Annotated in this window: 88 protein-coding genes and 1 riboswitch (1 of these 89 running past the window's edge); of the genes, 62 read left to right on the forward strand and 26 right to left on the reverse strand. The window is 37.4% G+C overall.

Annotation, left to right across the window (positions count from 1 at the left end):
- Positions 1-425: 425 nt before the first annotated feature.
- From H7U17_RS15770 to aceK, 3 genes are all read right to left on the reverse strand, one after another.
- Complete coding sequence (locus H7U17_RS15770) at positions 426-1,658, reverse strand: BamA/TamA family outer membrane protein (protein ID WP_186757722.1); 1,233 nt, start codon at positions 1,656-1,658, stop codon at positions 426-428.
- Between the two features lie 324 nt (positions 1,659-1,982).
- Positions 1,983-2,615, reverse strand: coding sequence for a DUF4136 domain-containing protein (locus H7U17_RS15775; RefSeq protein ID WP_186757723.1), 633 nt, complete (start codon positions 2,613-2,615; stop codon positions 1,983-1,985).
- Between the two features lie 292 nt (positions 2,616-2,907).
- Complete coding sequence (gene aceK, locus H7U17_RS15780) at positions 2,908-4,641, reverse strand: bifunctional isocitrate dehydrogenase kinase/phosphatase (RefSeq protein WP_186757724.1); 1,734 nt, start codon at positions 4,639-4,641, stop codon at positions 2,908-2,910.
- A gap of 457 nt (positions 4,642-5,098) precedes the next feature.
- Here aceK and H7U17_RS15785 point away from each other — a divergent pair, with 457 nt between their 5' ends.
- From H7U17_RS15785 to H7U17_RS15795, 3 genes are all read left to right on the forward strand, one after another.
- On the forward strand, positions 5,099-5,728 hold the full coding sequence (locus tag H7U17_RS15785; RefSeq protein ID WP_186757725.1) for an NUDIX hydrolase: 630 nt from the start codon (positions 5,099-5,101) through the stop codon (positions 5,726-5,728).
- Positions 5,729-5,805: 77 nt separating this feature from the next.
- Complete coding sequence (locus tag H7U17_RS15790; RefSeq protein WP_186757726.1) at positions 5,806-7,056, forward strand: DUF819 family protein; 1,251 nt, start codon at positions 5,806-5,808, stop codon at positions 7,054-7,056.
- Between the two features lie 2 nt (positions 7,057-7,058).
- Complete coding sequence (locus tag H7U17_RS15795; RefSeq protein ID WP_186757727.1) at positions 7,059-7,307, forward strand: (2Fe-2S) ferredoxin domain-containing protein; 249 nt, start codon at positions 7,059-7,061, stop codon at positions 7,305-7,307.
- A 71-nt stretch (positions 7,308-7,378) separates the two neighbouring features.
- On the opposite strand, the gene H7U17_RS15800 is transcribed toward H7U17_RS15795, so the two are convergent.
- Positions 7,379-7,699 carry a YbjQ family protein gene (locus H7U17_RS15800; protein ID WP_186757728.1) on the reverse strand — a complete coding sequence of 107 codons (321 nt, stop codon included), beginning with the start codon at positions 7,697-7,699 and terminating at the stop codon, positions 7,379-7,381.
- Between the two features lie 253 nt (positions 7,700-7,952).
- Here H7U17_RS15800 and H7U17_RS15805 point away from each other — a divergent pair, with 253 nt between their 5' ends.
- The 7 genes from H7U17_RS15805 (at position 7,953) to H7U17_RS15835 (ending at position 19,760) form a co-directional block, all read left to right on the forward strand.
- On the forward strand, positions 7,953-9,266 hold the full coding sequence (locus tag H7U17_RS15805) for a hypothetical protein (protein WP_230981450.1): 1,314 nt from the start codon (positions 7,953-7,955) through the stop codon (positions 9,264-9,266).
- Between the two features lie 95 nt (positions 9,267-9,361).
- A riboswitch (SAM riboswitch) is annotated at positions 9,362-9,464 on the forward strand.
- Between the two features lie 65 nt (positions 9,465-9,529).
- Positions 9,530-10,561 carry a homocysteine S-methyltransferase family protein gene (locus tag H7U17_RS15810; protein WP_186757729.1) on the forward strand — a complete coding sequence of 344 codons (1,032 nt, stop codon included), beginning with the start codon at positions 9,530-9,532 and terminating at the stop codon, positions 10,559-10,561.
- Between the two features lie 14 nt (positions 10,562-10,575).
- Positions 10,576-13,281, forward strand: coding sequence for a methionine synthase (gene metH, locus H7U17_RS15815; protein ID WP_186757730.1), 2,706 nt, complete (start codon positions 10,576-10,578; stop codon positions 13,279-13,281).
- 84 nt (positions 13,282-13,365) lie between these two features.
- Entirely contained in the window at positions 13,366-14,319 is a 954-nt protein-coding gene (gene metF, locus H7U17_RS15820; RefSeq protein ID WP_186757731.1) for a methylenetetrahydrofolate reductase [NAD(P)H], read from the forward strand.
- Between the two features lie 241 nt (positions 14,320-14,560).
- Positions 14,561-17,185 (forward strand): glycoside hydrolase family 95 protein, encoded by a 2,625-nt coding sequence (locus H7U17_RS15825; RefSeq protein ID WP_186757732.1) that lies wholly within the window; start codon positions 14,561-14,563, stop codon positions 17,183-17,185.
- A 245-nt stretch (positions 17,186-17,430) separates the two neighbouring features.
- Positions 17,431-18,420 carry a formylglycine-generating enzyme family protein gene (locus H7U17_RS15830; RefSeq protein WP_186757733.1) on the forward strand — a complete coding sequence of 330 codons (990 nt, stop codon included), beginning with the start codon at positions 17,431-17,433 and terminating at the stop codon, positions 18,418-18,420.
- Positions 18,421-18,440: 20 nt separating this feature from the next.
- Positions 18,441-19,760, forward strand: coding sequence for a Gfo/Idh/MocA family protein (locus H7U17_RS15835; protein ID WP_186757734.1), 1,320 nt, complete (start codon positions 18,441-18,443; stop codon positions 19,758-19,760).
- Positions 19,761-20,069: 309 nt separating this feature from the next.
- Here the strand turns inward: H7U17_RS15835 and H7U17_RS15840 are convergent, their stop codons facing one another.
- The 3 genes from H7U17_RS15840 to H7U17_RS15850 all read right to left on the reverse strand — a co-directional run bounded on the left by H7U17_RS15840 (position 20,070) and on the right by H7U17_RS15850 (position 24,774).
- On the reverse strand, positions 20,070-21,419 hold the full coding sequence (locus H7U17_RS15840) for a Gfo/Idh/MocA family protein (RefSeq protein WP_186757735.1): 1,350 nt from the start codon (positions 21,417-21,419) through the stop codon (positions 20,070-20,072).
- Positions 21,420-21,560: 141 nt separating this feature from the next.
- Positions 21,561-22,949 carry a 3-keto-disaccharide hydrolase gene (locus H7U17_RS15845; protein ID WP_186757736.1) on the reverse strand — a complete coding sequence of 463 codons (1,389 nt, stop codon included), beginning with the start codon at positions 22,947-22,949 and terminating at the stop codon, positions 21,561-21,563.
- A gap of 178 nt (positions 22,950-23,127) precedes the next feature.
- Positions 23,128-24,774, reverse strand: a complete 1,647-nt coding sequence (locus H7U17_RS15850; RefSeq protein ID WP_186757737.1) for a UxaA family hydrolase — start codon at positions 24,772-24,774, stop codon at positions 23,128-23,130.
- Positions 24,775-24,911: 137 nt separating this feature from the next.
- Here H7U17_RS15850 and H7U17_RS15855 point away from each other — a divergent pair, with 137 nt between their 5' ends.
- The 9 genes from H7U17_RS15855 to H7U17_RS15895 all read left to right on the forward strand — a co-directional run bounded on the left by H7U17_RS15855 (position 24,912) and on the right by H7U17_RS15895 (position 33,903).
- Entirely contained in the window at positions 24,912-25,907 is a 996-nt protein-coding gene (locus H7U17_RS15855; RefSeq protein WP_186757738.1) for a sugar kinase, read from the forward strand.
- A 9-nt stretch (positions 25,908-25,916) separates the two neighbouring features.
- Positions 25,917-26,579: a bifunctional 4-hydroxy-2-oxoglutarate aldolase/2-dehydro-3-deoxy-phosphogluconate aldolase gene (locus tag H7U17_RS15860; RefSeq protein ID WP_186757739.1), complete on the forward strand. Its 663-nt coding sequence runs from the start codon at positions 25,917-25,919 to the stop codon at positions 26,577-26,579.
- Between the two features lie 10 nt (positions 26,580-26,589).
- On the forward strand, positions 26,590-27,594 hold the full coding sequence (locus tag H7U17_RS15865; RefSeq protein WP_186757740.1) for a TRAP transporter substrate-binding protein: 1,005 nt from the start codon (positions 26,590-26,592) through the stop codon (positions 27,592-27,594).
- Positions 27,587-28,081 carry a TRAP transporter small permease gene (locus tag H7U17_RS15870; RefSeq protein ID WP_186757741.1) on the forward strand — a complete coding sequence of 165 codons (495 nt, stop codon included), beginning with the start codon at positions 27,587-27,589 and terminating at the stop codon, positions 28,079-28,081. Before H7U17_RS15865 ends, H7U17_RS15870 begins: the two co-directional genes overlap by 8 nt.
- Positions 28,082-28,083: 2 nt before the next feature.
- Positions 28,084-29,379, forward strand: a complete 1,296-nt coding sequence (locus H7U17_RS15875) for a TRAP transporter large permease (protein WP_186757742.1) — start codon at positions 28,084-28,086, stop codon at positions 29,377-29,379.
- Between the two features lie 190 nt (positions 29,380-29,569).
- Positions 29,570-30,709: a BamA/TamA family outer membrane protein gene (locus H7U17_RS15880; RefSeq protein ID WP_186757743.1), complete on the forward strand. Its 1,140-nt coding sequence runs from the start codon at positions 29,570-29,572 to the stop codon at positions 30,707-30,709.
- 298 nt (positions 30,710-31,007) lie between these two features.
- Positions 31,008-32,162: a cysteine desulfurase family protein gene (locus tag H7U17_RS15885; protein WP_186757744.1), complete on the forward strand. Its 1,155-nt coding sequence runs from the start codon at positions 31,008-31,010 to the stop codon at positions 32,160-32,162.
- Positions 32,163-32,180: 18 nt separating this feature from the next.
- Positions 32,181-33,305 carry an XdhC family protein gene (locus tag H7U17_RS15890; RefSeq protein WP_186757745.1) on the forward strand — a complete coding sequence of 375 codons (1,125 nt, stop codon included), beginning with the start codon at positions 32,181-32,183 and terminating at the stop codon, positions 33,303-33,305.
- Between the two features lies 1 nt (position 33,306).
- Positions 33,307-33,903 (forward strand): nucleotidyltransferase family protein, encoded by a 597-nt coding sequence (locus tag H7U17_RS15895; RefSeq protein ID WP_186757746.1) that lies wholly within the window; start codon positions 33,307-33,309, stop codon positions 33,901-33,903.
- Between the two features lie 178 nt (positions 33,904-34,081).
- Here H7U17_RS15895 and H7U17_RS15900 read toward each other — a convergent pair whose 3' ends face one another.
- A complete protein-coding gene (locus tag H7U17_RS15900) occupies positions 34,082-35,032 on the reverse strand; it encodes an NmrA/HSCARG family protein (protein WP_186757747.1) in 951 nt (316 codons plus the stop codon).
- 203 nt (positions 35,033-35,235) lie between these two features.
- Positions 35,236-35,988: a glycerophosphodiester phosphodiesterase gene (locus H7U17_RS15905; protein ID WP_186757748.1), complete on the reverse strand. Its 753-nt coding sequence runs from the start codon at positions 35,986-35,988 to the stop codon at positions 35,236-35,238.
- 499 nt (positions 35,989-36,487) lie between these two features.
- On the opposite strand from H7U17_RS15905, the gene H7U17_RS15910 reads away from it, so the two are divergent.
- The 5 genes from H7U17_RS15910 to H7U17_RS15930 all read left to right on the forward strand — a co-directional run bounded on the left by H7U17_RS15910 (position 36,488) and on the right by H7U17_RS15930 (position 43,976).
- The gene (locus H7U17_RS15910) at positions 36,488-36,844 is read left to right on the forward strand and encodes a response regulator (protein ID WP_186757749.1); all 357 of its coding nucleotides are present in this window, start codon (positions 36,488-36,490) and stop codon (positions 36,842-36,844) included.
- A 135-nt stretch (positions 36,845-36,979) separates the two neighbouring features.
- Complete coding sequence (locus tag H7U17_RS15915; protein ID WP_186757750.1) at positions 36,980-37,303, forward strand: DUF6660 family protein; 324 nt, start codon at positions 36,980-36,982, stop codon at positions 37,301-37,303.
- A 148-nt stretch (positions 37,304-37,451) separates the two neighbouring features.
- Positions 37,452-41,798, forward strand: coding sequence for a CusA/CzcA family heavy metal efflux RND transporter (locus tag H7U17_RS15920; protein WP_186757751.1), 4,347 nt, complete (start codon positions 37,452-37,454; stop codon positions 41,796-41,798).
- A 70-nt stretch (positions 41,799-41,868) separates the two neighbouring features.
- The gene (locus H7U17_RS15925) at positions 41,869-42,984 is read left to right on the forward strand and encodes an efflux RND transporter periplasmic adaptor subunit (RefSeq protein ID WP_230981451.1); all 1,116 of its coding nucleotides are present in this window, start codon (positions 41,869-41,871) and stop codon (positions 42,982-42,984) included.
- A gap of 209 nt (positions 42,985-43,193) precedes the next feature.
- Positions 43,194-43,976, forward strand: a complete 783-nt coding sequence (locus H7U17_RS15930) for a 3-keto-disaccharide hydrolase (protein WP_394353724.1) — start codon at positions 43,194-43,196, stop codon at positions 43,974-43,976.
- Positions 43,977-44,062: 86 nt separating this feature from the next.
- Here the strand turns inward: H7U17_RS15930 and H7U17_RS15935 are convergent, their stop codons facing one another.
- A complete protein-coding gene (locus H7U17_RS15935) occupies positions 44,063-45,247 on the reverse strand; it encodes a Pycsar system effector family protein (protein WP_186757754.1) in 1,185 nt (394 codons plus the stop codon).
- A 54-nt stretch (positions 45,248-45,301) separates the two neighbouring features.
- On the opposite strand from H7U17_RS15935, the gene H7U17_RS15940 reads away from it, so the two are divergent.
- Together H7U17_RS15940 and H7U17_RS15945 are read left to right on the forward strand one after the other, a co-directional pair.
- Positions 45,302-46,168, forward strand: coding sequence for an SdiA-regulated domain-containing protein (locus H7U17_RS15940; protein WP_186757755.1), 867 nt, complete (start codon positions 45,302-45,304; stop codon positions 46,166-46,168).
- On the forward strand, positions 46,165-49,815 hold the full coding sequence (locus tag H7U17_RS15945; protein WP_186757756.1) for a BamA/TamA family outer membrane protein: 3,651 nt from the start codon (positions 46,165-46,167) through the stop codon (positions 49,813-49,815). Before H7U17_RS15940 ends, H7U17_RS15945 begins: the two co-directional genes overlap by 4 nt.
- Here the strand turns inward: H7U17_RS15945 and H7U17_RS15950 are convergent.
- Positions 49,793-52,186, reverse strand: a complete 2,394-nt coding sequence (locus H7U17_RS15950) for a GAF domain-containing protein (RefSeq protein WP_186757757.1) — start codon at positions 52,184-52,186, stop codon at positions 49,793-49,795. The genes H7U17_RS15945 and H7U17_RS15950 overlap by 23 nt on opposite strands.
- 206 nt (positions 52,187-52,392) lie before the next feature.
- Positions 52,393-55,185: a glycoside hydrolase family 2 protein gene (locus tag H7U17_RS15955; RefSeq protein WP_186757758.1), complete on the reverse strand. Its 2,793-nt coding sequence runs from the start codon at positions 55,183-55,185 to the stop codon at positions 52,393-52,395.
- 264 nt (positions 55,186-55,449) lie between these two features.
- Between H7U17_RS15955 and H7U17_RS15960 the strand changes: the two genes are divergently transcribed.
- From H7U17_RS15960 to hmpA, 5 genes are all read left to right on the forward strand, one after another.
- Complete coding sequence (locus tag H7U17_RS15960) at positions 55,450-57,285, forward strand: hypothetical protein (protein ID WP_186757759.1); 1,836 nt, start codon at positions 55,450-55,452, stop codon at positions 57,283-57,285.
- A gap of 175 nt (positions 57,286-57,460) precedes the next feature.
- Positions 57,461-58,243: a GIY-YIG nuclease family protein gene (locus H7U17_RS15965; protein WP_230981452.1), complete on the forward strand. Its 783-nt coding sequence runs from the start codon at positions 57,461-57,463 to the stop codon at positions 58,241-58,243.
- 104 nt (positions 58,244-58,347) lie between these two features.
- Positions 58,348-58,782: a hypothetical protein gene (locus H7U17_RS15970; RefSeq protein ID WP_186757761.1), complete on the forward strand. Its 435-nt coding sequence runs from the start codon at positions 58,348-58,350 to the stop codon at positions 58,780-58,782.
- Between the two features lie 233 nt (positions 58,783-59,015).
- Positions 59,016-59,450: an RrF2 family transcriptional regulator gene (locus H7U17_RS15975; protein WP_186757762.1), complete on the forward strand. Its 435-nt coding sequence runs from the start codon at positions 59,016-59,018 to the stop codon at positions 59,448-59,450.
- Between the two features lie 69 nt (positions 59,451-59,519).
- On the forward strand, positions 59,520-60,731 hold the full coding sequence (gene hmpA, locus H7U17_RS15980; protein ID WP_186757763.1) for an NO-inducible flavohemoprotein: 1,212 nt from the start codon (positions 59,520-59,522) through the stop codon (positions 60,729-60,731).
- A 464-nt stretch (positions 60,732-61,195) separates the two neighbouring features.
- Here hmpA and H7U17_RS15985 read toward each other — a convergent pair whose 3' ends face one another.
- Complete coding sequence (locus H7U17_RS15985) at positions 61,196-61,825, reverse strand: HPP family protein (protein WP_186757764.1); 630 nt, start codon at positions 61,823-61,825, stop codon at positions 61,196-61,198.
- A gap of 374 nt (positions 61,826-62,199) precedes the next feature.
- Between H7U17_RS15985 and H7U17_RS15990 the strand changes: the two genes are divergently transcribed.
- From H7U17_RS15990 to H7U17_RS16000, 3 genes are read left to right on the forward strand one after another with little or no spacing between them, the layout of a single operon-like run.
- Positions 62,200-62,466: a hypothetical protein gene (locus H7U17_RS15990; RefSeq protein ID WP_186757765.1), complete on the forward strand. Its 267-nt coding sequence runs from the start codon at positions 62,200-62,202 to the stop codon at positions 62,464-62,466.
- A gap of 17 nt (positions 62,467-62,483) precedes the next feature.
- Positions 62,484-62,837: a hypothetical protein gene (locus H7U17_RS15995; RefSeq protein ID WP_186757766.1), complete on the forward strand. Its 354-nt coding sequence runs from the start codon at positions 62,484-62,486 to the stop codon at positions 62,835-62,837.
- A 55-nt stretch (positions 62,838-62,892) separates the two neighbouring features.
- The gene (locus H7U17_RS16000) at positions 62,893-64,599 is read left to right on the forward strand and encodes a hypothetical protein (RefSeq protein ID WP_186757767.1); all 1,707 of its coding nucleotides are present in this window, start codon (positions 62,893-62,895) and stop codon (positions 64,597-64,599) included.
- Positions 64,600-64,705: 106 nt separating this feature from the next.
- Here H7U17_RS16000 and H7U17_RS16005 read toward each other — a convergent pair whose 3' ends face one another.
- Positions 64,706-65,548, reverse strand: a complete 843-nt coding sequence (locus tag H7U17_RS16005) for a helix-turn-helix domain-containing protein (RefSeq protein ID WP_186757768.1) — start codon at positions 65,546-65,548, stop codon at positions 64,706-64,708.
- 206 nt (positions 65,549-65,754) lie between these two features.
- Between H7U17_RS16005 and hxlB the strand changes: the two genes are divergently transcribed.
- Both hxlB and hxlA read left to right on the forward strand, forming a co-directional pair.
- Positions 65,755-66,339: a 6-phospho-3-hexuloisomerase gene (gene hxlB / locus H7U17_RS16010; protein WP_186757769.1), complete on the forward strand. Its 585-nt coding sequence runs from the start codon at positions 65,755-65,757 to the stop codon at positions 66,337-66,339.
- Positions 66,340-66,387: 48 nt separating this feature from the next.
- The gene (gene hxlA / locus H7U17_RS16015; protein WP_186757770.1) at positions 66,388-67,026 is read left to right on the forward strand and encodes a 3-hexulose-6-phosphate synthase; all 639 of its coding nucleotides are present in this window, start codon (positions 66,388-66,390) and stop codon (positions 67,024-67,026) included.
- Positions 67,027-67,161: 135 nt separating this feature from the next.
- On the opposite strand, the gene mnmE is transcribed toward hxlA, so the two are convergent.
- The 6 genes from mnmE to mnmA form a co-directional block, all read right to left on the reverse strand.
- Positions 67,162-68,544, reverse strand: coding sequence for a tRNA uridine-5-carboxymethylaminomethyl(34) synthesis GTPase MnmE (gene mnmE, locus H7U17_RS16020; RefSeq protein ID WP_186757771.1), 1,383 nt, complete (start codon positions 68,542-68,544; stop codon positions 67,162-67,164).
- 31 nt (positions 68,545-68,575) lie between these two features.
- Positions 68,576-69,028: a thioredoxin family protein gene (locus tag H7U17_RS16025; RefSeq protein WP_186757772.1), complete on the reverse strand. Its 453-nt coding sequence runs from the start codon at positions 69,026-69,028 to the stop codon at positions 68,576-68,578.
- A gap of 244 nt (positions 69,029-69,272) precedes the next feature.
- On the reverse strand, positions 69,273-69,578 hold the full coding sequence (locus H7U17_RS16030) for a cold-shock protein (protein ID WP_230981453.1): 306 nt from the start codon (positions 69,576-69,578) through the stop codon (positions 69,273-69,275).
- 277 nt (positions 69,579-69,855) lie between these two features.
- The gene (gene hrpB, locus H7U17_RS16035; protein WP_186757773.1) at positions 69,856-72,333 is read right to left on the reverse strand and encodes an ATP-dependent helicase HrpB; all 2,478 of its coding nucleotides are present in this window, start codon (positions 72,331-72,333) and stop codon (positions 69,856-69,858) included.
- Positions 72,334-72,469: 136 nt separating this feature from the next.
- Positions 72,470-72,988 (reverse strand): DUF2911 domain-containing protein, encoded by a 519-nt coding sequence (locus tag H7U17_RS16040; protein WP_186757774.1) that lies wholly within the window; start codon positions 72,986-72,988, stop codon positions 72,470-72,472.
- A gap of 841 nt (positions 72,989-73,829) precedes the next feature.
- Positions 73,830-75,041, reverse strand: a complete 1,212-nt coding sequence (mnmA, locus tag H7U17_RS16045) for a tRNA 2-thiouridine(34) synthase MnmA (RefSeq protein WP_186757775.1) — start codon at positions 75,039-75,041, stop codon at positions 73,830-73,832.
- A 332-nt stretch (positions 75,042-75,373) separates the two neighbouring features.
- Here mnmA and H7U17_RS16050 point away from each other — a divergent pair, with 332 nt between their 5' ends.
- Positions 75,374-75,790 carry a hypothetical protein gene (locus tag H7U17_RS16050; protein ID WP_186757776.1) on the forward strand — a complete coding sequence of 139 codons (417 nt, stop codon included), beginning with the start codon at positions 75,374-75,376 and terminating at the stop codon, positions 75,788-75,790.
- A 102-nt stretch (positions 75,791-75,892) separates the two neighbouring features.
- Entirely contained in the window at positions 75,893-77,071 is a 1,179-nt protein-coding gene (locus tag H7U17_RS16055) for a THUMP domain-containing class I SAM-dependent RNA methyltransferase (protein WP_186757777.1), read from the forward strand.
- A gap of 254 nt (positions 77,072-77,325) precedes the next feature.
- Here H7U17_RS16055 and H7U17_RS16060 read toward each other — a convergent pair whose 3' ends face one another.
- The 4 genes from H7U17_RS16060 to H7U17_RS16075 all read right to left on the reverse strand — a co-directional run bounded on the left by H7U17_RS16060 (position 77,326) and on the right by H7U17_RS16075 (position 82,972).
- Positions 77,326-78,495 (reverse strand): C40 family peptidase, encoded by a 1,170-nt coding sequence (locus H7U17_RS16060; RefSeq protein WP_186757778.1) that lies wholly within the window; start codon positions 78,493-78,495, stop codon positions 77,326-77,328.
- A gap of 70 nt (positions 78,496-78,565) precedes the next feature.
- Positions 78,566-79,867, reverse strand: a complete 1,302-nt coding sequence (locus tag H7U17_RS16065; RefSeq protein ID WP_186757779.1) for an amidohydrolase family protein — start codon at positions 79,865-79,867, stop codon at positions 78,566-78,568.
- Between the two features lie 37 nt (positions 79,868-79,904).
- Positions 79,905-81,284, reverse strand: coding sequence for an amidohydrolase family protein (locus H7U17_RS16070; RefSeq protein ID WP_186757780.1), 1,380 nt, complete (start codon positions 81,282-81,284; stop codon positions 79,905-79,907).
- 11 nt (positions 81,285-81,295) lie between these two features.
- Positions 81,296-82,972 carry an amidohydrolase family protein gene (locus H7U17_RS16075; protein ID WP_230981454.1) on the reverse strand — a complete coding sequence of 559 codons (1,677 nt, stop codon included), beginning with the start codon at positions 82,970-82,972 and terminating at the stop codon, positions 81,296-81,298.
- Positions 82,973-83,215: 243 nt separating this feature from the next.
- Here H7U17_RS16075 and H7U17_RS16080 point away from each other — a divergent pair, with 243 nt between their 5' ends.
- Genes H7U17_RS16080 through H7U17_RS16100 form a run of 5 tightly spaced genes read left to right on the forward strand, consistent with a single transcriptional unit; the run spans position 83,216 to position 89,008 of the window.
- Positions 83,216-83,575 carry a response regulator transcription factor gene (locus H7U17_RS16080; protein WP_186757781.1) on the forward strand — a complete coding sequence of 120 codons (360 nt, stop codon included), beginning with the start codon at positions 83,216-83,218 and terminating at the stop codon, positions 83,573-83,575.
- 17 nt (positions 83,576-83,592) lie between these two features.
- The gene (locus tag H7U17_RS16085; protein WP_186757782.1) at positions 83,593-85,152 is read left to right on the forward strand and encodes a hypothetical protein; all 1,560 of its coding nucleotides are present in this window, start codon (positions 83,593-83,595) and stop codon (positions 85,150-85,152) included.
- 28 nt (positions 85,153-85,180) lie between these two features.
- Positions 85,181-86,599: a glycosyltransferase family 2 protein gene (locus H7U17_RS16090; RefSeq protein WP_230981455.1), complete on the forward strand. Its 1,419-nt coding sequence runs from the start codon at positions 85,181-85,183 to the stop codon at positions 86,597-86,599.
- Positions 86,589-87,818, forward strand: a complete 1,230-nt coding sequence (locus H7U17_RS16095; protein ID WP_186757784.1) for a YaiO family outer membrane beta-barrel protein — start codon at positions 86,589-86,591, stop codon at positions 87,816-87,818. The genes H7U17_RS16090 and H7U17_RS16095 overlap by 11 nt, the downstream gene beginning before the upstream one ends.
- The gene (locus tag H7U17_RS16100; RefSeq protein ID WP_186757785.1) at positions 87,818-89,008 is read left to right on the forward strand and encodes a hypothetical protein; all 1,191 of its coding nucleotides are present in this window, start codon (positions 87,818-87,820) and stop codon (positions 89,006-89,008) included. The genes H7U17_RS16095 and H7U17_RS16100 overlap by 1 nt, the downstream gene beginning before the upstream one ends.
- Before the next feature lie 157 nt (positions 89,009-89,165).
- Here H7U17_RS16100 and H7U17_RS16105 read toward each other — a convergent pair whose 3' ends face one another.
- A complete protein-coding gene (locus tag H7U17_RS16105) occupies positions 89,166-91,163 on the reverse strand; it encodes an LTA synthase family protein (RefSeq protein WP_186757786.1) in 1,998 nt (665 codons plus the stop codon).
- A gap of 104 nt (positions 91,164-91,267) precedes the next feature.
- Between H7U17_RS16105 and H7U17_RS16110 the strand changes: the two genes are divergently transcribed.
- The 4 genes from H7U17_RS16110 to msrA all read left to right on the forward strand — a co-directional run bounded on the left by H7U17_RS16110 (position 91,268) and on the right by msrA (position 93,817).
- Positions 91,268-91,810: a class I SAM-dependent methyltransferase gene (locus H7U17_RS16110; RefSeq protein WP_186757787.1), complete on the forward strand. Its 543-nt coding sequence runs from the start codon at positions 91,268-91,270 to the stop codon at positions 91,808-91,810.
- A 103-nt stretch (positions 91,811-91,913) separates the two neighbouring features.
- The gene (locus H7U17_RS16115; protein ID WP_186757788.1) at positions 91,914-92,969 is read left to right on the forward strand and encodes a PA0069 family radical SAM protein; all 1,056 of its coding nucleotides are present in this window, start codon (positions 91,914-91,916) and stop codon (positions 92,967-92,969) included.
- An 11-nt stretch (positions 92,970-92,980) separates the two neighbouring features.
- Positions 92,981-93,205 carry a hypothetical protein gene (locus tag H7U17_RS16120; protein ID WP_186757789.1) on the forward strand — a complete coding sequence of 75 codons (225 nt, stop codon included), beginning with the start codon at positions 92,981-92,983 and terminating at the stop codon, positions 93,203-93,205.
- A gap of 30 nt (positions 93,206-93,235) precedes the next feature.
- The gene (gene msrA / locus H7U17_RS16125) at positions 93,236-93,817 is read left to right on the forward strand and encodes a peptide-methionine (S)-S-oxide reductase MsrA (RefSeq protein WP_186757790.1); all 582 of its coding nucleotides are present in this window, start codon (positions 93,236-93,238) and stop codon (positions 93,815-93,817) included.
- Here msrA and H7U17_RS16130 read toward each other — a convergent pair.
- Entirely contained in the window at positions 93,814-95,367 is a 1,554-nt protein-coding gene (locus tag H7U17_RS16130; protein ID WP_186757791.1) for a SulP family inorganic anion transporter, read from the reverse strand. The two genes, msrA and H7U17_RS16130, sit on opposite strands and share 4 nt — an antisense overlap.
- A gap of 231 nt (positions 95,368-95,598) precedes the next feature.
- Between H7U17_RS16130 and H7U17_RS16135 the strand changes: the two genes are divergently transcribed.
- The 15 genes from H7U17_RS16135 to H7U17_RS16205 all read left to right on the forward strand — a co-directional run.
- On the forward strand, positions 95,599-97,266 hold the full coding sequence (locus tag H7U17_RS16135; protein ID WP_186757792.1) for a DUF6909 family protein: 1,668 nt from the start codon (positions 95,599-95,601) through the stop codon (positions 97,264-97,266).
- 318 nt (positions 97,267-97,584) lie between these two features.
- The gene (locus tag H7U17_RS16140) at positions 97,585-98,970 is read left to right on the forward strand and encodes a DEAD/DEAH box helicase (RefSeq protein WP_186757793.1); all 1,386 of its coding nucleotides are present in this window, start codon (positions 97,585-97,587) and stop codon (positions 98,968-98,970) included.
- Between the two features lie 820 nt (positions 98,971-99,790).
- A complete protein-coding gene (locus tag H7U17_RS16145; RefSeq protein WP_186757794.1) occupies positions 99,791-100,384 on the forward strand; it encodes a DUF4255 domain-containing protein in 594 nt (197 codons plus the stop codon).
- Between the two features lie 4 nt (positions 100,385-100,388).
- Positions 100,389-101,243 carry a hypothetical protein gene (locus H7U17_RS16150; RefSeq protein ID WP_186757795.1) on the forward strand — a complete coding sequence of 285 codons (855 nt, stop codon included), beginning with the start codon at positions 100,389-100,391 and terminating at the stop codon, positions 101,241-101,243.
- Between the two features lie 12 nt (positions 101,244-101,255).
- A complete protein-coding gene (locus H7U17_RS16155; RefSeq protein ID WP_186757796.1) occupies positions 101,256-103,223 on the forward strand; it encodes a phage tail sheath C-terminal domain-containing protein in 1,968 nt (655 codons plus the stop codon).
- Positions 103,224-103,337: 114 nt separating this feature from the next.
- Positions 103,338-103,766, forward strand: coding sequence for a phage tail protein (locus tag H7U17_RS16160; protein WP_186757797.1), 429 nt, complete (start codon positions 103,338-103,340; stop codon positions 103,764-103,766).
- 5 nt (positions 103,767-103,771) lie between these two features.
- Positions 103,772-104,215 (forward strand): phage tail protein, encoded by a 444-nt coding sequence (locus tag H7U17_RS16165; protein ID WP_186757798.1) that lies wholly within the window; start codon positions 103,772-103,774, stop codon positions 104,213-104,215.
- A complete protein-coding gene (locus H7U17_RS16170; protein ID WP_186757799.1) occupies positions 104,215-104,367 on the forward strand; it encodes a DUF5908 family protein in 153 nt (50 codons plus the stop codon). Before H7U17_RS16165 ends, H7U17_RS16170 begins: the two co-directional genes overlap by 1 nt.
- Before the next feature lie 3 nt (positions 104,368-104,370).
- Positions 104,371-105,057, forward strand: a complete 687-nt coding sequence (locus H7U17_RS16175) for a CIS tube protein (protein ID WP_186757800.1) — start codon at positions 104,371-104,373, stop codon at positions 105,055-105,057.
- Positions 105,058-106,803 carry a type VI secretion system tip protein VgrG gene (gene vgrG / locus H7U17_RS16180; RefSeq protein ID WP_186757801.1) on the forward strand — a complete coding sequence of 582 codons (1,746 nt, stop codon included), beginning with the start codon at positions 105,058-105,060 and terminating at the stop codon, positions 106,801-106,803.
- A 63-nt stretch (positions 106,804-106,866) separates the two neighbouring features.
- The gene (locus H7U17_RS16185; protein ID WP_186757802.1) at positions 106,867-107,157 is read left to right on the forward strand and encodes a PAAR domain-containing protein; all 291 of its coding nucleotides are present in this window, start codon (positions 106,867-106,869) and stop codon (positions 107,155-107,157) included.
- 3 nt (positions 107,158-107,160) lie between these two features.
- Complete coding sequence (locus tag H7U17_RS16190; RefSeq protein WP_186757803.1) at positions 107,161-107,571, forward strand: GPW/gp25 family protein; 411 nt, start codon at positions 107,161-107,163, stop codon at positions 107,569-107,571.
- Positions 107,572-107,583: 12 nt separating this feature from the next.
- Positions 107,584-110,745: a baseplate J/gp47 family protein gene (locus H7U17_RS16195; protein WP_186757804.1), complete on the forward strand. Its 3,162-nt coding sequence runs from the start codon at positions 107,584-107,586 to the stop codon at positions 110,743-110,745.
- The gene (locus tag H7U17_RS16200) at positions 110,733-113,534 is read left to right on the forward strand and encodes a hypothetical protein (protein WP_186757805.1); all 2,802 of its coding nucleotides are present in this window, start codon (positions 110,733-110,735) and stop codon (positions 113,532-113,534) included. The genes H7U17_RS16195 and H7U17_RS16200 overlap by 13 nt, the downstream gene beginning before the upstream one ends.
- A gap of 11 nt (positions 113,535-113,545) precedes the next feature.
- Positions 113,546-115,343 carry the start of a PKD domain-containing protein gene (locus H7U17_RS16205; protein ID WP_186757806.1) on the forward strand. The gene runs 2,468 nt beyond the window's last position, so the window shows 1,798 of its 4,266 coding nt (coding positions 1-1,798); its start codon is at positions 113,546-113,548; its stop codon lies beyond the right edge, outside the window.

Here is a 115,343-nt window from a genome sequence, read left to right on the forward strand (position 1 = left end):
CAGGGTCTACGGGGGCATTCCTGGGCAGACCAGCAAAAATCCTCATCCATTCCAATATAGCGGATTTGCTCCTGATACCATAAATATTTCTTGCCTGTTCCTTGGACACGGAACCGGAGAGAACTTCACTTACAATTTTTCTACGTGCATTTTCGGAAAATTTTTCCAAATCCTTCATTTTGTCCGATTATAGGTTTACAATTTTCAATTAAATTGTGTCAACCTATTTCAGGACATGACCGTAAACTTATTTCTCACAGCCTGTCCCGATTTATCGGGAGATTCCACGGATCTACACAGAATTAAATTAGTAATTCTTAGAGATATGTATTCCCTTCATAGGGAATGTTTTGAATGGTAAAACTTACTGGTGCAATTGCGGATATACAAATAAAATAATTATCCATTTTCAAATGATTCACCAATTAAAATACTTCGTTTACACTTAAATAAAATCCATGTGCACCATTATTTCCAAAAGCATAATCTAAACAAAGGTTTGTCCTTGATTTTTCATTAAGCATATACCTAATTCCTAGTCCATAACCAGTATTAATATTTTCAAAAATACTGATATCCGCATCCGTGTTGGTGGCAGATGTTGCATTTAAGAATAATACGCCTCCCCATTTATCTTTATCTTTTTGAAGTGGAAAACGCCATTCGGTTTCCCCGTAAATTAAAGACTGTCCCCTAAAACGGCCTTGTGGATAGGCCCTGCCAGAGCGCCCAAATTGGTCCCATCCTAGGGCTGGGAGATCCAAATAAGGTAACTGACCTCCTAGTTGAAAATTTCCATATGCCCAAACAGCCAATAAATTTCTAGGTCTTTCTTTTTTAAGATTAAAATATGTACGGTACTCCGCCCAAAGTGAAGAGGAATTTTTAGAGCTACCCAACCATTTTTGATTAAATTTCAGGGTTGTTAAAGCATACATGCCTTTATAAGGACTTACTGTATTATCACGTGTATCATAAAGTGCATTCACTGAAACACCTGAAAGCGTATATTTTTCAGGATCGAAGCCATATTTAGTCGAATAGGCATAATGGCTGGTGATCACATTAGGTTCTGACTCTAGATTTAATAACTGGTCTTCGATTTTTGAATGAATATCTAAATGATAACCTAGTCCTAAGTAAAATCCATTATCATTAATTCTTTTAAAATAGGTCTCATAAAGCCTGAAAAAATTAAACTTCATCATTTGTGCTTCATCAATACCTTTACTGTAATTACCGTCTTCGTACTCAAAACCATTACTAGCTAATGTACTAGAACCATCTCCTGTACCGAGGCCAAAAGTGGGCTGTGAAGTTTTGAAATACCTGACATCTTGCATTAAAATGCTTTTATTATCTTTAAAGTATACTGACCCCTTAAGGGTGAATAAAAATTGTTTTTTAGTAGTGTAAATTAAGGAGCCCAAGGCCGATGAATAGCTGGTGGTTTCTATTGGTCCCATCAGCCAATTGGAAGATGGTGCGACACCAATCATAAATCCATTGGCAGGGTTGGAAGCCAAAACAGGCAACCAAATGATCTTAATTTTTTGTTCTGAACTTGATGGTTTTTCACTTGCATTGGTTCCTTCTTGGGCAAAAACTTGGTGAAAGAATACTTGAAAAATCAAAAATAATAATGCCTTTCTTTTCATTCTTAACGCTTTTTAGTTTCAGGTTGTGTTCAAAAGATTATTATCGAATAATAAGATGATGCTAAATTTTACAATTATTATAAGCTGATAATTTAGTATCTTATATCTTTCACTTAACAATTTATTGAATTGTATTCAGCGAAAAAATATTAAATAAGATTTATAGGATATAATTTATAATTTTAATCATCGAATGGACTATCATAAGTCATAACTGAGCAGCAAAATATGTGTTGATAGCTAGTATAAAAAAACCTGCCTATTGAAGGCAGGTATGTTAACTTTAAGACTTCAGAGGCGGGCTCGCTCAGTCAAATCAATTATTTAAAACGTATAATTATTTGTCACTAAACGAAACTGGTTCATTACTTTATAAGTAGCACGGGTAAGGTCTAGATTTATGCTGGGAGAATTGATATCAAAATCAGCAGCAGTATATCCCTGCCAGATGGTTTTATTTTTCTTGTAATCTATCACATAAATAATCAGCATCCCTTCATTTTCGTAGTATTTGATATTATCATAATCTTCACCAGCCTCTCTTTCATTTTCTTCTTCATTAAGCTCTTCTAAACCCTTCTTTTTCATTAGCTCTTCTTTTCTTTCTTCTTCCTTAAGTATTTCCAGCCCCCTTGCTGATAACCAATTATCAAATTCAGGTTGGATATATCCCCTGTAACGAACCTGGTTTATAAATAACTTGTAATAAATTAAAATATCAGGTTGAGCGATTTGATGCCTGAACCCTTGGGAGTTAAGTCTTGAAATAATCGTTTTATCAATTATGGGGATATGCTTTATTGAATCTGTTCCAGTATCCTCCATAAAGGCAAATGTCTTGTACTTCTTAAAATTGCCTCTATAATCGTAATCATATTCCGCTACAAAATCTTTAGAGGAAAAACATGATGTAAATAAGAGACCAGCTAGGATGATAAACCATTGAGCTTTTTTCATTTTTCTGAAATTTAAGAGATCTAAACAAACATGATGAAGAAATTTGTGGTACTAAGAGTGAAGTTTTATTTTCTTCTAAGAAGGAAACATAAATTATAACCGGTAAATAAATCAATTGTTATAATTTTATTTGTTTGACTTACTGAATATTAGTTAATTAACTCCAATTATCCAAAATATACGATATAAGAATTAAGTTGGATCACGTCAAAAAAAAGTATTTTGTATTTAGGTTATAAGCTATTAGAGTCCGCTATCGTTTTCATCAAATTACATAGATCGGTTTTAAATATCATACTGGTTCATGTGGCCTGAATCTCATATAATCCGGATAAGGGAAAGCATGGATAAACTCACCATTCTCAATTCTTTTCTGAATACTTCTCCAGTGTTCTGGATCAAACAGGTCTTTGTGGAAATCTAGAAAATAAGGCTTGACATCTGCTCTACCAATCATGAATCGTTTAAAGTCTTCAGGAAAGACATCATTTTTGGCAATTTCATACCAGGGACTTGCGGCATAAATTTCCTCAAAAGTTTTAGGTTTAGGTTTTTCCCTAAAATTCATCTGGGTCAAGAATTCAATTTCATCATAATCATAAAAAATCACCCTTTTCTGTCGAGTTACTCCAAAATTCTTTGTCATCATATCACCAGGAAAGATATTGGCTTTCGCCAACTGCAATATGGCATTACCATACTCTTCCACTGCTACTTTAGCATCCTCCAAGCTACAATCCTCCAAATACATGTTCAAAGGAGTTAGCCTACGCTCCGTATATAGATGTTTTAGGATCAATATATCACCTTTAATTTCAATCAAAGAATTAACTGTATTCCTTAATTCTTTCAATAAATCCGGATGCACACGGTCTAAAGGAAGTTTAAAATATTCAAATTCATGGGTATCTGCCATCCTTCCGACTCTATCATGTAAGGATACTAATCGGTATTTGTTCTTGACTTCTTGACGTGTCATGTTTTTAGGAGGATCAAAACTGTCTTTAATCATTTTAAAAACTATATTATAAGAGGGCAGGGTAAAAACAGTCATGACCATTCCTTTGATCCCTGGGGCTAGAATAAACTGGTCATCGCTTGCTTTTTGGTGATTAAGAAAATCCCTGTAAAACTCTGTTTTGCCGTGTTTATTAAATCCAATCGCATTATAAAGTTCATAAACTTTTTTATGCGTAATGACTGAATTCAAGAAGGCTACAATTTGAGATGGTATTTCAGTTTCGACCATAAAATAGGAGCGGGTATAACTAAAAGCCGCACTCATCAGGTTCGGATCAAATATCAATGTATCTACGAAAATGCCATTAGGACCATGCATGAAAGGAATGATAAAGGGCATCCACTTTCCACCCAAAAAGGTTCTACCTATTAAGTAAGCTGCTTTGTTTCTGTAAAAAACCTGCTTCAATACTTGGGTAGTGGTACTTTTATCTACCTCATACCGTGTAAGGATTACCTCACGAATACTTCTGACCAAATACTGAACATCCTTTTCTTTTTGATAATAAGGAGCTTTAAAATCAAAGTCTTCCAGTATTTTTCTAATGATCTTTTGTACTCCCCAAGTAGACGGATAATTATAAAAAAGATTTTCCTGCGGATGAATTTCGCATGAATCATAGCCCTCCAAAACAAACATTAGCTCCTCATCTATGGACAATTTTGCTACTGATTTTCTAATAACAGAATTATAAAATGACTCAGCTAGTTCTTTATCATTTCTGTCATTTATTGCTTCGGAGAATAGTTGTTTTACTGTTAGCCAATACTGTCGATCATTTAATAAATCACCGTAGCTAATCTTACAAATTTTCACCACTTCATTTACACAATCTTTATAAAGTCTCAGCCTTTGCCGCTGATTGAGCTGAACACCGTCCCAATCTCTTTCCCTAAAGTATATGGGGGCACGTTTGGTGTATTCATTGAAAGAAGTAATGTATCTAATATATCCATTGACTATTTCGTCTACTACTTTTGGCTTTTTGATATTTGCTTTAAACATATTTTAAATTTATCCTTTAAAGTCTAACCGAAGTTAATTAAATCATCAGAAATTAGCTGAGGTACAAGTTGGTATATAATTTTTTTCTTAAATAAATTCGTTTGGCAAAAGCTTTTAATTTGTTTTTAAACAGTTTACAAATAAAACAAAATATTATTTTAATTTATTTTAGTGAAATGATATTTGGTAAAATAATAATAGGGAGTGTTTGCTTAGAATTGAAGAAGTAATTTCTTCCGCAATCGATTGTTTGCAGAATGGGAATATTTTTATACCTTTCCAAAAAGTTGTTCAATTTGTTGAATAACTGAACAATAGGTTTAATAGGTTTGATAGTAAAAAAGGTCCGATTAATAATCGGACCTTTTTTGTGCAGATAAACCAAATGCTTTATTTTACTTTTTGAATTATCACTGAATATTATTTGTTTAGTCCAAAAATAGCATGGCATATTTTCATGGAATTAAAAGAAATAGTTGAACACTTAGAATCAAAACTTCAAAAACCATTACCTGGGAAAAAAGGACAATTACTGATGGCTCCACAGCCTTTGGATGAGGCAAGATTTGCCCACAAGCATATAAAAAATGCTCGAAAAGGCGCTGTCATGATTTTGCTTTATAGCGGTAAGGACGGTTGTATGGTGCCTTTTATCAAAAGACCAGAATATGAAGGTAACCATAGCGGACAAGTGTCATTTCCTGGAGGAAAATGGGAAGAAGCTGATATAGATTTAGAAGAAACAGCCTTAAGGGAAACAGAGGAAGAAATAGGGGTGGCCAAAAATCAGATTACTGTGATTGGGAAAATGTCCAAATTGTACATCCCACCCAGTAATTTCCTTGTAACACCATATATTGGTTTTTCTGAACAAACACCTGAATTCAAACCCGATCCTAGAGAAGTCAGTAGGATTATCCATAGTGATTTTCACGCCTTATTAGACAATGCAAATATCAAAGAAACTTCCTTCGAGCTCGCGTCTGGATACCAATTAAAAGCCCCATATTTTGATATTGAAAAGGAAGTGGTTTGGGGAGCTACCGCTATGATTTTGGGAGAACTTATGGCTATTTGGCAATCATAATGCTGTGGTATTATATTTTTTTTTAAGCTAGCTTTTGTTTGTTTTGTAATACTTAAATTTTACTTAAATCATCATACATGCAGGAATCCACTCCTTTGATCAGCAATGATGCTGTTGTGCTAGGACTTCTTTTTGGTATTTTAGCTTTAGTTTTTGGTACTTCAGGCAGTGAAAAACCCATCTGGAAAAGGTTTTATAGAGTAGTCCCCTCTGTTCTTCTTTGTTATTTTCTTCCATCCATCTTTAATACCCTAGGGATTATTTCTGGAAGTGAATCGAATCTTTATCAAGTAGCATCCAGGTATTTATTACCTACTTCTTTGGTCTTACTGACACTAAGCATAGATTTCAAAGGCATTGTAAAACTGGGACCTAAAGCCTTGATCATGTTCCTCTCAGGTACTTTAGGCATTGTTTTGGGTGGTCCAATAGCAGTCTTACTGGTATCGATTTTCAATCCGTCGGTTATCGGTGGAGCGGGGCCTGATGAAGTATGGCGTGGTTTGGCTACAGTGGCAGGCAGCTGGATAGGAGGAGGGGCCAATCAAACAGCTATGCTGAAGACCTTTGGAGCTAGTCCCGAATTATTTAGTTCTGTAATTGCTGTGGATGTAGTGATTGCAAATCTTTGGTTAGCATTTTTGCTTTTTTGGGCGGCCAATCCCAAAAAGATTGATAGGATATTTAAAGCAGACAGTTCTGCTATTGAGGAGCTACAAAAAAACATACAAGCATATCGCGGGAGCATCATGAAAATCCCTAGTATGAATGACACTTTTAAAGTTTTGGGGCTAGGTTTTGCTATTACTGGATTTTCCCATTGGATTGCCGACTATGTGGCTCCTTGGATAGGAAGCAATTACCCTCAATTGCAAAAATATTCCTTGGATTCAAATTTCTTTTGGATAGTAGTGATCGCCACAACTGGAGGGCTTATCCTTTCTTTTACCAAGGCTCGTAACTTAGAAGGTGTGGGGGCTTCACGTTTAGGCAGTGTTTTACTGTATGTATTGATTGCGACAGTGGGTATGCAAATGGATTTATTTGCCATTTTGGATAACCCAGCTTTGTTTATAGTTGGCGCAGTTTGGATGCTGGTTCATATCAGTATAATGCTAATAATTGCGTATATTATTAAAGCACCTTTCTTCTTTGTGGCCGTAGGCTCTCAAGCCAATGTGGGAGGAGCTGCATCAGCACCTATAGTAGCTTCTGCCTTTCATCCGTCTTTGGCTCCTGTAGGAGTGTTATTGGCAGTGTTTGGCTATGCAGTTGGGACTTATGGAGCGTATATTTGTGGATTATTATTACAATTTGTATCAAATTAATTATGGCTCTTTTCCGAAAATTCATATTTGTATGCACGGGATCTGATTGCAAGAAAAATGGTTGCAAGAGCTTGTTGAAAGATGTCAAAGACTTAACAAAACTGGATGATCACAAGGGAAAATATAAAATAGTTAAAACGAAGTGCATGGATTTTTGCAAATCAGGACCTATCACGGTGGTAAGCAATGAGGTGATTAAGAAATCCACCAAAGAGAAGTTGAAAGTTGTACTAGAAAATAAAAAGCATTGATTTCAAAAATAAAAAGTTGTCTTTAGGTGAATGGTTATATCAATCCACTCATCTAAAGACAAGCTTATTTTTTATTTTGGTTCTGTAATCACAGCAGTACCACTAGCGGTAACCATGAGCATTCCATCTCTGATCGTTTCATAATCCAAATCTACACCCACTACCGCATTGGCACCATAGGCCATTGCCTGCATTTCCATCTCCCTTAAAGAAGTGGTTTTGGCCTCTTTAAGCACTTTTTCATAAGCACCGGACCTTCCACCAACAATATCAGTAATTCCAGCAAAAAAGTCCCTAAAAATATTTGCACCAATAATAGTCTCGCCTGAAACTATTCCGCAATACTTTTTAATTTCATGACCTTCAATATGTGGAGTCGTAGTAGTAATCATGGTTTTTTGTTTAATTGATTCAAATTATTACTTAAATGTTGGTTAAATATAAATTGAAATAATGAGAATTAATTAATCATCCCAGCATTTCCTAAAGGCACTTTTATTGCTATAATTAATAAGGAATTTATTCATCAGCCTTAATTACATCGAGGGTGTGGTTTAAAAGTATTTTATGAATCATTAGTATTTTGAAAGGTAAAATGGTCATAACCTTAATTAATGTTTTAATTTTGGGTTGAAATTTCAATACATGAAAAGATATTTAGTCTCAATAATACTTTTATTAATGTGGGCAAACAACCTTTTCGCCCAACGAAACAATATGTACCAAAGGACCAGTGCTAATGTTTTCTATGGAATATCAGGAGCACCACTTTTGGATTTTAATAAGCTACTAGAGGATAGAGGTGGCTCAAAAATTTCTAGTACATATCGCAGTTTTGGACTAGGCTATCAGACCAGGTTTAATGACTTTATTATAGGCACAGAGATATACCAAAACAATGGACTGAACAATCCGTTTGGAGATTATTTAATTGACTACAGAACCAGCAGGGTATTTCTCAACGTAGGATATGCTTTTACTGAAGAAGGTAAAGTCCAACTTATCCATTTTATGTCCATAGGAATGGGATATATGAATTTTCAGATGCTGAAGGACCAAGCTCCTAGCACCATGGATAATTTTCTGGAAGCACCGGCACAAGGATATATTTTACGAAGAAATGATGTCAACAGTGGTGCGGAAAACTTTGGCAACTTCTTGACTGAGATAGGTTTTGAACTAGGTTATGATCTTGGCCTGCTATCCAGTGAAGAAGTTATCAGCCTCAATGCCAAGTTTGGATATTCTTTCAACCCATTTGAAGAATCCTGGGAAATTAAGGGAATGAACTTTGACAATATCCAAAGCGGCCCCTTTCTACGAATAGGAGCGGGAATTACCCTTCCCGAATCCAACTATTTTTACCGCGATGCTACTTTGGCCCTGAACCTGTTTTATGGCTTTCATTTTACCAAGCCTAATTCTCTTAACAATTATCTTTCCAGTAATGGCTATCAAGAACTGGACGGTATACCCACAAATATTGGTATTAAAATTATTGGGGAAAATAGGGGATTCATGTATGGGGTGGACCTGTATAATGCCAATCAAAATGGGGATGCTAATGAATCTTATCACCAAAGTCTAAGTAGTACTAGGGTATACGGCAATATAGGCCATAAATTATTGGAACTAAATAATTGGGAAATTGGATTAATGGGAGGAATAGGCTACGCTTCATTGAGATATTCGTTATTACACAAATACAAAGTGGATTTTCCCAGTTTGATGGATTTACCAGAATATGACGGAGAATTGAAAAAGGGAGGATTAATGGCAAAACCTGAAGCTTTTCTATCTTATGCTTCAAGCCTTTCAAAAAAGTCACAATTGGCCCTGAAGTACTCAATTACAGCAGGCTATGAAATCCCCTTGGCCAATTATAAATTAGCCGATGTTAGTATGTCCAGTTACTTGGCCGGTCCGTTCCTACAATTTGGCTTGGGAATAAGACCTTAGGACCATAAAGCACTATATTTCCAACAGTAACTAGAAATTTAAATAAATTAGCTTCTTTGCAATTTTTTTCCATCTTTTCCTGTTAACTTTGGGATTGCTTATCGAGAAAGACTGAGGGAAGGGCCCAATGACGTCTTAGCAACCTGAACTATACAAGGTGCTAACTCCCATCCTGAGTAAGACAGGAAAAGATGAGCGGCAGATAAATGCTTCATTTTTCTTCCGGTTCTTGCTCGATACAAGCTTTTAGAATAATTATGAGCATGAATACTAGAACGGACATATTACTTCAGCAACTTAAAAAGAAAATCTTGATCCTAGATGGTGCCATGGGTACCATGATACAACGTTATCAATTGGAAGAAGATGATTTTAGAACAGCCGCTTTAAAGAGTCACCCGAAATCATTAAAAGGCAATAATGATCTGCTTTCATTAAGTAGGCCTGATGTCATTAAACAGATCCATGAAGCCTATTTGGATGCTGATGCTGATATTTTGGAAACAAATACTTTCAGCAGTACTTCTATAGCTCAGGAGGACTATGATCTTTCACACTTAGCTTACGAGTTAAACGTAGCCTCAGCCAAAATTGCAAAAGAAGTAGCTTTGGCCTATTCAGAAAAGACACCTGGTCAGCCAAGATTTGTGGCAGGTGCTATCGGCCCAACCAATAGAACGGCTTCCATTTCTCCTGATGTTAACGATCCAGGATTCAGGGCAGTTAATTTTGACCAGTTGGCAGAAGCTTATGCAGAACAGATCAGGGGGCTTTTAGATGGAGGTGTGGATATTCTTTTGGTGGAGACTATATTTGATACCTTAAATGCAAAGGCGGCTGTATATGCCATCCAAGAAGTTTATGAGGAAAAAGGAATTCCTTTGGATCCAGAGCAAGGGGGAATCCCAATCATGATCTCAGGAACCATTACTGATGCCTCAGGAAGGACCCTGTCAGGGCAGACTACTGAAGCATTTTTAATATCCTTATCCCATGTGCCATTGATCAGCATAGGTTTAAATTGCGCTTTGGGAGCTAAGGAATTGAGGCCTTACCTTAAGGTCCTCGCCGAAAAGGCACCATTCTACGTCAGCGCTTATCCAAATGCCGGTTTGCCGAATGAGTTTGGTCAATATGATCAAACGGCAAACGAAATGGCGGACCAAGTGGAAGAATTCCTTAAAGATGACTTGATCAATATTTTAGGTGGTTGCTGTGGTACCACCCCTGAACATATTAAGGTAATCGCCGAAGTCAGCAAAAAATATGAACCCAGAAAACTAGCATTTGCATAAGAAGAACAGTGGGAATGGACAATAATAAAAAACATGATCTCTTAAAACTTTCAGGGCTAGAGCCTTTGGTTTTTACTCCTGAATTGAACTTCGTCAATATTGGTGAAAGGACGAATGTAACAGGATCTAAAAAGTTTGCAAGATTAATTCTTAACAGCCAATTTGATGAGGCATTAGAAGTAGCCTTGGATCAGGTACGTGGTGGTGCTCAGGTACTTGATGTCTGTATGGATGAGGGGATGCTGGATGGTGAAGCAGCAATGGTAAAATACCTTAATCTTTTGGCTTCAGAACCTGAAATAAGCCGGATTCCAATAGTCATAGATAGTTCGAAATGGAATATAATCCTTGCTGGCCTAAAATGTATACAAGGTAAAGGCATCGTAAATTCCATCAGTTTGAAAAATGGTGAGGAAGAATTTATCAGTCAAGCCAAGGTCATCAAGAAGTTTGGTGCTGCGGTAGTGGTAATGGCTTTTGATGAGGAAGGCCAAGCTGATACCTACCAAAGAAGAATTGATATCTGCAAAAGGAGTTATGACATCCTTGTTGATCAAGTTAATTTCAATCCCCAGGACATCATATTTGATCCGAATATCTTCCCTGTAGCTACAGGAATGGAAGAGCATAAAACCAATGCCATCGACTTTTTCAAAGCGACTCAATGGATCAAGGAAAACCTTCCTGGAGCTAAGGTTAGTGGTGGAGTAAGTAATGTCAGTTTCTCATTCAGGGGAAATAACCCAGTAAGAGAAGCCATGCATGCCGTGTTCCTCTATCATGCCATCCAACATGGAATGGATATGGGCATTGTAAATCCAAGCATGCTTGAAGTATATGATGATATTCCTAAGGATCTTCTTGAACATGTTGAAGATGTTATTTGGAATAAACGGGAAGATGCAACCGAAAGATTGTTGGATTTTGCTGAAACAGTTAAGTCTACAGGAAAAAAAGAAGCAAAGAGTGAAGCTTGGAGAGAAGACCCAGTAGCTAAACGTATGGAACATTCCTTGGTAAAAGGAATCATTGATTATATAGAACAAGATGCTGAAGAAGCAAGGCAGGAATTAAAAAGCCCATTGAAGGTCATCGAAGGGCCTCTGATGGATGGTATGAATGTGGTAGGGGATCTCTTTGGATCCGGAAAAATGTTCTTGCCACAGGTGGTGAAATCTGCCCGTGTGATGAAAAAAGCGGTAGCCTATTTGGAACCATTTATGCCTAAGGCGGGAGATGCGGATTTTGACGAGGGCAGCAGTTCAATCAAAAAGGTATTGTTGGCCACGGTCAAAGGAGACGTACATGATATTGGAAAGAATATCGTAGGCGTGGTATTGGCATGTAACAGCTACCAAATTATAGATTTGGGTGTAATGGTGGATGCGCAGAAAATCATCGATGAAGCAATCAAGAATAAGGTCGACGTCATTGGTTTAAGTGGTTTGATCACACCATCATTGGATGAAATGGTCAATGTAGCTTCTGAGATGGAGCGCCAAGGCTTAAAAATTCCGTTGTTAATAGGTGGGGCTACCACCAGTAGAATCCACACAGCAGTGAAAATTGATCCTGTTTATAGTGGTACTGTGGTGCATGTTATGGATGCTTCCAAATCAGTACCAGTGGCAGGGGAGGTGATTAGTGAAGAAACCAAAGCAGCTTTTCATCAAAAAATGAAAGCTACTTATCAAGAATTAAGGGAATCCCACCAAGCCAAACAAGAGGCTAAGCAATTGGCCACTTATGAGGAAGCAAAGGCAAATCATACTCCTATAGACTGGGATAGTTTTACACCGGTGAAACCTAAAAAGCTCGGTAGAACTATTTTAAACCTAGACCTTAAAATACTAAGGAATTATATCGATTGGACGCCATTCTTTAGTACCTGGATGTTGGCTGGCAAATTCCCTAAAATCCTTAAAGATAATGTAGTAGGAGAGCAAGCTTTAAAGCTATATAATGATGCCAATGATATGCTAGACAGGATCATAAATGAATCTTGGCTTGATGCCAAAGCTGTTATTGGGTTATACCCTGTAAGAAGGTCTGGAGACGATATCGTTATTTTAGATGAGCACCATCAAGACACGGCCACTACTTTTCATTTTCTAAGACAACAAGGAAAAAAAGGAAAAGGAGTTCCCAACCGTTCATTGGCAGACTATTTACATCCTGATGAAGTGGATTATTTTGGTGGCTTTGCAGTGACCGCAGGACTAAGGATGGATGAGAAAGTGGAAGAGTTCAAGGCCAATACGGATGATTATAATGAAATAATGTTAAAAGCCTTGGCCGATAGACTTGCAGAGGCTGCCGCAGAATATATGCATGAGGAAGTGAGAAAAAACTACTGGGGATACGCACAATCCGAACAATTTGACAATGAAGCCTTAATCAAGGAAGCCTATGCTGGTATCAGGCCTGCCCCAGGTTATCCTGCTTGTCCTGAACATTCTGAGAAAATCAGCTTATTTGAACTTTTGCACGCTGAAGAGATAGGCGTATCATTAACTGATAGTTTTGCCATGCTTCCAACCTCATCAGTAAGTGGATTTTATTTCGGAAATCCTAATAGTAAGTACTTTGGATTAGGAAAAATTGCGGAGGACCAAGTAGTGAGTTATGCCCATCGCAAGGGTATCTCAAAGGAAAAAGCAGAGAAGCTTCTTGCTCCAAATTTGGCCTACAATCCAAAACTCAATCCAGTAATGCAATAAACAGTAGCTTTGACCAATGGGCCAGTTGAATATCAAAAGTTATTTACGAATATTCAACTGGCCTTATGACAACCATAGATAAAAATGAAAGTAACCGAACACATTAAGCAAGCGAAAAAAACACTTTTTTCATTTGAAATATTACCACCTCTAAAGGGACAAAGTCTTAACGAAATGCTTGATGGGATTTCTCCTTTAATGGATTTTAACCCACCTTTTATAGATGTCACCTATCACAGGGAAGAATTCATTTATAAGAAACATCCAAATGGTCTTTTGGAAAAGGTAAGTACCCGTAAAAGGCCAGGGACAGTTGGGATTTGTGCAGCTTTGATGAACAGGTTTAAAGTGGATGCCGTACCACATATTCTTTGTGGTGGTTTTACTAAGGAGGACACAGAAAATGCACTTATTGACTTGAATTTTATCGGTGTTGATAATATCCTAGCGCTGAGAGGCGATGCGCCAAAGTCAGAAGGAAGATTTGTACCTCATGAAAATGGACATAATTTTACCAATGAATTGGTGACGCAGATTGTGGGGATGAATCATGGAAAATATCTTCACGAAGAAACGGAAACAGGTTTTCATACTGATTTTTGTGTGGGCGTAGCAGGTTATCCTGAAAAGCATTTTGAAGCACCAAGCTTCAAGTTTGACTTGAAATACCTTAAGGCAAAAGTAGATGCTGGAGCAGAATATATAGTTACCCAAATGTTTTTCGATAATGAAAAATATTTTGACTTCGTAAAGGAAGTTAGAGCTGCAGGGATAGATGTTCCTATCATTCCAGGCTTAAAGCCTATTACCACGCTGAAGCAGATCACCATGCTACCTAGTATCTTCTTTTTGGATTTACCGGATCCATTGATGAATGAATTAGAGAAGTGCAAAACCAATGCTGATGTCAGAGAGGTGGGAATAGAATGGGCTATTCAGCAAAGTAAAGAGCTTATTGATTTTGGTGTTCCTTGCCTACACTACTATACCATGAGTAAAGCAAGTACGGTACATAAAGTCGCAAGTAAAGTGTTTTAATCCTTGTTTGTCTATAAAAGAGGCCGTTTCACATTTGTTTGTGGAGCGGCCTTTTTTTGTAGCAGGCATTGAAAAGATAATATTAGTTTTGGATAAGATACAATTGTAATATACCATGCTGATGAATTAGTTTTATTTTTAAAATATTGCTTTAGTACGTCATCCATCATTGGTTCTATTTAACCCAATTCAGCGAATGGCCGAAAACAATTTATTTTACGTTTAACCATCAAGTTTTCAAATGAAATTGTTTTATAAGTTCAATTCATTCCTATTATTATTTTGTTTCATCAGTTTTTGGGTTTTGGCACAAGGTCAATCCAATATTCAGATAAATGACCAAGACCTGAAGGTGTGGTATGATCAACCTGCAAAAAAGTGGACAGAGGCCATCCCAATAGGAAATGGCTATATGGGGGGAATGGTTTTTGGCGACCCACACCATGAACATATTCAAATGAATGAAGGTACATTATATTCTGGGGATCCTAATTTTACATTTAAGAGCATTAATGTTAGAAAACGATATCCGGAAGTAATGGCTTTATTGGAATCAGGTGAATATGGTGAAGCCCAGGAAATCATTAAAAAAGATTGGTTGGGCCGTGCACAACAGTGTTTTCAACCTATGGGAGACCTTTGGATTGATTTTAACCACGAGGGTGAAATAAAGAATTATAAAAGAAGTTTAGACCTAGCCAATTCTGTTGTCAAAGTAAGCTATCAAACAGAAGGAGTAAACTACACCAGAGAGTATTTTGCCAGTTATCCTGATCATATTATAGCAGTGAAGCTTTCTGCTGACAAACTTGGGCAAATCAATTGTGAATTAAAACTTTCCACTCCTCATAAACCGACGGAAAGGGTTTTCAATGACCGGAGTCAATTGGTACTTCAGGGAAAGGCACCTGGAATTGCTTTAAGAAGATCTCTTCAAACTGTACAAAACATCGGAGACCAACACAAATACCCAGAAATATTCGATATGGAGGGTAATGTGAAACCTGATGCCGGCCAAATCATGTATGATGAAGATGTGTTTGGCTTGGGGATGGCTTTTGATACACGGGTAGAAACCAGAATCATTGGTGGAGAGATAATTGCAGCAAATGGAACCGTAAAGGTCCAAGATGCCGATGAAGTCATTTTTCTTATTTCAGCTGCCACCAGTTATAATGGGTTTGATAAGTCACCAGTAAAAGAAGGGGTGGATGAGGTTGCTAAATCCAAAAACATTTTAAAAGCGGTAAAGGATAAAAGTTATGCTGCACTTTTTGAAACACATAGGGATGATTATCAAGAGTTATTTGATAGGGTAAAAATCAAATTAGATAAGCAAAGTAAACAATCGAAGCTTCCAACAGATCAACGCTTATTAAAATTTTCAAATGGCAAAGACCAGTCCTTAGTAGGATTATACTTTCAGTTTGGCAGGTATTTAATGATTTCAGGTTCAAGACCAGGTGGTCAACCCCTTAACCTCCAAGGTATCTGGAATGACAAGGTGATCCCTCCATGGGCAAGTGCCTACACCATGAACATTAATTTGGAAATGAACTATTGGCCTGCAGAATTGACCAATTTATCTGAATGCCAAGAACCTCTTTTTAAAGCTATTGATGAGTTAGCCATTAACGGAAGGGAGACAGCCAAACAGATGTTTGGAAACCAAGGCTGGTTAGGAAATCATAATATGACGGTTTGGAGACATGCTGAGCCGGTTGATATGTGTGAATGTTCCTTCTGGCCCATGGTAGCAGGTTGGCTGATGAGTCACAAATGGGAACATTATCTTTTCAGTGGAAACAAAGCATTTTTGAGAACAGAAATTTTTCCATTACTGGAAGGAGCAGTATTATTTTACAAAGATTGGCTAGTTCCCAATAAGGATGGATTTTTGGTAACACCCGTAGGGCATAGTCCTGAAAACAAATTTATATTTAGAGATAATGAAATCTCTACCCAAAGTCCAGGTCCAACAATGGACATGGCCATTATTAGAGAGTCATTTAGCCGATATTTGGAAGCTAGCGAGTTATTGGGATTGGAATCCGAATTGACTTCTGAAATCAGTAGCAAATTGGAAAAATTACTTCCCTATCAAATTGGAAAATATGGTCAATTACAAGAATGGCAATTTGATTTTGAAGAGCAAGATCCTAAACATAGGCATATTTCTCATTTGTATGGAATCCATCCAGGCAATCAAATAAACTGGAATGACACCCCTGATTTAGCTGCTGCGGTAAAGAAATCGATGGAACGTAGAGGAGACCAGGCAACTGGTTGGTCTATGGGCTGGAAAGTAAATATTTGGGCCCGACTTTATGATGGGGATAAGTCGCTACAATTATTAACGAACTTGCTGCAACTCGTTAAGGAAAGTGAAAAGGGGGGAAGCAGAAGTGGGACCTACACCAACTTATTTGACGCACATCCACCTTTTCAAATAGATGGTAATTTTGGCGCTACTGCAGGAATTGCCGAAATGCTATTGCAAAGTCATGATGGCGCAGTCCATCTCTTGCCGGCCTTGCCTGAAGCTTGGAATTCAGGCCAAATAACTGGACTTAAAGCCAGAGGTGATTTTGAGGTAGCCCTGGAATGGTCAGGAAATATGCTTAAAAAGGGAAGTATAATAGCACATTCAGGTGGTGTATTGCCCATCCGAAGCAAAACACCATTACAATTTAATGGAGATGTCAATATTATAGACAAAAAGAACAATCAATTATTAGAACCTATCCATCCAGGAGAATTTCTTAACCATTTTGAGGGTAAGCTTCCAAATAACGGATCACGAGAATTATTTGAATATTTTATCCAAACAGTTCCTGGTCAAATAACGACTTTTAGGGCCAAATAAATTGAGTAGATCAATAGTCTTTCCGATTCGTATACCGCAAGGTAAAAGTAGGAATCAGAAAGACACTTTACATAAGGGCAAACTATACCTTATAAAAGCATAAATTTTATGGTCCAAACAGAAAATAAAAAATATCAGCAAATTAAATCCAATTAATATTTCCCTGATTATTTATATGAATGGAGAATCGATTTTATAAATAGTTCTTATATTGTGAGCCAAATATTATTAAAAGTACAAGTTATATGTTAATTAATAAGTTCTTTTTGGCCGCTGTTTTGGCAGGTGGAATTTTACCAAGTCAAGAAAATGCCAAGATTGATTCTGTTGATTTTAAAGCTTATCAGCAAGAAATCCCCAATACCCAATTGACCTTCGGACTCACTCCTATACCTGCAGGAAAGTTTGTGATGGGAAGTCCAAATTCTGAAAAGGGTAGAGAAACTGATGAAGGACCACAAAGAGAAGTAGAAATCGATGCCTTTTGGATGGGAACCCATGAAGTTACTTGGGATGTTTTTGAATTGTTCCTCAATAAGAACTATGAAGCTTCAGTAAGTGAAAAAGCACTTAGTCCAGAAGTAGATGGGCTAACCCGTCCTTCTACACCTTATTTGGATATGACTTTCGGTATGGGCAAGGAAGAAATGCCTGCCATCGGTATGACCCAATATGGGGCTATTCAGTTCTGTAAATGGCTGTATACCAAAACGGGAGTGTTTTACAGACTCCCAACAGAAGCAGAATGGGAATACGCTGCCAAGGCAGGCAGTGAATCTGCTTATTTCTTTGGAGATGATGCCAGCAAACTGGGAGAATACGCCTGGTATGCTGAGAATTCCGAAGAGAGTACACATAAAATCGGTCAGAAAAAAGCCAATCCATGGGGATTATATGATATCTATGGTAATGTAATGGAATGGACAGGCGATGCCTATGTTCCTAATTATCCAGAAACCAATGGTACGGTTGCTAATCCACAGGAAACTACTGAGGAATTATATCCTAGGGCAATCAGAGGAGGCAGCTATGTAAGTGAAGCGGAAGAGCTTAGAAGCAGTAAGCGTTTTGCTTCTACCCCTGACTGGAAACAAATCGACCCACAAATTCCAAAGAGCCAATGGTGGTTCCCTGAAGCTCCATTCTTGGGTATACGCGTGGTTAGACCTTTGGAAACACCGTCTGAAGAAGAAATAATGGCTTATTATAACCAAGCCCCAATTGATGACTATTAATCATAAAACCTATAAATAACATGAACCTTAAACACAAAAATGACAGAAGGGAATTTTTGAAAACCACTGCATTAGTAACCGGTGGTGCTATGATAAGCCCTTTTACTCTTCCAGGAGCTTATGCTGCTGGATCTGATGAAATAAAAATTGCCCTAATTGGCTGTGGTGGACGAGGAACTGGTGCTGCTTTCCAAGCATTTGGTACGGACCAAAACATCAAATTGGTCGCAATGGCAGATGCTTTTAGAGATCGATTAGATAATAGCTATGAGGCATTAGCAAAAAAAATAGGACCTGAAAAAGTACAGGTTCCAGAAGATAAAAAGTTTGTAGGATTTGATGCTTACAAAAAGGCCATCAAGGAAGCTGATGTAGTGTTACTAGCAACACCTCCAGGCTTTAGACCAATGCATTTTGAAGAAGCTATCAAACAAGGCAAACATGTCTTTATGGAAAAGCCGGTGGCTGTAGATGCCAATGGTATCCGTAGGGTAATAGCAGCTGCTGAAAAAGCGAAAGCACAAAAATTAAATGTCGTTGTAGGCCTTCAAAGAAGATACCAAGATAACTATATTGAGACCATTAAGCGAATTCAGGATGGAGCAATAGGTGAAGTAGTAGGAGGTCATGTTTACTGGAATGGGGGCGGTGTTTGGACTCGCGCCAGAAAACCCGAGCAAACAGAAATGGAATACCAAATGAGAAACTGGTATTACTTTAACTGGCTTTGTGGAGACCATATCACAGAACAACATGTCCACAATTTAGACATTGCCAACTGGGTAAAAGGTGGCTATCCTGTCAAAGCAGAAGGAACAGGTGGTAGAATGGTAAGAACAGGATTGGATACTGGTGAAATTTTTGATCACCATACTATTCGACTGACTTATGCAGATGGTACCATTATCAATAGTGAATGTCGTCACTTCCCTGGTGCTGATAATAAAGTAGATGAATCTTTTGTTGGAACCAAAGGTCGTGCCTATATGAATGCAGGTAATGTAGGCAAAATATGGGGATTAGATGGTAGTGAACTTTATAACCATGATGGCAAGGGCAATATCAATCCTTATCAACAGGAGCATAATAAGCTATTTGGCGCTATTGTAAATGGTGAATACAAATATGAAGACGCTACTAGAGCAGCGATGAGTACAATGACAGCTATCTTAGGTAGAAATGCAACTTATTCCGGTAAGGAAATTACTTGGGAAGAGGCTTTCAACTCTGAGGTAGATCTAATGCCTGAAACTTTTGCTTGGGATGCCATGCCAAAAGTCCTTCCTAACGAAGACGGTCTTTATCCTCATGCAGTACCAGGAAAAACTAAGGTTATTTAATTATATGATTATCCGTTTTAACACCAGTAAACTTATTTCTCACAGCCTGTCCCGATTTATCGGGAGATTACACGGATCTACACAGATTTAATTTAGTGTTTCTGAGAGATATGTGTTCTCTTTTTAGCAAATGTTCTGAATGGTAAAACTTACTGGTACAATTGCGGATATACATATTTAATTAAAACTTGATCATATAAAAGGCCATAAAACTTAAAGTTTTATGGCCTTTTATTTATAACATAATTCATTGCGCAAAAAAAGAGGGGAACTTCAATTCCCCTCTTTTAACTTCATGGTTGCTATATATTAAATGGTTGGTTCGTAACCTTTTTCATATTCTCTGGACCAGAGCTTTTTTGCTTCTTTGCTATTGGTGATATGACCATTTTTAGGATCACATTCCAAAACCTCCCCAGTTCTTGAAGCGATATTGGCCAAGTGGCACAATAAGGTACTCTTAGCTCCTTCATCAATAGGGGAGTTTTGTTTTTCCTTACCCCTTATGGCCTCAAAGAAATTATATACATGGGTCGTAGATACATCACCACCACCTCCTAAAGCAGTAGCTGATTCTGATCCTTTACCATAGTTTTCTCTTACCAATTTACCACTTCGATCATATTGCTTATATCCACTACGGTCAATAAATGCGGAACCTTCAGTTCCATAAATGATTGTTCCTCTTCCACCACCATAGGTTTTCATGGCATTTCGGCTCTTTCCATCCCACTGTATAGTTTTATTATCTTCAAATTTAAACACAGCATCCATCGTGTCGTACATGGTCCAGCCATCATCTTCCCATTGGTATTTTCCAGAATCCACTATGACCCTGTTAGGGAAATCTACTCCCAATGCCCATCTGGCTATATCTAACTCATGCGTAGCATTATTTCCTGTTTCTGCGGTTCCAAAGTCCCAACCATACCAGTGCCAATTATAATCCCAAGTATCATGCATATATTCCTTTCTTGGAGAAGGACCTTGGAACAAATCCCAATCCAAACCTTTAGGAACTGGTGCTTTGGTTGGATTAACTACTCTTCCTCTGGAGTTAGAATAAAAGGCAGTGGCCTTATAGACTTTTCCTAATGCACCTTCATGTATCGCATTGACGATTTCATTACTAGGGAGGGAAGAACGCTGTTGGTTACCCATTTGGATCACCTTATTATATTTCTCTTGGTATGCTACCAGAAGTTCACCTTCCCTTGGGTTATGACTACATGGCTTTTCTACATAAACATGCTTTCCTGCTTCCACAGCCATCCAAGTTCCCGGAGCATGCCAGTGGTCAGGGGTAGCATTAATGATAGCATCTATCTCAGCATCTTCTATCACCTTGAAGATACTGTTTTCTAATTTGGGACTATAACCCAAAGCATCTGTGAATCTTTTACCAGCCTTTTCTCTTTGGGACTTCATTACATCACAAAGGTAGACCAAGTTCACATTGGATTGAGGTAATTTAATAGGATCATAGTATGCTCCCAATCGTCTCCCTAATCCACATATTGCCACATTAAGGCGTTCATTGGCCCCTATAATATTTCCATAGCTTTTGGCTGAGAAACCCAATGCTCCCAAACTGGAAATTCCTGCTGTAGCCAAAGCCGACTTTTTGATAAATTCTCTTCTTTTATTTTTATTCTTCATAATTAAACGGAATATTGATTTTAATTTTGGGGTTATTCTTAATTGACCTTAAAGAACAAATGACCCCAAATACCAATCATTATTGGACCTGGGGTCATCTTTATATCTGTCCTAAATCAACATTTATAATTTCAAATAATATTACTTTAGCTCCTTGATTTTTATAGACTTAAAGCTTACCCTGTTACCATGGTCCTGTAAAAGAATATGACCTTCTGGAGCTTCGCCAAAATTTTCCCAGTTTTTATATTTACTGCCAGCTACCAAATCTCTGAATTCATCGGAACCTCTAACATATTCTAATACCTTAACACCATTAAGGTAATGTTCCACCTTATTGTCAGGATAAACGATAACTCTTCCTTGGTTCCATTGGCCAATAGCCTTGGTAAACCTTCCTTGCTTGTCAGCTGTAATCAAATCATATAGAGAAGATAGGGTACGGTTCCCTTCTTTACCCTTTTTAGCATCAGGATGTTTTTCATCATCTAAGATTTGATATTCAAGACCAATAGCAGATCCACTATTACCCTCACTTAGGGTTACAAAATATTTAACTCCACTATTTGCACCTTCAGATAGTTTAAACTGGAAGGATAGATCAAAAGCACTGAATTTTTCTTCAGTAACAATATCTCCATAAGTTTCAGACTCACTACCATCTGACTCCTTAATGGTCAATACACCATTCTCCACTATCCAACCATTTGAAGGAAACTCTTCTTTATAAGCAGCTTTCCAGCCATCATGATTTTGACCGTTGAATAATAGTTTCCAGCCATCCTCTTTTTCATAATCTGTCAAGGTATTATCAACAGTACTTACAACATAATGTCCTGCAGGAAAAGGTTTAGACTCTAGGTTTTCTGTTTTAACCTTAATATTCTTAAAGTAAGTTTTTCTTCCTGCATGGTCAGGATTGCTACCGATGCCATGAACTTGCAACCCGATAAAACCTTCACTGTCCATATCATCAACTACATAAGCAACAGGCACGCCGTTTACCCAAGTTTTGATTTCATTTCCAATTGCTTCAATTCTATAGTGGTTGTATTCTCCTAATTTAAAAGCTTTTCTAGCTTCCTCATTTAAGGTCAAAGGGTATAACCAACCTCTTCTTGCTTCATCATATAATCCACCAGACCAAGCTCTCTCCTTTGGATCAGCTTCAATTTGGTAACCATATACACGATTTTTCTCAGTATTATATTGACCTCTGGTCATTACACCGGAATTACTGGTTTCATCTTCAATTTTAAGGTCCAATTCAACGATATAATCTGAATATAACTCTTCTGTACACAAGAAGGTATTTGGGGTATTGACTTTTGAAATACCTACAATAGCTCCATCTTCAATCTTGAATTCCGCCTCTCCGCCTAGAGCTTTCCAACCATCTAAAGACTCACCATCAAATAAGGAGGTCCATGATGATTCTTTCTGAACATTCGATTCGGCCTTTTGGGAGCAGGAAAAGGAAATTAATCCACCTAGGATTAAAGCTGCAGTAAAAGAAAATTTCTTAAACATGATTTTTCTATTTGATTAAATTATTTGAGTCTAAAAATGACAATTAAATCATAGCTTGTCAAATAAAGGATTCAGTTTAATTACGAAATCGATTCCGATAATATTTCAAAAATATTAAAACTTAAAAGGCGCCGAATAGCGCCTTTTTATCAATTATTTATAGCTAACATCTAAAATCTTACAATGAAACGCCTCTTTTCCATGGAATAAAATCGTCTTGGTTAAGCTCCATTGCCTTGGCCTTTAAGTTCCCACTAGCAACTTCAATTATATGTTCAAGGATTTCTTCGCCCATCTGCTCGATAGTTTTGTCTCCCGATATTACGCCACCAGTGTTAATATCTATAATATCGGACATCCTTTCGGCCAAACTGTGGTTAGAAGACACTTTCAAAACGGGAGTAACTGGATTGCCGGTTGGCGTACCAAGGCCAGTGGTAAATAAAATCACATTGGCACCAGATCCTGCCATAGCAGTAGTGCTTTCCACATCATTTCCTGGCGTACAAAGTAAATTCAGTCCTGGTTTTGTAACGTATTCTGCATAATCTAGTACGTCCTCGATAGGAGAGGTTCCCCCTTTTTTGGCGGCTCCTGCTGATTTCATTGCATCAGTGATCAAACCATCTTTGATATTTCCCGGGCTTGGGTTCATATCAAAACCCGAACCTACCGCTTCTGCAGACGCAGCATATGCCCTCATCAAGCTGACAAATTTTTCAGCCGACTCATCTGTGGTACATCTATTTATAAGCTCTTGTTCCACGCCACATAGTTCCGGAAACTCTGAAAGAATAGTTTTTCCTCCCAAAGCTACCAACAAGTCAGAAGCATGTCCTACGGCAGGATTGGCAGATATACCAGAGAAGCCATCTGAACCACCACATTCCAGACCAACAGTCAATTTACTTAATGGAGCAGGCTTTCTAGAAATTTGATCAGCCTCCGTCAAAGCCAAAAATGTTTTCTGTATGGCATTGGTTAATAAACGCTCTTCTGTTCCTTCCTTTTGCTGCTCAAATAATAAAACAGGTTTTTTGAGTTCAGGATTGATTTTCTTAAGCTTTTCTTCTAGGATAGCTGGTTGTGCATTTTGGCATCCAAGACTAAGAATCGTAGCGCCGGCAACATTTGGATTATTGATGTATCCCGCTATCAAAGCGCAAAGCATTTCTGAATCTTGCCGAATTCCACCACAACCACCTTGGTGTGTCAAAAATTTTATTCCATCAATATTCTTGAAAATCCTGTTTTTTTGGTCTTGGTCTATCGTTTCTACATTAAGCGCTGCTATCTTTTGCTTATTCCCTTGGGCATATAGCTCTCGCATCTGTTTTACAAAGGCCTTGTATTTATTGGGTTTGGCAAATCCTAATTCTTCGATAAAGGCATCTTTCATGATTTCTATATTCCTGTTTTCACAGAAAACTAATGGAATAACTAACCAGTAATTTGCCGTTCCAACTTGCCCATCTTCGCGATGATATCCCATGAAGTTTCTCTTATTCCATTTGCTTATATCAGGAGCATGCCAAGTTTTGCTTTCTCTCTTACCAGTAAATGCCGATGTTTTATGAGCGACATTTTCGGTTGTAAGGACTTCCCCTTTAGCAATGGGGGACATGGCCTTACCACAAATAATTCCATACATGAAAATTTCTTCCTCAGTGGCTAAGCTTTCTTCAGCAAATTTATGCTTGGCCTTTACCGCATGTGTAAGGATGATTTCTTTTCCCTCGAAATGAATAACTTCTCCTTTTTCAAGATCCTTAAGTGCCACTAAGACATTATCCTTAGGATGAATCTTTAATATTTTATGTGTCATATCTTTAAATATTTACTATATTGCGCAATCGATTGCGCAATTTATGTAATTAAAAAATTAATCTGAATAAAATCAGGAGATTTTTTCTAAACAAATTTATTTTGGCTTTAATTCGGGAAATAAAATAGAAGTTATCAATGGAAAAACGGGTGATTACCTTGGGTGAAATAATGATGAGACTATCCACTCCAGGGCACGAAAGATTTGTTAATTCAAACACATTCAATACAGTATATGGTGGTGCAGAGGCCAATGTAGCAGTATCTCTAGCTTATTGGGGACTGTCTTCAGCTCATGTCACTGCCTTTCCAAACAATGACCTAGGTAAGGCTGCCACACAGTATTTGAGGTTTGCTGGGGTGGATACCTCTTATGTATATTTTGATGAAGGAAGGATGGGATTGTACTTCGTGGAAAACGGTGCTATGCAGCGATCATCAAAAATCATTTATGACCGCTTTGATTCTGTCTTTGCTAATTTTGATCCCAGCAAAATCAATTGGGAAGAAATATTTAAAGGTGCAGATTGGTTTCATTGGACAGGAATTACTCCTGCTATTTCAGCATCTGCATCCCAAATTTGCTTGGAAGCCGTTACGGCTGCCCGCCAATTAGGTGTAAAAATAAGTGGGGACATCAATTATAGAAGAAACTTATGGCAATATGGTATCGGACCGCTGGATATCATGCCAAAACTAATTAATAAATGCGATTTGATTATCGCTGGTTTGACCGATTTCGAGAATTGTATGGACATTCATGAAAAGGATTTTGTGACCGCTTGTAAAAAAGCGCAGGAAAAATCCCCTTCCATCAAGTATGTTTCGACCACATACAGAACTTCTATCAGTGCTTCACACAATAAATTATCAGGAGTCCTTTGGAATGGCAAAGATCTTTTAAAGTCTACCGAGTATGATATGACGCATATTGTGGATAGAGTAGGAGGTGGAGATGCTTTTATGGCCGGACTGATTTATGGTTTGTTAGGTTCATCTGACCAAGAAGCGCTTGACTTTGCCACGGCAGCATCTGTTTTAAAACATTCCATTCCAGGAGATGCAAATTTTGTTTCAGTTGATGAAGTCAAACAGTTAGTTAAAGGAGAAAACGTTGGGAAATTATTAAGATAATAAGCAGATATGATGTTTAATAAAAGTGATATTATAGCAGCCATGGAAGAAACAGGTATGATACCTGTTTTTAATCATAATGATATTGAAGTGGCTAAAGGGGTAATTGATGCCTCATACCGTGCAGGTGTAAGAGTTTTTGAATTTACAAATAGAGGAAACAATTCCCTTGAAGTCTTCAAAGCTTTAAAAGAACACGCCAATCAATTTGAAGGTTTGATTTTGGGTATAGGAACAATTTTTAGTCCAACCGAAGTGGAAGAGTTTTTAGATGCTGGTGCAGATTTTATAGTGTCTCCTGCATTAATTCCTTCAGTCGCCGTTGTTTGTAATAAGCAAGATATTTTGTGGATCCCTGGCTGTGGGACAGTTACAGAGATTTTTAATGCCAAAGAAATGGGCGCCCAAGTCTTCAAAGCCTTTCCAGGAAATGTCCTAGGTCCATCATTTGTTTCTGCTGTAAAAGTGGTTTTACCAGAAATAAAAATCATGCCTACGGGAGGGGTAGAACCTACTGAAGATAATTTAGGAAAATGGTTTAAAGCGGGTGTAAGCTGTGTGGGCATGGGCTCTCAATTATTCAAAAAAGAGTGGATTCAAGAAAAGAAATATACTGCTTTGGAAGAACAGATTGGCAAAGCACTTACAACCATAAAGTCCCTTAAATCCTAAAAGATAAATAATGAGATTTATTAGATCTAAGAAAACAATAACCCAATTTAACCTACTGGTTTTTATTATTATAGCATTACTAAGCTCCTGTAAAGGTCCAGGTGGTAAAACTGTGATAAAGTTAGGTCATGGTCTAGACACTAACCACCCAGTTCATGATGCCATGATCTTTATGGCAAAAAGAGTTGAGGAAAAGTCAAATGGACAAATGAAGGTTCATGTCTATCCTAATGCCCAGCTTGGCAATGAGCGGGAATTGGTAGAATTACTTCAAATTGGAAGTTTGGGCATGACCAAAGTATCCTCGGCGGTAATGGAAAGTTTTGCCCCAAAAATACAGGTTTTGAGTCAGCCTTATTTATTCAAGGATGATAAACATAAAGAAAGGGTACTTAATGGGGAAATCGGTAAAATGCTACTCAATGAAGGTACCCAATTCTGGTTAAAAGGACTATGTTTTTACGATGCTGGTTCAAGAAGTTTTTATACCAAGGACAAACCTGTTGAAAGCCCTGAAGATCTTGTTGGAAAGAAAATTAGGGTCATGGAAAGTAATACGGCCATTAATATGGTAAACAGTCTTGGAGGATCACCGACCCCTGTATCTTGGGGAGAGCTTTATACAGCTTTACAGCAAGGTATTGTGGATGGCGCTGAAAACAACCCTCCAAGTGTGGTGAGTTCAAGGCACTACGAAATCTGTAAATTTTATTCGATTAATGAGCATACTGCTGTACCGGATATGCTGATTGTCAGTACAAAGGTTTGGGAGAGATTGACTGAGAAAGAACAGCAATGGTTACAGGAAGCAGCAGATGAATCTGCTACCTACCAATACAAAATCTGGGCTGAATCTGTTGAAGAATCCATGAAATTGTTGGAGAGTGAAGGTGTGACCATTACCTATCCAGACAAAGAACCTTTCAGAAAGGCTGTTGAGCCCCTGTATGAAACCATCAAACAGGAACAGCCAGAAATGTATGAAATCATTGAAAAAATCAGAAACCATGACTAAACACAGCAGTTCTATTAAGAATGAAATTAACCATCGTGTAGGATATGTACTGATGATCATTATGAGTTTAATGGTTATCAATGTGACTTGGCAGGTACTGTCCAGGTATATTCTGATGTCTCCCAGCTCTTTTACTGATGAATTGTCAAGATTTCTATTGATTTGGTTGGGTATGCTGGGCTCAGCCTATGTTGCAGGACATAATGAACACCTGGCTATAGACATTCTGCCTACTAAACTCACAGGAAAAGCGAAAAATAATTTATTGATATTTATACATATTATCATTCTAGCCTTCGCTGTGCCAGTGATGATTTTTGGAGGGAGTAATTTGGTATATATTACTTATATACTTGGACAAAAATCCAGCACCTTACAAATCCCTTTGGCATATGTATATACCATAATCCCTCTTAGTGGAGTATTGATCACCATCTATCAAATCGCCGATATTAAACTTTTGACCCAACATAAACCAGTAGCCTAATCATGGAATATATAACCATAATTGTTTTAGTATTAAGTTTTATAACCCTTATGGGCCTCGGAGTTCCTGTTGCCTGGAGTTTGGGTTTTAGCAGTTTATTGACACTAATGATTACAGTGGCCACAGTGCCTTCCATGACTACCATAGCTCAAAGAATGGGAGCAGGGCTCAATAGTTTCTCTCTTTTGGCCATTCCTTTTTTCATTTTGGCAGGGGAAATAATGAATAAAGGAGGCATTGCCAATAGATTGATTAATCTTGCCAAAGCCATCACAGGAAGACTTCCAGGTGGATTATTATATGTCAATGTTATTGCAGCGATGCTTTTTGGTGCCATTGCTGGTTCAGCGGTAGCGGCTGCCTCAGCTTTAGGTGGAATTTTAGGTAAAAGGATGGACGAAGAAGGATATCCAAAAGAATTAGGAGTGGCGGTAAATGTAACCTCTTCGACTACAGGTTTAATTATTCCTCCTTCCAACATTCTTATTGTTTACTCTTTGGCTAGTGGTGGGGTATCCATAGGAGCACTCTTTGTTGCCGGTTATATTCCCGGCTTATTTGTAGGACTGTTATTGATGTTAACTGCTGCTTTCTTTATTAGAAAACATAAATTACCACAAGGTGAAACAACCAGCTTCAGTGAATTCGGAAGTGTATTTCTAAAAGCGGCACCTAGCTTGACCTTGCTGGTCATTGTTATTGGAGGTATCGTTGTAGGGATATTTACCGCTACAGAAGCCTCAGCTATTGCTGTTTTATATACCCTTGGTCTATCATTTATTTATGGAGAACTCAAAGTAAAGGATTTACCTGCTATACTGCTTAAATCCTCCTCAACCACTGCCGTTGTAGCATTACTTATTGCTACTTCCATGAGTATGTCATGGGTGATGTCAAGCGAAGATATTCCGCAGTCAATCAGTCAAATCCTACTATCATTAAGTGACAATAAATATATCATCCTTATTATCATTAATTTGACGCTGCTTTTTGTAGGTGTATTTATGGACATGACGCCAGCAGTATTGATTTTTACTCCAATATTCTTGCCTGTTGTGAGCGAATTGGGTATTGATCCTGTTCATTTTGGAATCATCATGGTCCTAAACTTATGTATTGGACTTTGTACTCCACCTGTTGGTTCAGTGCTCTTTATTGGGGTTGGGGTAGCAAAAACTTCCATCGCTAAAGTGGTAAAGCCATTGCTTCCATTCTTCATAGCGATGATCATAGGGTTGATTGTAATTACCTTATTCCCAGAAATGACCTTATGGCTACCCAGTCTATTTGGTTTATAAAATACTATTATTTAAAATTCAAAGCAGTTCTTTTAGGACTGCTTTTTTTGTTGCCATATGATCGATAATAGTTGATCTATCATTTTTTGTCCTGAATTTTAATAATTTGTAATAATTTAAGTTTAGATTTAAACCTCTTTGGAATCATTGCGGTTATAGTACCTTATGATAAAATGATTACCGATCATCAATGAAGAAACTATTTTTATTCAGCCTACTGTTTAGCTGCAGTAGTATCATCCCTTCTTTAGCCCAGGGTCAAGGTTTTATTAAAAGGTATATTAATAAAATCATTAATGATACCAGTGATGTATCCGAGCCCCAATTCCTTCTTTATCCTACTTTAGCCTATTCTCCAGAAACAAGCTGGGAAATAGGATTCAGTTCGCTGTATGTGTATTATGCTAAAAGGGATACCAGCAATCGCCTGAGTGAGATTAATGGATTTACATTTGTTACTTTAGAAGGACAATATGGATTGTGGTTTGATCATGCCAATTATGCGGATAAAGAAGAATGGTTTTTCCTAGGTAGACTTCGCTTCCAACAATTCCCTCTATATTATTATGGTTTGGGTCCTGATACAGGTAATGATTATTTGGCCCTGGTAGATTCAAAACAGCTCTTGATCAAGGAAAGGGTATTGAAAAAGTTGAAAAAGGATTTTTACCTGGGTATGGAACTGGATTTTAATCATTTTGGTGCAGTAGAATTTGAACCCAATGAACCAAACGAAATATTAGACCTGCCCCTTGGCAGTGAAGGGTCTACCAATATTGGTTTGGGCTTAGGCGTAGTTTATGATAATCGGCATAATGTACTGAATGTCAGAAAAGGCCTTTTTTCAGAATTGGCCTATATTAACTATGCCCCCTTTTGGAAGGCAAAGTATGAGTTTAGCACCATTATCTCTGATAATAGGCTTTATCGGCCTATGGGGAAAAACAACGTTTTTGCTGCACAATTATTCGGGCAGTTCAATTCGGGAGAAGTGCCCTTTAATATGACCAGTGCCTTAGGAGGTGAAAGCCAAATGAGAGGTTATTATTATGGACGCTATAGAGATAAGAATTATATTTCAAGTCAAGTGGAATTTAGATTTTTACCCATTCCTTTAGGTTTTACCAAAAGGTTTGGCGCTGCGGTCTTTGCTGGTGCTGGAACTGTATTTCCTGATTTCAGTAATTTATACCTTGATAAGATGGTCTGGTCTGCAGGAGCTGGTTTACGCTTTTTATTATTTCCCAAAAAAGATATATATACCCGTTTGGACTATGCCTTTGGGAATGATACCAGTGGGTTTTATATTTACATAGGAGAAGCTTTTTAATTTATTCAAAAAATTAAACACAAGTTTAACCTCTACCACTTGTGGAAATAGGTAATTGCTGCTATTATTTTTTTGAGGTAATATTTACCTTAATGTAAAAGGCCTTATTCTATAGGCTTTAACCCTAATAACTAATGTCCCTATTTAAGCTTAATAGTGGTTATAATCCCCATAAAAAAGATATTGATCAGGAGATGTACAGCACTTCTGATGGACAAGAACTATTAATTGAATGGGCTTTATTTGTTTGAATAATATCCTTCCTATATTAGAAAAAATTACAACTAAATAAGATTAGATGAATCGGCCAATATATTTAGATTATTGCTCCACTACTCCTTGTGATCCCAAGGTCGTAGAAGCTATGATGCCGTATTTTACTGAATTTTATGGAAATGCCTCCAGTAACGATCATTATTATGGTTGGTTAGCCAAGGAAGCCATTGAAATTTCTAAAGAGCAGATTGGAGACCTTTTAAACTGCAATATTCATGATATATTTTATACCAGTGGGGCAACTGAGGCCATAAACTGGGCTTTAAAGGGTCTTGCAAAAATTGGAAGTCCCAACAAGAAACATTTTATTACTACCCAAGTCGAGCATAGCGCAGTGTTGGAAACTTTCAAATATTTGGAAGATCAAGGGGTAGCAATAAGCTACCTACCCGTCGACCAAAACGGCCAACTGGACCTTGAACTTTTAAAAGCTTCTATTAGAAAGGATACAATTGCCATTTGCTGTATGGCAGCTAATAATGAACTGGGCACCATTTACCCCATTGATAGCATATCAGCTATAGCCAAGAAAAACGATCTCTATTTTATTTCTGATGCTACACAGGCTGTTGGAAAAATCCCAGTGGACCTATCCTTAACAAATGTAGATTTACTGGCCCTTTCTTCCCATAAAATTTATGGTCCAAAGGGAATAGGCGCACTCATAATCAACAACCCGGTATTGAGGAAATCCTTACCAGCCTTTATTCATGGAGGTAAACAGGAAGCAGGCAAAAGAAGTGGAACCATCAATGTTTCAGGAGCGGTAGGATTTGGAAAGGCTGCAGAGCTATGTAAAATTGAATTAATGAAAGGCCAGAATAAGCTTTCTCAATTTCGTGATAAGCTTGAAAATGCGCTACTAGAAATTCCAGGAATAATTATCAATGCCAGAAAAGGAAAAAGATTAGACCATGTCAGTAATATTACAATTGAAAATATTGATGCTGAAACATTGCTTTTGAGTTTAAGCAAAAAACTGGCATTAAGTAGGGGCAGTGCATGCTCATCCATTGTACAAAATCCCTCCCATGTATTGAAAGCTATTGGATTAGAGGATAACAAAGCCTTAAACTCCATAAGAATCAGCCTTGGAAGATTTACAACTGAAGAAGAAGTGGAACAGACTATTGGTCTAATCAGAGAAGCTGTTCATAAGCTGCAGCCAAGCATATAAATACACCCAAAAAAACTGATGAAAGAAACTATCGATATCATTAATGCTTTTGAAAAGGCCTCGGAAAAAGGCCAGTCTACCGCATTGGCCACCGTGGTTAGGGTAGAAGGATCTTCTTACAGAGGAGCAGGGGCAAGAATGCTCATTACTGAGGGTGGGGAACTCAGTGGTGCCATCAGTGGGGGCTGTTTAGAGGGTGACGCCTTAAGAAGAGCCCTAATGGTGATTGTGAAAAACAAACCATTATTGGTCAAATATGACACTTCAGAGGAAAATGGTGATGTATTTGGAGTGGGGCTTGGTTGTGAAGGAATCATTCATGTGTTAATAGAACCAATCAGCGCAAATAAGGCTTCCAATCCAATAGAATATTTAAAGAAATGTGTCAAACAACGCAGTCCCAATATACTAGTAAGTATATATTCCACCAATAATAAGCGCTTTGATAAACAAGGCACATATACTTTAATAAAACAGCAAGATGAGTTAAATAAAATAAATGGAATTGATTGGTCTGAATTTAAAGAGGAAATCAATGATACCTTCATTAAAAAAAAATCCCTGTTCAAAAGCACAAAGATTGAGGGGGAGCAAATTGATATATTTTTTGAATATATACCTCCAAGAATAAAATTACTTATTGCCGGAGCAGGAAATGATGTAATACCATTAGTGGAAGTAGGGGAGATATTGGCTTGGGAAATGATATTACTGGATGGGAGACCAAGTTATGCCAACAAACAGCGCTTCCCAAATTGCCAGTTAATGATAGGTCAACCTGAAAAAGTTTTAAACGAATTAGTAATTGATAGCCAAACAGCCATTTTGTTAATGACGCATAACTATAATTATGATAAAGCCATAATCAAATGGGCGATAGGTAAGGATATACCCTATTTGGGCATGCTAGGACCTAAAAAAAAATGGGCTTTAATGAGGAAAGAACTTATCGCAGAAGGTCTTGACCCCAGCAAGCTTAATATTTATAGTCCAATGGGATTAGATATTGGAGCGGAAAGTGCTGAGGAGATAGTTTTATCAATCCTAGGTGAGATCAAGGCTGTATTTTCAAATAGAAAAGGTGGCTTACTACATAAACAAGAAGGTAGGATCCACCCAAACAGAAAATATAATTTCAAATAGCATGGTTAAACCAAAGGAAATTGATTTTAACATTTTAATATTAGCTGCAGGAAAATCAACAAGACTAGGTCGGGCGAAACAACTTTTGAAATTCAAGGGTAAAAGCTTATTGCAAAATACAATCGACGCTTGTGCTGACTTAGGTTCAAAGGAAATTATTGTAGTTCTAGGGGCTCATTCAGATCAAATTAAGTCCCAACTTGATTTAAATAAGATCAGTTTACTTTATAATCCCGACTATGAATCAGGATTAGCAAGTTCAATTTCCATAGGAATGAAATATTTGGAAGGCCAGTCCAAGGCTACTTTAATCCTGGTTTGTGATCAAGCCTATATCCATGCTCGTCATTTGCAGAATTTAGTCAATACATGGAGGAATCATATCACTAAAATAATTTGTAGCAGCTATTCTCAGACCATTGGGGTTCCAGCTATTTTTCCTAGTACGTATTATAATGATTTAATGCATCTAAAGGGCGATAAGGGAGCAAAAATGATCTTGCTAAAACATAAATATAATTTAATCTCATTGCCATTTGAAGGAGGAGAAGTAGACATAGATACAGAACAAGACTATAATAATTTACTAGCTAACTAGGTGGAATTCACATCGCTTTTCTTTAAGTCAACTATGAAGGCGCAAAGAGTAGAAACATTTGATATATACTATTTCTTTTATGCTCTTAGCGCAACTTTTGATAACTCTATCTGAAACTTTTTGCGCAATATGGAAAAAAGACAAAGCCAAACTTCAATTGAAATTTGGCTTTAACTATTCAATCCATGGGTACCTTTTCCCCATACTTAATTAACCAGTCATTGAAAGTTTTCAATTCAGGATTAAGCTCTTTTGAAAGTCCCACATCCCTATGGCGATTACAGACATCCTCAAAATCCCTGTAAAACTGAAACATATTTCCCAAGTCATCCGCTCCAGGAAAATCAAAACTTCTATAAGTATCTGGACTTACATTATTATAAATGACCTCTTTTCCAAGATGCTTGGTAAATGCCGTAGCCATTTCTGATCCAGTCAGTTTTTCACCAGCTACTCCCACAGTCTGACCGATCATAGATTTACCCTTTTTAAAAATTCCATAGGCACACTTACCAATATCTTCAGAAGCAATTCCTGCCATTTTCTTATCATCGAGGGGGAAAGTCAAATAGTATTTACCATCTTCTCCTTTTTGAGGCCCACTACCGAAATAAATAAAATTATCCCAATAAAATGATGCCATCAAAAAAGTAGTGGGAATACCTAAGTCCTTGAATAAATGATTAGCTTCTCCTTTCATATCGAAATGAGGAACTTTAAATTTTCCCTGTAAAGTAGGCATTCGATCATCCTCAAGGGGAACATACTTGCGGGTGTCTTCCAGTGTTGACCAAATTACATGTTGTAAACCACATTCCTTAGCAGCCTCGGCCATATATTTGGCATGCTGATACTCTTTTTCAGGAGAAAAGTGGTCCCAAAAAAATGTAACTAAATAAGCGCCATAAGCACCATTCATTGCACCTATAATACTGGCACGATCATCAACATCAGCCTCAACTACTTCTGCACCGAGATCACTTAATGCTTTGGCTTTATCTGAACTTTTGTTTCTTGTAACTGCTCTAACAGTAAATTCACTATTAGGGTCTTTTAGGATAGCCCTGGCAAGCCCACCACCTTGCGCACCAGTTGCACCCATTATGGTAATGATTTTTTTATCAGACATAATTAGAAAGATTATAAAATGAATACTAAAGAAAATCCAGCCTTTGTAAATTAATGGTGGTGGCTTTTGGCTGAGAATTGACTTAATTATGCTTATAATTTACATATTTTAAGTAGTAAAATCTTCAAAATGTCCAGAGAAATTTAGTTAAGATCGAGTAAATCAGAGAAAAGGGTATTATTAAGATAAAGGTAACTTTTTGATTAGCGTGCTTCTTTTTGAATAAGTGCCAATAGTTTTTCTGGCTCATCCGTAGTGATAAAATCAACATTATTCTCCAGCAGCCAAATCATATCTTCTTCCTTATTGACAGTCCAAGCATTTATGGTTAATGCTAAATCCTGAGCTTCTTTGATCCATTCAGGATTATTTCTCAAGACCTTGATATTATAATCAAATCCAAAAAAACCTGCCTCGGAAAGTTCTGCTGGAGTTTTATCTCCCTTTAAATAAGCAACTCTTGAATTCGAGTCAAGATTAATAATCTTCAAACCTGCTTCATAACTAAACGTAATAAAATCCACCCATTTCTCAGCATTAAGCGCATTGACCATTTCTAGGGACTTTTCTGCAATGAATTGACTTCTTTCCACACCAAGTTTAGAAGGTTTAATTTCAAAAACCAGTTTTGTTTTGGATTGCTCCATTCCAGCCAATAAATATTCCTCTACAGTAGGCAGCTTTTCTCCATTGGAATGATGCTTGGATAGCAGCTCCTGATAATTATGATGTTCTATTTCCATTCCCTCAAAATCCGCATCATGATTTACCACTAAGACACTGTCCTTGGTCATCCATACATCAAATTCAGTCCCTTCACAGCCCAATTCGATGGCTTTTTCCAATGAAGCTAATGAATTCTGTGGCAAGTCATTGCTCTTCCAAGCCCCTCGATGTGCAATTACTTTATTATCATTAAAATGCGCTGATTCACAGGACACTAAAAATATTAACATAATTAAAAGTGGATACAGAATACTTAGCTTTGAACTCATAATGTATAGTTATTTTTTAAATGGATAAATTTTCAGACAATTCTACAAAAAAACAATTTAACCCCTTTTTAGTTATTAATTATTGACAATTAATTAACACAAAAAAAATTCCTCTTTCTGAGCAATACTAAATTAATCAACTGAAAATACTCTTAAATCCGATGTTAAAATTTACCTTACACCCAATTGTAAAATACTTATATAATTTAAAACTTATTGAGGTTTTTTGTTTATACTTATTTATTTTTCTAAATACATTTCTATTTTTGCCAATCTTTAACAATACACAATAAGAAACGCTTATTGGCGAAAAAAGAAAATAGTCTTAAAGTCCTATTTCCCTACAATATTATCTTTTTCTGAGTTGTCCCCTCCCTGAATTTTTTGGTATTCCCGTACCATATTTGATTACCGAATTATAGAGGATAGGACGGATATGTCACCCGAAACTTAGTCACCCATGTCTAAAATTTTAATACTCGAAAAGGATAAAAACTTTTCAAGTAACATCTGTGAAATTTTGGAATTATATGAATACAAAACAGAACAGTGTTACGAAGCAAAAAATATAGAAAACCAAATCACCGAATTTGGTCCAGACTTATTGATCATTTCTATATCCATTGACTATGGTCAATCAGGAATTAAGATCATGAAGAAATTAATTCCTGAATATGATCTACCAGTGATATTGATCAGTGATACTTATCTGGCAGAAATTTTCAATAGTGAATTGAAAGGAATAAATAATTACATCATTATTAATAAACCATTTTCAGCCAATGAATTAATAAAAGGAGTTAAAACTTTGATTTAATTATAAGCACTAGGTCAAGGGCAGGTAGTTTATACACATTAAATAATACATAAGGCTTCACGCAATGGGGCTACATCTGTGGATTAATTAACTTTTGCAAACCTATTGCACGGGTTTTATGGATATATTTGTTTAATGAAATGGATGGTAATCATATTGAGGTACTATTTATTTGCCCTAATGTTATTCCCTTGTGGTGATGAGCAAGTAGGAGCAGAATTAGATGCTATTGATACGGTTTTACTGTCCCAAGATGAGGGCCATCAAGACCACAGTGAGCATGATGATTGTTCTCCACTTTGTGTGTGTCATTGTTGTCACCTGCATTATGTTGTCCATGATCATAATGAAATTCAATTCTTAAAACCATATTCGATCTTCAGTAAAGTATATCTATCAGATATTCCTGAGGATCAGGTAAAAGATTTTTTGAAGCCTCCTAAATTTTATTTTGCATAAACACTGACTCATTTTATCATCAGAGTCAAAACCATTCATTATTATCCAAATCAATTCCTGTGATCAATATCTCTCAAGAAGAAAAGATATATGCTTTGCCTTATATCAATAAGAGATAGTTGAAAGAGGGATTTAAATCCTATTATTTATGATTAATCAGCTTATAGATTTTTCTATAAAGAATAAGCTAATTATATCACTGTTTACCATTGTTCTTATTATTGCTGGTATATGGGCCGTTAAGCAAATACCAATAGACGCCGTACCAGATATAACCAATAACCAAGTTCAGGTAATCACCCAAGCACCAAACTTGGGTACAGAAGATATAGAGCAATTTATCACTTATCCAGTTGAGCTGGCCATGGCTAACTTGCCAGGAGTCAAAGAAGTCAGATCAGTTTCAAGATTTGGACTATCATTGGTAACCATTGTATTCGACGATGATATGGATACCTATTTGCCACGGCAGCTCGTCGCAGAAAAGCTCAATGAAGTCAGGGATGAGATTCCTGTTGGTTTCGGAGCGCCTATGATCGGACCAATTTCCACCGGTCTTAGTGAAATCTACCAATACACCTTGGAAGTTGATCCATCATATAAAAACACCTATAGTACTACAGATTTGAGAACTATCCAGGACTGGATTATCATGAGACAAATGGCCATGGTTCCTGGAGTAGTAGAAGTAAATGCTTTTGGCGGAAAGATCAAACAATATGAAGTAGCTGTAGCACCCGATGAATTACGCGCGATTGGCATCAATATTCTAGATATTTATGAGGCCCTGCAAAAGAACAACCAAAATACTGGTGGGGCATATATAGAAAGAAACCATCAAGCTAATTTCATTAGGGGCGAGGGCTTGGTTAGAAACCTTAATGAAATAAGGAATATTATTATCAGCAATGAAGATGGACTGCCAATCAAGATCAAAGATGTTGCAGATGTAAGGTATGGTCATGCTGTCCGCTATGGTGCCTTCACAAAAAATGGAGAAGGAGAGGCCGTAGGTGGAATGATCTTAATGCTAAAAGGGGCCAATTCGGACAAAGTAATCACTGATGTCAAATCTAGGATTGAACAAATCCAAGAATCATTACCTGAAGGCATCAAAATAAAACCATTTCTAGATCGTAGCAAGCTGGTGGATAAAACCACCAACACTGTAACAACTAACCTTTTGGAAGGAGGGCTGATCGTAATTTTCATCCTGGTATTATTATTGGGAAATTGGCGAGGGGGATTAATCGTAGCTTCAACCATCCCTTTGAGTCTATTGTTTGCTTTTATCATGATGAAGGTCTTTGGTGTTTGGGCCAATTTAATGAGTCTTGGAGCTATAGATTTTGGGATTATAGTAGATGGCGCTGTCATCATAGTTGAAAGCACCGTGTTCTTATTGTACAGTAAAATTAAGCAAGGCAAAGAACTTAATGCCAAATTAAAAGATAAGGTCTCTAGCACTGCGTCCAAAAGAATGATGAATTCTGCCTTCTTTGGGCAATTGATCATTTTGATTGTTTTTCTTCCCATTCTTACTTTGGAAGGCGTAGAAGGTAAAATGTTCAAGCCAATGGCCTTAACATTCATTTTTGCGATGATCGGTGCCATGTTACTGTGCTTGACCTATGTCCCCATGATCTCTTCGGTTTTTATAAAAGCCAGTAAAAACCCAACATCAAAAAGCTGGGGGGACAAAATCGTGTTGGCAGTAGAAAATACTTATTTGCCTTTACTACAGTGGTCACTAAAACGAACTAAATGGATAATAGGATTTTCTTTGATCTTGTTTTCGATGGCCATTTATTCTTTTACAAAAATGGGAGGAGAATTTATCCCCCAACTGGACGAAGGAGATATTGCATTTCATATTATGTTACAGCCGGGCAGTGCACTATCCGAATCATTGGAAACTTCCACGAAAATTGAGCAGATCATCTTAGACAATTTTCCGGAAGTGGAACAGGTAATGAGCAGGTTTGGAGTAGCCGATGTCCCTACTGATCCTATGCCAATGGATATCGCGGACTGTTTTATTATCCTCAAGCCAAAATCCGAATGGGTTTCTGCAGAAACCAAAGAGGAATTGATCAACAAAATAAAGGAAAAAATCAGTGTGGTTCCTGGGGTGAATTATGAGTTTACCCAGCCCATAGAGATGAGATTTAATGAATTGCTTACTGGGGTTAGAGAAGATATCGCCATTAAGCTCTTTGGAGATGATCTGGACCTATTGGCCCAAAAGGCACAAGAAATAGGCAGTTTGATCAATGGAATAGAAGGCGTAGCAGATTACAGGGTAGAGGCAACAACTGGCTTGCCTCAAATGACAGTGGATTATGAAAGGGATAAATTGGCTCAATATGATCTAAACGTTGAAGATATCAATGCCGTCATTCAAACAGCATTTGCCGGTAAAAAAGCAGGGGTGATTTTTGAAGGGGAGAAAAGATTTGATTTGGTTCTGCGTTTAGACACCCTTTATAGAACTCAAATCAATGATGTAAAAAACCTTTATGTTAATACACAAAATGGTTCCCAGATACCGATGAAGGAAATAGCTAAGGTAAGCTACCAAGCAGGCCCAATGCAAATCAGTAGGGATAACACTAATCGTAGGACCTATGTCGGGATCAATGTAAGAGGCCGAGATATAAAATCCTTGGTAAATGAAATTCAGGAAAAATTAAAAGCTGAATTGGAATTGCCACCTGGATATTATATCCGTTATGGAGGTGCATTTGAAAACTTTGAGCGTGCTACATCTAGGTTAGTTTTGGTAGTTCCAATTGCTTTAGCTTCCATATTTATCCTCATATTCTTTGCATTGCGATCGATCAAACAAGCTTTTATGATCTTCATAGCCATTCCTCTGGCCTCAATTGGAGGTGTATTCTCTCTATGGTTAAGGGACATGCCCTTCAGTATTTCAGCCGGAGTTGGATTTATAGTTCTTTTTGGGGTGGCTGTCTTAAATGGACTAGTAATGATCAATGGGTTAAATGAACTTAAAATTGAAGACAGGTTAAACTTATACGACAGGATACAGCAGGGAACCAGAAGAAGAATACGACCGATATTATTGACAGCCCTTACTGATATACTTGGATTTTTCCCCATGGCCCTTTCTGCCACTGCAGGTGCCGAAGTTCAAAGGCCATTGGCAACCGTGGTTATTGGAGGATTGATAAGCAGTACATTGCTGACATTGTTTGTACTTCCCGTATTGTACCAATGGGTAGAGAAGAAAAGTATTACTTTAACCTTTCCAAAGCTAGGAACCGTTGTGCTAATGGTAGGCCTGTTCATAGGCTCACAAACTACTAATGCACAAAGTCAGGACAGTATACCAAGTCTTAGTTTGAATGAAGCCTTAGAAATGGCCAAAAGCAATTATCCATTGATCAGTAAAGCCCAAATGGAAGTTGATAAGCAAGAGGCCATGAAGAAAAGTGCTTGGGATATGGGAAATACTCAGGTATTTACTGGTGGTGAAGAATTGCTCGAGGGAGAAGGGATCTACACGAGGATTGGAGTGATGCAGCAGCAAATGGATATTTTGGGTATACCCTCAAAGGTGAAATATCAAAAACAAAAAGTAATCCTTGCTGAAGCTGCAAAACACCTATCTGAACTGGAGTTAAACATTGAGGTCAGTAAGGCTTTTGCTAATTTATATATTGCCAAAAGGAAATTATTACTTTATTCCCACTTGGATACGCTCTTTCAGAAATTCAGTAAGGCTGCAAAGATTAGATGGGAAACTGAAGCTACCAGTAAGTTGGAATGGCTAACTGCCCAGAACAAAGCCAAACAGATAAGTATCCAAAAGCAACAAGCCTTCCACGATTATAATATTGCCGAACAGAAGTTCAATTTATGGTTAGTAAGTGATGAACACTATACCATCACCGTTGAAAATGAATCAATGCTTTTGGAGAAATTTTCTAGAAATGCACAGCAGCTAGACCAGCATCCAAGCATCGTACTTTCTTCGGAGAAAAAGGAATTGGTAAATAGGGCTTTGAAAAAAGCAAAAGCAGCCTACCTTCCTACTATAAGTGGCCAATATGGATGGCAAAGTATCAATGGTGCTTCTGGATACCGGGCCTTTCAAATAGGCTTAAACATCCCTTTGGCTTTTAATGTCAACCAGGCAAAAGTTCAAAGTGCAAAAATCAATGTAGAGCAGTTAAGTAAGGATTACCAAGAGCAGTTAATCAAGCTCAATACGGCTTTTTCAAACAGCTTGGAAGCAATGACAAAGTGGAAAACTTCCTATGAATATTATCAGGAAGAGGCCTTACCCTTAGCCATAGAACAGGAAAGGGGAGCTCAACTGGCTTACAAGGAAGGAGCAATAGATTATGTAACCTTCTTAGAAAATATCAATACGGTCATGGATATCAAGATAGGGGCATTGAAAACTTTAGAAAAATACCTGATAAGCAGGGTGAATTTGTCCTATTTTGAAACCCCAATAAATTATTAAAACAATGAATTTCAATAACATATATAGTTTGTTAATAATAGTGTTCCTAAATGCATGTAATTCAGGGACCATGGATAATTCAAAAACCATTGAATCCAATTCAAACAGCCATACTGATCATGACAAAAATGAAGGAGTTTATTTAACATCAGATCAGGTTAAGACTTTGGGTATCGAAATAGACAGCATTCCCAAAAGGATCATGAATGGCATAGTAGAAGCAAATGGTGTATTAGAAGTACCACCACAAAATGAAGCCAATATAACTGCTATCATAGGAGCCAACATTAATAATATTAAAGTTATAGAAGGGGATAAAGTCGGTAAAGGACAAATATTGGCCTACGTAAGCCATCCTGAATTAATCCAGCTTCAAATAGATTACCAGCAAAAATGGAATGAATTAAAGTTTATGAACCAAGAATATGACAGGCAGCAAATACTTTATGAAAACGAAGTTGGATCTGGAAAAGACCTCCAAAGAATTAAGGCCAATCTGGCTGGACTTAATGGAAATGTAAAAGGAATGGAAAGCCAATTAAATTTATTGGGTATAGCTCCTAAAAGGGTTCAAGAAGGAGAAATACTCCAATACATCCCAATAAAAAGTACCATTTCAGGATATATCAAGAAAGTACATATCAAAACCGGACAATATGTATCTCCTCAGTTTACCATGTTTGAAGTAGTCAATATAGAGCATATCCATGCCGACCTAATGGTATTTGAAAAGGATATCTACAAGGTCAAAAAAGGTCAAAAAGTGAGATTCAAGGTGCAAACGCTTCCAGATGACGAACTGTATGCAGAAGTATATGCTGTAGGAAAATCTTTTGAGGAGAAACCAAAGGCAGTGCATATTCATGCCGAAATAGAGAACAAAAAAGGTCTTTTAATACCTGGCATGTATGTTCGAGGACAGGTTTTAACCGAAGGGATAACAGGATACGCTGTAAAGGAAGCTGCTATTGCCAAATCAGGTGAAAAAGACTATTTGTTTGCTGCAAATAAAACAGGTGATGAATGGCATTTTGTGCCTGTAGAGGTTTTACTTACAGAAAGTAATGACAATTGGAAAGCCGTTCAGTTCCTCAACCCAGCTGATAGAAATAAAAAATATATTATGAATCAGGCTTATTATATCATGGCTGAAATGAACAAAGGTGAAGGAGGACATCAACATTAGAACCATAAAAATGATCTGGGTTCTTTTTAGCAAATAAGACCGCATCAATTCCTGCTAAGGTATGAGAAGGTACTGTCTCAACTAGGTGTTAAATAAATTTCATTCCTATAGACAGTCCCTGATTACCTCTGATAAAAAAGCTTTTCGATTTATGCTAAATTGATTTACTTGTTTTATATATTTAGAAAGTATAAAGTAAGTAAATCAAAATGAATATATCCAAAACGACCTTTTATCAACTCTCTTGTTTCATTCTTTTATTTTTCACTATCAAATCCAGTATGGCTCAAATAGGAGTAGGGGCAGAAAAACCACATAGCGCCAAGTGGCTCTTTAATGGAACACGGGAAATGCTGGATGATAAATGGACCTATTGGGAAGGACCGCGATTGAAAGCTTCCTTACCTATAAAATGGCAGCTATCAGAAGATCCAATCCATAAGGGTATGGTCTTAAACACTTATGACGAAAGTGCGGCTAATGGACTTTACGGTGCCGCAGATATTGTGACCAAAGAGAAGTTCAGGGATTTTAGATTGCACATCGAATTTCTCATACCTCATGAAGGAGGTAATAGTGGAGTTTATTTACAAAACAGGTATGAAATCCAAGTTTTGGATGGAGATACTACCAGCCATGGCATGGCAGCGATTATCAATGAAAAGTCGGCACCTTACCATATCTATAATGGTTTGAAAAAATGGAATGCATACGATATCCAATTTCGTGCGGCTCGGTTTGATAAGCAAGGGGAATTAATCGAGCGACCTTTGGTGACCATCTATTTTAATGGAGTTAAAATCCATGAAAACGAATATATTCAACAAGTCTGGGGAGGGCCTAATTCAGGTTTAGACGGTGGAAATGACGGAGGGAAGGGAATAACTGACCGCCCAGGTGGCCTAAAACTCCAATCTGAAGGCCATGAAGTTTTATATAGAAATATCTGGATCGAGAATTTGGATATAAAAAAGTCTGATACCAACTTTTAATATGAACTAATAAATAGAAGAGTTAAGTCCAGCATTTTGAAAAATGTTATTTACAAAATGCTGGCTACTCGTATTCCTACTTACGGCTAGTAGGTATCCACTGGAAAGAATATAGTAGCAACAGCAAATGCCAAAATAGAAAGAATAAACCCGAACATAAACACGGTATAACTTTTCCTCAGGAGCACATATTTTTTGGCCAATACCTTTCCTAAAAAATATATATCTCTGGTCATGCTTCCATATAAATAATCTGCATTACCCAACATTTTTCCCATGCCATATTCATACTCACTTAAAGTCATTTCATGAAAATTACCAAAGTAAAGCAGGTTACCTTCCTTTTTATCTATGGTTTCCTTAGTTACTTTTCCTGAAGTTACATTAGGTCGTGTAGCCAAAATAGCAAACACCATTGTTACAAGACTTGTTGCAAGCAACATAGTGGTAGGAATAATATAATTAGGGTATTCCTCCAATTTCCTGAGCAACACGGACACGATTATAGTCAAAATTATTGAATTGACTGAAATCATAATATTTGCCTTATTATCGGCGATAGAGGAGAGTTCTAGGTGATTTCTAGAGGTCGTTCTAAAAAGTGTTTCAACACCTCTTTCTGCTTTCTTTTTTTTGGACTTCTTTTTATCCGATTTTAAATCTGATTGTTCTATTTTCTCTACCAAGGTCTCTATATTCTTTTGTTTTCCAGTTTGGCACTTTTGTTGACAATATTCCGTGTGATACCGATGTTTGTTCAGAAATATCAAATTGGAACGAAGCCAAGATTTGACATCCATATCCAACAGTTTCATTTCAATCAATTCATCTCTTAATTTGAGTGATCTTTGAAAATAAGCATCGCTAGCCAAATGAGAAAGATCGGCATCACATAGAATCTTTTCTATCAATTTAGATGGACTTTGTGGCATTTGGGTCGAGTAAATGCAAGCCTGAACCTTATCAATAAAATCTTGCCCTACCTCATTTTCCAATAAAAAATCCCTAGCTATTTTTGCCCCTTCACTTTCATGGTTTTCCAGCTTTGCCCGGGACCAACAGCCCACGTCATGAAACCAAGCAGCCACCATTAGTATTAACTTTTCTTCTTCAGCAAGGTCGTAATATGAGCTAATTTCTTCACTGGCCTTCACCACATCTTTGGTATGTTCCAAGTTATGGTATTTGAAAAGCTTTTGGTTACTGTCTTTATAAAGTGCTTTTACATAAGTCTCTACCTTATAAAGTAAATTAATATTAACTTCTTCCATATTAATATAAATACTTAGAATGAACTAAATTTAACAGTAATATCTTAGTAAAACATGAATTCATTTAAGTTTATAACCTTTTTATTTTTCGTACTCATCAACTCTTGCGGCCTCAGAGAAAGGAGATTCAATGGAGACTATGAATCTCCCAAAGCCTATGATCTTAAGCACGGGGAAAAGTTAATATTACCCGAGGTCCTCGATGAAGTATCAGGCATTACCATAGGCAAAAATGGTAATATCTGGGCTATTCAAGACGAATCATCCATTGTCTATGAGCTGAAGTGGCCTAAAAAGAAAATTCTTAGAAAAAGTAAGTTTGCCAAAAATATGGACTTGGAGGACATCCTATACACTGATAAGGGTTTATACGGCCTTAAAAGTAACGGTGATATCTATGAGATAATTAATGTTTTTGAAAAAAAAACAAATTCCAATATCCATGACTTTCCATTTAAAGGAAAAAGGGACTTGGAATCCTTGGCTCAATTAAATGACAATCAGCTCATATTGTTCTGCAAATCATGTAAATTAGATAAGAACAAAAATGTGGCAAGTGCTTTCACATTTGACCTCAACACCAATACATATAGTGAATTAAAGGACTATAAATTAACTGAGAAAAAATTACGTAAAGTCCTTAACGAGGAACAGGATTTCAAATTGACGGTAAAACCTTCTGCAGCTTCCATGCATCCCATTGAAAACAAATTGTATGTGATTTCTTCCGTAGGGAAATGGCTACTGATCATGGATCGGTTTGGAGATCCAGAACAAATTTACCGCTTAGACCCAAGGGTTTTTAAACAGGCTGAAGGGATCACTTTTAATCAGCAAGGGGATATGTTTATTTCAAATGAAGCGCATGATGGAAACCCCAATATTTTAAAATTCAAATATCAGCCAGAACAATCAAAATGAAAAAGTCACTACTCATTCTGCTTATTTTTCTGGGAGGACTCCTCCAAGCCCAAACATTGGAGAAAAGAATTATTCTTGTAGGTGATGCTGGTGAGTTGGAAAATGGAAGTCATCCTGTTATAGAGTTAGTTAACAATTTAGTGGCAGAAGACACCATCAGTAAAGAAACCGATATCCTATTTTTGGGTGATAATATTTATCCTAAAGGCATGCCTGAAATAGGCGCCGCTGAGAGAATTCTAAGTGAGAATATATTATCTCTACAAGCCAGTATGGCCGATAAAGTAAATGGAAATGTATATTTCCTTCCAGGAAATCATGATTGGGAAAAAGGTCATGAAGGAGGACTGGCTGCAGTATTAAGAGCCCAATCATTTGTTGATTCACTGAAGAAGGAAAACCTTTTGTGGATTCCACGAGATGGCTGTCCTGGTCCTGAATTAAGAGAAGTAGGGGAGAATACCATTATGATCATTGCAGACAGCCAATGGTGGTTACATCCGAACACCAAACCGGGAATAGATTCAGACTGTGAATACAAAACAGGTGAGGAAATTCTTGCAGCGATGGAAGACATGGTCAATGCCAACAAAGACAAGGTTATTATTTTGGCTATGCACCATCCTCTAAAAACCTACGGAGAACATAATGGTGCCTACAGCTGGAAAGACCACCTTTTCCCTTTTACGGCCATGAAGCCCAATTTATACATTCCACTCCCTTTAATTGGCTCCATTTATCCGCTATACAGGACCTATTTAGGAAACATTCAAGATATACCACATCCAAAATACCAGGAAATGATCCAAGGTATTACCAAAATTGTTAATAAGCACCCAAAAGTGATTGTTGTAGGGGGACATGAGCATGCCTTGGAATATACACGCGACGAGGATGTACACCACATCGTAAGTGGAGCAGGTTCCAAAAGCACTCAACTAAGGAAGAATAATCCTAGCCTATTTGCAATGGAATCCCGTGGCTTTGCTAGTCTTGATCTTTATAGTAATGGGAAAGTTGACCTCAATTTTTATAACCTTGAAATAGGCTTAAACCCAGTCTATCAGTCAGAAATTTTCAAAGGTTCCTCCATTGAAAGTGATGCAGCCTTAACCATAGAAAACTCTTTTCCTGATTCTATTAAAAGTACGATAAGTCAACAATATAAAATCAACCAACAGCAGGAAAAATGGTATGGAACAAATTACCGAAAAATATGGAGTGAAGAAGTGCAATTCAGGGTATTTGATATTTCCAAGGAAAAGGGAGGAATGAAAATAGTTAAAAGGGGTGGCGGTATGCAAACCAAATCCCTTCGGCTTGAAGATTCTATAGGTAATCAGTATGTTTTGCGGTCAGTGGAAAAATATCCTGCTGCCGCTATTCCTGAGGCCTTAAGAAAAACCGTTGCCAAAGACGTGGTACAGGATCAAATTTCCGCCTCCAATCCCTATGGGGCCTTGATGATCCCCCCATTGGCCGATGCGCTCAAAGTTTACCATACGAATCCAGAATTGGTTTGGCTTCCCGATGATCCTACTTTGGGAATTTACCAAAAGGAATTTGGCGATGCAGTCTACTTGTATGAGGAGAGAGAAATAAGTCCTGAAGATTTGGAGGATGAGGACTATAAGTTTTATAGCACGGAAAAAATGCTCAAAAAGCGACTGGAAGATCAAGACTATGAATTAGATCAAAAGGAAATACTTAGAGCCAGAATACTGGACCTGTATATCGGAGATTGGGACAGACATGATGACCAATGGAGATGGATAGGAATAGAACATAAAGAAGGGAGAAAATTTGTCCCAATGCCCAGGGACCGTGATCAAGCATTCTTTGTTAATCAAGGGATTCTACCCAAAATAGCCAGCAGAAAATGGATTATGCCCAAATTCCAAGGTTTCGATTATCAATTACGGGATATCAATGGCTTTATGTTTAATGGTAGATATTTTGACCGATCCTTTTTAAATGATCTGGATAGAGAAAATTGGGAAGCTGAACTTGATCGTTTTCAAGAGAAAATCAGCAGTGAGGTCATTTCCAAGACCATGGATCCATTACCAGTGGCTATCCAGACACTTGTTAAAAGTGAACACGATATCCCTACCATATTAGATCACAGAAAATCCTGGATAAAAGAAGAAGCACTTAAATATTATGACTTTATATCTGAAAATGTAGATGTATACGGCACAAACAAGGATGAACTGTTTGAAATAAGACATGAACCGAATGGTAAAGTAGATGTAGAAATAACCAAAATAACCAAAAAAGGTAATCTCGAGCAGAAATTTTTCAATAGAAAATTCGATCCAGAGGAAACCAAAGAGATAAGGGTATATGGTCTGAGTGGTGATGACCAATTCGAAATAACAGGTGATGGACCTGGAAAGATCAAGGTAAGATTAATGAGCGGCCTTGGTCCTGATGTTATTTCAGACCAAAGCCAATTGGATAAAAAAGCAAATATTATCTATCAGTGGAAGGCTCAGACTGATAATCTAAACTTAGGCAGTTCATCCAAAATCATTAGTTCAAATAGTAGCAGTGTATTTTCCTATGATAGAAAAGCTTTTAAATATGATTTACTAATGCCATTGGCCTCTTTTGAATACAATGTAGATGATGGCATATTTTTAGGTGCAGGAGCCTTATGGACCACCCATGGATTTAGAAAGGATCCGTATGCCATGAAACAAAGTATAAAAGCAAATATGGCTGTAAAAACAGGAGCTTTTAATATTTATTACGAAGGTCATGCCGTTAAACTTATCAAAAATCTTGATCTAGAATGGAACGCTTCCCTAAAGGCTCCGGATTATGTGAATAATTTCTTCGGATATGGAAATGAAAGAAGCGAATTCCTCAAAGAAGAATTTGGCCCCCAGTATTACAGGATCCGGTATAACCAAATCAACCTAAATACCTGGATTAGAAAAAATATCAATCAGAATATATTTTTTAGAATAGGTCCTCAATACCAAAGGGTAAAGATGGATGAAGATGATAATATGGGTAAGTATATCAATTCTGAAAACCAAACGGATATTGACATAGAAGAATTGAATAAGCTGAAGCAATATGCTGGTTTAAACGCACAGTTTATTATTGACCAAACTGATCATCCAAAATTACCAAACAGAGGGATTAAACTTTTACATGAATTTAATTTAAATGCTGGACTAAATGAAAGCAGTAATACGCTAAGCTCCATGAATACTGAATTAGCACTTTATTGGAGTAGATTAATTCCTTCACAGGTTACTTGGGCGACCAGGTTTGGAACTGGTTTCAATTGGGGCAAGTATGAGTTTTTCCAGTCACAGCATCTCGGAGGCCAAAACAACCTAAGAGGATATAGAAGAAGCCGTTTTCAGGGGCATTCAATGGTTTATAACAATACAGAGGCAAGGATAAGACTTAATAATTTCACCACTAGATTATTTCCTGCAAGTATTGGGCTCACGCTATTCCACGATATCGGTAGAGTATGGTACGAAAATGAAGACTCATCAAGATGGCACAATAGCTTTGGTGCTGGGCTTTGGCTGGCCCCGATGAGCATGATGGTCATATCCGGCACCCTATCTATTGGTCAGGAAGAAGTCTTGCCTACCTTTACCTTTGGTTACCAGTTTTAAGACTGTCTTTGCTCTTGTGTTGGGATAGGTCAGAATACAAAGGTTTACCTACATTAACCCGTAAGGCTTTTAGCCCATTTACACCCTGCAAATCTTCTAAATCCAGGTGCTCTACCTCACTGCCTAACAATCCTTTTATTTGCAAATAGGCAATATAATCCATGTATTCCACCTCTTCTTTTGGCTGGGAATAAATAATGGCAATTTTACCAGGTTGAGTAAGCCTTTCTTTACTGTTTTTGATCAATGCTTTATCAATCCGTTTTTTCATGATTTCATAACGGATATTATACGCACCTTCCACATCAAATTTTCTTTCATCCATTCTAAAACTTATGGACAGCGGAGAACTATGTACCAATAAAAGTTGGGTGGTTTCCAAGGGAATAGGAAGCTTATCTTTTAATGATTCACTTAAAAAAGCACTTTCACACAAGGTAGTTAACTGCCATAATTTAAGACTTTTAAGGTAAACTGGATCAAATATCTTATCCCTTACCAGGGATTGTCCTATATAAATATTATAGTCAATACCATCTGTTTTATATTTCTCATAATAATGAGGAAACATTTGCTGGGCCTGAACCTGAGCTTTGTCAATATGTTTGCTTAAAGCACTATTTAACATGGACAAGCTTTCTTCAAAAGCACTTCTATTTTTATATAGTAAACCTAATTCCACATTGATTTTTGAAAAATAGCTATCTATCATTTCATTCAACGACGGATGTACCAATTTAAGGTGCTCAAATAGGGGCTCCAATTCCTCAGAAAGTAAATAGTTGATTTTGGACTCATCATCAGCCACCAATATCAGTTGAATATCATCTAACATCTTTTGGATCTTAAAACTCATTTTCTCCAAAACCGGCAGATCGTTCAATCCAATAGCAGCATAGATAATTTTCTGGGCCATCTTTAACTGTTCCTGCAGGTCTCTTTGTATGGTTTCTAATCTTGTTGCTGAAGAATTTCTAATATCCACCGCTGCGTATAAAGGGTATACATCCTCAAAAACCACAGGCTGTAAATTGCTACTTTTCCCATTCTCCTGATCTACGATCTTTTGCACTGCTACTTCATTGAATTTCCATTCAATAGCTGGCTGGATTGCGGTATAATTCTTTCTTATTACTTGTTGAACCTGATATTCAAACTGCTTCATATTCTTTTGCATGGCGATGGCCAAAGGTTGATTGATGTTTTTCAGCTTATCCAACATCAAAGCATTCAAAATACCTTCTTCCTCTGCACATATCTCCAGTACCCCTACCAAACTACCATCATAATGTAAGGGCACAATAATGATTTCTTTTATGCCCATTGCCTGGATTTGAGCATAAGATTCAGGTGCCTCTGAACAGGTAGCAAAATCATTTAGAAAAACAGGATCTTTCACATTGGAAAGGAAAGAAACCACGCTTTCATAACTTTGATCACAATCCATCAGGCATAAATGCCTAATCAGAAAACTATTTGCAAGCCTTCTGTCTGAAATAAGGTATTTATTATCGAACTTTTGAAAAGCCGCAACCCCCACCTTGATATTGGAAACACCCAAAAGGCTTTTTACACTTTGGTCTACCACATCAATGAAATTCTTCGATGAAAAGTCGTTTTCTTCCAAAAGGGCATTGCTTAATTCGGAAATACTTTCTGTCCTAGTGAAATCCTTCAGTTGTAAAATCAGAAATCCTGAAAAAGTGAAATCTTCCAATGGCAATATCTTTTGCCATTTCTCTAAATCCCTGATGCATGGATTTTTCCCTGAACAAGCTTTGAAAACTTCTTCCTTGGGAGGCAAAACTTTGGTGGTGCTAACATCAATGAAATCGGAATTGACTTCAGAAAAGAAATATTTACTAAGTCCCGATTTATCTATCACCTTATAGACAAGACTATCATCTGCTTTGATGTCCAAAGCATAAAATTTACTCAATATTATTTTATAGGCATGAATTAATTTCGAATAACGCATTTCCTCCTTTTTCTCTTCCATAGTAGAAGCAGAAAAGGCTTCTGGCCATAAAAATTTCTCCTTGAATCCCTCTGAGGCATAAACAATATCCATCGTGAAGGGCAAGGACATCATATACATTTGTTTCTTGGAATCGAGCGAAACTTGAAATACGCTATTGATAATGAAGGCAAGTGCCTCTTTATTATTTATTAATTCTTCTTTGTCTACTTTCTCCTGAAGTAAGATAGGGTAGGACTTGGCCTCATCTAATAACTTTTTAAAGAAAAAACTATTAAGTTCATCTTCGTCTAAGGACTTTTCCTCCCATGTAGCGAACAAGGGTAAAAAGGAGAGTTCCCTTTGACTGGTCAAATATGGGAAATTATTATTCCAAGCAGTTTGTATATCCATGATGTTACTCTAATAATAATTTATACCCATTTTCACCAAAAATGGTTCATTTGCTGTCTAAAATTTGCCTTCCACACTATGACAATTTATTGAAACAATCCATTATTCTACTTAATAGCTAATTCAAATCATACTATTAAAACTCATAAAGCCCAGGTATTATATGCCAGGCTTTCAAATATTTATTTTCTGTTTTGATTATAGCGCTAATCATTGGTATCAAAATCAAACCATAAAACAATATCCATCTTAGCATCTCCATAGTGCATCACATCACTGTCTGGCGCGGCCTGTGGCCCCATTTCCTGAGCACTATGGAACTTGGTTCCAATCGCAGGAATATTGTATAAGAAAGACAAATCACCATTTGGAAAAGGAACCTTTAGGTGCTTAGTAGCAAAAGGGGAGTCCTCCGGACTAAATAGTCTGAAAAATAAGCCTGCAGTTTCTGTATATACCTTAATATTGCCTTGAGCCAACGCTAAATTATAGGCATATAAATTGGAATGATATCCCTTGAACTCTGGATATTCCATCTCTCCATTGGAAAACCCTGTGATGGTATTATTATAATCTTTTTGCCAAAGTCCGAACTTGGGACCGCGGATCCTGTTCTTCCACACCCTGTATGGACCATTACCCAACCAAGAGATTCCTTTTACTTCTTCCTCTGGGAATGAAAAGTTAACTCCCAAAAACGCTATATTGGATAATCTTTTGTCTGGAGCAGCTATTTCGGCCTTCAATAATCCACTTTTGAATACAGTCCACTTTATTCTCCTCGGATAAGATTCATAATGGGCGATCAAAACGAAATTTCCCTCATCATCAAGGTCATATATAAGCTTTTCCAACGGATTATTGTCTTGATGAATAGGACCGGAAAGTTTAAAAATTTGATCTTTGTTTTTAGCCAAAATAAGCATTCCTGACTCTTGGTCGAATTCATATTCGGATTCATTAGCACTTATCTTTAAGATGTTAGCCTCTTCCACATAAACCACCTTTTCTTTATCAGCTTTTATACTAACCGCCATGTTCCTTTGGGTAAAGGCTTTTGCTTGTCCTACTGGCCAAGTCCAGTAATGCACTTCATTTCCTTCCGGATCTTTCACAGCTATCTTTATCCAGTCCGAATTGATAAGTTCACTTGGAATATCCAGTTGTATTTTCTTCCTTTCTTCTGGCAAAATATCAGGCAAAACCAAGGAACCGGAACTAAGCAATTTTTCTTTATTCCAGTTATCAAAGGCAAATAATGACCATTCCAGTTTATAACCTTTAAGGTTCGTATATAAATATTTATTCTCCAAAGCTATTTCCCCATCAAAGTGTGCATTGACTACCATAGGCTTTATTTGGATGGGAGACCATATATCTTTTATGGTATAAAAACTACCTTCCTTCTCACGGTAGGGGCCTACAATCCCATCGGGTGCATGATTGCCATCCGCATCTAAGCTATCAGCTAAATCTGTCCTGAGTACAGCTTCATCAGAGAATACCCAAAGGAAACCACCTGCTGCAGCTGGATTGGACATATAATCATTCCAAAAATCTTCAAGACCCGCACCATGACCTCCATCATAAAGTCCATGTAATAACTCTGTGGGCATAAAAATATCCTGACCATTGGACAATCGGTGAATGCCTGCTCCATAAACCGGATAGTGAAAGGTATCCACCCCATTCTTACGAAGCCATGGATAGATTACGGGCCTATTTTGTATATCTGTGCTATGGAACATAGGTTCATTTCTAAAATCCCAACCACCCTCATTGCCATGGTCCCAGATGACAACAGATGGATGGTTTTCATCTCTAAGCACTGTCTCCTTGATCAGTTTTGGTCCTACTATAGTATCATAGCCATCCTGCCAACCAGTAACTTCATCCAAAACAAACATTCCCAAGGAATCACATAAATCAAGAAATGCTTCGTCAGGAGGGTAATGGCTCATCCTTACAGCATTCATATTCATTTCCTTCATTAGCTGAATATCCTCGAGATGGTTTTCAACGCTCAATGCTCTTCCAGTATTCGGGTAAAAAGAATGCCTATTGACACCTTTGAATATTACTTTTACATCATTGACGTAAATACCATCCTTTTCTCTAAGTTCTACTGTTCGGAAGCCAATCCGTTCATTTTTACTGTATACTACTTCACCTTTAACCAATAATTGGAATTTTGCATGATATAATTTTGGTTGCTCAGGGTTCCAACTCTGAATGCCCTCAAAATTACCTTTTACCCAACCTTCCTCTCCGGAAACAGACGTTTTCAGATAACCGATAAGCCTATCCTGATCAAAAAGATCTACCTTTACCTCAGCATCCCTTACACTTTTATTCAAAGATATAAAGGAGGCAAACTTGCCATCCTCCTTAGCATCTATGGCGATTCTATCAAAATGATATTGGGGCAGTACTTCCAAATAAACAGGCCTGAATATTCCTCCAAAGATCCAAAAATCCGCCTGACGCTCAGCCCTGTTAATAGACTCATTGGAGGAATGTTTAGCTACTTTGACTTCCAGTAAATTATCTTGACCAAAGTTCAGCAATCTACTTATATCATATTTAAACTCATAAAAAGCTCCTTGGTGGATCGGACCAGCTGATTTACCATTAATCTTTACTTCTGTATCCGTCATAGAACCACCAAAGACAATATTAATTACTTTGCCTTTCCAATCCTTGGGAACATTGAATTCATGTTTATAATAGCCAACTTCCTTACCAAGGACCTTATCCGCTACACTGTGATCATGCCCATAGTTATAGGTGCCAAAACCATGTAATTCCCAGTTGGAAGGTACAGGAACCTTAGCCCATTTCCCTGACTTTCTACCATCAGATACTTTAAATTCCCAGTCGACAGCGCTAGAAGCATCTTTGCCAGAAAGATAAACACGCTGATAATTAATATTTTGAGCGAATGAGGAAACTATTCCGCAGAACATACAGATTAAAAAAGTTATAACAGACTTATGCATAATGATTATTCTTAGGTGGTTAATTGGGTTAATACAAAGTTTTGAAAATACTGGAAAAACAGCCTAAAAAAAATCCTTTCATAACATAATCTGCTGAATATATGAAAAAGCCCTGATATATGGTAAAAATGGAAACAAAGCCAGTGGTAGCCTAGAGTCAGGTCAATTCCATGATTTTTATCATATCGTAAACTGAATTATGCTCTGATTTTAAGCATATAAAGGATTTATTTTTGCCAATAGCAATTAAGTAAATCTTTAAATATGTCATTGAGCAACAGAATAATAAGCCATTCAGTAGATATTCATAACTTTCATATTCCTGTTATGGGATTGGGCTTTACCATAGACACCCCGCTTAAAGTTGGCCGATTTGGAATCAATAGCGTTGTTTCCATTATGGAAGACGATTTGATTGAGTCGATGAGGAAAATCCATTGCCGTAAATCCGGAGAGCCCTATATTCCCATTTTAGCAGAAGAAGATGACTCTAGAGCAAAGAGGATTGAAGCCTATTTGAACCTCATGAAAAAATTGCTTGAAAAACAAATGGAGCAACTAAAGACATTATCCTTTCAAAATGAGCAAAACGATTTGAATAGGTATTTTAAAATGTTAGCACCTTCTCATCCCTATGCTAAAATTTATCATAAAATGTTGCAAAGCAAGGGTACTGAAAAGCTTGCCTTGGAAAATGTCCTTAAAGATTCTTTAAAAGCAGGAAATATAGATGTTAATATCATGACAAAGGTAGACCGTCTAAGTTATGACAAAGAAGGCAACACTTTACCAAGGGAATTTTCAGCTGCACTTTCTGCCTTAAGAGGCTTTGCCCAAAGCGACCTTCAATCCAATGTGGTTTTTTCAGCAGGAATGAATCCGGCGCTCTTCAGTTATTTGGAATCCTTCGATGATTTCTTCCCTGATGTCAATGGAAATATTAATAAAGGAATTATACTAAAGGTAAGTGATTACCGCTCTGCCTTGATCCAAGGGAAATTCCTTGCTAAAAAAGGGATTTGGGTCAAGGAATTCAGACTAGAATCAGGCCTGAATTGTGGTGGACACGCTTTTGCGACTGATGGTCATTTGATGGGGCCTATTTTGGAGGAGTTCAAAGAAAAACGTAATGACTTGAATGAAGAAATTTATTCTATATGTCAAGAAGTGCTCGCCTCAAAAGGAAAGTTTCCTTTAGCGAAAAATAGCAAAATAAAAATAACAGCACAAGGAGGTATTGGAACAGCAGAAGAGAACCAACTACTCCTAAAACATTATAACCTGGACAGTACAGGCTGGGGAAGTCCATTTCTGATGGTTCCTGAAGCTACCAGCGTTGGTACTGATACCATCCAAAGAATTATCAAGGCTGACAAATCAGATTTCTTCCTAAGTCATGCCTCACCTTTGGGTGTGCCTTTCAATAATCTCCGCACCAGTACAGGGGAAGAGCAACGCAAAGAGAGAATTGCCAAAGATAGACCTGGTAGTCCTTGTTATAAAAAAGTGCTTTCTTCCAATACGGAATTCACAGATACCCCAATATGTACCTCTTCAAGGCAATACATAAACCTTAAACTAAAAGAATTAAAAAGCACCCTCAGCTCTGAAGAGGAATACCAAAGAGAAGCTAGCAAGGTCACAGAAAAAGACTGCCTATGTGAGGGATTGGCAGCACCGGCTATATTGTCTCATGGAGAAAAGCCAGCCAGAAACCTGGATGCAGTAACGATATGCCCAGGGCCTAATTTGGCTTACTTCAAAGGCATCTTTAAGCTGCAAGAAATGGTAGATCATATTTATGGTAAGCATAAATTGACCATAGAACAGGATAGACCTTATTTCTTCATTAAAGAATTGCAATTATATATGGATTATTTCAAAAAAGAACTCAATGAATACCAAGCTTCACCATTACCAAAATTGGCTTCCTATTTGAATAAATTCAATAAAAATCTACAGTCCGGTATACAATATTATAGGTCCTTACTGGGAACTACAATTAAGGAATCGGATGAAGCAATTGGTAAGATTAAAAGAGAATTGGAAAGTGCAGCAGATTATTTAAAAAACCTTCAATCTGAACATGTAACTTCATAATCATAATAGGGCTGGAAAATAATTTCCAGCCTTTTATTTTTCTAACTATAAAATAGCCAACTTAATAGTTAGCAATACATATTTCAGCAAGTCCATTTTGTAACAATAATCTCAAGGTTGAGTTTGATAAAGGTAAAGGAGGATTAAAATTCAACTAAAAATGGTCATTGATCGCTTGAAAAAATTAATTAATGAAGTCCCTGATAATACCACTGGAGTTTATTATTTATGGAATGAAAGGGATAGGATTATTTATATTGGAAAGAGTAAAAATATCAGAGCCCGATTATACCAGCATTTTAGCAACAATACCAACAAAGCCCAAAGGATGCAAAAGCAAACGGTAAAGGTCACCTTTGAAAACATGGGGAATGAATTAATAGCACTTTTAAGGGAATCCGAGCAAATTAAATTTTACCAACCAGTTTTTAATCGAGCGCAAAGAAGGGCAATTTTTATTTGGGGAATTTTTATGAAAAAAGATGACCATGGATATAAGTCACTTTATTTGGACAAGATCGACAAGAAAAACCAAGAGTTGATGTCTTTTTCAAACAAATCAGAGGGAAAGGAATTTTTATTCAGGATCACTGAAAAATATGTGCTCTGTCAAAAAATTAACGGACTATATCCAAGTAATGCATCTTGCTTTCAATACACATTGAGAATGTGCAAGGGAGCTTGTATAAAGAAAGAAGATCCATTAGGTTACAATAGGAGAGTAGCTCAATTCCTAGATGAATATTTTCTTCCCAAGGAAGATAAACTTATTGTTTTAGCTGGAAGAAAGCCAAATGAAAAGGGTATAATCCTCATTGAGAATGGGGTATATAAGGGTTATGGCTTTATCAATGACAAGCCCCTTGGTAGGGATATAAAAAGTCATATTCAAGCTAAAACGGACAATAAGGAAACCCAAAGGTTAATTCGTTCTTTCTTAAAAAAGGAAGGTTTATAATTCAATAAAATTGGTTATTTTACCATAAATCAATACAAATCATGATAAATGTCATGTGATTCGGAAAAAATCTACTGTACATTGAACTATAAACATAAGGAAAAATGAACCCATCTTACGTACATTTATTGATCAACGCAATTCCAGTATTAGGCACATTAACCGGCTTGATTTTATTAGCCTATGGTCTAGTGAAATCTTCAAGACGTTACGATAGAGAATCCTATATGGTTTTTATGATTAGTTCCATCGGTACCATTGTTACCTATATTTCTGGATTTTGGATTATGGATGCGATTGAAACGCCAAGTAATGAGATGATGGAATCTATTCAATTGCATCAGTACATTGCTCAAGGAGCCATAGCCAGTATGATAATTCTAGGACTTACTTCATTCTATGCTTATAGATTATCCAGTAAGGGCCATGCAGTCTCTAATACGCTTAACTATGTTCTCCTAGGGATAGCCTTTGTTTCTTTGGCCATTACCCTTTCTACTTCCATGCAAGGAATTAATATCCATTATCCAATCAACTAAGTAGCTTGCTTGGATTTCATTGAACAGCTAAGGTGCTTTTTAGCCATGGAGATAATTTTATACCTATCAGGTAGAATATTTTATATTGCTGTTCAGTAAATAATTATGCAATTTTCTGAAGTTTTAATTACTATTTCCCATAATCCAACGCTAAAGGACGAAAAAATTATTTAGGATAAATTTGTCCGAAATAAAAAAGCAACTACATTTGTTGCAACAAAAGTCAAGTATGCATGTTTTCCAAAGCCTGTCAATACGCCATTAGAGCAGTCCTTTACATCGCAACCCAATCAGAACAGGGTAGGAGGACATCCTTGAAAGACATTTCCAAGGAGATAGATTCACCTGAGGCTTTTACTGCTAAAATCCTCCAACAGTTATCCAAAAATAGTATTTTACTATCCATCAAAGGCCCCAATGGTGGCTTTGAGATTCCTGATGAAACCATGAAAAGGGTCAAACTAATTGAAATCGTAAGAATCATTGACGGTGATCAACTATTCACTGGATGTGCTCTGGGATTAAAGGCCTGCAATGAAGAAAAACCATGCCCGCTTCACAATCAATTCCTTGGTATTAGAACCAATATCCATCAGTTACTGGAAAATACAACAATAAAAAAATTGGTGAATGATTTAGAGCTTGGATTGACCTTCTTAAAGAGATAAAAAAAATTACAAATTTAAAGGATATAAAGGTCCTTTATTCTTTTATTCATACTATTAATCATCAAAAACATGGCGAGTGCTAAAACAATTGAGATTGTAAAATCTACCGCTCCAGTCCTAAAAGAACATGGAGAAACCATCACCAAAGTTTTCTATCAAAATATCTTCTCAAAGCATCCTGAATTGAGAAATATATTCAATATGACCCACCAGGCAAAGGGATCCCAGCCAAGGGTATTGGCTAATGCTATATTCCAATACGCTACCTATATCGATCAATTAGATATGCTATCAGGTGCAGTAAGTACTATTGCGCATAAACATAGTTCTCTATCTATAACGCCAGAAATGTATCCCATAGTAGGAGAGAACCTGTTATTGGCCATCAAGGAGGTATTGGGAGATAATGCTACGGATGATATTATTGAAGCTTGGGCAGAAGCCTATGGTGATTTGGCCAAAATATTTATTCAAACGGAGGAAACGATATATCATAGCCAAGAAAAAAGATCTGGAGGTTTCAGAGGTAAAAAACAATTCAAAGTCGTTAAGAAAACAGTTGAAAGTGAAATCATCAGCTCCTTTTATCTTCAACCAGTTGATGGAGGAAGCGTACCAGAATTTACCCCTGGTCAATATATTGCGCTTAGTGTAGCCATCCCTGGACATAAACACCTACATACCAGAAACTATAGTTTGTCAGATATTCCTGGAAAGGATATTTTACGAATTAGTGTGAAAAAAGAGCTTGGAAACCCTGCTGGAGTAGTCTCCAATCACCTCCATAACAATGTTAAAGTTGGTGACACTTTAGAAATAGGAATGCCTTCAGGAGAATTTGTGCTTAAAGATAATGATAAGCCAGTGGTGCTCATTGCCGGTGGGGTAGGGATTACTCCACTTTTGAGTATGTACAAGACTCTTTCTAAAAGAGATCAGCAGGCTCTATTGATACAATGCGTCATCAATTCTTCCACACAAGCCTTTGCCGAAGAAATCAAAAGCTTACAAAATGAGCATTCGAATGCAATAACGATATTCAGTGAGCCTACACTAGCAGATAGGGAAAATAGAAATATGGATTATACAGGTTTTCTGACCTTGGATATTCTAAAAGAAGTTTGGCCAGAAGAAGCTTGTGAGGTATACTTCTGTGGACCAAAACCATTTATGGCCCATGTCTTACAGTTACTTTCTGCAATGGAGGTTCCTAAAGATAATATTCATTTTGAATTCTTTGGCCCAAGCGAAGAACTACAGCAGGAAGCAGCCTTAATATAATAGAATCAAAAAGAGCATATTTAGCAAAAAGGACGCTATTTGGTGTCCTTTTTTCATGTCCAAAGCTTAATTGCTTTATAGATTTTTAATTGACCATTAAGGAATTAAGTGGCAAGAAAGTTTAGAGTTATTTGTTGGAGAAAAAGGATTCTTCATGTCCTTCAATCCTTCATCTATTCATGGCTTATTTTTTTAACCATTAAGGAGCTAAGGGACATTTAGGGTTGGAATTGTTTGTTGAGAAAAGGGTTCTTCATGTCTTCACTCCTTCATGTCTTAATGGTTTATTTTTGTAACCATTAAGGACTTAATAGACATTATGGTAGGAGTTTTTTGTTGGGAAAAAGGGTGTTTCATTCACTTAATCACTTCATTTCTTCATGTTTTTTTTACCATAAAGAAAGTCACCTACTAGTGATTAAAAAAAGTGATAAAATTAGTCAAGTCAAGCAAACTGTTTTTTGTTATGCTTTTAAACCGACACACCTCTTAAAATTCATGATATATTTTTCTCTTCTACTCTGGTATTTTTTAGGGTGCATATTGTAGGGGTAATGCCTGTTTTTAGGGAAATTATTAACCAACAAGGCAATAACCAATAGGATAATAGCACCTGACAAAACGGGACTCAACACATAAAAATACCCCAAAGATTTAATCTTTTCAGAACCTATCACAGCGATTAATGCAGAAGCGCCTCCAGGAGGGTGCAAGGCCTTTAACATCTGCATTGCCACTATGGAACTGGCTACTGCTAAAGCACAAGTCAGCCAAAACACATCAAAATAACCAATGGTTTTCACCATTGTTACGCCTATAAAAGCACTTATACCATGCCCGACAATCAAGTTTCTTGGCTGGGCAAGGGGACTATTCGTCGCTCCATATACCAATACCGCTGTTGCCCCAAAGGAACCAATCAGGAAAACATTTTCCAAGGCTGAAAAATCATAAAAATAAGATTGCACGAAACCTATTGCGCCAATTCCCAAAACGGCTCCTACAAAAGTCCAAATATGATCAATAGGATCAAGAATGGTCTGTTTATAAACTATATATTTGGCCTTTCTATAGCTCTTTTGAATGCGTTCCAAATCAAATAATTTATTCTTGTTTTATTTCGGACAAATTTATAATTTTTTTTAGGTTTTAACATCTAAAGAAAAGCCTAAGTCAGTATAGATCTAACTTATTAATAGGAAAAAAATCAGCTACAGAATAATTATTGAATCCTCATTTAATTTACATTATATAAGTTATTTTGTATTTTAACTTATATTATACCTATTAGAGAATCCTTTAAAAGACAATATTTTACCCTCTAGCAATTCACGTCTTCTTTGGTTCAATTTTTTAATACCTAAGAGGCATTATTAGAAGAGTATTAATTGAATAAAACTAATTTCTTTCCCAAGACCCTAACGGCGTACCTATTGAATTAGTCAAAACAAACCTAAATTTTATTTCTATGGACTTTTTTGAAAGAATTAAGGAAAAGCTTGAAGATAGCCTGGACGATATTTCAAATATTGAATATGCAATCATCAGAAACAATAATGGCAAACATGAACTTTTACTTTACAGAAAGCAAGAAATAGGTGGCGATTGCCTGACTTACCTTAGTTCTAAAAAAATAGATCCTGATCTCATCAAAGCCTTTAATGATTCCTTCCAATGTGCTGTAAATTCCAGAATAGGGATCTTAAAAGCTGTTATCAAAATATTCACAGACTAATATTAAACACATTCCAAATGAACGAAAAACTAAAAAATCTACAGGAAAGCATTAAGAAAGGGGTGGAAGACCTCGCTACACTTGAAGTGGCTACATTTACAGGAGCAGAAATTGAATTGGAACCTGCTTTGGAAAATGGCGAATACAATTCCAATAAACTATTCGAAACAATAAGAAAGGGACTTCCCACTGCCATATTGGTGGGCTATTCCCGATTTGAAGTTGAAGGAGATACCATCAATTATCTTAACAGTGAATTGGGAGAGGGCAAAAAGTACCTGACTGACGGTCATAATACTTTAGTGGAAGGAGCCCAAAGGACCAGAAAAGACTTTTTTGAATTTGTCCTGAAGGCAATAAAAGACATTTGATGGAAGGCTTTTTATATATCTTTAAACCTATGGATGGTAACATAATGGAAAAAACATGAAGGATACAGATGTATTAGAATTAGTGCCTAAAGATGAAAGGACCCTTCTTTCAAAGGCCTTGATCAAGCAGAATGCGCTTGACACCATTCAACTACTCAGTGATTTATATTATTTACCCAGAAAAGCCTTTGAAGATGAAACGATATCCAATGAGGAACTTGGCATGGCAATAGATCTGTTTCGCGATGAATGTAAAATATGTTTAGAGCAAAAAGAAGCCGATTCCAACTTCCGAAAAATTTGGCAGGAATCCATGGTCAATAGTGCTCACTTTGTAACTGGAAAGTTAAGTCCAGAAGAAATACTTCTTTTGAAGGACCTTACTGCGCTTGAGGGAGAACTCGTTTTTAATAATTTCCCAAGTCAGATGGGCATTGGCTACCGCATAGCATTTTATAGATTTAGAACATATAGTCTTATCAGCCCGCAATTAAAACCCAACCAAGCCAAATTCACCCTGCAAAAAGATTTAATGGAACAGGTCCTGCGAAAATACAAATACCCAGGAACCTTATATGACTTCCTCAATATTTTAGGTGACCAATTTAAATTAAGCGAATTTTGCATGCATTCAAATTTTAGTAAAAAAGGCTTTATTGGTGCAACTTTCTTTTTTGAGGTCAAAAACAGCAAGGCCAAACGGTTTAATAAACTTACCGGCAAAAGATTAAGGTTTACAAAACGCAAAGACTTCCTCTCTGGAATTCAAAATATTGCGCTTAGAAAGGCCTTGGATGGTATTTTGAGACAAAAACCCAAGAAGCAAATAGATAATTATATAAAAAGCCAGGAAAATAAATTTATGTTGAGGGTCCTTCAGGTAAAGTTATGGGTATTGGGACTATATCAAGGTAAATTGGACCATGACTTTGGCCCATTGAGCTTGACCGCTTTAAAAGAATTTTTGGAAATGCTTTTTGAGCAAAACAAACAAAATCAAGATGAGCTAAAAAACATCCTATATATCATCAAAAATGACCAATGCATTCTCAATTTTCAATATCTTTTGGAAAAGTATATAATCCCTATTGAAGATCAGGAAATTGAACATAAAGCCTATGAAGAATATTATCAAATATTGGAAGGAAAACACTTAGAACATGAGAGTACCAAAATCCGAAAAGAAGCTAAAATATTGGATGAAAATTTTAAATCATCCTTAATTGACCATTCAAAAAAACTTATTGCTACTAAAAAGCCAGCTAGAATTTATAAGGGTAAAAGGGGATTCAATAAATTCGTTTCAAAAATAACCAAATGGATAAAAAATATAGCCAGTAAGTTATTAAGGCTTATCAAATCTTTGATCAAACTCTTAGCAAAGACGATTAAGCAAATTTTTGAAGAGATCAAAGAAGCTATCCTAACTTTCCGACAAGGGATGTCCTTTCTATTTGGAAGAAGAAAAATTATTAGCCACCATCAAATCATTACAGATTATGATTTTGACTTTGATGGTCATAGCCTGTTATTGAGCAATAAATCGGAAGATTTTTTCCAAGATCACCTTAAAGAACTTCGAATTCGTTCCAATGCTTTATATCCCAGCATCAGATTTGCCACCGAGGTAATTAAATGGGGGCTTAGGTTTGCTACAGGTCTAGTATGGCCTAAGATATTCCTAAAAATGGCCCAGATTCTGAGAAACCACATGATTAGATCTGCCAAAGATGAACTGGTTAAGCTTAATTTTAAAATTTAGTGTTCACAAAGTAAACAACTAATAATATTTGTTTAATCTGACTGATATTTTATGAACTATAGCAGACTGTGTAAGCTATTCCTTCTTAGACTCTCCAATGACTGTTTTAATTGATCAGCGTATTATCATACTGTTTTACATGATTATTTACACTCAATTGAAATTCCTGTGGACTTAGCCCAGTATGCTGCTTGAAAAAACGACTAAAATAGGATCGATCTTTAAAACCAAGATTAAAGGCAATTTCCTTTATCGTATTTTCACTATGGATGATTTGGCGTTTTGCCTCTAAAATCAGTCTATCATGAATCAACTGCACACCAGTTTTACTCAACTTTTCCTTCAAAATCTGATTCAAACGTTTGGCACTAATTCCTACCTGATCTGCATAAAATTCAGCAGTTCTTTCCTCCAGGTAATTATTTTCCAATAATAACATAAACTCGTAGATACGTTTTTCATTGATGTCCTGCAGGGTAAAGTGATGCTCTTTCAATTGAATAAGTTGCAAAAGAAACACCTTTAATAAGGCCTTGATCATTATAAGGTTTAAAGTCTCCTTTTGATATTCAATATTCATCAAGTCAAAAATAGCATTGAGTCCTCTAGAGCTCTCATCATTGACCTGAAGACAAGAAAACTCTCCCTGAATATTAAAGATTCGAAATACATCTAGAAGAAATTCTTTTAAGTCCCCGTCTAGCAATTCCCTTTTAAAGGATATCAATAATCCTTTCTTTCCCGCTTTATTCAACTGATGTACCCGATAGGGAGGTATAAGATATATCCAGTCCCCTCTTAAAGTTTGAAAATCATGTTGGGGAACATGTAGTGCATTTTCATCTTTCAACCAAACGATCTCGAAAAACTCCTTTCGACCAGGATCATCCAAATAGGAAGGAGGACAATTATCCAAGGAACGAATATAGATTACTTTATCACTTAACATAGGCTCATTTTTTTGTAAAGGAAAACCACGAAAATCAGACCTTTTCCAAATTGTACCACAAAAATAGATAATCTCACCATGAATATCATTGTTTTGGGCAAATTGTACCACATAAGTGTCAAATCATGTATAAACAGGTCCAATCATGCCCACTAACTTTGTTTTGTCAATTCATTTAAAGCCTTAGTGAAGAAAATAAAACTGTCATGAACTATCCAGATACCAACATAGAAAATGAAATTTTGGCCTCAGACCTACAACTGATCCTTGATGAACACCATCAACTAGCCAAGAACATTTCATTTGATCAATTAGTTGCCGCATTACCAAAGATCGAGCAAGCGAAGAATATATTTTTGGTAGGTGCAGGTCGTACAGGATTTATGATTCGAGCAGCAGCCATGCGATTGATGCATCTGGGCTATGCTGTCCATGTGGTAGGAGAAACCACAACACCGGCCCTTAGTAAGGGAGACTTTTTAATCGCTGCCTCTGGATCGGGCACGACCAGTTCAATTGTAAAAGCTGCAGAGACAGCCCGAAAGCAAGAAGCCCATATACTTTGCTTCACCACCAATGCCAATTCTGCTTTATCGGAATTGTCTGATTATACAATCAATATACCTGCAGCAGGAAAGCAGGACCACCACAGCACTGTATCCCAACAGTATGCCGGTAGCTTATTTGAGCAATCATTCTTATTGGTATTTGATGCGCTTATCCAATTTCTCTGGAAGCAGAATGGAGCTACCGCCGAAGAACTATGGAAGCGTCATGCCAACATGGAATAGGCCAACAACAAGAAAATCTAAAACCTTATTTTAAAACAAACGAATATTATGACCAAATTACAAGTAGCCATTGATCTATTAAAAACAGAAGATGCCATCGCTTTAGCCACTAAAGTAGCGCCATATATCGACATTATTGAGTTGGGAACGCCACTAATAAAAAGTGAAGGCCTTAGCGTTATCAGGGCAATGAAGGATGCATTTCCAGATAAGAAGGTATTCGCTGATTTCAAAACAGCAGATGCAGGTGCTTTAGAGGCTCAAATGGCTTTTGAAGCAGGAGCTGATTATATTACTATTTTGGGAGCCACTGGAGATGCCACTATTTTAGGAGCTGTGGAAGTAGCAAAGAAATTCAATAAAGGAGTAGTTGTTGACACCATAGGCGTAAAAGACCGTGTAAAACGCGCCCAAGAAGTGATTGAGCTAGGTGTGGAATTTGTAGAACTTCATGCAGGTCTAGATGAGCAAGCTGATCCAAACTATTCCATTCAGGTACTAATAGATGAGGCAAGTAGGGCTGGAGTACCAATATCTATTGCGGGTGGTGTAAATAGTAAAAGCATTGAAGCTGTTCAAAGATCAGGAGCTGTAGTAGCTGTTGCAGGAGCTGCCATTTATGGTGCTGAAGACCCTGCTGCTGCTGCAAAAGGCCTCAAAGAAGCATTAACAGAATCAGTAGCCTAATAAATTTTATCAAAAAGAGGCTGTCTAATATTCCCCATAATGATTTTGTGGGATAATATTAGAAACAGCCTCTTTTTATATGATGCTATCTAGCACGTATTTTTCTATCATTTTTACCATATTATTTCAGCTTCATTACTTTCCGATACAAAACTTACTAAATATATTCGCCAATAAATCATCTGTTGTGATTTCTCCGGTGATCTCTCCTAGGAAATGTAAGGATCTTCTGATATCCATCGCCATAAAGTCATTGGTGATTTCATTGTCAATGCCATTCAATACATCCAATAAAGATTCACGGGTTTTGACCAGGGAATCATAATGACGAATATTGGTTACTACCGTATTGCCGGTTTTGAACTTATCCAAATTTACCAATTCCAAGATCTTATCCCTTAACTCATCAAGGTGTTCTTTTTTTCCTGCAGAAATAAAAATCGCATCAGGATGTTTTTCTTTTAACTCACTGATAAACTGATCATTAGACTTATCTACCTTATTAGCCACTTTAACAAAAGGAACACCTATATTTTCCAACTTATTGACATCTCTATTAATCTCTATCATATCAGTATCGGAAAGGTCAAAGAGATAAAGAATCAATGAAGCAGTCTTCATTTTTTCTTGGGTTCTGGATACTCCAATGGCCTCAATGGTATCAGTAGTTTCCCTTAAACCTGCTGTATCTATGAAGCGAAAAATCACCCCACCAATATTGATTTCGTCTTCGATAAAATCCCTTGTAGTTCCGGCAATATCAGAAACTATGGCCTTTTCTTCATTCAATAGGGCATTGAGTAAGGTAGATTTTCCGGCATTGGGCTTACCAGCAATAACAGTCGGCACCCCATTTTTGATCACATTACCGAGATCAAAACTAGCAATCAGATGTTCTACCACCCTTAATAGCTTCTCCACCAAAACCTGTAAATCCTGCCGACTGGCAAATTCCACATCTTCCTCAGAGAAGTCAAGCTCCAATTCAATCATCGACGCAAAATGGATCAACTTATTCCTTAATTCTTTGATTTCTCCACTGAAACCACCACGCATTTGATGCAAAGCTGCCTGGTGGGAAGCTTCAGAATCAGAATGGATCAAGTCAGCCACAGCTTCCGCTTGAGCCAGGTCAAACTGCCCATTCAAAAATGCCCTTTGGGTAAACTCTCCAGGCTTGGCAGGTCTGGCTCCCTTTTTTATCAATAGTTTGATGACTTGGTTGATAATATAGGAAGAACCGTGGGTAGAGATTTCCACTACATTCTCCTTGGTAAAGGACTTAGGTGCCACAAACAATGAAACTAAAACCTCATCAATTATTTTCCCCTCATCCCTGATCGTGCCATAATGGATGGTATGAGAATCCTGTTTTTCCAGATTTTTCCCTGCAAATACCTCATTGGTAATTTTAATGGCATCCTTACCGGACAACCTGATTACCGCAATGGCACCCACACCTTGGGGTGTGGCCAAGGCAATAATAGTATCTTCTTTTTCGCTTATTGAAAAAGCCATATTTGCTACAGATTATATTATTAGCTATTGATTAATTGGTGAAGCGTTGTATGGTAGCATTGAGGTCTTTGAGAAAAACATCCGCAGTCCTATACCCCGGCAACTGAGTGATGTTTTCCATGGCTGCATCAATGATCACAAAGTTAGGGTAGGAGCTCACACGCATGGATCTGGCCATACTTTCTTCTGTGTACTCATTTCCCCTAAATTGAAAGGTTTTCTCATTGTTTTCTGCGTCCAATTTCACAGCATAAAAATTGGCATTTATATATTCTATTACCTTGGCATCTGTAAAGGTTTCCTTATCCATTTTCTTGCACCATCCACACCAGTCTGTGTAAACGTCCACAATTAACATTTTGGGTTTTTCTTGATTAAGGGCTGTAGCCTCTTCAAAACTGTACCACTTGATTTCGGCCTTATCCTGGGCATAAATACCTGTGGCACAAAACATGAATACTAGGATTGCAAAAACGTTTTTCATCTTATTCATAATTATAAGCTAAAACTAAGCATTTTCATGCTTAGTTCCTTATTTATAGAATTTGTCTGTTTCAAAATTCCACTTAAAAATCAAAAAACGCTAATTGAAATAGCCCAAAAACCTTTCATAGCTAAAAAATGACCCATAAGATACCCCCTTTAAAATGACTGTATTTATCTATCGCTAAATACGAGCTAAAAAATAAAAACCATTACATTGATCAGGTAATGGCTTTTCTTAATAATTATTTATCTCTATCATCAGAATCAGGTCTTCTACGGTCAGGATTATATGGCCTTCTACCTTGATTCCCCTCTGGCCTTCTTCTTTCATCAGATGCTGACTTCTTTTTATCATCTTTTTCAGAAGGCGGTTCTGGTGGAGTATCCGTTATATTTCCAAACTCATCCACATAAGCAATCATGTCTTCTAGTTTTCCACTAGTTTCCTGTTGCTTTCTCTCCAAACGGTTCTCTAATTTTTCCTTTTTCTTTTTTGCTTTTCTGTCTGCCTTCTGCTTTTTGATAAAGCTGTTATTCGATCTTGCCATATATTTTGTTTGGTTCTCAAATACAAGCTTCCGAGCTTTAGTTAAAAACTTCTACAAAATAATTTTTAGTAAATGGTCTAATGCATTAACATTCAACTAGAAATAACATTTGGAAATAGCCTTTAAGGAAAACTTCGGGAAATGTGCTTGCTTATTATTAACCAAAGGTCAACAAAAAAGGGGAGGATAGCTAATTGTAAGCCCTTTATTTTATTTGTACGTATATTATATCAAATGAAAAACAGCCCATCTTTTCTTAGAATAAAGTCTTGGCCAATTACTTCCTTTTTACTCCTCTAACCGCCTCTGCATCCAGTGGATTATCCGGCCAATAATGCTTTGGATACCTTCTTTTCATCTCTTTCTTCACTTCAAAATAGGTGTTCTCCCAAAAGCTCCTTAAATCAGAAGTCACCTGAACCGGCTTAAATCCCGGTGATAGCAAGTGCATTAAAACACCCATCTTTCCATCATTTAACTTGGGCGTATCCAAAAGTCCAAATACTTCTTGCAGCCTTACAGCCAAAATAGGACTTTCTCCATCTTTTTGATAGTTGATTTTAATTTTTGAGCCACTCGGAACTTCCAGCCTTTCTGGTGCCAAATGCTCCAGTAGCTGTTGCTGATCAAAAGAAAGATTATGCTGAAGAATCTCCTTAATATTTAGCCTTTTAAGCTCTTCTGCACTGTCCAAATCTATAAGGTAAGGCATTAACAATTCTGGATCATTGAGTAGGTTCTTTGTGCTTACATCAGGCCATTCTTCTTTAGGATTCCAAATTTTCAGACTATATACACGATTCTGCCATTCTTGGACCTTATCATCAAAATTCAATAATCGCTCACCTTCATCTTGAATCGCTTTATATAGCGCTTCGCTTTGCAGTTCAGGATCAACATCATCCAAAGGCTTCGATTGCAACACAATATGCCCAATACGCCATTGCTTCTCTGCAATCAGCTCACCTCTTCTACTATCCCAAGCCACGACTTCCTTTTCCTTGACCATATATGCCAGGTCCTTTGGATTCAATGGGGCTGCCATAAATATCTTACCCAATCCATCACGGGCATCCACATGTGCAACACTCAACCAAGCCTCATGTGCCAATTCATCTTTATGATGCATCATGGCCAGCTTACCATTAGTCATTTTAAATTGGGCATTATTACCTGGTCTGGCATGTGCTATCCGTTCTGGATAGGCATAAGTTAGGATCAACCCGGATTCAAAAGGATCAAAAGGACTATTATCTTCAGCCAAATCAAATAATTTCCTATAATTGGCTGCTACTTTTTCTATTCGGTCAAATCCACGGCCTTGCTTATTGACAGATCTATGTCTGCGGAGCTTTTCAAGCCTAAGGTTAAGGTCTGTTCCAGCATCCCTGGTAAGTGGATCCTTTTCCTCCAAAATAGCAGCAATATCAGTAGCCAGGGCCAAATTTCCCTCTTCCTTGGCCTTCAATAACATATGCGCCAATCGGGGATGGCAGGGGAGTTCACGAAGCTGCTCACCATGCTTGGTTAGTTTATTTTCTTCAATTGCCCCCAATTGCTCCAGTAAATCCTGAGCCTGAGCCAGTGCCCCTGTAGGAGGAGGACTCAACCAGGTCATATTGGGAATGTCTTTTATACCCCATTGAACCAAGTCAAGGCAAAGTGGAGCAAGGTCTGCTTCCATGATTTCCGGAGTCCTAAACTCTGAGAGCCGGTCATCGGTAGCCTTGGACCACAGTCTATAACAAGTACCCGGGGCCAATCGACCTGCTCGGCCAGCTCTTTGAGCAGCTGAATCTTTAGATATTTTAATGGTTTCCAATCTGGACAAGCCCGATTTGGGATCAAATTTTGATGTACGTCCAAAACCTGAATCCACCACCACGGTGATTCCTTCTATGGTCAAGCTGGTCTCGGCTATTGAAGTGGTCAATACAACCTTTCGTTTCCCATTTGGATGGGGCAATATGGCTTGTTGCTGCTTCTGTGGTGATAATTGTCCATACAAGGGACAAATGGCAAAATCTGGTAATTGCCTATGAAGAATTTCTGCTGTTTTTTTGATTTCCCTCTGCCCGGGCAGAAAAGCCAAAATATCACCTTCTTTCTCTTTGGAAGCTTTTATGACTGTCTGGCTCATAAGTTCAGGCAGGGTCCATTCATCTGCATCCTGCATATAGATAACCTCAACGGGGTACTGTTTACCCAAGCTTTCAGCTATGGGGGCTTGGAGTAAATCAGACAACTGCGGCATATCCAAGGTAGCCGACATGACCATGATTCGAAGATCTGGTCTGAGGACTTGTTGCACTTCCCTACAAAGTGCCATAGCAACGTCAGCATGAATATTCCTTTCATGAAATTCATCAAAAATTACCAAGCCCACATTTTCCAAGGCATTGTCATGATGAATCATTCTGGTCATAATACCTTCAGTGAGCACTTCCACCTGAGTTTGCTCGGTAGACTTACTTTCAAAGCGTATTCTATAACCTATACTATGGCCAACTTTCTCTCCCAAAAGATCTGCCATACGAATGGCGATGGATTTGGCAGCAAGCCTACGAGGCTCCAACATCAGGATTTTCTTTCCCTTTAGCCATGCTTCCTCCATCAAGGCCAAAGGAATTAAGGTACTTTTACCAGCACCAGGGGGAGCATGAAGGATCAAAGAGGAATTTTCCGCTAATTGCTTCCTGACCTGTGGGATAATATCCACAACAGGCAGGTCTATTTTCAAAGGATCAAATACCAAAGTGCTATGATTTTTGCTCCAAAGGTAAGGGTAGGAGTAATAGAATTCAAGACAAAATTGGCGCTATTAAAAAGTAAAAGCCACCCCTAAATTCAGAGGTGGCTTTTACACATAATGGGTCCTTATCTGATCAGGGTTATTGAATATTCACTTTTCCTTTTCCGTATTCCCATCTAACTTCAAAACCATCATCGACCACTTCATATACTAATCTTTCTTCCATGGTAGAAGTTTGCTCAGATGGAATATTTACTCTCAAAACATCCTTTGAGGCATCATAATCATAGGCTCCCCATTGTTTGGCCACTGAATTGAAAATAAATACGGATTCCTCTTCGCCCGGGATAATAAAAAAACTGTATTTTCCAGCAGGTAAAGTTTTACCTTCTACCTTAATATCTTTGCTGGTTTCAAAGGTAGTCGCATCATTGGCACCTGCTCTCCAAACTTTACCAAATGGCACCAAGTCACCCCAAATCACTCTTCCCTTAACCCCGGGACTGTGATAATTAATGGTAATATCCGCACCATTGATTTTTCCTTCTGCGCTTGCTGCTGGACTGGGCTTTTGGGCTTCTTGTGCATAAAGGCTGATACAAAGTAAAAAGCTTAAAATGGTAAAAATACTAAGCTTGCCGATCATACTTGTCTTCATAAATATGTTTAGTTTTTTGTTTGTCTCAATATAGCTAAAATCAAGGAAAATAATTGGTATTCAACCATAAATTGAAATTGTTTGGTGATATAAAAAATGGGATTTCCATCATACTCTTAATGGTCACTGGTTTTAACCATTAAGGAATTAAGAGTCATGAAGGTTAGAAATATTTTTCTGCGTACTATTTAAACTTCATGTCCTAAACCCCTTTATGCCTTAATTATTCAATTTAAACCATTAGGAAGTTAGGGACATTAAGCTTTCTGATGTTCTTTTGTATAACATTTTAACTTCATGTCCTTAATCTCTTCATGCCTTCATGGTTACTAGTATTTAACCATTAAGAAGTTAAGGAACATTAAGGAGGGGAGATTTTTGAGTAATATTCCAAGCTTCAAGCCCTTCATGGTTCCCAGCTTTTGACTATTAAGGAATTAAGGGACATTAAGCTTTCTGATGTTCTTTTGTATAACATTTTAACTTCATGTCCTTAATCACTTCATGCCTTCATCGTTACTAGTATTTAACCATTAAGAAGTTAAGGAACATTAAGGAGGGGAGGATTTTGCATAATATACCAAGCTTCAAACCCTTCATGGTCCCCAGTTTTTGACTATTAAGGAATTAAGGGACATGAAGCTTTCTGATGTTCTTTTGTGTAACATTTTAACTTCATGTCCTTAATCTCTTCATGCCTTCATGGTTACTAGTATTTAACCATTAAGAAGTTAAGGAACATTAAGGAGGGGAGGATTTTTGTGTAATATTCCAAGCTTCACCCTTTGCCCCCTTCATTTCTTCATTGTTCCTGCTTTTTCATCTTGCAGGAGATAAAATTTTATGCAATTACCCCAGATCCAATACTTTCCTCACCATCATACCAGGCTACAAATTGTCCTGATGCAATTCCCTTTTGAGCTTGGTCAAAAAGCACATAAAGTCCATTTTCCTTCATGATCAAAATAGCCATGCTCAGCGACTGTCTGTACCTGATCCTGGCCAAATAACGTTTACTTTCTCCAGGATTTAATCTCAAATCTTCACGGATCCAATGTACATCTTCCTTAGGAACAAAAAGACCATGTCTCATCAATCCAGGATGCTTTTCACCCAAGCCCGTATAGATAATGTTCTCCTTTGTATCTGTTTGGATTACAAATAATGGCTTACCAGTTCCACCTACATTTAATCCCTTACGTTGCCCAACAGTAAAATAATGGGCTCCATTATGTTCAGCTACCTTTTTGCCCTGATCTGCTGTGTATTGCAATGGCAAACATATTTGGTCAAGTGTCTCTTGCTCCACATCCTCAAGGGCTATCCCAGCCGGAATTCGTTGCTTTTTATAGATTGGCAAGTCATCAGGGACAATCAATATATCACCCTTTTTAGGCTTTAATTGCTGCTGTAAAAACTCAGGCAACCTTACCTTTCCAATAAAACAAAGCCCTTGGCTGTCTTTCTTATCTGCTGTAACCAGCTCCTGTTCCTTGGCAATTTTCCTTACCTCTGATTTTTGCAAATGCCCAATAGGGAAGAGGGCCTTGGAAAGTTGTTCCTGATTTAACTGGCAAAGGAAATAACTTTGATCTTTATTATTATCAGCACCTGCCAAAAGCTGGTAAACTGTTTTTCCATCTACCTCAATCTGTCCTTTTTGGCAGTAATGCCCTGTGGCCACAAAATCTGCCTTTAATTTTTCGGCAGCCTTTAAGAAAATATCAAATTTAATTTCCCTATTACAAAGTACATCCGGATTGGGTGTCCTACCTGCCTTGTACTCGGAAAACATATAATCTACTATACGCTCCCTGTACTCTTCGCTGAGGTCTATGGCCTGAAAGGGGATGCCCAGTTTTTCTGCCACCAGCATGGCATCGGTACTATCCTCCATCCATGGACATTCATTAGAAATGGTAACAGATTCATCGTGCCAGTTTTTCATAAACATGCCGATGACTTCATAACCTGCTTGTTGTAATAAATAGGCGGTAACAGAGCTATCCACTCCACCAGAAAGGCCTACTACAACCCTTTTTCTTTCATTCATGACTTTTACATTTTCATGGGGTCAAGGCCCATGAGGTGACGTAATGAGAAATGACAAATATCCTCATTGACATTTGCCTTGTAATAAAACTAAATTATATCTCTTTAGTTCCAATACAGCTACAAAGATAATGATTATTAAAACCATTAATAGACTATCATAATCAAATGAATCAATAAAATCGAAAACGATTCAAAGATTCAGTGGTTTATAATATACGTGAAAGCCTGAAATACGTATAATAAAAGACCTTTTGAGAGGTTAACTATCCCAAGCTTTGAGCTGGGTGAAATTATTTAAAATTAATAAACCTAAAAATCAAACCATTCAACATGTTACGTCAAATAAGAGAAGCCATAAAAACCATCAAGGAACACAAAGAAAGCTTTATCTACCTTGATGAAAAAGGTAAAGAAATAGACTTGGAAGCTGCAGCCCAAAAAGGCATCAATGTGAAGCCCATAAAGGTAAAAACCAAGGCTGTGGAAAAATTGAAAGAAAAGGGACTGGACTTAAGCAGAGAAGAAGTAAGAAATGATTTGCAGGAATTGCTGGACTTGCTCAATGAAAACGGCAGGCACTTACCCGAATCTATTCCTCCAAAAATCTATAATAAGGAAGAATTAATGGATAAATGGATGGATTACGCCATGGTGGATGAAAATGCCAATGCAGAAGAGTTTGCTGAGGAACACCATATCGGATACAACACATTGACCAAATGGATTAATGAGGTAAAGCCTAAATAATTATCTAAACTATAAAATTAACAAGAGGAACCTTAAGGTTCCTCTTTGTTTTTAGTGGGAACATAAATTTATAAATCACTTAAATAACGTACTTTTGCAGGCATGAATAATTTTGATCATAAAGGTAAGGTGGTGGTCACCTGTAAAGATCGCTTTGCACCCTATTTGGAGCAGGAGCTAAAGGATTTAGGTTTTAAGCCAAAAAATGTTGGCAGGACCAGTGTGGAGCTTTATGCTAGCTTGAACCAATGTATATTTTTGAATATGCATCTCAGGGTGGCCAGCCATGTGCTATTTGAAATCAAATCTTTTTACCTTCACCACGCCAAGGATATTTACAGAAGGATAAAAGCCTTGCCTTGGGAAAACTATATTGACAATAACACTTATTTTTCTGTGGTCTCGCACGTTGAAAACGAAAGTGTCAACAATCCACTTTTTGTTAATGTAAAAATTAAAGATGCTATTGTAGACCGATTTAGGGAAAATACCGGGGTAAGACCTGATACTGGTTCTGAATTTGAAGGAGCTGTAATCCAGCTATTCTGGAAAGACACCCAAGCATCCTTGTTTATCAATACTTCTGGAGAGACACTTTCCAAAAGGGGATATAGAAAAATTCCTGGCAAGGCTCCTATGGCCGAAAACTTGGCTGCCAGCACTATTTTGGCGAGTGACTGGGATAGGAAAGGACCATTTGTCAATCCTATGTGTGGTTCTGGCACCTTGGCTATTGAAGCGGCTTTGATGGCTACCAATAGGTATCCGGGGCTTTTCAGGGACCATTATGCTTTTATGCATATCAAAGGCTACGAGGATGACGTTTACCAAAAACTGAAATTTGAATTAGAGGAGAAGATCAATGATAATATCAGCACTAAAATCATTGCCTCCGATTTAAGTGAAAGGGCCATTTATGCTTCAGAGGAAAATGCGAAAACCGCACAGGTTTTTGATCATATCCAATTTGAAGTAGGGGACTTTGCAGAAACTACTGTCCCGGAAAGTGACCATGGTGTGGTTTTCTTTAACCCTGAATATGGAGAACGATTGGGTGAAGAAGAGGAGTTGGTGGCCATTTATAAACGAATGGGGGATTTTATGAAGCAAGAATGCTCAGGATATACAGGCTATATTTTTACTGGGAATATGAATTTGGGTAAAAGGGTAGGTCTTAAGCCTAGCAGGAAGATAGAATTCTTCAATGGTACCATTGATTGTCGCTTATTAAAGTTTGAACTTTATCAAGGAAGTAAAAAAGGAAAGTACCAAAAGGATTAACATGCTTTAACTTCTAGGAAAGATTAACCAAAGATAAAAACGATAAACACTGGTAATCTTAATTGCGAACTTTTCAAATGAACAAATGATTTTATAAAAAAGCCCTTTTCCATGCTTTTGGAAAAGGGCTAAAATTTATCTGAATAAAATATCCAGATAAGATAAGCAACATTTTTCTGTTTCTGACTTTTTGTTTTTCAACTTTACTTGTGTACTTACACAACGCTGACATTAAAGCACTTATTGCAAAGCTGTCAATTTATCACCTTATCAACAGAAATAATGTTTTCACTTGGCACCTGTCTAATTCTTTTCGTCCTTAGGTACCTGCCTAATTCATATTCATCATAATTGGGGCTAGATGGATCAAAACTGCTAATCCTCACCCTTCCTCTGGAATGAATGAAGGAATTATCGCCAATCCACATGCCTACATGAACAATTCGCTCTGGCCTATCATCAGTGGCTTTTCTACCAAAAAACAACAAATCACCCACTCTTAAATTATCCCAGTTTTTATCTGTATCCACCAATTCTCCTTCATGTACCTGTTGAGAAGCATCTCTTGGTATTACCTGTCCATTGAGATAATAAATTGTTTTGGTAAAACCACTGCAATCCACCCCCTTAATGGAAGTGCCGCCCCATAAATAGGGGACACCCATCATATTTTTAGCAGTATTGATCAAGTTTTCATCACTCAACTCTCGCGTACCTAACCAGCTATGAAAAGGTGCTGCACTTTGTTTGTTGATATATCCGCTTCTTCCATCAGGCAACTGTACTTCATAATGATTCTGAGCATTAGCTTTCACTTCCAACACATTACCAGCGGTGAGATCACTGACCATCATTTGCTCAGATTTATCTTCATATACATAGCCTAGCAAACCTGTAAAAATCACTTTTTCAGCATCTTCCCATGCCTGAAACTCCTTCTCATCCATCAATGCAATCCCAGCAGCATCTACCCATGAAATATACTTATCAGGAGTTTGAACCAAATACCAAGAGCCAGCTTTCTTAAGGACGCCCAAGGGCGTGCCCATGGTCGCTTGAGTAGCCAATTCGGCTGAATGCTTGGGAGCACTTCTAATATTAGCTACAGAAATAGTCACAACACCATGAGTTTTCCCTTCCAAGTCAGCATCAGGCAATAATTTCACCTCATTTATATATTCAAGCCCCATACTGTCCAATTTGGATTCAAGAGTTTCCAGAGCATTAGGCAAATTAGTCTCGCCCTTCAGCGTATCTCCTTCATAAGCTAGATTAAACAATGCCACACGCTTATCAGGAGCAAATTCAGATTTAATTTGATCAATGATCGGTGATAAATCATTGTTGGCTTCTGGCTGGCATGCCCATAATAATAGCAAAGCGATGAGACCAGAAAATATATTTTTCTCCTTAAAGTAATTCATATTCAGTAATTGCTTGATTCTATATTTAAATAAAACAAAACCCCGGGAAAGTTCACCGGGGTCTTGTTAATTATTTTTCCAAACCAGGATTTCTTTCCAAAAATTCCTGATACAACCTGATATGTCTGCTGGTCATTGGAATCTTATAACCGTCTATAAAGACATGCTTAATTTGGGTTTTGGTTTCAAATGGATCCCCATCAGCAATAAATAAAGTAGCATTTTTACCTTCTTCAATGGATCCCAATTTATCATCCACACCAAATATCTCAGCAGGTACTATAGTTACTGCTTTTAGTGCTTCCTCCTTGCCCAAGCCATAGGCAGCGGCAAAACCTGCATTGAACGGAAGATTTCTTACATTCTCCGCTTCATTGGTTCTTAATGCTACTTTGACTCCAGCCTTTTGCATTTTACCGGCATTGGAATAAGCAGCATCATAGCGGTCAGAGTCTCTTGAAGGAATGGCCAAAACAGGTCCAGTGATTACAGGTAAACCAGACTCAGCAATTTCCTTTGCTACTCTATAACCTTCTGAAACACCTGTAAGAATTGCTTTTTGAACCTCTTTCTCTTTGATCCATTTGATGGCATTTTTGATATCTTCAGCTTTGTTTACTTCTACCATTAGGGCCAATTCACCTCTGACTACTTTTGCCAACTGCTCCATCTCTGGATAATACGTCAGCTCTGCTTCTGCATCTTCCAACTTCATATAAGTACTGGCCTTTTCCCATAACTCGTCGATATTCTTCATGGCCTTTTTGGCATCCTTCTCAATATCCTCATCGCTTCTTCTGTCCCAACGACCTCTACGGGCTAGTGTAGGGAAATTCATAGGAACACCTTTAAAGCCAGCAAACATTTGATCTGGAGTATAACCATTGAGATTGATCAAAGCTGAAGTACCTGGAAATAAACCTCCAGCAGGAACAGATAGGGTAGTAGTCACTCCCGAAACCCTAGTAACTGGAATTACTACTGAATTTGGATTAATGGCCGTCAAAGCCTGCATGTTCGGTGTTACATTTCCGATTTCTGCATAATCCTGGGTTTCAGCCAAAGAACCGACTTCCACTAAGCCCATTCTCGTACCGGAATCAATCATACCCGGATAGATAAAATGTCCATTACAATCTACTACAGTAGCTTCGGAAGCACTTAGGTTTTTACCTATCTGTTGAATTTTTCCTTCAGAAATAAGTACATCGGTAGCCTCAAGCACTCCATTAGTCACTGTCACCACAGTAGCTCCTGTTAACAGGAATTTTCCACCTTCCGGCTTTAATACTTCCCCTTCAATCTGCCCGTAAGACAGTATAGGAACAAGCAGTAAAAGGACTATATATATAATTAAATTAATTTTTCTCATTTTACAGTTATTCATTTGTTTATCAATGAATTATTAATCAATGTGTATGCGTAAAATTTGCTGCTTCTTCAGTAAACAACTCTACCCCATGCATACATCTTTCATCCTCAGCTTGAAGGTAAACAGGCTCGACCATTTGGGTAGGACTGACCTTTAATCTTTGGTCATCTTCATCGTCATTGATGTCAAAATATTTCACGCCATCCACAAAGGTCATCTGAGGAATCGCATAAACAGAAAGGGGGTGGTTATCAAAGATGACCAAATCTGCTTGTTTTCCTTCCTCAATGGATCCAACAAGATCATCTATCCCCAATTGTTTAGCTGGATTGATTGTAATCAAAGACAAAGCCTGCTCATCTGTCAAGCCGCCGTATCTTTGGGTTTTGGCTGCCTCATGGTAAAGATGGCGGATCAATTCACCTGAATCAGAATTGATGGATGTAATCACATCATTCTCCATTAGGATAGCGGCATTATAGGCAGTTGAATAATACACCTCAAACTTATAAGCCCACCAATCACTGAAAACTGAAGCCCCCATGGTGTACTTAGCCAGTTCAGGAGCCACCTTAAATCCTTCGTTCACATGGGTAAACACCAATTTATCCACTCCAAAGTCTCTACAAACATTGATCAGCATATAGATTTCATCTGCCCTGTAAGAGTGACAGTGTATAATGATTTCTCCATCAAGGATATCAGCAAGTGTTTCCAGTTTTAAATTGTATTCTGGAGGGGTAATCGTATTGTTCTTTTTATCCTTAGATGCATTATAGGTTTCCCATTGCTTTTTGTATTGTATAGCCTCAGCAAATCCATTTCTGATAACAGCTTCAACACCCATTCTTGTTCTAGGCTGTAGGTTCTTACCACGACCGTGTACCCTTGTAGGATTTTCACCCAAAGCAAACTTAATAGTCCTAGGAGCTTCCTTCATGATGATGTCCTCAGGATCATGAGTACCATACCTGTATTTCATGGTGATGCTTTGACCACCAATGGCATTGGCTGATCCATGCAGACCATGTGCAATGGTAGTCCCACCAGCCAATGCACGATAGATCCCCACGTCAAATGGATTTATTACATCGGCCATAGAAACTTGAGCTGTAATAGGTGCTGTAGCCTCATTAACCACATCCAGTGCCAAATGAGAGTGGGCATCTATAATACCAGGCATCAAAAATTTTCCAGTAGCATCTATACTTTCCACATTTTTAGGTGCAGAAAGATCTTTCCCAATTTTTTTGATCAATCCATCCTGAACCAATACATCAGTTTCCTCAAGTGTTCCTTGGGTCACTGTAAGTACAGTTGCATTCTTTATCAATACACTGCCTTTAGGTGTTTGGGCAGTAAGCCCATTGGCCACTAAAAGCAATACACATAAGAGTATATAATTAAATTTCTTCATTGATATCGTCATTATAATTTAAATTCTGGCACCTTAGTGGCTGTTAGGGAATATTTGCCCATATCCTTGATGCTTAAAGTACCTTCGAACTTATCGTCCATTACTGTTCCTTTGGCATAAACAATCAATTTGTTTCCTTGGGCCATTACAGAAAAGTTAAAAGAGAGTTCCTTTCCATCATAATTGATATCCTTGAGTTTTCGGGTTATCTGACCACTTCCATCAGGATCATCTACCACAATTTCCCCTTGTAGTTCACCAGCATTAATTTCATATTTCACGGTTCCTTTAGAAGTCCCTCCAGGCGTTTCCGATTCATAATTCCAAGTTCCTACTAATTCTTTGGCCTTACTCATGTCCACCTTAGGTTTTTCTCCTTCATATTCAAAGAGGTAACCATCTGCAAAAACATATTTTACTTTTGCCTTTTCATCACCCAGTTTATCAGTGGTGATGACCAGATTGGCCAAGTTGCCTTCAGCAATACTTCCTGTATATTGGGCTATGCCCAAGATTTCAGCAGCATTTATTGTAAGGGCAGCAAGGGCTGCTTCTTCGCTTAAACCATTTTCCATCATTAAGCTAAGGTGCTTCATGAATTCACCGGACTTGGCATCCTGAGTACTGAATGCAAATGGAATTCCCGCTTTTTCGAAGTGGGCAGCCTGCATAAGGGCATTATTATATGCTTCTACAACGCGTTGCTGTGCTTTTTTTGCTTCTTCAGTAGCCTCATCAAATTCGACTTTTGAGGCTTTTGGATCGGGGAGGTCCAGGGATAAAATCACTGAAGCACCAGCGGCTTTGATATCTTCCACTAAACTGCTTCCATCTTCAACACCTGTCAATACAAGCCTAAAACCCAGCTCATTTTGCAACTTCAAAGCCCTACGGATTTCCAATTCATCCTTGGCTTGGAAAATCACGGGGATTTCCTGGTCAATAACCGGATAAAAGGCAGCTAGACTAGGATCGTTTTGAGGCCTTGCCAAACCATTGCCTTGAGCTACAAACATTTTTTCATGTTCTTGCTTAAGCACTGCGTTTTTGTACAATTCTCTCCACTTGGCCATCAAACCCAGGGTAGTGCCTGGGTACAAACCCCTAGGCGTTTTGAATTGCGCATAAAGGCCTGAAGCAGTAGACAAATAATTGGAGCTCTTTTCATCACCAAGTACCACCAAAGCTGTCTTTCCTGGCAACATTAGCCCCTTAGGAGCTACCTGAGAAATGGTAAATCCATTTTTCCTCCATGCTTCCACACCATTTCCCTCAATGTTCCAATAATCCAAAACCTCCAATTCAGGGGTAATACCAGCTACATGATTTGGTGGATTAGAGGGATCCATGTCCTTTGGTCTTTTGGCTTCCTCGGGAGAAGCCACTCCCTGTTCTCCTAAAGCGTCAATAAAACCAGGGTAGATAATCAAGGAGTCTCCAGGAATAATTTGGGCATCAACAGGTAGTTGGGCACTTGTTGATATTTTTGCGAAAAGTCCATCCTTGATGATAATCGTACCATTGCTAATGGTTTTTCCAGGTGAGGTGATAATAGTAGCATTGGTAATGGCATAAGTTCCTGTGACTCGTTTATTCCCAGTATAATCACTTTGGGAATAAACGGTTTGTCCTAACAGTAAACAAAACCACACCATTAAAAGCTTTAAGGTGTTTTGTCTTTTAATCATAAAATTATGGGTAGATAAAATATTTAAATCAAGCCATAAACTAACAAAAGATTTATTTTTTGGCATAGTATAATTTTCTTATCGGTTAAAAAATATAGTTAAATGCAAATTATTGTATGTAAATAATTCTTTAAAGTATTTAAAAATAAACAACCTAAATTCAGTGTTATACGAATGGTATTTGTAGATAGAATTATAAATAAAAGTCCATATTTTTACTTATTAAACGACGTAAAATCAGCCATGAAAGATATTTTAGTTATTGAAGATGACCTCTTAATTTTAAAAATGGTAGAGTTTAGGCTCAAAAAAGAGGGGCATAAAGTGATATTGGCTGAAGATGGAAATGAAGGAGTTAAGGCCTTGGAAGAAAATGCCCCAGATCTAATCATCACTGATATCATGGTTCCATTTAAAAGTGGCATTGAAATCATAGAATTTGCCAGAGCTAAATACCCAGAATGCCCAATTATAGTACTTAGTGCATTGGGAGAAGAAGAAGGCACAGTAATGGAAGCTTTTAACCTGGGAGTAGCTGATTTTGTCCCAAAGCCATTTAATCCTAATGAACTGGCGATTAGGGTCAAAAGGCTGATTAATTGAACCTGTAAAAGATTATTGTGATTAAACTTTACTTAAGTTTTCTTCTTACAGCATTGCTATTCCTTAAAGTCTGTGAAGTAGCAGCCTTTCAATCAAGTGATTCATTGACTACCATTTCATTTTTAAATGGGACAGAGAAGGTAGAGTCCATGTTTTACAAGTTGAAGCTAAAAGAAGCCCAAGATACCTCAACTACAAATTCAGATGCAGCCCATCTAAGCCAACTATTAAACAGGGTGTATTATGATTTTGAAAGGGCTGTTTCGACTAGGGATTCCTTAATTCATGCAGGAATCGAAAATCCCCGTATACAGTATTATATTTTTGATGATGCCAAGGACTTTGATGAAGTTATTGATTATATAGCCATCATAAAGAAAAATGAACTTTATATTCCTAAAACGGAAAAGCCTCAAACAAACGAGGAACTTATCATAGCTGCCAACAGAATCCCTTTCAAGCCTTTTTATCAGTTAAGATACAAGATCTTCAATGATATAAAGTTCATCATACTCTTAGGTATTTTAGGACTTTTTCTGATCACCTTCCTAGCATTGTTATTCTTTTTGGTTATCGCTAGATCAAAAAATGCTAAGCGAAAAAAGCTTATCAAGGAATATAAGTTGCAATGCCAAACCCCTATTTCCAGTTTAATATTTGAATATACCTTTCAGGAAATTGAGTCAATGAGCTTTGAGCAGCTCTCAGCTGAGTTTGGTAAATCCAATTTTGAAAAAGCACTTTTTAAAGACACACTCATTAAAGAGATAGTAAATGTCAATAAAAATCTAAAAGGAGATTTTAAGGATAAACTAAGGGCCATATATACCATATTGGGGTTGGATAAATTTTCCCTTTTGAAATTAAAAAGCAAAAAATGGGATGAGCAAAGTGCTGGTATTGTAGAGCTTTTTGAAATGAATATAGGTTATGCAGTAGATCAAATCGAAAAATTGGTTTCTAGCAAAAACTTTATTGTAAGGACCAATGCCGTTAGAGCTGTACTGCATCTATCCATAGATAAGGACTTGAAGTTTCTGGCACAACAGCAATACCCACTTTCAAAATGGCAGCAAATGTCCATTTATAGAGTGTTAAAGAATATACCAAAATCCGAAAAATTGGATATATCGATCCTGTTAGATGCTGAGAATCATTCTGTACAAACTTTCGGCATCAGGCTGGTTAGGTACCTTGGAAAAATTGAATTAATAGAGAAGCTTTCAAGCATGTATAATCATGTCAGCTATTTGGGAAAACAGGAGATCTTAAAGACCTTTAAAGCACTGACTGCTTTTAGCGAACTGGAATTGGTCCATAGGATCCTAATGGAAACAGACAGGAACCTTTCTCTCTTGGCATCCAATTTATTAGCAGATATAGGAAACGATGAATCGATAGAATTTCTCTCTACAAAATTAGAAGGATCTAAAGATTTCAAACTGCAAAAAAGCATCCTGACCACCTTGTACACCCTTGATGAGCAGCGGTTCGAGATTGAAGTCCAAAAATTAAATCAAGAACATATCGACTTAATCAAAAATCATATAAAAGACAGTTTATTGAGCTATGTATAGTTTATTTTTCGATTTGTTAACTCAAGTAATGGGCATATTTTTCTTATGTTACGGTTTTGCCGTGATCATTATTTATATGATCATCACATTGGTTTCCGGAATCGAATTAAGGGAACAAATCAAAAGAAACAAATTTGTCGATTATAAAGATGTTATCACTACCCCAGTGGGCCCTGGTGTATCCATTCTGGCACCAGCTTATAATGAGGGGAAAACGATCGTTCAAAATGCCAGAAGTTTACTTTCACTTCATTATAGTAAATATGAGGTAATTATTATCAATGATGGCAGTAAGGATGACTCTATGGATATTCTGATCAAAAATTTTGATCTACGAAAAACAGATTATGCATTTGAGCAAGAAATTGAGACCGCCAAAATAAGAGGTGTTTACAAATCAAAAAACCCATCATTGGGCAAATTGATTGTGGTAGACAAGGAAAATGGGGGCAAGGCAGATGCTTTAAATGCCGGTATCAATATAAGTGGACAGGAATTGATTGCCTGTATAGATGTGGATTGTATCTTAGCTCCTGACAGTATCGTGAGAATGCTAAGACCTTTCCTTGAAGAGACCAATAAAAGAGTAATTGCGGTAGGAGGCGGAATTGGTATAGCCAATAATTGTGATATCAAGGACGGTACTGTAGTAAAATACAGGGTACCGGATAGTTTATTAGGAAGATTTCAAGTTATCGAATATTTTCGTTCATTCCTTTTAGGTCGCTTGGCGTGGTCTAGAATGAATGGACTTTTATTGATATCGGGAGCATTTGGATTCTTTGACAAGGAATTGGTATTGAAAGTAGGGGGGTATTTTCCAAAAACGGTAGGAGAAGATATGGAGTTAGTGGTAAGGATGAGGCGTTATATGGAAGAGCAAAAAATTCCTTATAAAGTTGCTTTCGTTTCTGATCCACTATGTTGGACAGAAGTTCCAGAGACAGAGGAAGTCCTTTCCAAACAAAGGAATAGATGGATGAGGGGAACAATTGAAACATTACAGCTTCACAGGACCATGCAACTGAATCCCAAATATAGATTTATAGGCATGGTATCTTTTCCATTCTGGTCATTATTTGAAAAAAATGCCCCTATAATTGAACTCCTGGGCGTCATTTATACCCTCGCATTGATCATCATGGGAGATTTCAGCGCACTCTATTTTTTAAGCCTTTTTGTGTTGATCTATTTCTTCTCAGTTATGCTTTCCTCATTCAGCATATTATTTCAAGAGTTGACATTTGACAACTATCAGGAAAAAGGTGACCTAAGAAAGCTGATTTTCACTGTTTTAAAGGAGCCATTTTTCATCCACCCCAAAATCATGACCTGGTGTATAAAGGGCCATTGGCAATTCATCAAAGGTATAGGAGGCTGGGGCGAAATGGTGCGTGTTGGATTCAATAATAAAATAAAAGCAAATTCAGAGAACAATGGCAAGTAAAAAGATATATATCCTATTATTAATAAGTTGCTTATCTATCCCTGCATTGGCCCAAGAAAGCTTTGATCCAGATAAAAAATTCTTTGAGGCCAGGGACATGGCCATTAATGGAAATAGGGCTGAGGCTATAAAACTGGCCAATAAAATCGTGGATAAATATCCGGGATACTCAGATGTTTGGATACTCTTGGGAAGAATGTACAGCTGGGATGGAAAAAATGACTCCGCATCCTTCTATTTTGAAAAAGCCATTGAAATCAGTCCAGATTATGAAGATGCCTATATAGGTTACCTGGATAACTTATACTGGGCAGACCAGCTTGATTCAGCTGGAAAGGTTCTGGACAGGGCTACAGATCAATTTGGAAAGGGTTCTTCAGCCCTTCAATATAGAAGGTCTAAATACGCATATTACAAGGAAGATTATAAACAAGCCATTCAAATCGCTGAAGAATTATATGAGAACAAAGTCAGTATCGATGGCCTGTTATCCTATATCCAACGTATTAAGCGCCTGACCATGAAAAGCGCTATTGGTATAACCGCAGACCACGATTCATTTCAAGGAGAATTATCCCCTTGGCAAACCTATTCATTATATGGCAGAACCAGAGCAGGATTCCTTGGCAATGTTATTGGACGGGTCACCCATTCTCACCGATTTGATTCAAATGGCACGCAATACGAAATTGATGCCTATCCAAGTTTAGGAGAGAATTCTTATGCCTATGTGAATATAGGAGTCTCAAATGCCTCCTTTTTCCCTGATTACAGGTTTGGGACTTCCATTTATTGGAGCTTGCCAAAAGCCTTTGAATTTGATATAGGCTATAGACATCTTCATTTCAGTGAAACAACACATATTTACACTGCATCTGTAGGGAAATACACAGGAAATTGGTGGTTAAATTTAAGGGCTAACCATGTACCTTCAGAAGAGGGAGGTTCCATAAGTGGAAATGTCCAAGCCCGGTACTATTTTAGTGGAGCAGAGGATTACTTTATGTTCCAAATAAGCACGGGTGTCTCTCCAGATGAGGAAGACAGGGATTTACAATCCCAACTATTAAATTCCTACAGGGGAAGAATTGGATACCAACAACTTTGGAGTCCCAGATGGCTGGGGTATGCTTTTGTGGGGTACTCCTATGATGAACTGAGTCCTGATAATTTTCGACCAAATCTTAATATTTCAATAGGCACTGAATTCAGATTTTAATGTCCTCCAATCAAGCTGCATATAAGTTTTCCAGATCCAAATTAGGAATTACCTTTATTATATTCCTAATCTTACTTATTCCCACTGTAGTAATCCCGGGACTAAGTCATCTGGCATGGAAACTCTCCAATCCAAAAAATATCAATATAGTGGTTTTGGACAAAACAGTAGCCGATCAGGAAAGACTGGAACATCGGTCACTGTTTTGGGCCATGAAACACCTGAACATTCGTAGAAATGATGGTCAGTTTTATCAATATGACAAAGATTATTTCGGTTTTTATCCCCAAGAAAATGGTCAGCATAGGATAAAAAACTTACAACAGTACAACTCAAGTGCCCTGGATTCTTTGACCCAGTCCATGGACATCCTTTATCTAGCCGATACTTATGGCGTTTATGAAGCAGATTTCAGGGAAGATAATCATACCGCATATTCCAAGAAAATTTACGGTGGACTGAGCCAAAAAGACATTGAGTTTCTATCCAAATCAATAGAACAGGAAAAATTGGTTATTGCTGAATTTAACACCATGGGTGCTCCAACGAGCCCCGATTTGAGGCTTGAATTTGAAGAAATCATGAAACTAAAATGGTCAGGATGGATCAGCCGGTATTTTGATGAACTTGATACACTGATCAATAATGAAATTCCGAATTGGCTCGTCGAAAATTACAAAAAACAACATGATGGCAAGTGGTACTTTAATGGCGCTGGACAGATATTTGTCAATGAAACCGGAAGGATAGAGATTTTGGAACATGAAACGGATATGGTCCAACAAGTACCTTTAATAGTTTCTACGCTTAAAAGCCAACAGCAATATGACTTGCCTCACGAAACCAATTATCCCTATTGGTTTGAAATCATCAGAATCGATAAAGATTACGAAGTCATATCCTATTTCGATTTAACTCCTACAGAAAGTGGTCAGGCAAAACTGAGAGATATGGGTCTGCCGAGATACTTCCCTGCAAGTATGGTCAGAAAAAATGGAAAAGGTAAAATCTATTATTTTACCGGTGATTTCTCTGACAATCCTGTATCCATGAATTCCACCCCATTTTTGGGGGTCCCCAGATTACAAAAACTGGTCAATGACAAAACAGATTATTCTAATAGAAGTACTTTTTATTGGAATTATTTCTATCCATTAATGGAAACCATATTTGAAGAATTTAAGAAATGATATGACTATAAACTGTCCTATCTTCCCTTAATAAAATCACAATGATTTAATAACCAGTAATTTAAACTATTCCAAACAAAGTATTAATTCAACATAAAGCCCAATTCAAAAAACGTCGAATTTCGCTTTCTTCCCACACAAACAATTAAGCTATTGATCAATTCATTTCTGGAAGCAGAGCATTATTTTTCATCACATATTCATCTTTCCCTTTATAATCTTCAAATTTGGCCTTTAGCATATCCAGGGACTCTATTTCTGTAATAGGCTCCAAATACATTGATTCCATTATTTCATAAAGTTCATTGTCTGACATATAAAAAGTCCCGTCAATATAGTCCCCAAACTGATATTTATTCCTCTTTAAAGCATGACTAAGCTTGGACTGAAAAACAGCTGCGGTATCCAAAACATTACCTCTCCAGGCGACTGTATCAGGTATGTTTATCCCATAATTTTCTTCCATAAATGCCAAAACACTAGGACCTATCTCAAGGTGCGTATTAACCGCTGCCATGGATTTGGCAGTTTTCAATTTATGGGAGTATATAAGAAATGGTACATGGAACCTATCAATTTTAGTGGACATGGGGATTTCAGGAAGTCTGTGGTCACCTGTGATGAAGAAAATTGTATTTTCAGCCTTTTCCAGTTTTAAATATTCCTTAAAAAATTCCCTTAAGGCATCATCTCCATATAAAACACTGGCCAATTCATTTTCATATTTAAGCAAATCATAACCTGCATCTACATCCAAGCCCTTCAAATGCTGTCTGACTTTATTCGAATAGTATTCCTGATCAGGCACCAAAAAAGGAGAGTGCATGGAAGCGGTTTGAAAGATATTAACTTGGGGAACACCTGAATCAGGGAGTTTTCTAATACCATTTTGAAAAGCTTCTTTATCGGCATAGCCCCAAGTAAAACCAGCAGCTGAAGCAGGTGCTTTTTCAAAATCATCATCAAAATCATCCTCATCAATCAAAAGGTCTGTCCCCTGATATTGTAAGAATGTTCCAGCATTTTCAAATTTGGAGTCAAAGCCAGAGAAAAAATTAATCTCATAACCATTCTCTTTCAATATGGACATCAGGGTATGGTGTCTTGGATATGGGGTGGCTTCCATAAATCCATTTTCTCCATAAGGCAATGATCCAAACAATCCCGGAAGTACTCCAAAAGTCCGACCAGTGGTAGAGAGCATATTCTCCCAATAAAGGCTATTATTGGCCAGAGAATCCAAAAATGGTGTCCAACTCCCTAAATAAGCATTCTTACCAGAGTAAGCTTTTCCCAAGCCCTCTACAATAATAAATACCAAATCAGGCTTTTCCTCGAATTCATCAAAAAAGGGCCCCAAATAATCTGGATAGTTATTCAAATGTAAAAAGGGATAAGCAGGATCTATAAATTCCTTTTGAACTAAAGCATTTTCATCTTTCTCAGGTGCTAAATAAAAATCAAAATAAATATTCCTCGAATTACTGAAATACTCATAAGCCTCCTCATAAAAGAAAAGTGACTTATTCTCTGCAAGATTAGACTCCAAGCTAGAAAATCCTTGAGGTTTTGAAGTAGGTACCATTAATAAAATCGCCAAAAGGAGGTAAGAGGCCAGAGAAATAAAGAATAATGCTTTCAATTTAAACTTAATAAAGTCACCTAGGCCCAATAGGTAATAAATAAAAACAGCAGCTAATATACCAGCTATTAAATTGCCCATATTGAAAGCCCCTGCAGCTTTTACCGTTTCCAATAAATCATTAAAAGAATAGGTGAACAAGTCAGCTCCTAATGGAACCAAAGCCTGGGAAAAATAAAAAACCAATCCGATTTGGGCAATAATCAATAAACTCAGTATAATCCGATAAACAGTATAAGAAGTTTTTGGGAATACTAATCCAAGCATCCCGTGCACTAAAAAAAACACACCTACAGCATACAATCCCCACTTTATGGTTTCCAATAAATTAATAAACAACACTTTCCACTGAGGCTCAGTTGAAAGGCCATGAATATTACCAATCAAAAACACTTCAATACTTCCTACAAAAATCAAAAGCAACAAGAAAATAATACTGATTTGCCAGAATTTAATCAAATTGCTTGTAATATTGCCTACCAAATTGGATTTGATAACCGTTTTTTGACTCATTATACTTAATTAATGATGGATATAGATATCCGAATTCTAAAGATCAGTTTCAGATAATTTTCGCAACAAAATAACTATATTGTAAATCAAATTACCTTATAATAATGAATAAAAGTTTCTTAATTAAAGAACTCTTTGCCAATATCAAAACTACGGGTGCAGTAACTTTTAGTTCCAAGTCTCTTGTCAATAAAATGCTGTCCTTTGCCAACTTCAAAGGTGCAAAAATAATTATTGAACTTGGAGGAGGAGATGGTAGTATTACAAAAGGAATTATTGATAGAATGGACAAGGACGCTACACTAATGGTATTTGAAATTAGTGAGGCATTTTGTAAAAACCTTAAAAAGCAATTTCCCCAAAAAAATGTCCAAATCATCAATGATTCAGCTGAAAACATGGACAAATACCTCGATGGAAAATCTGCTGACCTTATACTTTCCTCTTTACCTTTCAGTTTAATTCCCAAGGAAGCCAGGAATAATATTTATTCCAAAACCCGCTCTTCCTTAGATAAGAATGGATTTTTCATTCAGATATGTTATTCTTATTTATTGAAATTCCAATTTGCCAACTATTTTAAAAATATCAGAACTGCCTTTACATTAAAAAATTTCCCACCAGCTTTTATCCTTATCTGCAAATAATAACAAGCTCAAACCACTTAATCATTACCAGTTAAAAAACCTTTTCATGACATTTCATGTCAAAGTGTTTTGCCTTAGGCAATATTGCTTTAAATTGAAATTGATGAGCAAGGTTATATTTAAAGGACGGGGTGCGAATTTTGAACCAAACAATCCGTATTTAAGGAAAAAATTGGTGTCAGAACATGTGGAAGGTATTGATGAGGCACCATATATGGATAGACCTTCTACCAAATACTATGAGGAATACACAAAAGGTGCCCTAAGTAAAAACGACAGTCCAGATCTCCCTCTAAATTATTCTGTCAACCCTTATCAGGGATGTGAACATGGATGTATATATTGTTATGCGCGCAATTCGCATGAATATTGGGGTTTTGATGCTGGCTTAGGATTTGAGACGAATATTATGGTCAAGCATAATATCGCTGAGATCCTAAAAAAGCAAATGAGCAAGAAAGGATATAAGGTATCGCCCATAATGTTGTCTGGAAATACCGACTGTTATCAACCCGCAGAGAAAAAATATGGCTTGACCAGGAAAATATTAGAGCTTTGTTTAGAATTGAGGCATCCGGTCAGTGTTATCACAAAAAACACTTTGATTGAGAGGGATAAAGATTTAATAAAGGAACTGGCAAATCTAAATTTGATCCATGTTTATTTCTCTATAAATCATTTGGATAACAAATTGAAATCACTTTTGGAACCACGAACAGCTACCGCTGAAAAGAAGATCAATACACTAAAAGAATTCACTGAAGCTGGGATTCCCTGTGGTGTAATGGTAGCTCCCATTATACCAGCTCTAAACACAGCGGATATATCTGAAATAATTAAAAAAACCGCCCAAGCAGGAGCATTAAATGCCGGGTATACTGTCGTAAGGCTCAATGGCACCGTAAAAAAAGTTTTTACTAAGTGGTTGGAGGAAAACTTTCCTGACAGGTCATTAAAGGTGATGCACCAAATTGAAGAATTACATGGAGGAAAATTAAATGATACAGAATGGGGGAGAAGGATCAAAGGTGCTGGGCCCATGGCCGCAATGATCGAAAAGATCTTTATCACTTCCAAAGAAAGATTTATGAAGGGCAGGTCAATGCCTTCATTTGATCTGGATAAATTTTCACCGAATGGACAAATGCGTCTGTTTTAATCTGTGCTAGTATGGATAATATTTTAGAAATAGCTATTTTAGAAATGGTAAGACAAAGAGGAACAAAACCTTTTGAACTCTATGAGGTTATCAAATGGATTTTTCCTCAGGATTGGCCGCATTTTACTAGTGAAATTGAATCAGCTGCTCAAAATTTAAAGGAAAAGGGGAAAATAAACTTAACTGAAAAGCGAATAGTTACAGTAATTGCAGATTCAAAAAATTCCAAAGTCTAATTTTAGCGATATAAAGAATAATAAAACACCATGATATCACTTCCCAAAACCAAAGTAGACAATATTCCAGACGGACACGAAGTAATTACATTAGGAGCGGGCTGCTTCTGGTGTACTGAAGCCGTTTTCCAAAAAATCAAAGGGATAAACGGAATAATGCCAGGCTACAGTGGGGGACATATCGCTGAACCTACATATCATGATGTAACTACCGGAACAACTGGACATGCTGAAGTGATCCAACTATTTTATAATCCCAAAGAAATCGCCTTTCAGGACATTCTTGAGGTTTTTTGGGCAACACATGACCCCACAACATTGAATAAACAGGGAGCAGACATAGGCCCACAATATCGTTCGGCCATTTTTTACCATAACGAAGAACAAAGAATCATTGCAGAGGACTTCAAACAACTGGTCGATAAAGCACAAGTATATGATTCGCCCATTGTAACCGAAATAACGCCTTTCCAGAACTTTTATCCTGCAGAAAATATGCATGTCAATTATTTCAACGAACATGAAAACCAGCCTTATTGCCAATTTGTTATCCGACCAAAACTGGATAAGGTTAAACGGGCATTTGATAATTTAGCCAAGGAGGACAATTAGGTAACTTCTTCTGGCAGGTTTTTCAATATCAATTGGATATTTTTATCCTTTGCTGTCTCCCGGAAATTATAGATAGTCTCCAATACATCCATGTCTATATAGACTGATTTTTGGCCATCAATCTCAAGAATAGCATTTTCGGGAATCTTTTCTAAGGTCTTCGCCATACTTGCCTTATTCAAAAAAGACATATGTTCACTCAAGGCCAGCTTAAAGGAATGTTGATCTGCGTTTTTGTCCACCTCCAAGAAGTAAGGAGTTTTTATATTGGCTTTTAGAATAAAGTAAATAGCCACTGACATACCTATTCCTATCCCGATCAGTAAGTCCGTAAGTAATATGGCCACTACTGTAACTAGAAAAGGAATGAATTGATCAATCCCCATTATGTACATCCTTTTATAAAGGTCAAGTTTTGTCAATTTATAACCTACCATTAATAGAACAGCAGCCAGTGCAGATAAGGGGATCATATTGAGTATATTGGGGATCAATGCCACGCAAAGGCAAAGCAACAGGCCATGAATAAAAGCTGATACTTTTGTTTCTCCTCCTGATTCCACATTGGCAGAACTACGAACAATCACGGCTGTCATAGGCAGTCCTCCTATTAAACCTGCTATAATATTCCCAATCCCTTGTGCCCTTAATTCCCTATTATTTGGGGTTCTTCTTTTATGCCTATCTAGTTTATCGGATGCTTCAATACAGAGTAATGTCTCCAGACTCGCAACAATACCAATCGTAAAAGCTACAATATAAAGATCAATATTGCCTAATATTGAAAAATCAGGAAAAGTGAGTTGTTCTGCTAAACCTGAAAATGATTCAATCATTGGTATATTCACCAAATGACTTTGCACTACCTCTAAAGAAGGCATAGTGGTCTTAAATATGATATTGATAAAAATGCCTATCAATACAGCCAATAAAGCACCAGGCAGAAAAGTTAGGCCCTTAATTTTCTTAATAAATGGCTTTTCCCATAAGATCATTATTCCCAAAGAAACAATTCCAATTATCATGGGGCCCAAACCAATATGGAAAATTGAATAAAATAATTCGGTAAAGGTATTTTTACCATCAGGCTGCCTAAAACCTTCATTTCCAAAAAAATCCGAATCGACCCCCAAGAAATGAGGTATCTGCTTTAATATAAGAATCAATCCAATTGCAGCCAGCATGCCTTTAATAACCGAACTGGGGAAATATAAGCCAATAACACCTGCTTTGATAAGGCCTAAAATCAACTGGATAACACCAGCCAGAACTACTGCAACCAAAAATGCTTCATAACTATTCAAAGTTTCAATACCATTAAGCACGATAACGGTCAGCCCTGCTGCTGGTCCACTGACTGCAGTCTGGGATCCACTGAGAATTGACACTACCAAACCTGCAACTATTCCAGTTACCAAACCAGAAAAAAGTGGGGCACCAGAAGCCAGTGCAATACCAAGACAAAGTGGCAAGGCCACTAAAAACACCACCAAGCCTGCAGGAAAATCTTTGTTTAGGTGACTCAAATAATAATTTAATTTATTCTTCATAGCTCAATTTTAAAATTAAAAATCAACACTTAAAGTATTATAAATCAATAAGTAATAAGGGACACTATACTTAAAAGATACAAATTTCAAAGCAGTTATTTGCTATATAGTTTTGAGAAAAAGACTATTTTTATGCTAATGCAGCATTGTATTTAGATTTATTGAGATTATTTATTTCACTTTTAAGAGTCAGGGCAGAAAATATTTAAAAATTTAATCCCCCATTTTATAATGAGAACTAGAGCACAAGAATCACGGGCAGCAATTGAAAGACTTTATATCACTATGCGACATTTGTTTATGCGTGGTGTATACAAACCCTTGGGTGTTTCAGGTGAATCCCTAATTTCTGCGCTCCATGTATTACAGCCCGAGATATACGGATTGGTTACTGAAGATGAAAAGATTGAATTGGATGGGTTACTATATGTTATGGAAAGGCTACCTAGAGGCATAGAGGAATGTAGGTATATCAGATTGATAAGCAGAGAAGGTTATGAAAATGCTGATTTTGAAAAGCTCATCCCCAGTAAACGAAGAAGAAATTGTTACCGCGTAGACCGCAATCAAATGTTTGTGGAAATGACAAGGGGTAAGAGTGATATATATGATATACTGACACACCTTACTTTTTTATATATAGAAGCTGAAAAAATAAGGAATAATAGCACAGACGGAAAGGGACGGATTAACCTAAATTGGAAAATGCTGGGTGAGATTGTTGAAAAAGATAGTCATGGAGAGCCCTATAACCATGAGGCGGCCTGTTCCTACCTGAGTCATATTACCGGTAGAACCTATGATGAAACCCACAAGGCCATTGAAAAATTCAATTCCTCAAATAATTCCAACAGTCTTTTCAGCATCGTTTACCATTTAGGAAAACTGTCCATCGAAGAGGCTGCAGAACAAAAAGACCGGGAGATATCCTTTTCTGCCACCCTTAGAGAAAGAATAGGGCATCATGTCTATGGTGAGCAATGGGCACAACACATTAAAGGTATATTGGATGAAAACGACCTTTTGCACCGTCCTATCCATATCATCAGCGCCAACTTACATAGTGTTCTAAATACCATATATGGCCACCAGTTATTAGACTTAGGTTCTTTTGAGGAGATCGAAAAAATTGTAAGTGAAATAAGCCTTAATCAAAAAAACAATAAGCAAAAGCTAATATTGGAATATGCAATTAAAAATGGATTTATTGACGTTCCTGATGTATCAGGCACCAATATAGGTGCACAGATATTTGATACGGCCAAAATGGAGAAGACTACCATCATACCTGGAATCAGTATACCTCAAGAAGATAAAAAGAAACCTGTAATCGTTGTTATGGATTATGCTTTTGGTGAGCAAGCTTATGAATGCTTTGATGAACTCTTAAAGCCCTTCGAGTCCAAAAACCAGATGATTTCTCTCGATGTAGTATCAGCCTCCATTATGGGAAAAGCAGGCATATTAGAGGGAAATAAAGGAGACCTTATGATTCCTAGTTCTCATGTTTTTGAGGGTACAGCTGATAATTATCCTTTTAAAAACAGATTAAAAGCCAGTGATTTTGAAGGATATGGACTGGACGTTTTTGAGGGTCCTATGATTACCGTATTGGGAACTTCCTTACAGAATAAGGATGTATTAAGTTATTTTATGGATTCTTCTTGGAAGGCAATTGGTTTGGAAATGGAGGGAGCCCATTATCAAAAAGCCCTTCAGTCGGCCAGTAAAATCAGAAGAAGCATCCGAAAAAATGTTAAAGTATTGTATGCTTATTATGCATCTGATAATCCATTGAAAACAGGAAGTACCTTAGCTTCTGGAAGTTTAGGAATGGAAGGAGTCAAACCAACCTATCTCATCACTTATAAAATACTGGAGAATATTTTTACCAATTGATCTAGATTGGATAAAAATTCATTAATAAACTGTTTATCAATAATATAAACTATATTTGCAAATCAATTCTACAGATATATAATTTCAAATTTGCTTTTAAGGATTCCAAATAGCAAATTAGAGCATATCAAAAATTATATTTGTTTGATTAAAAGACAATTGAAAAGGGAATCTATTCTCTAAAATATATCTTTCAGTCAGAATTGACCTGAAAATATATGATCGGCCCTCCAGTGGAATTTTTATCATTGAGATTCACCCTATTATTAATATTAAAAATAGTCCGTAACTGGGGGCTAGTATAAACAACGAAAACATATGAATATAGAAAACTTTAATAGCTTTAATTTCAACGAAGCATTACAAGAAGGTTTAGACGCAATGGGCTTCAATAAGCCTACACCAATACAGCAACAAGCTATACCGGAAATCCTTTCGGGCAGTGATTTAATTGCATGTGCCCAGACAGGGACAGGAAAAACTGCCGCTTTTATTTTACCTGTACTGAATAAAATAGCTGAAAGCGGAGGTGGAAAATTAGACACATTGATTTTGGCACCAACCAGGGAATTGGCGATCCAAATAGATCAGCAAATTCAAGGACTTGCCTATTTTGTAGGTATCAGTTCAATTCCTATTTATGGTGGGGGAGATGGTTTAGCTTGGGAACAACAGAAAAAGGCCCTACAGCATGGAACAGAAATTATCGTGGCCACTCCTGGAAGGCTAATTGCATTACTTGCCGGAGGGAAAGTGGATTTGTCCTCTCTCAAACATTTAGTGCTTGATGAAGCCGATAGGATGTTGGATATGGGATTTTCTGATGATTTGCTTAAAATCATCAACTACCTTCCCAAAGACAAGCAGACAGTCCTTTTTTCTGCTACCATGCCTCCCAAAATCAGGCAGTTCAGCAAAAAAATCCTAAATGACGCCAAAGAAATCAATATAGCCATTAGTAAAACCGCAAAAGGTGTCAATCAAATGGGCTATATGTGTTATGATAGTCAAAAGGAAAAACTCCTTGAACACATTCTTACTCAGAAAGCTTATGAGGCCGTGGTCATCTTTGCCTCTACAAAGGAAAAAGTAAAAAGTATTTACAAGGTTTTGCGCAAAAAGTTTGATGTAGAATCCTTTCATTCTGACTTGGAGCAAGTAGAAAGGGAGAAGATCATGTCTAGGTTCAAAAACAAAACCTTGAAGATTTTGGTGGGTACTGATATTATTTCCAGGGGGATTGATGTGGAAGGTATAGAATTGGTCATCAACTTTGACACACCAGGTGATCCTGAAGATTATGTTCACAGGGTCGGCAGAACTGCCAGAGCAGATAAGAAAGGTGAAGCGATCACCTTTGTCAATGATAAAGACTTATTTAAATTCCATAAGATCCAAAACCTTATTGGCATAGAAATACCAAGGTTGGATTTACCTGAAGGTTATGAAAACGGTCCTGAATATAAGGAGACCAAGCCAAAGGGAAATAAAAGTCGGAATGGCAATAGTAATCCAAAAAGTAAATTTAAAAAGAGACAGAATAGATCAGGTGCTAAACACCACTCTAAAAATGATCCCTCAAAATCTAACCATAAAAAAAATGATAATTCTCCAAAAACTACTAATAATCATGTAGAATCCAATACGTCAAAAACAGGTAAATTTAGAGCCAGGACCAATGTTAAAAAAACTCAACAGGATTGATATATTTTTTTATAATATAAAATATTTATAGTATAAAATCTATATTTATAACACTCTATCAAAATTATTAGTTAGCTAGCCCAAAAATAATTTGGGCTTTTTTCATTTTGAAACTGACCGAATTTCAAAACAATTTTTAACAATTTCTGGTATTAGCTACTTAATAATTTAATTAGTATTGAGATTTATATCCATCAAATCGGGAATAAAAAAAATCAATATTCCATCATACTAAAATTATATTTACTTGTACACATTCAGAAGAGCTAAGTACAAATGATCCGTTTTTCATTTATATGTTTTTCCATTGCATTTCCCAAATTAGGCAGTTGATACCTTTTAGGTAATATTTTAATTTTCAGTAATCAATTGACTATCCAATGTCTATGTAGAAAGAGTCTTGGATTGGAATTAAATTATGATTTGTACAAAATATATTTACAGCTGTAGAAAATTAATAATACAGAATAGCAAATGAGAATTTCATCATTTCAAATTAGTAAACAAAATCTACCAGTTAGAATGTTTTTCAAATTAAATACTTAGTAACAGAATTTAATTTCTTATTAATATATTATCACAACATATAATTTGACTTTTAGAAATTAATACATACCTTTAAATAAATCGTGGATGCAATAACACACCTAATTATTTCACCAAGTTTAGGTCAACGAGATCACGATGGTAACTGGTTTAACGGTACTTTCATTTTTAATTAGTCCCTATTCCAGTTAATATATTAACTAAGTTTTGATAGCTGAATTTTGAACAATATTGACTATTGTTCAAGTGCTTTTTATTGTTGAATCTTTTAGATATGATTTTTGAGATATTAAAAATCCTTACTGGGGAAGTAAACGAATATTTTAAGCAATTGGAGATGGATGATTCATCTCTCATCCTCGATAATGTAGCCTTGATCGATTCCCAATCTGATAGTGCTGAGGCGTTAAAGGACAAGACTATATTATCTCTTATTAACCTTAGGGAAGAAGTTACTTTAAAAAACTTTCCCAATAATTTAAACGACGGCAATATTGTCAGCTATAAAAACCCAAAGGTAAATATTAACCTATTTTTGATCTTTTGTGCCAACAGAACCCAATACAACAAATCCCTAAAGGATTTATCAAGGATCCTTGAATTCTTCCAATCAAAAAAAGTATTCACACAATCCAATACCAGTTATGACAGGGACTTGGATGAAATGAGCGCTGTGAGGAATTTTAGATTTACCTTAGAACTATTCACACCTACTTTCGAAGAGTTGAATTATATCTGGGGCACTTTGGGTGGAAGGCAATATCCATCTGTCTTTTACCGCATGAACTTAATAGAGATCGAAAGGGATATTGTGAACGCAGAGCAGTCTGTTATTACTGAAATTCACAGAAATTATAAACAGCAATAAAGGTATGAAAGTGTCAACTGTCTTTAAGCCGCTTTTTAAGATCACTATACATCATAATTATTTTTTAAATGATGGTGATGAGGATTTTGTTGATATGGAAGACGACAAAAAGCAGGCACAATTAAAAACTTTCAACTGGGATTCTTTTCTAAAAATAGAAGCCAATCATGCTACTTCAAAATTGCTTTTTGGACATAATATCGTGGTCAAAACCTTCCCTGACCACTTAGTTTTGGCTTTAAAGGTTAAGCCTGAGGATGATAAAATACCCTTCATTGAATTTGATAAGGATGAAGAATTGGTTTTTGAACTTAAGGTCAAAGATCCATTCTTCTGGAATTACACCAATTTACCTTATTCAGGAGAGGAGCTTTTATACTTTTCAAACAAAGCACCCTTACTTCCTAATCCAAATAATTTTAAGTCGATTCCTAAATCTCAACAAAAAAAACTGATCAACTCCGATTATCTATTTGATTCAGCTAATAAAATGGAATTGTTGAAACAAACTGGAATAGGAGAAAGTGAAGCGATTGGAATCATTAGGCTACATATGCAATCCAATAATACAGCGGATAGCCTCATTCAACAGAATGGAAAACTTAAAAATCAATTGCCTCACTTCAAAATCCATTTCGACAATCAGAAAACCATATGGAAATATATCCACCATAAAGGTGCTTTTGTAATAGAAACAAAGGATGTAAAACCCTTGACCCAATATGGATTTATACAGCTGGACAGTCCTTCTGACTTCAAGGGTCCGGTACCGGATATGGAGGATTATAAATTCCCGAATCCCAATCCATTACATATTAAATCAATCGGAAATAAACTTTATTCAGAAATATTCATTTAAACCTTTTTATCCATGGCAACAACAATAAAAACACCAGGTGTCTACATTGAGGAAATCACCAAATTTCCACCTTCTGTAGCACAAGTTGAAACTGCAATCCCTGCTTTTTTAGGCTACACTTCACAGGCAAAGGATGGAGATAAAGAACTCCCACCAAATGAGCCTGTAAAAATCTCCTCGGTACTGGAGTTTACAGAGTACTTTGGTGGTGCTCCTGAAGTAGAAGTTACCACATTGGAAATCAATGCACAAAATCAAGTAACAGAAGTTGATCTTACAGAAAAATACTATTTGTATGAGTGTATAAGGATGTTCTATGCCAATGGTGGTGGAGATTGTTATGTGATTTCGGTTGGGAAATACGGTGATACCATCCAAAACGGTACTGCAGATGGTTCAACGCCCGGATTTTTGGCTGGTCTTTCTAAGGTTAAAAAAATAGACCGACCTACTTTACTCGTTGTTCCTGATGCTCCACTGATGAGCCAAAACAACATCAATTCACTTTATGCAGCCATGCTGGGTCAATGTAATGACTTGCAAGACCGTTTTTGTATTTTTGACTTGAAGGAACTAGGCGTGGATTATGATGATGCTGTTGAAAATTTCAGAAATGGCATTGGTATGAATTACCTGAAATATGGTGCAGCATATTCACCTTGGCTAAAAGCCAATCTACCCAGAGTAGTCAAATACAAGGACATCAAAGGTAAAATAACCCAAAACGGTCCAACAGTGGATTTGGCAGATCTAATAGCAGATGCTGATGCCAAAGACTTAGCCAATAGACTTGATAATCTTGTCGATGATCAAAATACGATTAATGGCGCTTTGGATACATTAAAAGGTACCCATCCTTCATACCAAGCAAAATTCGAAGCCTTGCTCAACACCCTGAGAAACACACCTACTAAGGCCAATCTAGAAGCATTAATCAATTACTATACGGAAAGTATGGATTTGGTCAGGGATATTATCGACCTAGGAGGGGCAGCTGTAAGCTTAGAGGATAAAAGCGCACCGGCGGGAGATTTAAAATTCCTTTTTGATTTTCTGGCTTCTAAACTAGGTACAGCCTTAGATGCTGCGGAAAATGAAATAGCAAAAATTGCTCTTGACTCAAGTTCATTATCCTCTGCTTTGTCCTTAACGGCTTCTACCACAGGGCTAGACTATACTACAAGTACATCCTCAAATGTATATTTTGGCACAGGAACAACCAATACTGAAAAGATCCAGCCCCATATCAGTGCGATCAACAAATTATGGAGCAGTATCAAATCTTCGCTTGACCTAATTTCAAGCTCTGCAGAAAGCTTTACTGCTACAGTAGAGACATCAGCAGTAGATGCCATTCCAGCTCTGAAAAGCATTTACCAACGAATCGCCAATGAATATCTGACCCTTCCACCAAGTGCTACCATGGCCGGTGTATATGCCCGGGTTGACTCCAACAGGGGTGTATGGAAGGCTCCTGCCAATGTTTCCTTGAACAATGTAATTGGCGTAACCGAGCTTATCGATAATAAAGAACAAGAAAACCTAAATGTAGATGCTGTTGCGGGCAAGTCCATCAATATTATCAGGCCATTTACGGGCAAAGGAATCATGGTATGGGGAGCAAGGACACTTGCTGGAAATGATAATGAATGGCGATATGTTCCAGTAAGGAGATTTTTCAATATGGCAGAGGAATCCATCAAAAAGGCTACAGAACAGTTTGTATTTGAACCTAATGATGGCAATACTTGGGTAAGGGTCAGAGCAATGATCGAAAACTTCCTAACCCTACAATGGAGGGCAGGAGCGCTCGCAGGTGCAAAGCCAGAACATGCTTTTTATGTTAGAGTGGGACTTGGTCAAACCATGACTTCACAAGATATTTTAGCTGGAAAAATGAATGTAGAAATTGGTATGGCAGTAGTCAGACCTGCAGAATTCATCGTGCTGAAATTCTCCCACAAAATGCAGGAATCATAGGAAGTAAAAGGTGAGAAGTATGAATTAGGAAGTGGGAAATACGATTTATCATTTTCCTATTTTACCAATGCTAATTTCCATTAACGCAATTTTTAATAACTAATTAACAATATCATGAGCTATCCATTATCAAAGTTTCATTTCTCTGTTGAATGGGGAGGAACAAAAATTGGCTTTACAGAAGTTTCCGGTCTAGATGTGGAAACAGAAATTATCGAATACAGACACGGTGCAAGCCCTGAATATAGCAAAATCAAAATGCCGGGCATGCAAAAATTCTCCAATATTACCTTAAAAAGGGGCACCTTCAAAAGTGATAACGAGTATTTCGAATGGTATAATACCATCAATCTCAATAAAGTCGACAGAAGGGATATCACCATAAGTTTACTTAATGAAGAGCATGAACCCGTTGTATCCTGGAAAGTAAAAAATGCTTGGCCACTGAAAGTACAAAGTACTGATCTCAAAGGCGATGGTAATGAAGTGGCTATCGAATCAATGGAATTGGCCCATGAAGGTCTCACCATTCAAAATGAATAAACGCCATGGCCACTTATTATCCGCCATCCAGCTTCCATTTTTTGGTGGAATTTACCGGATTAGATACGGGACAGGGAGATCATGAATTTCAGTCGGTTTCTGGTCTTTCAGTGGATATAGACACCGAAGAAATAGCTGAGGGTGGTGAAAACCGCTTCAAGCATAAGTTTCCTGTCAAAACCAAATATCCCAATCTGGTCCTTAAACGTGGTGTGCTAATGGATTCTAAATTGATTTCCTGGTGCAGGGATGCTATAGAAGATTTTCAATTTAAGCCAATTGACTTGACAGTAAAACTCCTCAACGAGGAACATGAACCACTAATGACCTGGAATGTGGTGCATGCCTATCCTGTAAAATGGAATATTGAAGATTTTAATGCCCAGGAAAGCAAAATGGCCATTGAATCCATAGAGCTATCCTATAATTACTTTAAAACGATAATCTGATGCCAATAGAAATCAAAGAATTGCACATCAAAATAACTGTAGACGAAAGCGGCGGCGGATCTAAGTCCTCCCAAGGGGGGAACCAGCAAGATCTTGTTGCCAAATGCGTCGAACAGGTAATGGAAGTAATTAGAGAGCAAAAAGAAAGGTAAGCTATGAGTGAAGGTAAATTGGAAAAATTGAAAGTCGTAGCCTATAAGGACTCTAAATTTTCTGATGAAGTAGATAATGGGGAGTTTACTACACTACTCAATCCAGAAAAGTACAAGTTCCAATATAGGGTAGAACAGAATGAGGATCAGGCTGCAGGAACCAGCGCAGCCCCGATCCGGTTCAATAAAATCCTCCCTCAAACATTAGAACTTGATTTTCTGTTTGACCGAACAGGTATAATTGCTGGCTATGAGGCGAGTGAAAATGGCGTCATTGACGATATAGAACATTTCAAAAAAGTGGTTTATGAATACAATGGCGAAAAACACAAGCCCAATTACCTAATGATCACATGGGGAAGCCTTTTGTTCAAAGGCTATCTCAAAGAAATGGATATTGAATACAAACTCTTCAGGCCAGATGGCACACCCATTAGGGCAATGGCCACGACCAAAATCGGGGAGTTTGTAGAAGAAGACCTTCGTACTGCCCAAGAAAATAACCAATCTCCTGATCTAACCCATTACAGGACAGTTAATGATGGAGATACACTTCCATTGATGACTTATAGGATTTACGGCGACTCCAAGTATTACCTAGAAGTTGCCAAAGCCAATAAGCTCACCAATTTCAGAAAGTTAAAGACCGGCACAGAATTATTTTTCCCACCGCTTCAAAAACAAAAATAAATGAACAATAGCGGAACCATAGCAACCAGCCAAAGTGTGGACAGGGTAACCCATAAAATTCTCATCGGGGGCGAGGAAATTCCGGGCACTTATCAAGTAAAAAGCATTCAAGTAAGTAAAGGCGTGAATAAGATCCCCACTGCGAGAATCGCTGTACTTGATGGTGATCCTTCGGAAAGAGATTTCAAGGTTAGCAATTCCGATCACTTTATTCCTGGAAAGGAAATAGAAATTACTGCTGGATACCATTCTGATGAGGCTACCATCTTCAAAGGCATTATTATAAAGCAAAATATTAAAATCAGAAATAACCAATCATTATTGATGCTTGAAGCCAAAGACAAGGCCGTAAAAATGACGCTGCGCAGGAAAAGCAAGTACTATTACGAGCTGAGCGATGCTGATATCTTGGAAGAACTCATCAAAGCCCATGACCTTGAGGCAGATATTACTTCTACTTCAAGTGTTCACCCGGAAATGGTTCAATATGATATTACCGATTGGGATTTTATGATGCTTCGTATTCAGGCAAATGGACTGCTATGTATGGTAGATGATGGAAAAATAAGCCTAAAAAAGCCGGACTTGAATGCTGCAGAGGTAGAAACCATCACATTCGGGGCGACTTTACTTGAATTCGACGCCGAAATGGATGCTCGTACACAAGTTCCTAAGGTTATTTCCCAAGCTTGGAATACCGCTGATCAGGAATTATTGGAAATAGAAGGAGCAGACCCCGCTTTGAGCACAAACGGAAATATCAGCTCAGAAGATTTAGCAGCATTACTGGATCAAGATGATGTCGTCATGCGCCACGGTGGGAATAAAAAGGAAGGAGATCTAAAGGAATGGGCCAATGCCAAATGGACCTTCCAACAATTAGCCAAATCAAGAGGAAGGATGAAATTCCAAGGCATCCCAAATGTAAAACCAGGCACCAACCTATTGCTCGAAGGAGTAGGGGAGCGCTTTAACGGTAAAGTCTACGTAACAGCAGTCAACCATCAAATAACAGAAGGAAACTGGACCATAGACGCACAATACGGAATGGATCCTGAGTGGTTTGCAGAAACAATGTCCAATATCTCCATGCCACCGGCAGCAGGACTAAATGCCGGAATAAGTGGACTTCACGTGGGCTTGGTTACTGATTTAGAAGATCCTGAAGGTGAAGAGCGAATCAAAGTAAAAATCCCAATTATTAACAGCGAAGAAGAAGGGATTTGGTGCAGACAAGCTTTCCCTGATGCTGGAAATAACAGAGGTTTTACTTTCAGGCCTGAACCTGAGGATGAGGTGATAGTAGGCTTTATCAATGAAGACCCAAATGATGCTGTTGTTTTAGGCATGTTGCACAGTAGTGCTAATCCAAACCCAATAACAGCTTCTAATGATAATCATGAAAAAGGCATACAAACGAGATCAGGCATTAAGATCCATTTTGATGATGATAAAACCATCGTCATGATTGAAACACCGGCAGGTAACAAATTAGAGCTCAATGATGACGATGGCAGCATTACAGTCGAAGACCAAAATGGTAATAAGACGCTAATAGATAGTGACGGAATCAGTGTGGAATCTGCCAAGGATTTTAATCTCAAAACCACCGGAGACATCAATATGGAAGGCACTAATGTAAATATTAAGGCCAGTGCCCAATTTAAAGCGGAAGGTTCTGCGGGAGCTGAGCTAAGTACTAGTGCTGTCGCAGTTCTGAAAGGTTCATTGGTGCAAATCAATTGACAAAGCCTAATTAGCTAATAGTGATTATAAAAATATAAAGTCTTAAACCTAACATCTATTATAATGAGAATGCCAGCAGCAAGAGCAAATGATATGCACGTTTGTCCGATGGTAACGGGAACCGTGCCCCATGTGGGTGGGCCAATCTTGCCACCAGGAGAGCCAACTGTTTTGATTGGGGGAATGCCAGCAGCAAGAGTAGGGGATATGGCTACCTGCACAGGTCCTCCCGACACCATAATAATGGGATCCTCCACCGTCATGATCGGGGGAATGCCAGCAGCGAGATTAGGAGATTCCACCGCGCACGGTGGCAGCATTGTAATAGGAGAAGCAACTGTATTAATAGGATAAACCATGGAAAACAGCAATGACTTTTTAGGGACAGGATGGAGCTTTCCTCCAGAATTTGAAACCGGCTCTGGTCAAGCTAAAACCACTTCTGGTGTTGATGATATTCAGAAAAGTCTTGAAATTTTGTTCAGCACGCGACTTGGTGAGCGTATCATGCAACCCACCTACGGATGTAACCTCGATGAGCTGTTATTTAATCCAATAAACAGGACGGTTAAAACCTATGTCATAGAGCTGATCAAAAATGCCATTTTATACCACGAACCACGGATAGATCCTGAAAAAATTGATATCACAGAAGGCAATGCACTGGAAGGGGAACTACTGATTCATCTTCAATACAGAGTAAGGGCGACCAATGCCCGAAATAATATGGTCTATCCTTTTTATTTGGAAGAAGGCACCAACACCTAAACCAATTAACGCATGAGCGCAAATTGCAATCATATTGTCAACATACTTAAAAGAGACGGCACTGGTAGATCTGAGCTGCAAGACCCTAAACTTTCTCCTGAAAGTGTCCAATTACAAAACTTTGAACAAAAGGACTGGATAATCTTTGCGCTTAATCTTTCCAAGCAACTCAACTTTTTTCCAAGTTCATTGGCACTTGAGCCTTCAGGAGATTGGCAAAAATTCTTTAGTGATTTCATTTCTAATCCTGCTATGATCAATGATTTGGAAAATGAAGCTACTATTGAAAAGCTAAAAGTTGAGATTGAGGGTTTTCTGGCAGATCGAGCATTCACTGGCAAACTAACACCTCACCTTACACTTTTTATCTCTTTTCTAAAATTACTGGACTTCAGCAAAAAACGATTCAACCATTTAACAAAAAGACATCTTGACTATTATTACCAGAAAGTACTTCAAATAGGCAAAAAACCAATACAAGCAGATCATGTTTATTTAATTTTTGAATTGGCCAAAAATGCCAGCCAAGAAAAACTGGAAAAAGGAACCTTATTGGACGGGGGAAAAGACAGTTTGGGCAAGAAAAGGAATTATGTTTCGCTTTCCGAAACAGTGTTAAACAAAACCAGTGTTGCCCAAATCAAAAGCATATATAATGAAATTTCCATTCCAAGAGAAGATATCAATGCACTAGAAACTGATTTAAATACAGGAAACTTTGTGATGGCTCCAATGGTGAATTCCTATGATGGTCTGGGGGCTGATTTTCCTAAGGGAGCTGAAAAATGGTGGCCATTTGGCTATACCAAAATCTGTAATGCCAATACCAAATTGCCTCCACTCCCCAATGTCAGACTGGGATTTTCCTTGGCAAGCAATATGTTTCGATTGTCTGAAGGCACCCGTAAAGTAACCTTGGAATTTACATTTGCCAATACCATTCTCTCAAGTTCAGAAAACGAGTTCAGTCTAAACAATGCCCTATTTTTAGAAATTAGTGGTGAAAAAGGCTGGATTAAGGGTACTCCAATGGAACTGATTACGGGGAGTGCTATCTCTGCAAATAGCAATAAAATGATTTTGGTATTCGAATTAGACAATGAGCAGCCCAAAGTAATACCTTATAATTCAGAGCTGCATGAAGGAAGCTATCAGGTTGAAAATCCCTTATTAAGGGTATTATTCAAAACCGAACAAAAAGAAGGCTATAACTTATATCGATTACTCAATAAAAACACTTTATCAAATCTTCAGATAGTTACTGATGTTTCAGGCATACAGCAAGTACAATTGGAAAATGATCTGGGTGTTCTAAATCCTGAAAAGCCATTTTATCCTTTTGGACCTAGACCAGGAAAAGGATCTTCCTTTATTGTAAAGTATCCTGAAGTTACGGACAAACCCATAAATAGCTTCAATGTTCGGATGGATTACCTGAATACCCCTGATGAATTGGTAAGCCATTATTCACAATATGGAGAGAGAGATTCCAATGGAGATATTGATGCCATAATTAAAGGTTTAAACTTTTTTAGCTTTTCCAGTTCCCCATCCCATGATAATGATAATAATGAGCTTTTTAATGATAACTCAGGGACTTATGATTCTACTTTTACATTTAATTTAGGCAATAATGAATGGAAAAACACGACAAAAAAAGAGCTTAAAATCACCTTGAACAACTCTTTTCTACATGAAAAATATCCACATTACCTAACAGTAGCGACTATCTATAACAGACGAAGTATCTCTATAGGTAAGATCCCCAACGAACCCTATACACCTTTAGCAGAAAATTTAGTTCTGGACTATGAAGCAAGCGAAACCATCAATTTTGGGTCTTTATCTTCAGAAAATGATATCACACTGATACACGAATCCCCTTTTGGATTCCATCAAGTATTCTCCTCAGGTCAGACTGATCAGGAGCTCGATTTGGTACCTGAATACTGCCAAGGAGGAGAACTATATATTGGGCTGGAAAATGCGAAAAACCTTCAGCAAATAACTTTACATTTCCAGTTTCTAGAAGGTAGTGAAAATCCAAGTATCAAAGACATATTTACGGGAAACCAAAAGATCAATTGGAAATACCTAAAAAATAATCAATGGGAAAGTTTTGAGACCGGTGAAATCATCAAAAACCAATGTCCTCGCTTTCTTCAATCCGGGGTATTCCAGTTTTCTCTTCCCAAATCAGCTACCAAGGACAATACAGTCCTCCCAACAGGCTTTCATTGGATTAAAGCTACGATGGCCAAGCCTTTTGACATTGTAAGTCAGTTGATTGATATAAAAGCTCAGGCTGTCGAGGCTGTATTTGAAAATCAAGACAATTCTGGAGATCATTTAGACAAAGGGCTTCCTGAAAAAACCATTAGCAAATTACAGGAAAGATTAAGTTGGGTAAAATCAATACAGCAACCTTATCCCTCCACTGGTGGCAAGGATAAAGAATCAGACGCGGCCTATTATAGAAGGGTAAGCGAAAGACTCAGACATAAAAACAGGGCCATAACACTCTGGGATTACGAGCATTTAATTTTACAAAAGTTTCCAAAGGTCTATAAGGTAAAATGCCTCAACCACACCTGTTCTTCATCTTTTCAATCCCCTGGAAATGTAACCATTATTCTAGTGCCAGATACTGTTCAGCAAGCTGTCTTCGATATCTACCAACCTAGGGTAAGTCAAGCGACTTTAAATGAAGTTGGAACATTTGTCAATGAGCTGAATACTTTTCATGTAAAAGCTAAAGTAATCAATCCCAACTATGAGGAAGTAAAAGTCAGTGTGAATGTAAAATTCAAAGAGGGATTGGATGCTAGCTATTATATAGGTCAGATAAAAGAGGATATAAAGCGCTTTCTTTCCCCTTGGGCATATGATCAAAAAGTTACGGTTGAATTTGGCGTCACTTTACACAAAAGCCAACTGATACATTATTTGGAGGAACTCGCTTATGTAGATTATCTGGAAAACTTGATATTAATGAAACGTCAACCAGATTCTGCACCTTGCGAACCAAAATTCGAAGAAGTCTTGGAAAAGGACTTTATCCGGCCAAGTAATCCAAAATCCATATTGGTTTCATTCAAAGAACATGAAGTGAGCCCCATTACCGTCACCTGTAAAAATGAACCTGCAAACTCCCACGAAGAATGTCAACATTAAGCAATCATAAAAGTATAGCCAGAGACACCTCCACAAAGGATGATCTTGACTTTCACTTTCTGCGGGAAGAAGGAATAAGACATATCCGTGAATTGGGAAGTCAAATCTGGACCGATTATAATACACATGACCCAGGCATTACCATGCTTGAGGTACTTTGCTATGCCATCACTGATTTAGGAAACCGTATCAATTTGCCCATAGAAGATCTTATAGCCCAAGAAGACAATGGAATTGAAGGACAATTTTATAAAGTAGCTGATATTTTGCCTTCTGCACCTACCACAGAACTAGATCTAAGAAAACTATTTATAGACATCAAAGGGGTTAAAAACTGTTGGATCAAGAAAGAAAAGGTAACCGTCTTTGCAGACCTGAAAAACCAAAAATTAGCTTATGAAAAGGCCATTTGGGAGGGTTTGAAGGAAAATCAAAAGGCAAAATTTGACCTTAAAGGCCTCTATAGTATCCTGGTAGAAACAGATGATGCTCAGAAAGAGCTTCCGGAGGATTTAAAAGAACAAATATTTCAACGCTTTCATGCACACAGAAACCTTTGTGAGGACCTGGTTAAAGTAGAAAAAGTACCCTCCGAACCAGTGTCTGTCTGTGCAAATGTGGAAGTAAATCCGGAAGCAGATGAAGAATTGGTTCATGCACAGATAATTATAGCATTGGAGGATTATATGGCCCCATCTCCAGGCCATTACTCGCTAAAGGAAATGATAGACAAAGGCTATCCTATGGATGAGATCTTTGAAGGGCCATTTCTGGAAAATGGGTTTATAGATACCAAGGAGCTAAAAGCCTCTGGACTTCGAAAAGAAGTGCGACTTTCCGATATCATCAATATTATCATGAGTATTCCAGGTGTGAAAGTGGTTAAGGATATCACTTTAGGAAATTGTGACGAAAAAGATGGTACTGATCCCAACAAATGGGTCATTTGCATTCCTGAGGGCAAAAAACCAAAACTTTGTAAGAAGACCACCATTAACTATTTCAAAGGTGTCTTACCCATCAATATCAATAAAACCAGGGTTGCCAGTTATAAAGAAAAAATCCTCCAATCACGTGCTGATCATGATGATAAAGCTAAAGAACACCTTGAACCTGAAATCCCAAAAGGAACTTTTGCCAACTGGGGAGCCTATAGCTCCATCCAACATGATTTTCCTGAAACTTATGGATTAAGCGATAAAGGATTATCCCGTAATTTAGGAGAGAAAAGAGCAGTCCTAGCAAGACAGTTAAAAGGTTATTTATTGTTTTTCGACCAAATCTTAGCCTCCTATTTCAAGCATTTAGAAAAAATAAAAGAACTGCTTTCCCTTGACCAAGGGCCAAGTATCACTTATTTCACCCAGGCCGTGAAAGATATAAAAGATGCAGAAAAACTATTCAAAGACCCTAATGCACTTGATAATGAAACTGAGTTAACAGAAAATCTAATGGGTATTTTGGATGATACAGTTGAGCGAAGGAATAAGTTGATGGATCATTTGATTGCCCGATTTGCCGAAAATTTTGGAAATTATGCATTCTTGATGAAGTTCCTTTATGGTGCCAGTACGGATGAAGTGGTATTACAGGACAAGCAACGTTTTCTCAGGGAGTACAGAGAAATAAGCAAAGAAAGGGGAGAAGCATTTAATTATTACGACAAGGAAAAAAAGGACCTTTGGAATACAGACAATGTCTCTGGTGCCCAAAGAAGAATAGCAAAACTAGTCGGCATAAAAGACTATCGCAGGAGAAACCTTGCTGACTCGGCAGTGGAAATATACAGATATGAACAGGTAGATGGTGATTGGGTTTACCGTTGGAGATTGCGAAGTGAAGAAGGTAATATTCTTCTATCGGCCACCACATCATATCCTTTTTATAATTCGGCTGGGAGCGAAATGTACTTTGCCATTCTCAAAATTTTGGAGACCTCCAGTAAAGAACTGGAAAAGTTGAAAGAAGTAGCGGTGGCCAATGAATACTTAGCGGGAAGTTTCCAATTCCATAAAGCGGCAACATCCGAAAAATTCAGCTTCGACATTGTTAATACAGAAATTGAATCTCATTCAAGTCCTGATTTCATCATTGCCAAACAATATACATTCTATCCCCATAGAGACGAGGCTGTCAATGCTGCATTATCATTATTGGATTATATAAAGCACACATTTACTGAAGAAGGGATTTATCTAGTAGAACATATCCTTTTAAGGCCCAATCCACTGGATGCACAATACAAAAAAACTCAGGAAGATGCGGACAAAGATTATGTCCTTGGAAATTTCCTTCCTTTTTGCTCGGACGATTATGACTCTTGTAAAATGATCGATCCATTTTCATTTAGGCTAAGCGTTATCCTTCCAGGCTTTACCTATCGCTTCGCCAATAAAGACTTTAGGAATTATTTGGAGAACCTTATCAGGGAGGAACTCCCTGCTCATATCGTAGCAAAAATATGTTGGATAGGATATAGAAAGGGCGAAGAACCGGAACTACCCCAAGAAGATGTAGAAAATCCTGAAAGCCCAATTTTTAAAGAAAACCAATTGGTTCGCTTCGAGAAAGCCTATAAATCCTATCTCTTTGAATTAACCGATATCCACAAGAGAAGCGGAAGTATCGCATCAATGAACAAATACAATAAAGTATTGAACGAAATGACCAGTTCTCTAACGGGACTTCATACCATTTACCCTACAGGTAGACTTTACGATTGTGAGGATGAGGAGGAAGATCTTGATGGAAAATTAATTTTAGGAAAAACGAATCTGGGAACACTTTAATCCATACCGTCATGGCTAATAAATTAAGTATAATAACCACTCAATACCATACTTATAAAGTAGATCAGGTATTAACACATACCCAATTAAATGAATCCATATCATTTTTTGAGGACCAAGATAGGTTGACTCGTGTATTTTTAAATGGTGTTGGAATAGTTTGTGGATTTAAAGTAAGTCGGCCGACTAGCCGTATTGTCCAAGTTACACAAGGCATTGGAGTAACTACGGATGGAGACCTGCTTAAATTACTTCAGGAATACGATGATCCAGCTATTTCAGGCTATAAAATGGTGGACGATCATGTTAACTATACCCATTTCAGGGTGTTTGAAGATAAAAACAGCCATTATGAAAAATTTAAGCAAGGAGAAGCTAAAATTAACCTTTGGAAACTTGTTCCCCCAGAACAAGTAACTGAGACAGATCAAGCCCTTTCCAGCATGGAAAACATGGCAGATAAAATTGCCTTGCTTTATTTAGAAACATACCCACTGGAAGCAGACATGTGTAGTGGAATCAATTGTGACAATCAAGGGGTAGAACAAGTAGCTAGACTACATGTGCTATTGACAGATGAAGAGGGTGCCAAGCATTTAATGGACAATGACGGAGTCTATCAAAGGCTAGACATCAAAAGTCTTTATCGCTCTTTAAAACACATTAAACTAAAAAGGGTATTATTATCCCAAGCAAATACCAAAGATCTGCAAAAACTTGAAGATAGCTATTATAAGGCTATCATGGCTACTGATATTGAGGGTTTAAATGATGGACTAAGCGCGCTTTCCAATTTTCTTGGATTGCCCAGCAATATTTCGCAAAAATTGAAATTATTCCTGACCAAGCCCAATCCGAGTTATGTTAACAATTTCCAATATCAATATGACTGGTTAAGAGATATCATCAACACCTATCATGAGATTGTGGAAATCCTTTATACACTCAATGCCACTTGTCTACCAGATATAGATGCTTTTCCAAAACATCTTATGCTTGGGAAAGTCATCTCCAAAGAAAATAATAATGATTTTAGACATGGGTTTTATAAATCTCCCATTACGGGGGACACTTCAGTAACCTCCAGGCTAAACAGTTTATTGGAACGGATGAAATTAATGCTTTTTACCTTCCAAACACCAAAAGTTGACATTTCCATTACACCATCAGTATTTAAAGGAAATCTAGGAGAAAAAGCTATACCATTTTACTATAAGAATAGTAATAACCTAATTGATCATTGGAATTTCGATAAAACCAAAAGGGGAAGGACGGATGAAATACCTCGTTTTAAAAGAGCAGTGGATCCACAAACCAATGAACCCATAGAGCCTTTGGAATATGACACCAATGAGGTTGATTTTTATAGAATTGAAGGGCATCAGGGTAAATCCTACGACCAAGCATTGATCAAAATAATGGACAAGGTTAAGGAATATAATTTGGATTTTGATGTCAAGGCACTCTCTATTAATCAGGTATTGGACAGTATCAAAATGGAAGATTATAAATGCCATTTTGAAGATTTGATGTTATTAATGGAAGCTTGGAATGATGAGATCAGCTGTATAACAGGCAAAATCAGTCAATTCTTTTCTTCCTTGGATATCAAAAAGCTAATGGAAGCGAGTAGCGTCGAAAGTGCCGAAACAATAGCTCCAAAAGTAGAAATGGCTGAGCCTTTATATAAGGCTTATGAACCTAAGTCTGTGACCATAGAGGATGTGGCGATTTTGATCAATAATGGTAAAATATCGCTGGCAGAAGCCCAAAGACTCTATCCATATTTGTTTGAAGCCACCAAAGATT

The sequence above is a fragment of the Echinicola salinicaeni genome, assembly GCF_014280965.1.
In the GTDB taxonomy this organism is placed as follows: Bacteria; Bacteroidota; Bacteroidia; order Cytophagales; family Cyclobacteriaceae; genus Echinicola; species Echinicola salinicaeni.

What these genes read in the sequence shown, in the direction of transcription:
- H7U17_RS15770 (WP_186757722.1), bottom strand. Translation starts at nt 1,658, where the DNA reads ATGAAAAGAAAGGCATTATTATTTTTGATTTTTCAAGTATTCTTTCAC.
- H7U17_RS15775 (WP_186757723.1), bottom strand. Translation starts at nt 2,615, where the DNA reads ATGAAAAAAGCTCAATGGTTTATCATCCTAGCTGGTCTCTTATTTACA.
- aceK (WP_186757724.1), bottom strand. Translation starts at nt 4,641, where the DNA reads ATGTTTAAAGCAAATATCAAAAAGCCAAAAGTAGTAGACGAAATAGTC.
- H7U17_RS15785 (WP_186757725.1), top strand. Translation starts at nt 5,099, where the DNA reads ATGGAATTAAAAGAAATAGTTGAACACTTAGAATCAAAACTTCAAAAA.
- H7U17_RS15790 (WP_186757726.1), top strand. Translation starts at nt 5,806, where the DNA reads ATGCAGGAATCCACTCCTTTGATCAGCAATGATGCTGTTGTGCTAGGA.
- H7U17_RS15795 (WP_186757727.1), top strand. Translation starts at nt 7,059, where the DNA reads ATGGCTCTTTTCCGAAAATTCATATTTGTATGCACGGGATCTGATTGC.
- H7U17_RS15800 (WP_186757728.1), bottom strand. Translation starts at nt 7,699, where the DNA reads ATGATTACTACTACGACTCCACATATTGAAGGTCATGAAATTAAAAAG.
- H7U17_RS15805 (WP_230981450.1), top strand. Translation starts at nt 7,953, where the DNA reads ATGAAAAGATATTTAGTCTCAATAATACTTTTATTAATGTGGGCAAAC.
- H7U17_RS15810 (WP_186757729.1), top strand. Translation starts at nt 9,530, where the DNA reads ATGAATACTAGAACGGACATATTACTTCAGCAACTTAAAAAGAAAATC.
- metH (WP_186757730.1), top strand. Translation starts at nt 10,576, where the DNA reads ATGGACAATAATAAAAAACATGATCTCTTAAAACTTTCAGGGCTAGAG.
- metF (WP_186757731.1), top strand. Translation starts at nt 13,366, where the DNA reads ATGAAAGTAACCGAACACATTAAGCAAGCGAAAAAAACACTTTTTTCA.
- H7U17_RS15825 (WP_186757732.1), top strand. Translation starts at nt 14,561, where the DNA reads ATGAAATTGTTTTATAAGTTCAATTCATTCCTATTATTATTTTGTTTC.
- H7U17_RS15830 (WP_186757733.1), top strand. Translation starts at nt 17,431, where the DNA reads ATGTTAATTAATAAGTTCTTTTTGGCCGCTGTTTTGGCAGGTGGAATT.
- H7U17_RS15835 (WP_186757734.1), top strand. Translation starts at nt 18,441, where the DNA reads ATGAACCTTAAACACAAAAATGACAGAAGGGAATTTTTGAAAACCACT.
- H7U17_RS15840 (WP_186757735.1), bottom strand. Translation starts at nt 21,419, where the DNA reads ATGAAGAATAAAAATAAAAGAAGAGAATTTATCAAAAAGTCGGCTTTG.
- H7U17_RS15845 (WP_186757736.1), bottom strand. Translation starts at nt 22,949, where the DNA reads ATGTTTAAGAAATTTTCTTTTACTGCAGCTTTAATCCTAGGTGGATTA.
- H7U17_RS15850 (WP_186757737.1), bottom strand. Translation starts at nt 24,774, where the DNA reads ATGACACATAAAATATTAAAGATTCATCCTAAGGATAATGTCTTAGTG.
- H7U17_RS15855 (WP_186757738.1), top strand. Translation starts at nt 24,912, where the DNA reads ATGGAAAAACGGGTGATTACCTTGGGTGAAATAATGATGAGACTATCC.
- H7U17_RS15860 (WP_186757739.1), top strand. Translation starts at nt 25,917, where the DNA reads ATGATGTTTAATAAAAGTGATATTATAGCAGCCATGGAAGAAACAGGT.
- H7U17_RS15865 (WP_186757740.1), top strand. Translation starts at nt 26,590, where the DNA reads ATGAGATTTATTAGATCTAAGAAAACAATAACCCAATTTAACCTACTG.
- H7U17_RS15870 (WP_186757741.1), top strand. Translation starts at nt 27,587, where the DNA reads ATGACTAAACACAGCAGTTCTATTAAGAATGAAATTAACCATCGTGTA.
- H7U17_RS15875 (WP_186757742.1), top strand. Translation starts at nt 28,084, where the DNA reads ATGGAATATATAACCATAATTGTTTTAGTATTAAGTTTTATAACCCTT.
- H7U17_RS15880 (WP_186757743.1), top strand. Translation starts at nt 29,570, where the DNA reads ATGAAGAAACTATTTTTATTCAGCCTACTGTTTAGCTGCAGTAGTATC.
- H7U17_RS15885 (WP_186757744.1), top strand. Translation starts at nt 31,008, where the DNA reads ATGAATCGGCCAATATATTTAGATTATTGCTCCACTACTCCTTGTGAT.
- H7U17_RS15890 (WP_186757745.1), top strand. Translation starts at nt 32,181, where the DNA reads ATGAAAGAAACTATCGATATCATTAATGCTTTTGAAAAGGCCTCGGAA.
- H7U17_RS15895 (WP_186757746.1), top strand. Translation starts at nt 33,307, where the DNA reads ATGGTTAAACCAAAGGAAATTGATTTTAACATTTTAATATTAGCTGCA.
- H7U17_RS15900 (WP_186757747.1), bottom strand. Translation starts at nt 35,032, where the DNA reads ATGTCTGATAAAAAAATCATTACCATAATGGGTGCAACTGGTGCGCAA.
- H7U17_RS15905 (WP_186757748.1), bottom strand. Translation starts at nt 35,988, where the DNA reads ATGTTAATATTTTTAGTGTCCTGTGAATCAGCGCATTTTAATGATAAT.
- H7U17_RS15910 (WP_186757749.1), top strand. Translation starts at nt 36,488, where the DNA reads ATGTCTAAAATTTTAATACTCGAAAAGGATAAAAACTTTTCAAGTAAC.
- H7U17_RS15915 (WP_186757750.1), top strand. Translation starts at nt 36,980, where the DNA reads ATGAAATGGATGGTAATCATATTGAGGTACTATTTATTTGCCCTAATG.
- H7U17_RS15920 (WP_186757751.1), top strand. Translation starts at nt 37,452, where the DNA reads ATGATTAATCAGCTTATAGATTTTTCTATAAAGAATAAGCTAATTATA.
- H7U17_RS15925 (WP_230981451.1), top strand. Translation starts at nt 41,869, where the DNA reads ATGGATAATTCAAAAACCATTGAATCCAATTCAAACAGCCATACTGAT.
- H7U17_RS15930 (WP_394353724.1), top strand. Translation starts at nt 43,194, where the DNA reads ATGAATATATCCAAAACGACCTTTTATCAACTCTCTTGTTTCATTCTT.
- H7U17_RS15935 (WP_186757754.1), bottom strand. Translation starts at nt 45,247, where the DNA reads ATGGAAGAAGTTAATATTAATTTACTTTATAAGGTAGAGACTTATGTA.
- H7U17_RS15940 (WP_186757755.1), top strand. Translation starts at nt 45,302, where the DNA reads ATGAATTCATTTAAGTTTATAACCTTTTTATTTTTCGTACTCATCAAC.
- H7U17_RS15945 (WP_186757756.1), top strand. Translation starts at nt 46,165, where the DNA reads ATGAAAAAGTCACTACTCATTCTGCTTATTTTTCTGGGAGGACTCCTC.
- H7U17_RS15950 (WP_186757757.1), bottom strand. Translation starts at nt 52,186, where the DNA reads ATGGATATACAAACTGCTTGGAATAATAATTTCCCATATTTGACCAGT.
- H7U17_RS15955 (WP_186757758.1), bottom strand. Translation starts at nt 55,185, where the DNA reads ATGCATAAGTCTGTTATAACTTTTTTAATCTGTATGTTCTGCGGAATA.
- H7U17_RS15960 (WP_186757759.1), top strand. Translation starts at nt 55,450, where the DNA reads ATGTCATTGAGCAACAGAATAATAAGCCATTCAGTAGATATTCATAAC.
- H7U17_RS15970 (WP_186757761.1), top strand. Translation starts at nt 58,348, where the DNA reads ATGAACCCATCTTACGTACATTTATTGATCAACGCAATTCCAGTATTA.
- H7U17_RS15975 (WP_186757762.1), top strand. Translation starts at nt 59,016, where the DNA reads ATGTTTTCCAAAGCCTGTCAATACGCCATTAGAGCAGTCCTTTACATC.
- hmpA (WP_186757763.1), top strand. Translation starts at nt 59,520, where the DNA reads ATGGCGAGTGCTAAAACAATTGAGATTGTAAAATCTACCGCTCCAGTC.
- H7U17_RS15990 (WP_186757765.1), top strand. Translation starts at nt 62,200, where the DNA reads ATGGACTTTTTTGAAAGAATTAAGGAAAAGCTTGAAGATAGCCTGGAC.
- H7U17_RS15995 (WP_186757766.1), top strand. Translation starts at nt 62,484, where the DNA reads ATGAACGAAAAACTAAAAAATCTACAGGAAAGCATTAAGAAAGGGGTG.
- H7U17_RS16000 (WP_186757767.1), top strand. Translation starts at nt 62,893, where the DNA reads ATGAAGGATACAGATGTATTAGAATTAGTGCCTAAAGATGAAAGGACC.
- H7U17_RS16005 (WP_186757768.1), bottom strand. Translation starts at nt 65,548, where the DNA reads ATGTTAAGTGATAAAGTAATCTATATTCGTTCCTTGGATAATTGTCCT.
- hxlB (WP_186757769.1), top strand. Translation starts at nt 65,755, where the DNA reads ATGAACTATCCAGATACCAACATAGAAAATGAAATTTTGGCCTCAGAC.
- hxlA (WP_186757770.1), top strand. Translation starts at nt 66,388, where the DNA reads ATGACCAAATTACAAGTAGCCATTGATCTATTAAAAACAGAAGATGCC.
- mnmE (WP_186757771.1), bottom strand. Translation starts at nt 68,544, where the DNA reads ATGGCTTTTTCAATAAGCGAAAAAGAAGATACTATTATTGCCTTGGCC.
- H7U17_RS16025 (WP_186757772.1), bottom strand. Translation starts at nt 69,028, where the DNA reads ATGAAAAACGTTTTTGCAATCCTAGTATTCATGTTTTGTGCCACAGGT.
- H7U17_RS16030 (WP_230981453.1), bottom strand. Translation starts at nt 69,578, where the DNA reads ATGGCAAGATCGAATAACAGCTTTATCAAAAAGCAGAAGGCAGACAGA.
- H7U17_RS16040 (WP_186757774.1), bottom strand. Translation starts at nt 72,988, where the DNA reads ATGAAGACAAGTATGATCGGCAAGCTTAGTATTTTTACCATTTTAAGC.
- mnmA (WP_186757775.1), bottom strand. Translation starts at nt 75,041, where the DNA reads ATGAATGAAAGAAAAAGGGTTGTAGTAGGCCTTTCTGGTGGAGTGGAT.
- H7U17_RS16050 (WP_186757776.1), top strand. Translation starts at nt 75,374, where the DNA reads ATGTTACGTCAAATAAGAGAAGCCATAAAAACCATCAAGGAACACAAA.
- H7U17_RS16055 (WP_186757777.1), top strand. Translation starts at nt 75,893, where the DNA reads ATGAATAATTTTGATCATAAAGGTAAGGTGGTGGTCACCTGTAAAGAT.
- H7U17_RS16060 (WP_186757778.1), bottom strand. Translation starts at nt 78,495, where the DNA reads ATGAATTACTTTAAGGAGAAAAATATATTTTCTGGTCTCATCGCTTTG.
- H7U17_RS16065 (WP_186757779.1), bottom strand. Translation starts at nt 79,867, where the DNA reads ATGAGAAAAATTAATTTAATTATATATATAGTCCTTTTACTGCTTGTT.
- H7U17_RS16070 (WP_186757780.1), bottom strand. Translation starts at nt 81,284, where the DNA reads ATGAAGAAATTTAATTATATACTCTTATGTGTATTGCTTTTAGTGGCC.
- H7U17_RS16075 (WP_230981454.1), bottom strand. Translation starts at nt 82,972, where the DNA reads ATGATTAAAAGACAAAACACCTTAAAGCTTTTAATGGTGTGGTTTTGT.
- H7U17_RS16080 (WP_186757781.1), top strand. Translation starts at nt 83,216, where the DNA reads ATGAAAGATATTTTAGTTATTGAAGATGACCTCTTAATTTTAAAAATG.
- H7U17_RS16090 (WP_230981455.1), top strand. Translation starts at nt 85,181, where the DNA reads ATGGGCATATTTTTCTTATGTTACGGTTTTGCCGTGATCATTATTTAT.
- H7U17_RS16095 (WP_186757784.1), top strand. Translation starts at nt 86,589, where the DNA reads ATGGCAAGTAAAAAGATATATATCCTATTATTAATAAGTTGCTTATCT.
- H7U17_RS16100 (WP_186757785.1), top strand. Translation starts at nt 87,818, where the DNA reads ATGTCCTCCAATCAAGCTGCATATAAGTTTTCCAGATCCAAATTAGGA.
- H7U17_RS16105 (WP_186757786.1), bottom strand. Translation starts at nt 91,163, where the DNA reads ATGAGTCAAAAAACGGTTATCAAATCCAATTTGGTAGGCAATATTACA.
- H7U17_RS16110 (WP_186757787.1), top strand. Translation starts at nt 91,268, where the DNA reads ATGAATAAAAGTTTCTTAATTAAAGAACTCTTTGCCAATATCAAAACT.
- H7U17_RS16115 (WP_186757788.1), top strand. Translation starts at nt 91,914, where the DNA reads ATGAGCAAGGTTATATTTAAAGGACGGGGTGCGAATTTTGAACCAAAC.
- H7U17_RS16120 (WP_186757789.1), top strand. Translation starts at nt 92,981, where the DNA reads ATGGATAATATTTTAGAAATAGCTATTTTAGAAATGGTAAGACAAAGA.
- msrA (WP_186757790.1), top strand. Translation starts at nt 93,236, where the DNA reads ATGATATCACTTCCCAAAACCAAAGTAGACAATATTCCAGACGGACAC.
- H7U17_RS16130 (WP_186757791.1), bottom strand. Translation starts at nt 95,367, where the DNA reads ATGAAGAATAAATTAAATTATTATTTGAGTCACCTAAACAAAGATTTT.
- H7U17_RS16135 (WP_186757792.1), top strand. Translation starts at nt 95,599, where the DNA reads ATGAGAACTAGAGCACAAGAATCACGGGCAGCAATTGAAAGACTTTAT.
- H7U17_RS16140 (WP_186757793.1), top strand. Translation starts at nt 97,585, where the DNA reads ATGAATATAGAAAACTTTAATAGCTTTAATTTCAACGAAGCATTACAA.
- H7U17_RS16145 (WP_186757794.1), top strand. Translation starts at nt 99,791, where the DNA reads ATGATTTTTGAGATATTAAAAATCCTTACTGGGGAAGTAAACGAATAT.
- H7U17_RS16150 (WP_186757795.1), top strand. Translation starts at nt 100,389, where the DNA reads ATGAAAGTGTCAACTGTCTTTAAGCCGCTTTTTAAGATCACTATACAT.
- H7U17_RS16155 (WP_186757796.1), top strand. Translation starts at nt 101,256, where the DNA reads ATGGCAACAACAATAAAAACACCAGGTGTCTACATTGAGGAAATCACC.
- H7U17_RS16160 (WP_186757797.1), top strand. Translation starts at nt 103,338, where the DNA reads ATGAGCTATCCATTATCAAAGTTTCATTTCTCTGTTGAATGGGGAGGA.
- H7U17_RS16165 (WP_186757798.1), top strand. Translation starts at nt 103,772, where the DNA reads ATGGCCACTTATTATCCGCCATCCAGCTTCCATTTTTTGGTGGAATTT.
- H7U17_RS16170 (WP_186757799.1), top strand. Translation starts at nt 104,215, where the DNA reads ATGCCAATAGAAATCAAAGAATTGCACATCAAAATAACTGTAGACGAA.
- H7U17_RS16175 (WP_186757800.1), top strand. Translation starts at nt 104,371, where the DNA reads ATGAGTGAAGGTAAATTGGAAAAATTGAAAGTCGTAGCCTATAAGGAC.
- vgrG (WP_186757801.1), top strand. Translation starts at nt 105,058, where the DNA reads ATGAACAATAGCGGAACCATAGCAACCAGCCAAAGTGTGGACAGGGTA.
- H7U17_RS16185 (WP_186757802.1), top strand. Translation starts at nt 106,867, where the DNA reads ATGAGAATGCCAGCAGCAAGAGCAAATGATATGCACGTTTGTCCGATG.
- H7U17_RS16190 (WP_186757803.1), top strand. Translation starts at nt 107,161, where the DNA reads ATGGAAAACAGCAATGACTTTTTAGGGACAGGATGGAGCTTTCCTCCA.
- H7U17_RS16195 (WP_186757804.1), top strand. Translation starts at nt 107,584, where the DNA reads ATGAGCGCAAATTGCAATCATATTGTCAACATACTTAAAAGAGACGGC.
- H7U17_RS16200 (WP_186757805.1), top strand. Translation starts at nt 110,733, where the DNA reads ATGTCAACATTAAGCAATCATAAAAGTATAGCCAGAGACACCTCCACA.